This is a genomic window from Saccharopolyspora sp. NPDC003752, from assembly GCF_053605825.1.
In genome coordinates this window covers 56199-149294 of the sequence record NZ_JBSGJZ010000022.1, presented here as the reverse complement: position 1 = coordinate 149294, position 93096 = coordinate 56199, and the positions used below count along the sequence as shown (strand labels likewise).

The following is a 93096-nucleotide window of genomic DNA, read 5'->3' as shown; positions in this document are numbered from 1 at the left end:
GGATGTCAAGCCTGAAACCCCGAAGGGGCGGCCGCGAGGCCGGGCTTGACCTCCGACCCGCAGCCCCCACAATCCACCCATCGCGGGGATGGCCCATAAAGATGCCGAACCCCTAAAAGTCCCAACCCCGAACAACACCCCAGCAAAACACGAAAACCCGCCCCGCGAACCAACACCCAACACCCCAAAAGCCCCAACCCACCCCCCAACAACCCCCCCAAAAAAACCAAAACCCCGGACCCCCCAAAAAAAGCCGGGGCCCGGGGCAAGGCAAAGACGATCAGTCAGAACTGGAATCCCAGCCGTAATCCGGCAATCCGAAGAACTCCCCGCCGTCGAGCCGGTCGACCTCTCCGGAGGCCATGGCGCCGATCAGCGACTCGACCCCGGTGCGAACGGACTGGATCAGCATCCCGTGCTGCTTCTGCCCGAGGTCGTCCTGCTGCCCGCGGACCTCGAACAGCACGGTCGCGGACCCGTTCAGGGCGAAGGCGGACCGGCCCTGCCCGGCGTATTCCCGGGAGTCGGGGTGGAAGTACCGGCCCACGCCGGCCAGCGGCGACTGGGAGCCGTAGGAGCTCTGGATCCCGCGAGCCACGGCGAGCGCGTAGCGCCGGGACTTGTCCTGGTCGAGCAGCGGGTACTCGGCCTGGTAGGCGGCGCCGTCGTCGACGCCCAGGGGCGGGTAGTCCAGCGATACCGAGATGAGCTTCCCGTCCTGGGGCCCGCCGGTGGTCCGCTCGCACGGGCCCATGTGGTGCAGGTCGACCACGGCGTCGACAGCGCCGAACTCGTCGCGCAGGGCAACGTAGGTGTCCCGGATGGCCCGCGATTCCGGCGAGAGGAAGAAGCCCGCGCCGGTCTGCTGGCCGGGCAGGTCGCCGGGCTGCGGCACGTAGTCCAGGCGTGGGTTGAAGTCCCGGTTCAGGTCGAAGCCGGGCAGGTCGATCCCGTCGCCGTTGAGGCCGTGGTACCAGGCGCGCGGTGCGCCCGCGAGCTGCGGGTAGTCGGCGACGACCTGGTCCCACGGCACGACGTTCATGCGCCGGTTGAGCTCTCCGCCGTCCGGGTTGACCATCGGCAGCGCCACCAGGGTGACGGACGATAGGAGCTGCTGGGTTGCCGCGTCGTTGCTCGTGCCGAGGTCTCGCAGGATGCCGATCAGCGCCTCGGTTCCGGTGCGCTCGTTGCCGTGGATGGCGCTCTGCACCATCAGGACGCGCTTGCCCGTGCCCACGCGCGCCGACCACAGTTCGCGGCCCTGCTTGCTGGTGCCGATCTGCTGGACCGCCACGCGCCCCTTCGAGCTGCTCTCGATGCTGCGCAGCGTGCGGCCGAGTTCGGCGTGGTCGGTCCAGCCGTTCCACTGCGGGTCGTCGAACGTCTTGCAGGAGCCTTGCCCCGGGCCTTCCGGTGGGGCGGAGTTCGCCGGTGCGGCGATGCCGAGGAGGACCGTGGAGGTTGCTGCGGCGAGCGCCATCGTGGTTCGCCAGCGCGGAATTCGGAACACAGTTGCACATCTCCGTTCGCGAGTTGCAATCTGTTCCGACGGCCCGGGGACACCGGTGCCCGGGCACGTCGTTCGAGGGGGAGAGCCGGGCGCGGGAAGCGCGTCCGGTGTGGACATCGGGTGGTGCGCGTCAGGCGGTTCGCCCGATGTCCGCGATCACAGCTCGGCACTCTATGAATCCGTCACCCGCGAGTCAATTGCGACGACGATCCTTTTCGCCCCGTTACCCCGCGATCAACACTTGTTCTTGCGCTCACTGCCTTGATTCTTCGGCGAACAGCCGCAGTCCGCGCCAGACGGTGTCGACCCGCTGGGCGGCTTCCCGGCTGCCTTCGGGGTCTCCGGCGGCCAGCTCCGCGACCAGCGCGTAGGCGACGCTGGTGGCCGCGGTCATGGACTGGAGGTTCGCGATTCCTTCGGTCGGGATGACGAGCACGTGGTCGGCGGCGTTCGCGGCGGGGGACTGAACGGTGTCGGTGATGACGCACGTCGCGGCCCCGGCGGTGCGCGCCAGGTGGATCGCGTCGACGGTTTCCCGGTAGTGCTGCCAGAAGCTCCACGCCACCAGGCAGTCCTGGCCGTCGAGGGAGGCGAGGGCGTTGGCGAGGTGGGGTCCGCCGCGGTCCTCGTGGGCGATGGGCAGGCCGCGGCTGGCCGCCAGCATCGCGAACGCGGCCGCGGCGACGCCGTGGGTTCCGGAGGCGACGACCAGTGTTCGCCGTGCTTCGCGGATGGCCGCGACGACGGCGCGGGCCGCGGCGTAGTCGAAGGAGTGCTCCAGGGACCTGAGGTTCTCGGCGTCGCGGGCGAACACCGACGCCAGCATGCTCCCGTCGCCGGGCGAGGCCGGCTGCTCGTAGCGGTGCGCGAGGTAGACGCCGCGCAGATCAGCCTGGAGTTGTGGCCATCCGGGGTAGCCGAGAGCCTGCGCGAAGCGGACGACCGTGGCGCCGTTGACCTCGGCCCGGTCGGCGACTTCGGCGGCGGTGGCGTAGGAGCAGTACGTCGGCTGGGTGGTGAGCACGTCGCGGACCCGTGCCGCCTTGGGGCCCAGGCGCGTTTCCGAGATCAGCTCGTCGAGCCACTGCGCGACGTTGGCGCCTTCACCGGTCATGACCCCATTCTGCCCTGATGCACAAGATCATGCATTGAGCCTTGTTTGCACAGAAACATGCGACTAGGGTTCCAACGCATCGAGGTCCGGTGGGGGCCTCCGGAGGAGGTGCCATGTCGACCAACTCCCCGGCGGGTCCTGCGCTGCTGGCCCGTCTCGAAAGACTTCCCGTCTCCCGGCCGCACTTCCGGCTGATGCTCATGGGCGGCCTGGGCATCGCCTTCGACGGCATGGACGGCTCGCTGGTGTCGTACGTGCTCCCGGCCGTCACCCCGCTGTGGGGGCTCGCGCCGTGGCAGACCGGGCTGCTCGGCAGTTCGCTGCTGATCGGGATCATGATCGGCGCGCTGTCGGCCGGGCTGGCCGGCGACGCGATCGGCCGACGGCGGATCATGATGTACGCGCTCGCCGTGTACTGCGTCGCCACCGTCGCGGCGGCCTTCGCCCCGGACTGGGGTTTCTTCTTCGTCGCCAGGCTGATCGCGGGGATCGGGGTCGGGGCCGAGGCCGCGATCATCCCGGCGTTCATGTCGGAGTTCGTGCCCGGCCGGATCCGCGGCCTGTTCGTCGGCTCGATCGCGGGGTTCTTCTCGCTCGGCTACATCGCGGCGGCGCTGCTGGGCACCTTCTTCGTCCCGGCGTTCCCGGACGGCTGGCGGGTGGCGCAGCTGGTCACCGCCGCGCCGCTGCTGATGCTGCTGTGGTGGCGCCGCGCGCTGCCCGAATCGCCGCGCTGGCTCATCGATCAGGGCCGTCTGGACGAGGCGGAAACCGTTGTCGCGCAGCTGGAAGAGCGGGTCGAGCGGGCCACCGGGAAACCGCTGCCGCCGGTCGAGGAGCAGGCCGGGCCGGAGCCGGTGCGGGCCGCGGAGCGAAGCGGCGCGGGGTCGCGCATCGCCGGGCTGTGGCTGGGCGGGATGGCGCGGCGCACGGCCGTGCTGTGGCTGCTGTGGATCAGCCTCACCTTCGCCTACTACGGGTTCTTCACCTGGATCCCGTCGCTGCTGGTGCAGCAGGGCATGACGATGTCGAAGAGCTTCACCTACTCCCTGCTGATCACCATCGCCCAGGTGCCGGGCTACTACTCGGCCGCCTACCTGAGCGAGCGGCTGGACCGAAAGCGCACCATCGCCGGCTACCTCACCGGCGGTGCGATCGCCGCCTTCCTGCTGTCGCAGGGCAGCGCCGACGCCCAGGTGCTGATCTTCGGCGCGCTGCTCTCGTTCTTCATGAACGGCACCTACGCGGCGCTGTACGCCTACACGCCCGAGGTGTACCCGACGCGCATGCGGGCGACCGGTACCGGTGCGGCGTCGGCGTTCGGCCGCATCGGCGGCATCGTCGCGCCGATCATCATCGGCGTGCTCTACGCGTCGATCGGGTTCGGCGGCGTCTTCACGATGGTGACCGGCGCGCTCGTGGCCGGCGCACTGGGCGTGCTGGTGTTCGGCGTCAGCACCAGCGGCCGCACGTTGGAGGAATTGACCGGGACCGCCGCGCGCGGTCAACAGCAGAAGGAGATCCAGGCGTGACCTCGCGAATCGTGTTCCGCAACGGGACGGTGCTGGACCCCCGCGCCGGCGAGTTGCTGCCGGACAGGTCGGTGGTGGTCGCCGACGGCCGGATCGTCGAGGTCACCGACGAGCCGGTGCGCGCGGCGGAGGAGATCGACGTGCGCGGGCGGGTGCTCATGCCGGGCCTGATCGACTCGCACGTCCACGCCACCCAGGCGAGCGCGGACTTCGCCGAGCTGAAGTCGTGGTCGCCGTACTACGCCGCGGCGCGGGTGGGCCAGGTGCTGGACCAGATGCTGATGCGCGGCTTCACCACGGTCCGCGACATGGGCGGCGCCGATCACGGCGTCGCCCGCGCCGTGGCGGAGGGCCTGTTCCGCGGGCCGCGCGTGCTGTTCGGCGGCCCGATCATCGCGCCGACCGGCGGCCACGGCCTGACCCGGATCTGCGACGGCGAGGTCGAGCTGCGGCGGGCGATCCGCGAGCAGATGGCGCTCGGCGCGCACCACATCAAGCTGACCGTCAGCGGCGGCGTGGTGTCCTCGATGCGGATCGACGCCCTCGGCTATTCCGAGCCGGAGATCCGGGCGGCGGTCGACGAGGCGAACCTGGCGCACCGCTACGTGGCCGGGCACGCCTACACGGCCGAGGCGGTGAACCGCGCGCTGCGCTGCGGCGTGCGCACCATCGAGCACGGCAACCTGATGGACGAGTCGAGCGTCGAGCTTTTCCAGCAGCACCAAGCGTTCTACGTGCCGACGCTGGCCACCTACCACGCGCTGACGCGCGACGACGCGCCGCGCGCGTTGCCGGAGGAGAACAGGCGGAAGCTGCACGACGTGATCGACGCGGGGCTGCACGCGCTGGAGCTGGCCGACCGGGCGGGGCTGAAGATCGGGTACGGCACCGATCTGCACGGCGAGCTGCACGCCTACCAGCTCGCCGAGTTCAGCCTGCGCGCCCAGGTGCAGCGGCCGGTGGAGATCGTCCGCGCGGCCACGATCACCGGCGCCGAGATCGCCGGGATGGTCGGCCAGATCGGCGAGATCGTGCCAGGCGCCTATGCGGACCTGCTGGTCGTCGACGGCAACCCGCTGGAGGACATCGGCGTGCTCACCGACCCCGAGCGCCGCCTGTCGTTGATCATGCGCGACGGGGTGCTGGTGCGCAACGAGATGTGACATCGGTCCGTTAACCGCACCGTCATCCCAGGTCAAGCGCCTGCAATACGGCGGGGGAAGCATGGTGGCATGACTTCCCGGCAGCATCGCGGGGACTGGACCCGCGAACTCATCGAGCTGGCCGCGCTGTTCCTGGCGGCGGGGGCGGCGAACCTGTTCGCGACCGGGGCGCAGGGCCGCGGGCCGCTGGCGCTGCTGTCCATCGGCGCCGTCCTGCTGGTGGCGGCCGCCGGTCGGTGGTGGTGGCGTCGGCGGCAGGTGCCCGTCGTGCCCGAGGTGCGGGTTCCGGAGATCGTGAGCGTGCAGCAGACGCTGTGGCGGCTGCGCGCGTCGGTGACCGACACGCCGGGCCGGCTGGCGCACCTGGCCGGCGGCCTGGCCGCGCTCGGCGCGGACATCCGGACCATGCAGGTCCACCCCGTCGCCGGTGGGGTGGTCGACGAGGTGCTGCTGCACGTGCCGTCGCGGGTCAGCGGGCGGGAACTGGTCGCCGCGGTCGAGGCCGCCGGCGGCCGGGACGTGACCGCGGTGCGGGCGGACGTGCGCGAGCTCGACGACGTGCCGACGCGGACCGCGAACCTGGCGATCGACCTGGTCAACGGCCGCACCGACCTGGTCCGGGCGCTGCGCGCGCTGCTCGGGCAGGTGACGGTCCAGTGGCAGGAGGAGGCCGGTTCGCCCGCCGGCCGCGAGATGCGCTTGGCGGATCCGGGCGGCGGGGTCCTGGTGCTGGAGCGGCCCGGCGGGGCGTTCACCCCGGCGGAGTTCGCGCGGGCGCGGGCGGTGGTCGAGCTGGCCGCGAGCTGCCGGGCGCGGGTGCGGCCGGTGCCGGACGTCGCGCGCGCCGCGAGCGGGGCGGAGCTGACGATCCGGCCGGCGGACCGGTCGGACGTGGAACTGGTTTCGGAGTTCCACGAGAGGTGTTCCAGCGCGGCCCGCTACCGGCGCTACTTCAGCCCCGGGCCGGGGCAGGGGGAACGCGGCCTGCTGCGCCTGCTGACCCCGGCGCTGGGCCGCTCGCTGCTCGCGCTGGCGCCGGACGGCGAGGTGGTCGGCATGGGAAACCTGATGTACGACGGCGATTCCGGCGAGCTGGCGCTGCTGGTCCGGGACGACTGGCAGCGGCAGGGCGTCGGCACGGCGCTGGCGCGGAAGCTGGTCGAGCAGGCCGAGGAACTCGGGATCGGCGCGCTCACCGCGCAGACCCACGTCGACAACACCGCGATCGCGCGAACGCTGCGCGGTGCGGGCCTGAGGCTGATCGGCGCGCCGGAGCCGGGGGAGTGGAGCTGGTCGCGGGAGCTGCGGCCGAAGGCGGCGGCCACCTGACCGACCTACCCCGTCTCCGGTCAGGTCGGCTTCGGCTGACTTGACCGGAGAGGGGGAGTCCGCAATGCGGGGTCAGCTCACGTGGGCGGCGGGCGGCAGGCCCGCCGGCGAACCCTTGGGCCACCGGGCCGGTTCCGGGCCCAGCTCGGCCAGCTGGCGGACCTGCAGCGAGCACCACGGCGACACCTCGGACTCGCCGGCGAGCACCGCGGAGCTGAACTCCGCCCAGTCCACCCAGCGGGTTTCGGCGACCTCGTCCGGGTTCGGCTCCGGCGTGCTGCCGGTGAAGGCGACGAACACCGGGCACTTCTCGTTCTCCACCACGCCGTTGGGCATCGTGGCGCGGTACTGGAAGCCGGGCAGCACGAGCTCCAAGCCGTGCACGGTGAGCCCGAGCTCTTCGCCGAGCCGCCGGATGATCGCGGCCTTCATGTCCTCCGCGGGCGCGGGGTGGCCGCAGCAGGTGTTGGTCCACACGCTCGGGAAGGTGCGCTTGTGGTGCGCCCGCTGCGTCAGCAGGAACTCGCCGCGATCGTTGAACACGTAGCAGGAGAAGGCCAGGTGCAGCGGCGTCTGTCGATGGTGGACGATCGCCTTGTCCTCGACCCCGATCGCGTTGCCGGATTCGTCGAGCAGAACCACCTGTTCCACGGTCCTACCTCCTGGGAGCGTGTTGATCTGACCGGATGCGCCCCAGGCCCGCACTTTACGACAAACCGGTCGGTATCCGCCATACGATCTTGATCACGGGTGGGGTCGCAGCACCACCTTGCCGTAGGTCTCGCGGTTCTCCAACGCCGCGTGCGCCTTCGCCGCGTCGGCAAGCGCGAACGGCGTGCCGACCAGCGGCTGCAGGCTGCCGTCGGCGAGCGCGGCCAACGCCTCGTCCTCCAGCGCCCGCATGCCGCCGGGCACCTTCAGCAGGTTCGGGCCGAGGGCCACGTTCGCGGCCACCGAGCGGGCGATCAGGTCGTCGGAGGTGAACCGGTGCTCGCCGAATTCCCTGCCGTACATCGTGATCCGGCCGCCGGCTCCGAGCAGGTCGAAGGCCGCCCGGCCGTACTCGCCGCCGGCTCCGTCGAGCACGAGGCTCACCTCGCGCCCGTCGAGCGCGTGGCGCACAGCCTCCGACCAGCCCGGCGCGGTGTAGTCGACGGCGACGTCGGCGCCCAGCTCCCGCACCTTGGCGACCTTCGCCGGCCCGCCGGCCGCGCCCACCACCGTCGCGCCGATGTTGCGGGCGTGCTGCACCGCCAACGCGCCGATGCCCCCGGCGGCCGAGGTGATCAGCACGACGTCGTCGGCGGTCGGCCGCGCGATGCGCAGGATGGACATCGTCGTCCGGCCGGTGCCGATCATCGCGACCGCGGCGTCGAAGCCGACGTCGTCGGGCAGCGCCTGCAGCGCCTCGACGTCGCGGACCGCGAGCTCGGCGTAGCCGCCGCTGGCCATGCCGAGGTGGGTGACGACGCGCCGGCCCAGCCACTCCGCGTCGACGCCCGCGCCGAGCTCGTCGACGACCCCGGCGACCTCCCGGCCCGGCGTCATCGGCAGCTCGTACCGCGCGAACGGCCCGTGCGACATGCCCTGCCGGATCGCGGTGTCGATGACGTGCACGCCGGCGGCCGCGACCGCGATGCGCACCTGCCCGGGGCCGGGGACCGGGTCGGGCACCTCCTCGTAGCGGAGGACCTCGGCGGGGCCGAACTCGTACTGCCGAATCGCGTGCATTCCTTCTCCCTGCGCCGTTTTCCGGGTTGCGGCCGCAACGCTAGGAGTTCGAGCAAGGTCGAGGTCAAGGCCCCGGGGCGGGAATTGTGATCGCGGCCTCGGTCAGCGGAGCCGGTAGGTGATCTCCTGAACCGCCGTGCGCACCGCGGCGGCCATCTCGTCGAGCCGGTCGGCCACCCGCGTCGTCGGCCCGGCGATCGACACCGCGGCGGTGCCGGCGTCGGCGCGGTGCGACAGCACCGGTCCGGCCACCGCGGACACGTCCGGCACCGTCTCGCCCCGGTTGTAGGCGACGCCGTCGGCGGCGATGTCCGCGAGCTCGCGCTCGACCCGGTCCCGCTCGTCGGGATCGGGGAAGTGTTCGCGCAGGTACGCCTCGCGGGAGGCGCGGTCGAGGTTCGCGAGCAGGCACTTGCCGATGCTCGTCGGGTAGAGCGGGCGCCGCTTGCGCAGCGGCGCCGAATAGCGGATGAGCTGGGTGGACTCGATGGACTCCAGGTACACCACCGAGTCACCCACGAGCGTGCCGATCATGACGGTCTCGTCGAACTCCGCGCGCAGCTTCTGCATCGCCGGCCGGGCCGCGTCCACCAGGGGCGTGCCCGGGGTCGGCAGCAGCGCGCCGACGGCCGGTCCCAGCAGGTAGGCGCCGCCCTGCTCCTGCAGGTACCCGGTCGCCACCAGGCCCTTCACCAGGCCGTGCACCGAGGTCTTCGGCGCGTCCAGCGCCCCGGCGAGCACGCTCAGCCGCACCCCGTGCGGGTCGGCGGCCACGGTCTCCAGGATGGTGGTCACCCGGCTGACGGTGCGGTGCTCCTTGGCCGGGCCGCGCGCCCGGCCGCCTGACTCGCCCACGGCGCCCCCTCGGCTCGGCCTGCGCCTGAAGGATAGCCAGCCCGGCGGCCGGACCGAAGCCACGCCGCTTACGAGCCGTTGTGCAGTGGGATGGTGATCTGCTTCAGCCAGGTACCGGTGGTGAAGTCGCGCGCCATGATGACCACGTTGCGCGCGTCGACCTCGACCTGCAGGCCCTGGTTGAACGCGCCGCCCAGGGACACCTCGCCACCCTTGCCGTCGTCCTGCCAGCCGACCTGGATCGCGCCCGTGTTGACCACGGTGAAGCCCTCCAGGTTGCCGGTGCCCGGCACCACCCGGCGCACCACCCAGTCGGACAGTTCGAGGTTCCAGTGCGTGTGCCCGGAGAACAGGAACACGTCGCGGTGGCGGCCGAGGATCCCCAGCAGCCGGTCGGACTGCAGGTAGTCGTTGAGGTAGAGCTTGTTGTGCGTGCCGGAGACGGTGTTCGGCAGCGGGTGGTGGGTCAGCACCATGACCGGCTTGCGCCACCGCGCCCAGTGGTCGAGCCGCTGCTCCAGCCAGTTGAACTGCTGGTCGCTGATCCACACCTCGTCCCACAGCTTCGGGTCGTGGTAGTGGGAGTACCGCTCGGTCCCGATGCTCAGCACCGGGATCCCGCCGAAGGAGTGCTCCGCGAAGATGGTGTTGCGGCCGGCGAAGTTGAAGAAACTGCGGAACAGCGAGTCCTCTGTGGTGCCGTTGGGCCAGGTCTCCTGCGCGAGCGTGTCGGGGTCGCGCCACTTCGGCACGTAGAACTCGTGGTTGCCGATCGCCCAGGCGACCTCCTGCGGGTGCGCGTGCTTGTCCAATGTGGACTTCACGGCCGCGTACTCGAAGTCGTAACCGCGCGGCGTGATGTCGCCCGCGATGCCCAGCCCCGCGCTGCCCGGGTTGATCCGGGCCAGGTCGTCCAGCGCCTTGCCGAAATCGCCGAGGTCGCCCTGGATGTCGCTGATGATGTTGAAGCGCACCTTGCCGCCGGCCTGCGGCGGCGGCGCCGCGTGCGCGGTGGAGCTGAGGACGGTGGTGGCGGCGAGCGCGCCACCCGTCCCGACGATGAACGATCGGCGATCCATGAGCGCTGATTCCTCCTGTGCTGGCCGGTTGGCCCCGTGAAATTAGGCCGAACGGCCGCACCGGCGGTGGATTCCTCGTGTCGGCCGGATGGACTCGTGCCGAACACTTCGCCGGAAGTCGGGCAAAGCCGGGAAAAACGAGCTCCGGGCACCGGCGGCGAGTTCACGTCAAAACGCCCATCGCGTCGCGTCGCGCCGTTACGTTCCGCTGCGGCGAAGATCGACCGACGGAAGGGCGCAGCATGCCGAAACGACCACTCCTGGCGACCGCGGCGGCACTGGCCGTGGCGTCCGCTCTGGTGTTGCCGGCCACGGCGGCCAGCGCACCGCTGACCGGCGTCACCGCCGTCCAGGACCACCTGCAGGAGCTGCAGAAGATCGCCGAGGCCAACGGCGGCAACCGGGCGGCGGGCCAGCCCGGCTACAAGGCCTCGCTCGACTACGTCAAGGCCCAGCTGGACGCAGCCGGATTCGCCACCACGATCCAGGAATTCGACGCCATCGGCGGCACGACGTACAACCTGCTCGCCGAAACCCCCGGCGGCGACGCCAACAGCGTGGTGATGTTCGGCGCCCACCTGGACAGCGTCAGCAGGGGCGCGGGGATCAACGACAACGGCACCGGTTCGGCCGCGATCCTGCAGGCCGCCCTGGACTACGCGGGCAGCGGCGCGACGCCGAAGAACAAGCTGCGCTTCGCGTTCTGGGGCGCCGAGGAGCAGGGCCTGGTCGGCTCGTCGCACTACGTGCAGAGCCTGTCCGACGCGGAGCGCGGCCAGATCGTCGCGTACCTGAACTTCGACATGGTCGGCTCCCCGAACGCCGGCTACTTCACCTACGACGGCGACGACTCCGACGGCGAGGGAGCCGGCCCCGGCCCGGAGGGCTCGGCGGAGATCGAGAAGCTGCTCAACGACGCGCTCGCGACGTCCGGGGTGGAAACCGAGGGCACGGACTTCGACGGCCGCTCCGACTACGGCCCGTTCATCGAGGTCGGCATCCCGGCGGGCGGCACCTTCACCGGCGCCGAGGGCACGAAGACGCCGGAGCAGGCGCAGAAGTGGGGCGGCCAGGCCGGCGAGGCCTACGACTCCTGCTACCACCAGTCCTGCGACACGGTCGACAACGTCGACCAGCAGGCCCTGGACCGCAACTTCCAGGCGATCTCGACGGCGGTCAAGACCTACGCCGAGCAGTTCCCCCAGCCGTAACCGGCGATACCCCGAAGCGTTGGGCGCCTCCGACCCGCTCGGAGGCGCCCTTCGCTGTCAGCGGCTCAGCAGGTGTGCAGGAGGCGTTGCATCACCCGGGTGGAGAAGCGCAGCGACTCCAGCGGGATTCGTTCGTCCACCCCGTGGAACATCCGCGAGTACGGCAGTTCCGGCGGCACCCGGAGGGCCTTGAAGCCGAACCCGTTGATGCCGATCGTGGCGAACGCCTTGTTGTCGGTGCCGCCCGCGTTGCAGTACGGCGTCGGGTGGCCGTCGGGGTCCTCCGCCCGGATCGCCGCGCACATCGCGTCGACCAGGGTGCCGGAGAACTCCGTCTGCATCGCCACGTCGTGGTGGATGAACTCGCGGCGCACCGACGGCAGCAGCAGGGAGTCGATGGTGTCCAGCAGCTCCTGCTCGTGGCCGGGCAGGAACCGCCCGTCCACCGCGGCCGTCGCCCGGCCCGGGATGACGTTGGTCTGGTAGCCGCCCTCGATCATGGTGGGATTCGCCGAGTTGCGCAGGATCACGTCGATCAGGTCGGCCACCGGGCCCATCTTCGTCAAGCTGCCGTCCACATCGGACGGATCGAATTCCGTGCCGAGGAGTTCGGCGGCCCGCTCCAGCAGCACCCGCACCGGCTCGATCAGCCGCACCGGGAACCGGTGCCTGCCGATGCGGGCCAGCGACTCCGCCAGGTCGGTGACGGCGTTCTCGTCGTTCGGCGAGGAGCCGTGCCCGGCCCGGCCGGTGGCGATCAGCCGCAGCCACGCCTGGCCGCGCTGGGCGTTCTCGATCGGGTACAGGCGCTGGCCGTTGCCCAGGTCGAACGACACGCCGCCGCCCTCGGTGATCGCCTCGGTGACGCCGTCGAACAGCTCCGGCCGGTTGCGCACCAGCCAGTGCGAGCCGAACTTGCCGCCGTCCTCCTCGTCGGCGAGGAAGCCGAACACGATGTCCCGCGGCGGTTTTCGGCCGGTGCGGCCGAATTCCCTGGCCACCGCGAGGATCACCGCGTCGAAGTCCTTCATGTCGATCGCGCCGCGGCCCCACAGGCAGCCGTCGTGGATCTCGCCGCCGAACGGGTCGAAGGTCCACTCGCTCGCATCCGCCGGCACCACGTCGAGGTGGCCGTGCATCAGCAGCGCGCCCCGCGACGGGTCCTCGCCCTCGACGCGGGCGATCATGCTGGCCCGCCCCGGCGCGCTTTCGACCAATGTGGACTCGATGCCGACCTCGGCCAGCTTCGCCGCGACGTACTCGGCCGCCGCGCGCTCGTTGCTGGTCGGGTTGGAGGTGTCGATGCGGATCAGGTCCCGGCAGAGGTCGACGACCTCGTCCTCGGGCACGCTCATGACTTGCGTCCTTCCAGCGTCGAGGTCCCCACCGGGCGCACCAGCCCGGCGAAGGCGAGCACCGTGTAGAGCAGGAATCCGGTCAGCAGCGAGTTGAGCGCCGGGATGCCCGCGTCGACGAAGTGGCCGACGCAGAAGCCGGCCGCCCACACCACCAATGTCGCGGGCACCCAGGTGGCCACCTTCTCCGGCAGCGTGCCGGTCGGCCGGGTGCGGTCGAGCTCGCCGCGCATCCGGCGGGCCACCCAGTACTCGGCGACGATGATGCCGCCGATGGGCGGGATCGCCACGCCGAGGATCTTCAGGAATTCCGTGAAGTGGTCCAGGAAACCCATCGCGGACAGCACGGTGCCGAGCACGCCGATCACGAGCGTCACCGTCGCGCGGTGCAGGCGCTTGCCGAAGACCGTGTCCGCGAAGTTCACGACGCCCAGCGAGGAGGCGTAGAGGTTCCAGTCGTTGATCTTCGCGGTGGACAGGATCACGATGACCAGCCCGGCGAACCCGGACGTGGACAGCACGATCGAGGTGACGTCCTTGCTGCCGACCAGCTGCCCGAGCAGCACGCCCGTCATGCCGACGATGTACTCGCTGAGGATCATCGAGCACGAGCTCTGCAGCAGGACGTGCCAGCCCTTGCGGTTGTAGCGGGTCATGTCGGGGGCCACGACAGCGCCGGACATGAACCCGCCCGCCACGATGGTCGCCGCCGCCGGGATGGACAGCGCCGCCGCGGTCGGCTCCTTGGCGATCAGCTCGCCGATGGAGTGCTGGGAGAGCGTGCTGATCACGCTCCAGGCCACCAGCGCGAAGAACAGCGGCACGGCGATCTTGGCCAGCCACATCATGTACTTGAACCCGTAGATCACCAGCGCGGTCAGCACCGCGCCGGAGATCGCGCACCACAGCCAGACCGGGCCGCCGACCAGCGACTGCATGCTCTTGCCGAAGATGCCGTTCTGCACGCCGAACCAGCCGACCATGCTGATCGCGATGACGAGGCTGACCAGCGCCGAGCCGTTGCGCCCGAACCCGGCGAAGCGGGTGAGCATGGTCATCGCCAGGCCCTCGCGCTGACCGGCCAGGCCGACCAGGAAGATCACGATCTCCAGCAGCACCGCACCGAGGGTGAACGCCCAGAAGGCGTCCCAGAACCCCATCGCGATGCCCAGCGAGGCACCCAGCACGAACTGGGAGAGCGAACCGGACTGCCCGAGCCACTGCAGCAGCATCGACCCGAACCCGTAGCGCGCGTCCTGGGGGACGCGGCGCAGCGAGTAGTCGTCGTTGCCGATCTGCTTGCCCGGCGCGGCCTCGGCGGACTGCGCCGTGCCCATCATTCCTCCTCGGCGGGCAGGTCGCCCATGGTCTGCAGGTGGGCGAGGGAGCCGTAACGCGCGACGAGGTGGTCGAACTCCGCCTGGTCGTGGAAGGCCAGCTGGCCCGCGCCGAACTCCTTGGCGACCTCGACGGCGTAGCGCGCGGCCGCCGCGATGTCGGTCTCGTGGCTGGCGCCGGTGGCGCAGCCGGGCACGGCGGTGGCGGCCACGATCGCCAGGCCCACGACCGGCGCGGCGGTCGCGGTGGCCGGCTGCAGGATCGAGTTGATGTGGTAGACGCCGTTGCCGTAGGGCGTGATGTCCTGGGTGGTCACCGGGTAGGTCACCAGCGGTTCGCCGGTCACGGTCTCCAGCAGGGTGCCCAGCCGGTCCGACACCCGCAGCACCCAGCCCTGCTTGACCGTCGGCGACAGCGCCAGGCCCTTGTGGTTGATGATCCGGTTGCCCTTGGTGGTGTCGATGGACAGCACCGCGTCCATGTCGTCGCTGACCTCGTGGGCGTTCATGGTCGCGATCCCCACCGGGGAGTCCATGAACGGCACCGGCTCGTGCGGCCGGGTCGGGGCGTCGGGGCACACGTGGGTGCTGATCAGGACGTCGCCCGGGAGCACGTCGCCGCGAGCGCGCATCGACAGCAGCTTCGCCGCGGTCGCGATGGCCGCGGCGGCGCCGTCGCCGTCGGAGACGAACCCGGTCACCTCCGGGCGGGCGCCGATCCCGCCGAGCCGCCCGACGACGCCCAGCGTCGGGGCGTCGCCGCCGGCCGCCTTGCCCCGCGTGCCGGGGATGCGGACCTGCACGAAGTCGGTCGTGCCCTGGTGGCCTTGAACGGTGGTGCTGGTGGCCAGCCCGGATTCGCCGGCCACCTCGTCGAGGTGGGCGACCACGCGGGCGCCGGTGACCGACGGATCGTCGAGGAGATCCACCACATCCAGGACGTGTTTGAGCATCTGGGCCCCTTGGAACTCGGCACCGCGAACCGGGTGCGGGCCGCGAGCGCCCGGGCAGGACGGGGGAGCTGCCCGGGCTCGCGGCCTGGTAGTTGGAAGGGCGTTCGCCGGAGTTGTTGTCGGGGCATCTCCGGCGACCGCCGTGCCGATTACGGTGCGCTTGCGCCGAACCGTCCAGCAAGGAAATCCCGCTATTCGCAAAACCGGACGTCGCGTGGCCCGGTGGCGGACGGGTACCGGTGGTTAAGCTGCGGGCACGTTCCGGGTCTTGGGGAGGTGCTTGATGGCGCAGGTGGAGGCCGTCCGGGTGCTGGCGGCCAATCTGCGGGCGCTGCGGACCGAGCAGGCGCTGTCGCTGTCCGAGGTGGCGCGGCGGTCCGGGATCGCCAAGGGCACGCTGTCGCAGCTGGAGTCCGGCGTCGGCAACCCCACCATCCAGACGGTGTTCAGTTTGTCGAACGCTTTGCAGGTGCCGGTGTCGACCCTGCTGACCGAGCGCACCGAGCCCGACGTGGTGCTGGTGCGGTCCGCGGGGCTGGAAGTGCTCAGCAGCAACGCCGTCGACCTGCGGATGCTGCGCCGGCTCGACCTGACGTCGGCGGTGGTGGAGGTCTACGACCAGCGCGTGCGGCCCGGCGAGGTGCAGCGCTCCGACGGGCATCCCGGACGGGAACACGTCGTTGTCACGGAAGGGAAACTGCGCGTCGGACCGGCCGACGCGCCCTACGAGCTGGGGCCGGGGGATTACGTGTGCTTCCCGGCGCAGCTGCCGCACACCTACGAGACCGTCGGCGGCCCGGTGACCTCGGTGCTGCTGCTGGAGTACCCCAGCGACGCCGACAGCCCGATGCTCCGCCACCACCCACCGCTCACCTAGGCGCGTTGGACCGCAATTTCAATGGAAATCGAAGGTCCGATTTCCATTGAAATTGCGGAAGTTATCCACAGGCACCGGCGTGTCGGGGCCGGACACGCCGGGGTACAGCAGTTTCAATTGAAACCTCGACACCCAGGTCCAAGTTTCAACTGAAACCTCGGCAACTGGTTCCAAGTTTCAATTGAAACTGCGAGACTCCGTGCCGGCCGGGGTCCTGGGGGTGTGGTCGGGGTGGTGGGGCGTGTGGTGGGGGTCGGGGGTTGACCTGGGTCACATCGGGGTTTAGCGTCGGCATCGTTCATTTTAGTGAACGATGGTGGTGGCTATGGGGCAGTTTCCCGACATCGTGGTGGTCGGCGCCGGGATCGTGGGCGCGGCCTGCGCCGAGGCGCTGAGCGCGGCCGGGTACGTCGTCGACGTGCTGGACCGCGGCGCGCCCGCGGCGGGCACGACGGCGTCCGGTGAGGGCAACGTGCTGGTCTCCGACAAGCCGCCGGGCGCGGAGCTCCGGCTCGCCCAGGCCAGCCGGAGGCGTTGGCCGGAGCTGGAGCGCGGCCTGCGCGACGAGCTCGGCGCCGACTTCGAGTGGGAGCCCAAGGGCGGCGTGGTCGCCGCGACCACTGTGGACGGAGCGGAGGCGCTGACGGCGTTCGCCGCGCAGCAGCGCGACGCGGGCGTGGATGCGCGGGTCCTGCCGTCCGGCGCGGTTTTCGAACTCGAACCGCACCTAACGCGGGACACGGTGCTCGCGGTGCATTACCCCGAAGATGCCCAGGTCCAGCCCGTCCTCGCAGCATCGGCGCTCCTCGCGGCGGTGCGCCGGCGCGGCGGAACCCTCCGCTCGGGAACCGCCGCCACCGGGGTGGTGCGCGGCCGGGACGGCCGGGTGACCGGGGTGCGTGCGGGCGGCACCGTTTTGCCTTGTGGGGCAGTGGTGAACGCGTGCGGCCCGTGGTCCGGTGAGTTCGCGCGGCTGGCGGGCGCGCCGATCACGGTGCTGCCCCGCAGGGGCATGGTCCTGGTCACCGCGCCGGTGCCGCCGGGCACCGTGCGGCACAAGGTCTACGACGCCGACTACGTCGGAGCGGTGGAAAGCGGCGACGCCGAGCTGCAGACTTCGACAGTGGTGGAGAGCACCCGGGGCGGAACCGTGCTGATCGGGTCGAGCCGGGAGCGCATCGGCTTCGACGACACCGTCCGCACGCGCGTGCTGCGCGAGATCGCGGGCAAGGCCGCCGCGTTGTTCCCCGTGCTGGGGAGGGTTCCGGTGATGCGCGCCTACGGCGGCTTCCGGCCGTACGCGCCGGACCACCTGCCGGTGATCGGCGCCGATCCCCGGGTCCCGGGCCTGTGGCATGCGACCGGGCACGAGGGCGCCGGCGTCGGGCTCGCCGCCGCGACCGGGCAGCTGCTCGCGGAGTTGTTCGGCGGGCGGCCGCCGCACGTCGACCCGGAGCCGTTCCGCGTGGACCGGCCCGGGCTGATCGAGGAGGTGCGCGCGTGATGGGCCCGTTCCTGCCCCCGGACCGGCGGGATCCGGCGCAGCCGAGGTACTCCGGCGAATTCGCCGTCGAGGTGGACGGGGCACGAGTCGCCGCACGTGCCGGGCAGACGGTCGCCGCCGTGCTGATGGCGACCGGCCGCACATCCTGGCGCAGTACCAGGGAGAACGGGCGGTCGCGCGGGCTGTTCTGCGGCATCGGCGCGTGCTTCGACTGCCTGCTGGTCGTGAACGACGTGCCGGATGTGCGGGCGTGCCAACGCGTTGTCGAGCCCGGCGACGTCATCCGCACCCAGCACGGGGCCGAACTGCCGGGAGGCGAGATATGAGCGTCGTGGTCGTCGGCGGCGGGCCCGCGGGCATGAACGCCGCGGTGCAAGCCGCGCGGGCCGGTGCCGAGGTGGTGCTGGTCGACTCCGCCGAGCGGCTCGGCGGGCAGTTCCACCGCCAGCTGCCGGAGCAGTTCGCGGCGCGGCGGCCGGAACGCATCCAGCACGACTGGCGGTCGTTCCGGGCGCTCCGGGACGAGCTCCTGGCGAACCCGCTGATCCGGTACCTGCCGCGCAGCACGGTGTGGTCGCTCGAACCGGACCGGCGGATCAACATCCAAAGCGGCCCCGCCGACGCTCCGGGCCGGCGGCTGACGGCACTGCGCGCCGATGCGCTGGTGCTGGCCACTGGGGCGCACGACCGGGTCCTCCCGTTCCCGGGCTGGGACCTGCCCGGGGTGTTCAGCGCGGGGGCCGCGCAGGCGATGGCGAAGGGGCAGCGGATCGCGGTCGGACACCGCGTGCTCGTCGCCGGGACGGGGCCGTTCCTGCTGCCGGTGGCGGAGTCGCTGCTCGACGTGGGCGCCGAGGTCGTCGGCGTGCTGGAGGCCGGGAATCCGGCCGCGTGGCTGCGGCAGTCGGCGGCGGTCGCCGGGCAGCTCGGCAAGCTCCGGGAACTCGCGGCCTACGCGGCCCGCTTCGCCGGTCGCGTGCCGTACCGGACCCGCACTGCCGTCATCGCTGCGCACGGCGACGATCGCGTGCAGGAGATCGTGACGTCCAAAGTGGATTCCGACTGGCGGCCGATTCCAGGAACTCAGCGCCGGTTCGAGGTCGATGCCGTGTGCGTGGGGCACGGCTTCGTCCCGCAGCTGGAGCTGGCGTTGGCCGCGCGCTGCCGGATCGTCGACGGGTTCGTCGAGGTCGATGCGGCGCAGCGGACGTCCGCGCCGGGGGTGTTCGCGGCCGGTGAAGCGACCGGCATCGGCGGTGCCGACCTCGCCGCCGCCGAAGGCGTCGTCGCCGGTCTCGCCGCGGCGGTTCGTGTCGGCGCCGCCAGCTGGAAGCAGGTGGAAACCCAAGCGCGCCACGCACTCATGAAAGTCCGAAGTGGACGAGAGTTCGCCCGGGCGCTCGCGGAGGCCCATCCGATCGGATCGGCGTGGCCCGAGTGGCTGGAGGCCGACACGCTCGTGTGCCGGTGCGAGGAAGTCCCGTACAGCGAACTCGAAGCGGCCGTGCAGCAGCGCGCCGCGCACAGCGCCCGCTCGCTGAAGCTGCTCTGCCGGGTCGGCCTCGGCCCCTGCCAGGGCCGGATCTGCGGGCAGAACGCGACCGACCTCGCCGCGCGATTGCTCGGCGAACCGATCCCCGACCCGGAAACCCCTGCCAGGCGGCCGATCGCAGCGCCGATCCGGCTCGCCGACCTGGCCGGCATCCCAACCCCTGACGAGGAGGAGAAGTGACTTCCAGCAACGATCTCGGTGGCGTCGTCGTCGCGACCGCCCTGCCCTACGCCGAAGACGCGTCGGCCCCGGCCGGCCTGCGGGTCGACTACGACCGCTACGCCGAGCACTGCCGCTGGGTGGTCGACAACGGCTGCCACGGCGTCGGCCCCAACGGCTCCCTCGGCGAGTACTCTTCGCTGACCCACGAGGAGCGCCGCAAGGTCGCCCAGACCGCGATCGCGGCCGTCGGCGACCGGGCGACGGTCATCGTCGGTGTGCACGCGCCGAGCGCGCACGAGGCGCGGCACTGGGCGGAGCTCGCCGCCGAGGACGGCGCGGACGGGCTGCTGTGCCTGCCGCCGACGATCTACCGCGCCAACAAGGGCGAACTCCTGCACCACTTCGAGCAGGTCGCGGCCGTGGGCCTGCCCGTGATGGTCTACAACAACCCGATCGACACCAAGGTCGACCTCACCCCCGACGTGGTTCGCGAGATCGCCGGGATCGGCAACATCGCGGCGATCAAGGAGTTCTCCGGCGACGTCCGCCGGGTGCTGGAGATCCGCGAGCAGGCGCCCGGGCTGAACGTGGTCTCCGGCGCCGACGACGTGGTCCTCGAATCGCTGCTGATGGGCGCGGGCGGCTGGTTCGCCGGGTTCCCGAACGTCTTCCCGGCCGAATCGGTGCGGCTCTACGAGCTGGCCCGGGCGGGCAAGGTCGAGGAGGCGCGGGCGCTGTACGAGCCGCTGGTGGCCGCGTTCCGGTGGGACTCGCGCACCGAGTTCGTGCAGGCCATCAAGCGCGGCATGGAGGTCGTCGGCCGCTTCGGCGGGCCCTGCCGCCCGCCGCGCGGCCCGCTGCCCGACGCCATGCTCGCGCAGGTCGACGCCGACATGGAGCGCGCCGTGAAGTACTTGCAGAGCAAGGAGAAATGATGCGGTCGCGTCGTTACTTCAGCGCCGTCGACTCGCACACCGAGGGCATGCCGACGCGGGTGATCACCGGCGGCGTCGGCGTCGTGCCGGGCGAGACGATGGCCGACAAGCGCCGGTACTTCGTCGACAACCTCGACCACATCCGGCAGTTGCTGGTGCACGAGCCGCGCGGGCACTCGGCGATGAGCGGCGCGATCCTGCAGCCGCCGACCCGCGCGGACGCCGACTGGGGCGTCATCTACATCGAGGTCTCCGGCTGCCTGCCGATGTGCGGGCACGGCACCATCGGCGTCGCGACCGTGCTGGTGGAGACCGGCATGGTCGAGGTGGTGGAGCCGGTCACCACGGTCCGGCTGGACACCCCGGCCGGGCTGGTGGTGGCCGAGGTGGCGGTCCTCGACGGCCAGGCGGAGTCGGTGACCATCCGCAACGTGCCGTCGTTCGCCGCGGAGCTGGACGCGACGGTGCAGGTGCCGGGGATCGGCGAGGTGCGCTACGACCTGGCCTTCGGCGGCAACTTCTACGCGATCACGCCGCTGGCCGACCTCGGGATTCCCTTCGACAAGGCCGAGAAGGACCGGATGCTGGGCGCCGGACTGGCGATCATGGCCGCCATCAACGAGCAACGCCGCCCGCAGCACCCGCTCGACGCGAACATCGCGGGCTGCAAGCACGTCTACCTCGAAGCGCCCGGCAGCGACGCCGCGCACTCCCGGCACGCGATGGCGATCCACCCGGGCTGGTTCGACAGATCTCCTTGCGGCACGGGCACTTCCGCGCGCATGGCGCAGCTCCACGCGCGCGGGAAGCTCGCGCTGGACACCGATTTCGTCAACGAATCCCTGATCGGCACCCGGTTCGTCGGGCGGCTCGTGGACACCGCGCAGGTCGGCGACCGGCCGGCGGTGGTGCCGACGATCACCGGCCGGGCCTGGATCACCGGCATGGCCCAGTACCTGCTGGACCCGACCGACCCGTTCCCGACCGGCTTCACCCTGTAGTTCCGCGCGACCGCACAACCGGCGCACCGACGTGGTGCGCCGGGCGGAGCCGCGCGCCCAAATTCGGCGGAGGTGGCCCCATGATCGATGCGAACGGCCGCGGCGTGCTGCGGCGCAAACCGGTGGACGACATCGACGATCCGCCACAGGGCGCTGGCCTCAAGCGGGTGATGGGCACCTGGCAGCTGACCGCGCTGAGCCTCGGCGGCCTGGTCGGCGCCGGGGTGTTCTCCCTCAGCGGCGTGGTCGCCAACGAGCTCGCCGGGCCCGGGGTGCTGCTGTCGTTCCTGATCGCGGTCCTCGCCAGCGCGGCCGCGGCGCTGTGCTACGCCGAATTCACCAGCATGATCCCGAAAGCGGGCTCGGCCTACACCTACGCCTACGCGGTGCTCGGCGAGCTGGCCGGCTGGCTGATCGGCTGGGACCTGCTGCTGGAGTACACCGCGATCGTCGCGGTCGTCGCCATCGGCGTCTCCGGCTACCTGTCCTACCTGTTCGGTCAGCTCGGGCTGGACCTGCCCGCCTGGATGCTGGGCGCGCCCGGCACCGGCGACGGCCACGTGGTCGACCTGTTCGCGATGCTGCTGTGCCTGCTGCTGGCGTGGCTGCTCAACCGCGGCGCGAAGTCCTCGGCGCGGGTCGAGACCGCGCTGGTGGTGATGAAGATCGTGCTGGTCCTGGTCGTCGTGGTGGCCGGGGCGTTCCACATCAACGCGGGCAACTACACGCCGTTCCTGCCCTACGGGCTCGGCGGCGCGATCACAGGTGCGGCCACGGCCTTCTTCGCCGTCTACGGCTACGACGCGATGAGCGCGGCGGCGGAGGAATCGGCCGACGCCCGCCGGGCGATGCCGCGCGCGATCATCTACTCGCTGGGCATCGCCACCGTGATCTACGTGCTGGTGTGCGTGGTGCTGCTCGGAATGCAGCACTACAGCGAGATCGACGTCCGCAGCCCGTTCTCCGGCGCGCTGGCGGCGGTCGGCCTGCCGGGGCTCGCACTGATCGTCGCGGTCGGCGCGGTGTTCGGCATCGTGACCTCGATGTTCGCGAACATGCTCGCGGTGACGCGGGTGTGGTTCGCGATGAGCCGCGACGGGCTGCTGCCCGCCTGGTTCGCCAAGACCCACGCGGTGCGCAAGGTGCCGCACCGGGTCACCTGGGTGGTCGGCGTGGTGTCGGCGCTGATCGCGGGCCTGCTGCCGATCCGGGAGGCGGCCGAGCTGACCAACATCGGCATCCTGGTGGCGTTCATCGTCGTCGCGGTGTCGGTGGTGGTGCTGCGGCGCCAACGTCCCGAACTGGAGCGGGGTTTCCGCTGCCCGTGGGTGCCGGTGGTGCCGGGGATCGGCGTGGTGTTCTCGCTGTGGCTGATCAGCCAGCTCGACTGGGTCACCTGGGCGCGCTTCGTCGGCTGGATGGCAGTCGGCCTGCTGGTCTACGCGTTCTACGGCTACCGGCGATCGGCGCTGGCGGACAAATCGGTCGCGGGAATGCGCTGATCGCTGCCAGGATGGGCGGTATGACCGAAGTGCGGACCGCGCATACCGCCGACCTCGACGAAGCGACGATCAAGGCCGCCCGGGCGCTGCTCTGGAACGTGTTCGAAGACGACATGACCGAGCACGACTGGGAGCACTGCCTGGGCGGCATCCACGCCCTGGTCTGGGAAGACGACGAGCTGATCGGCCACGCATCGGTGATCCAGCGGCGCCTCCTGCACGGAGGCCGCGCCCTGCGCACGGGCTACGTCGAGGGCGTCGCGGTGCGAGCGGACCGGCGCCGCCGGGGCATCGCGGCAGCGATGATGGCGGAGCTGGAGGGCGTGATCCGCCGCGCCTACGACCTCGGAGCGCTGGGAGCCAGCGACGAAGGAGCGGCGCTGTACGAGGCGCGCGGTTGGCAGCGCTGGCAGGGGCCGACTTTCGCCCTGGCGCCAACGGGAATCCAGCGCACGGCGGACGAGGACGGCTTCATCTTCGTCCTCCCGGCGGAAGCCCCGCTGGACCTGACCGGAGACCTCACTTGCGACTGGCGCGACGGCGACGCCTGGTGAAGCCCGTGTGATCATCTTCCGGGTGATCTACTACTGGAAGCACGCCAGGCTCGCGCTCATCCTCGATGTGGTCCGAGAGTTGGAGGTCGGCCTTTCGAAGCGGGCCTGACCAACGGCACCTCCGGGCGAGCCGAGGTGCCTTCATCGCGTGTACCTGCACTGTTCGGACGAACGCTGCCGACACTGCTCGGCTCAACGGGGACGGGTCCACTGTGGTGTCCGGTGGGCGCGGGAATCACCCGTACAGCGGCTGTTGCGGGCGGGCGTTCTGTGCCGTTTCTGCTGTTACTGGCGGGTACTCGCCAAATTCTTCGATGTGCTGCGGACTTCTCCTTGAATGGTGGCGATTTCGAACTCCGATCGGAGGAAGAATGCGTCACTTACGGCACATCGTCGGTGCTGCTGCCGCCGTGGCGGCGGCGAGCACCGTGCTGGCCGCCCCAGCGTTCGCCGCGCCCGCCGCCGAGAACTACGCGGCGCTGGGCGACTCCTACGCCTCCGGGGTCGGCACCCGCGAGTACACCGACGACAGCGGGGACTGCTTGCGCAGCCCCAAGGCCTACGCGCAGCTGTGGGCCGACTCGCACGACGTCTCGAACTTCGCGTTCGTGGCCTGTTCGGGCGCGGTCACCGATGACGTCAACGCCAACCAGCTCGACCAGCTCAGCGCGGACACCACGCTGGTCACCATCTCCATCGGCGGCAACGACATCGGCTTCAGCAGCGTCATCCAGGACTGCCTGCTCGGCGACGACAACGGCTGCGACTCGGCGGTCAGCAAGGGCGAGGAGCGGGCCCGCAACGAACTGCCCGCCAAGCTCGACACCACCTACGCCAACATCCGCGAGGCTGCCCCGAACGCCAAGGTCGTGGTGCTCGGCTACCCGCGCCTCACCGAGCAAGGTAGCTGCGGCATCCCGTTCTTCTCCGAGGCCAAGCGGCAGCGGATCAACGACGGTGCCGACGTGCTGGCCGAGGTGATCTCCGCCCAGGCCGACGCGGCCGGGTTCACCTTCGCCGACGCCCGCGACGCATTCGCCGGACACGGCGTGTGCTCCTCCGACGAGTGGATCAACGGCCCGAGCAACCCGCTGGTGGAGTCGTTCCACCCGGACATCGACGGCCACGCCAAGGCGTACCTCCCGGTGCTCAACGCCGTCACCGGCTGATCCAGGCTCCTGCGTGGGTGGCGATTTCGCGCGAAATCGCCACCCATTTCGCATGCCGGCCTAGCTCCGGAACCGGCGCGCCGGCACGCGGATCTGCCCCTGCCACAGGTACTCCCGCAGGATTCCGGGCGCCGCGGTGTTCTCCACGAGGTGGGAATGCAGCACGCCACCGGCCCGCTCGCCCCAGACGATGCCGATCCCGTCCAGGTCGTGCACCCAGCATTCGAAGATCGTGACCTGGTAGGAGCGGACTTCGATCCCGGTGCCCGAGCCGTGCGCGATCTCGCACTGCTCGATGGACTCCGCGAAACGCAATTTCATGCTCCGGGGCCGATCCCGGGGTGGGAGAGGCGTGCTGCCCGGATGATCGCGTTGATCCGCCTTGCGTGCGCGCCTCGCCAGTAAACCTGGCCGCAGTCGCCGCAGCGCGCGTACTCGTCGTAGTGGCGGCGGGTTCCCGATTCGATCTCCGCGAGAACGTCCTTTTTGGACACTGTGATCAGTGGACCGTTGCACGACGTGCAGCGGGTCCACGGCGCGAGCGGCGGCGCGAACCGGCCGATGACGTCCGCCAGCTGCCGCGCGGGATCGGCGCCCCGCACGTAAGCGCCCGCCCACAAAGCCCGGCGGCGCAGGATTCCCCGATCTTGGGTCAGCAGCACCCGCCGTTCCCGCTCGGCCTGCGCGATCAGTTCGTCGTCGGCGGAATCGTTGCGGTAGGCGGTGTCCACGCCGAGCAGCCGCAGCCGCCGCGCCAGCTTGCCCAGGTGCACGTCCAGCACGAACCGCGTCGCGACCGGCTGCGGGCGCTCGACCGGACCGATGTCGATCGTCGCGCCGGGCCGTGGCTGGTGCCCCGGACCCGCGGGAACGCCGTCGACCAGCAGCCGCCCCACCTCGGTGAGCGGCACCCCGACGGATTCGGCGAGGTGCCCCAGCGTGGCGGTGCCGTCGTAGCGCAGCTCGAACTGCTCGACCCGGTGCCGCGGAGCGGCGAAGAACCGCAGATCCGGATCGATGCGCACCAGCACGGTCGCCTCCGGCGTCACCGCCCCATTGTCCCCTGCCTCCGAACGGCGGCATGTCAGCGCGTGGTCGAGCCGCTACGGTGATCATCCCGGCCGGTGTCGAGGGAGCCCCCGCGAAAGCTCCCGAGGGTGCTTGGCGCCCGCCGACGGTTGGGGTCGAATTGGCAGGCTTCGCTGCTCAGAACACGCAGGTATCCCGGCGCGCCGTGATGGTCGGCGCCTTGGTCGCCACCGGTGCCGCCGCATGCACCGGCGGATCCGCCACTGGTTCGGCGGGTGGGCGCTTGTTGTTGCGCGGCACCACGTTGCCCGACGGCCGCCGCGCCGATGTGCTGCTGGACCAGGGCAAGATCGCCGCGATCGGCGGGGACGCCGGGGGAGCGGACGAGCTCGACCTCGCCGGTTACCTGCTGCTGCCGTCCGGGGCGGAAACGCACGCGCACCTGGACAAGGCGTTCCTGGGGCGGCGGGTGCCGAACCCGGCCGGCGACCTGGCCGGGGCGATCGAGGTCATGTCGGCGATCGCGCCCACGATGACCGACGAAGACGTGCGGGAGCGGGCGAGCCGGGGCATCGAACTGGCCGTGCGGCACGGCTACACCGCGATCCGCACGCACGTGGACGTCAACGCGAGAAGCGGCACGCGCCCGCTGAAGGTGTTGCTCGACCTGCGGCAGCAGTACGCCGACATCGTCGACCTCCAGGTGGTGGCGTTCGTCGGCCCGGTCTCCGGCGAGGCCGGTGCCCGGGCTCGCGCGCTGCTGGACGAGGGCCTTCGGCTGGGTGCGGACGTGGTGGGCGGCCTGCCCTACGCCGATCCCGACCCGGCCCAGGCGGTGCGCGAATACCTCGCCGCCGCAAAGGAATACGGGCGGCTGGTCGACCTGCACACCGACGAGACCACCGATGCGAGCGTGCTCTCGCTGCGGGAGCTGATCGCCGAGACCGCCCGCGCGGGCATGGGCGGCAAGGTCGCCGCCTCGCACTGCGTCAGCCTCGGCCAGCAGGATCCGGAGACCGCGAACCTGGTCGCGAAGGACGCGGCGGCCGCAGGCGTCGCGGTGATCACGCTGCCGCAGACCAACTTGTACCTGCAGGGGCGTGAGGGCGGCGCCCGGGTGCCGCGCGGGCTGACGGCCATCGACGCGCTGCGCCGCGCGGGCGCCGTGCTGGCCGGTGGGGGCGACAACTGGCGGGATCCGTTCAACGCCGTGGGCCGCGCGGATCCGTTCGAGATCGCCTCGCTGCTGGTCGCCGCGGGCCACCTCGACACCGCGGCGGCCTACGCGGCGGTGTCCGACCAGGCCAGGACGGTGCTGAACCTGCCGCCGGTGGGCCTGCGCCCGGGTGACCCGGCGGAGCTCCTCGCGATCCGGGCGGCGGACCTGGACGAGGCGGTGGCAGGCGCGACCGAGGACCGCGCGGTCTTCCACCGCGGCCGTCTCGTCGCCCGGACCCAGGTGACCACGGCGCTGCACCGCGCGTGAGCGGCACCGATGAGTTCCCGGCTCGCGGGCGGTCTACCCCCGCGGAGACCGCGTTCACCCGACGAGGAAGGCACCCGCCGTGACGATCCAGCCGATCATCAACACGCCCGACCTGGACAGGCTGCTGAACTTCTACACAACGCTGTTCGGCGCGGTGGAGAAGGTCCGCATCCCGGACGGCGACCCGACGTTCTTCATCGGCCTGCGGGTCGGCGACGCCGAACTCGGCCTGGTCATCGACCGAGACGCCGAGGCGGGCACGACGGGGCGGGTCCTGCTGAGCTTCGACGTGGCGAACGTCGACGCCCTCCTCGACCAGGTGGCGGAGCTCGGCGGCCGGGTCCAGGGCCCGCCGAACGACATGCCGTGGGGCCGGCGAGTCGCCCACGTCTTCGACCCCGACGGCAACGCGGTGAACCTCACGCAGCAGATCTCGCCTGGCGGAGGGGAGGGCTGAACCACCAGGTGAGCAGCGGGCCCGCGATCGCCAGCACCAGCACGTAGCCCGTGGCCAGGGCGCCGATGCTGTCGCCCTGGACCGCCACCAGGCTGGCGATGATGATCGAGAACTCGCCGCGCACGATCAGCACGCTGCCCGCGCGCAGCCGGCCCTTCCGCCCCGCCCCGGCGCGGGCCGCCGCGAACCAGCCGGTGCCGACCTTGGTCAGCGCCGTCACCGCGGCCAGCGCGAGCGCCACCGGCAGCAGCGGAACCAGCGCAGCTGGGGACACGGAAATGCCGATCGCCAGGAAGAACGCCGCGGCGAACAGGTCCCGCAGCGGCGCGACCAGCGCCCGCACCCGTTCGGCCAGCGGGCCGGTCAACGCCAGCCCCACCAGGAACGCGCCGACCGCCGCCGACGCCCCGGCCAGCTCCGCGATCGCCGCCACCACCAGCGACAACCCGACGATCCGCAGCAGCAGCTGCTCGGTGTCGCCGTCCTCGACCAGGTGGCCGACGCGATGCCCCCAGCGCCGCGACGTGACCAGCGCCAGCAGCAGCACGCCCACCGCCACCGACACGCTCGCCAGGCCGTGCAGCACCGTGCCGCCGGTGGCCAGCACCGCCAGGATCGGCAGGTACACGGCCATCGCGAAGTCCTCCAGCAGCAGGATCGACAGCACCGCCGGCGTCTCCCGGTTGCCCAGCCGGTGCAGGTCGTCCAGCAGCCGGGACACGATCGTCGACGACGACACCCAGGTGATCCCGGCGAGCGCCACGATCCCGGTCGCGTCCAGCCCGAGCAGCCAGCCGGCCAGCGCGCCCGGCGCCGCGTTCACCACCATGTCCAGCAGCCCGGACGGGACGTGCCGGCGCAGCGTCACGGTGAACTCCTCGATGGAGAACTCCAGGCCGAGCGTGAGCAGCAGGAGCACCACGCCGATCGACGCGCCGATCTCCACGAAGTCGCGGGCGGCGGGCAGCGGCGCGATGCCGCCCTCGCCCACCGCGAGCCCCACCAGCAGGTACAGCGGGATCGGGGACACCCCGAAGCGCCGGGCGACCGTGCCGACCGCGCCGAGCACGATCAGGACGATCCCCAGTTCCAGCAGCAGCGCGATCGAGGTGTGCACGGCAGCTCACCCAGCCAGGATGCGTTCCACCCCGGTGATGCCCTGCTGCGTGCCGATCACCACGAGGATGTCCCCGGCCTCCAGGCCCTGGCCGGGCGCGGGCGAGGCGATGACGTCCTCGCCGCGCACGATCGCCACGATCGACGCGCCGGTGCGGGTGCGGGCGCGGGTCTCGCCGAGGGTGCGCCCGTCGAACGGCGAGCCGGTGGTCACCTCGACCTGACCGGCGTTGAGCCCCGGCACCTCGCGCGTCAGGTCGGCGAACCGCTCGGCGATGCGCGGGGCGCCGAGGATCTCGGTGACCGCGTCGGCCTCCTCCTCGCTGAGCCGGAAGAGCAGCCGGACCTCGTCGGGATCGTCGCCGGGGTAGGCGACGAATTCGAAGTCGCCGCGCCGCCGAGCCACCACACCGATGCGCTGGCCGTCGGTGGTGGTGAACTCGTACCGCAGCCCGACCCCGGGGAGCAGAACTTCGGTGACGTCCATGCGCCAATCATCGCGCCGCCCCGCCGCACCCGCCGGGCAGCGCGATGGCCGTGACCAGGGCGTCCGCTACTCGGTTCGCGCGTGGACCAGCCGTGACAGGGTGCTGGGGGACAGCCCGTCGCGGCGGTGCCACAGCTCGGGATCGATCGCGTTGCGCTGGTCGACGTCGTCGACGGCGGTGAGACCGCAATCTCGCAGCAGGGCGGCCATCTCGTCGGGTGTGAAGTAGCTCAGCCATGGTTCCCCGCCTTCACCGGCGACCTGCGCCACCGCTTCGGCGTACTCCCGGCCCACCGCGTCACGGAGTTCCTCGGACACGACGTAGTCGGTGACCAGCTGCGTTCCGGAGGCGAATCTTCCAATCGTCGCAAGGGTTTCGTGGATCGAGTCGCGGGTGAGGTACATGGTCACGCCGAGCCAGCTGATGAACGCGGGCCGCGCCGGATCGAATCCGGCGGCGACCAGGGCGTCGCCGAGCGAGTCCGATTCGAAGTCGACCGCGACGTGGGAAGCGGGGCCCGGAATGGTGATCCCGGCGTTTTCCAGCAGGTCGCGCTTCCAGTGCTGGGTAACCGGGTGGTCGACCTCGAAAACCCGGACGCCCAATTCGTTGCGATAGGCGAACGTGTCGAGCCCGGCGCCGAGGATCACGTATTGTGCAATCCCGTTCCGGGTGGCCGCGGCGAGGCGTTCTTCGGTGTAACGGCAGCGGATGACCGCCTGCGCTCTGGCGCCGCGCAGAATGGGGTGTTCCCCGCTGAACCGGTGGTAGCCGAGGAGTTCTTCGGCCTGCTCGCCCAGCAGCGGCACCGCGAGTGGGTCCGCGAAGATGTGGGGTTCGGCGTCCACCAGGACATGCGCGGCGCGTGCGGCAGCCGCCAGGAGTGCGGTTCGACTGGTTTCCTGATTCACGCGACCAATTTAGCCCACTAAAATTGGATCATATCACAGAACAAAAAATTCCGGAATGGTATGCGGGTGTCGATTGTGTCTCCTTCTCGCAATTACGTCCTGGCGTGAGTTGAATGCGTGGCGTTATGGTTTGCAGGTTTGCCGAGGTGGCGCGGGATGGCCGCGATCGCCGCCAGGCTGATCAGGTTGACCACCACCACGTAGCCGGAAATCGCGGCCGTGGTGCCGAAGTGGCCGAACAGGGCCGTGCAGATGATCGGCGCGAAGCCGCCGCCGAGCACCGCGCCGAGCGAGTACGACAGCGACGCACCCGAGTAGCGCCACTCCGGCCGGAACAGCTCGGTGAACAGCGCCGCCTGCGGCGCGTAGGTCGCCGCCACGCCGACCACGTACACGACCTGGGCCAGCAGGACCATCAGCGCCGCCCTCGTGTCGATCAGCCAGAACAGTGGGAACGCCCACAGCAGGTTCAGCGCGCTGCCGAACAGGTAGACGTTGCGGCGGCCGACGCGGTCGGACAGGCCGCCGAACAGCGGCGTCAGCGCGAGCCAGGCCACCGAGCCGAGCAGCAGGTTCAGCAGCGCGGTCTGCTGGCCCAGCCCGGCCTCGTCGACGCTGTAGCTGACCAGGTACACCATGAAGATGTAGCCGAGGGTGTTGTTGCCGATGAAGGTGCCGGTGGCCACCAGCAGCGCCGCCGGCTGGTGCCGGAGCACCTGCGCCACCGGCAGCCTCGCCCGCCGCTGCCGGACCTCGGCGAACACCGGGCTCTCCACCACCCGCAGCCGGATGTAGAGGCCCAGCAGCACCAGCACGATGCTGAGCAGGAACGGGATCCGCCAGCCCCAGGCCGCGAACTGCTCGCCGGAGGTGGCGCCGCGCACCGCCAGGAAGACCAATGTGGACAGCACCATGCCCAGCGGGGTGCCGATCTGGGCGTAGGAGCCGAACAGCCCGCGCCGGTTGCGCGGCGCGTGCTCGACGGCCATCAGCGCGGCTCCGCCCCACTCGCCGCCCGCGCTGATGCCTTGGAGCACCCGGCAGAGCACCAGCGCCAGCGGCGCCCACGCGCCCCACGCGTGGTAGTTCGGCAGCAGGCCGATGGCCATCGTCGAGCAGCCCATCACCAGCAGCGAGAACACCAGCATCGACTTGCGGCCGATGCGGTCGCCGAAGTGCCCCATCAGCACCCCGCCCAGCGGGCGGGCCACGAATCCGATCGCGAGGGTGGAGAACGCGGCCAGCTTCCCGGCGGTGGGGGAGAGGTCGGGGAAGAACTGCGGGGCGAAGATCAGCGCCGATGCGGTGCCGTAGAGGAAGTAGTCGTACCACTCGATGGTGGTGCCGACCATGCTGGCGAGCCTGGCGCGCCGCGCCTGTTCCGCGTTGCTCATGGATCCGCCTCTTCGTTGAGTGGAACCGTCCGCTGTGGACACTGCTCGTGAGTGCTTTGGACTGCTACAGCACTCCAAAACGCTCACGAGACGATCAGGACTGCTGCAGCTGCGCCTCGGTGACCACGCCGATCCCGTCGGCTCCGACGTGCACCGTCTCCTCCGACACCGGCGGGTGCACCAGCGGCTTCGGCTTGCCGTCCAGGCCGAAGGCGGTCGATCCCTCGCGGTACCAGGAGGGGACCACGTCGTGGCCCCAGAAGTCGCGGCGGCGCGGGTCCTGCACGCTCCACCGGAAGGTCGGGTGGTCGGGGTCGCCGGTGTAGTAGTCGCTGGTGTAGAGCTCCAGCCGGTGGCCGTCGGGGTCGCGCAGGTAGAGGTAGAAGGCGTTGGACACGCCGTGGCGGCCCGGCCCGCGCTCGATGTGGGCGTGGTCGGCGGTGGCGCCGAGGATGTCGCAGGCCCGCAGGATGTGGTGCGACTCCGGGACGAAGAAGGCGATGTGGTGCAGCCGCGGCCCGGCGCCGCCGGTGAAGGCGATGTCGTGCACCGTCGGCTTGCGGAACATCCAGGCCGCGTAGAGCTGGTCGTCGTCCTCGATGGTCTCGGAGGTGCGGAAGCCGAGCTCGGCGTAGAAGTCGTGCGCGGCCTGCACGTCCGGGGTGAGCACGTTGAAGTGGTCGATGCGCGCGGGTTCCGCGCCGCGCCGCAGGTCGTAGCGCTGCACGTGCCGCGGGCCGTGCTCGGCGTGGTGGAAGAACTCGACCGGGAAGCCCAGCGGGTCCTCGACGCGCACCGCCTCGCCGATGCCGCGGGTGGTGCCGGCGGGCACCTCCTGGGTGGGCAAGCCCTTGGCGGCGAAGAACTCCTTGGCGCGCTGGACGTCCTCGGGCGTGCGCACCCGGTACGCCAGCCGCCGCAGACCCGGCTCCGGGGCCTTGCGCAGCACGAGGCTGTGGTGCAGGAACTCCTCGTAGCCGCGCAGGTAGATGACCTCGTCGTCCTCTTCGATGGCTTCGAACCCGAGGGCGTCCACCCAGAACCGGCGAGCACGTGGCAGATCGGTGACGGCCAGCTCGGCGTCCGCGGCGCGGACCACGTCGGGAGCGGGAACAGGCATTCGCGCACCTACCAGGATCATATATGATTGGCTGGCGCTGAAGATTACGCAGCCTCTTCCGGGGGCGTCAATAGTCCTTATTGCTGAAGAAAATCTCGATCAGGTCATCCGGATCGCCGCATCGATCTTGGTTGACATCATATCTGATTTGGGTTCATCATCTCGGCGAACGGATCGTGCGCCCGACGGGAGGAATCCGGTGTCGCACCCCTTGGGGCTGTCGCCCAGCAAGATCATCGCGGTGCACCTGAACTACCGCAGCCGCGCGCGGGAGCGCGGCCGGACGCCCCGGGAGCCGTCGTACTTCCTCAAGCCGCCGTCGTCGCTGGCCGCCGACGGTCAAGCGGCCGTGCGCCCGCGCGGCGCGGAGGCGCTCGGCGTCGAGGGCGAGATCGCGGTCATCATCGGCGAGCGGGCCCGCAACGTGCCGCTGGAATCCGCCGCGGACCACATCGCCGGCATCGCGGCGGCCAACGACATCGGCTGCTACGACCTGCGCTACGCCGACCGCGGCTCCAACGTGCGCAGCAAGGGCTCCGACGGCTACACCCCGGTCGGCCCGGCCATCATCGATCCCGCCGACGTGGACCTGCGCGATCTGGCCATCCGCCTGTGGGTCAACGGCGAGCTCGTCCAGGAGGACAACTCCGGCGGCCTGCTGTTCGGCTTCGACTACCTGATCGCCGATCTTTCCCGGTCGCTCACCCTGGAACCCGGCGACATCATCCTCACCGGCACCCCGGCCGCGCCGCCGATCGTCCGGCCCGGCGACGTCGTCGAGGTCGAGGTCGGCGAGGGAGGCAGGCTCCGGACGGTGATCGCCGAGAGCGACGAACCGATGAGCGGGCCGGGCGCGCTCCCGGCACTGTCCGAAAAGGACCGGGAGGACGCCTTCGGCGAGCCGGCCGGGCTCGGGCTCTCCGAGGAGACCGAGCGGAACCTGCGCGGCGTCGCCACCGCGACGATCTCCGCCCAGCTGCGCAAGCGCGGCATCCACCACGCGTTCATCGAATCGGTGCGCCCGGCCAAGCCCGGCACCCGGCTGCTCGGCCGCGCCCACACGCTGCGCTACCTGCCGCTGCGCGAGGACCTCTTCGAGAAGCACGGCGGCGGCTACAACGCGCAGAAGTCCGCGGTCGACTCCATCGGGCCCGGCGAGGTGCTGGTCATCGACGCGCGCGGCGACTCCCACGCCGGGACCATCGGCGACATCCTCGCGCTGCGGGTGCAACGCGCCGGCGGCGCCGGGATCGTGACCGACGGCGCGGTGCGCGACAGCGGCTCGTTCGCCGACCTCGACATCCCGACCTTCGCGGCCTTCCAGCACGCCGCCGTGCTCGGCAACCGGCACGTGCCGTGGGAGGACAACGTCGCGATCGCCTGCGGGGGAGCGCTGGTCGAACCCGGCGACGTCCTCGTCGGCGACGACGACGGCGTGGTCGTCATCCCGCCCGCGCTGGCCGACGAGATCGCCGCCGGTGCCGTCGAGCAGGAACGCCAGGAGCGGTTCATCTACCAGCAGGTCGACGCGGGCCACCGCATCGAGGGCCTGTACCCGCTCGGCGGGGAATGGCGGGAGCGGTACCAGCAGTGGCGGGACGGTGCGGCGTGACGGCGGCGCAGGACGGCGCGTCGAAGTCCGAGATCGCCTACCGGCACCTCCGGCAGCAGATCGTCGAGCGCACCCTGGCGCCGGGCGCGCGGCTGGTGCTGGAGCAGATCGCCCGCGAGCTGGACATGAGCGTGGTGCCGGTGCGGGAGGCGATCCGCCGCCTGGAGGCCGAGGGCTACGTCAGCTACCAGCGCAACGTGGGCGCGCAGGTCACCTCGATCGACCCCGACCAGTACCTGAACAGCATGGAGGCGCTGGCGCTGCTGGAGGGCTTCGCCACCGCCTCGGGCGCGCGGCTGATCAGCGCGGCCGAGCTCGACCGGGCGCGGGCGATCAACCAGGAGCTCAAGCGCAAGGCCGAGCAGGGCGACGCCCGCGCCTACACCGAGCTCAACCGGGAGTTCCACCGCACGCTGTGCGGGGCGAGCGCGAACGCGCACCTGCTCGGCCTGCTGGAGCGGGAGTGGTCGCGGCTGGACCTGATCCGCCGGTCCAGCTTCGCGCTGGTCCCCGAGCGCTACGCCGAATCCTTCGCCGAGCACGAGGCGCTGCTGCAGCTCGTCGCCTGCGGCGCGACGGAGTCCACTGTGGAGCAGTTCGCGCGGGAGCACACGCTGCGGACCGCTCGCGCGGCCGTGGCCTCGCTGCAGGCGACCGCCGAAGAAGAGGAGCAATGATGAGGTTCCGCGCCGACCCGACGCAGGTCAGGGGCTCGATCGCGCCGGTGGTCACGCCGTTCACCGCGGGCGGCGAACTCGACGAGGCGGGCCTGCGAAACCTGGTCCGCTGGCAGCTGGCCAACGGCTCGCACGGCATCTCCAGCGGCGGTTCCACCGGCGAGCCCAGCGCCCAGACGCTCGCGGAGCGCAAGCGGTCGCTGGAGATCGTGGCCGAGGAGACCGCCGACCGGGTGCCGTTCCTGCCGGGCACCGGATCGGCGAAGCTGGACGAGACGCTGGAGCTGACCGGACACGCCCGCGACCTCGGCGCCGACATCGCCCTGGTGATCACGCCCTACTACGCCCGGCCCACCCAGGATGCGCTGTTCACCTGGTACTCGACGGTCGCCGCGGAGTACCCGGACCTGCCGATCGTGGTCTACAACGTGCCCAGCCGCACCGCGGTCAGCGTCGACCCGGCCACCGTGGCCCGGCTGCGCAGGGCGCACGACAACATCGTCGGGATCAAGGAGACCACCAAGGACTTCGAGCACTTCTCGCACGTGCTCAAGGCCTGCGGCCGCGACTTCCTGATGTGGTCCGGCATCGAGCTGCTGTGCCTGCCGCTGCTGTCCATCGGCGGCGTCGGGTTCGTCAGCGCGGTGGCCAACCTGGCGCCGAAGGCGGTCGCGGACATGTACCAGGCCTATGTGGACGGTCGGGTGGACGAGGCGATCGACCTGCACTACCGGCTGCACCCGCTGGTCGAGCTGGTGTTCACCGAGACGAACCCGTCCGCGGTGAAGGCGGTGCTCGCGGAGCGGGGCCTGATCGCCAGCGACCACGTCCGGCCGCCGCTGATCCCCCTCACCGAAGGGGGCCGAACCAAGATCGAGGCCCTGCTGGCCGAGGGCGGCGACCTGATCCCGAGCTGAGGCCGCCGCAATTTCCATTGAAATCGAAGGTTCGATTTCAATGGAAATTGCGGACCCCGGCGCGTCGCCCCACGACACACCGACACCTGTGGACAACTTCCGCAATTTCAATGGAAGTTGGAGGTTCGATTTCCATTGAAATTGCGGACCCCGGACCCCGGACCCCGGATCTCGGACCCCGGACCCCGGACCCCGGATCTCGGGCCCCGGGCCCCGGGCCCCGGACCCCGGACCCCGGACCCCGGATCTCGGATCTCGGGCCCCGGGCGCCGGGCCCCGGATCTCCGGACGGGTTTCCGGGGCTCGATGTTCGATGTTGACGACGTGAGGATGTAGATGCGCAACGCACCGGAGCAGGTTCCCGAGCTGATCACCCACTACATCGGTGGCGAACACGTTCCCAGCGCCGGCGGGCAGACCTTCGGGGTGCTGGATCCCGCGACCAACACCGAGTACACCCGCGCCGCCGCCGGCCAGGCCGCCGACGTCGACCGCGCGGTCCGGGCCGCGGCCGAGGCGTTCCGCGACAGCGGGTGGGCCGACATGCGCAACCGCGCCCGCGCGGGGGTCCTCAACCGGATCGCCGACGGCATCGAGGCCCGCGGCGAGCAGGTCGCGCGGTGGGAATCCTTCGACACCGGCCTGCCGATCTCCCAGGTCGAGCAGCAGGCCAAGCGCGCGGCGGAGAACTTCCGGTTCTTCGCCGACCTGATCGTGGTGCAGACCGAGGAGGCCTACCGGGTCGCCGACGTCCAGCTCAACTACGTGGTGCGCAAGCCCAAGGGCGTGGCCGGGCTGATCACGCCGTGGAACACGCCGTTCATGCTGGAGAGCTGGAAGCTGGCGCCCGCGCTGGCCTCGGGCTGCACGGTGGTGCTCAAGCCGGCCGAGTGGTCGCCGCTGTCGGTGAGCCTGCTGCCGGAGATCTTCGCCGAGGCGGGCGTGCCCGCCGGGGTCTTCAACATCGTGCACGGCATCGGCGAGCAGGCCGGCGACGCGCTGGTCCGGCACCCGGACGTGCCGGTGCTGTCGTTCACCGGCGAGACCGCCACCGGCCAGGTGATCATGCGCAACGCCGCCGACGGGCTCAAGGGCCTGTCGATGGAGCTCGGCGGCAAGTCGCCGAACATCATCTTCGCGGACGCCGATCTGGACGCGGCCCTGGACAGCGCGATCTTCGGGGTGTTCTCCCTCAACGGCGAGCGCTGCACGGCGGGTTCGCGGGTGCTGGTGCACCGCAGCATCTACGCCGACTTCGTGCGGCAGCTCGGGGAGCGCGCCGCCCGGTTCAAGGTCGGCCCGCCCGGCGACGAGTCCACCGAACTGGGCGCCCTGATCCACCCGGAGCACTTCGACAAGGTGATCGGCCACGTGGCGAAGGCCGAGGCCGAGGGCGCGCGGCTGGTCACCGGCGGCAAGCGGCCGGATCACCTGCCGGACGGCAACTTCCTGGAGCCGACGGTGTTCGCCGACGTCACCCCGGAGCACACGCTGTTCCGGGAGGAGGTGTTCGGCCCGGTGGTGGCGGTGACGCCGTTCGACGACGAGGCCGAGGCGGTGCGGCTGGCCAACGACACGAAGTACGGCCTGGCGGCCTACGTGTGGACCAACGACCTCAAGCGCGGCCTGCGGGTGGCCAACCAGGTCGAGGCGGGCATGCTCTGGCTGAACTCGCACAACATCCGGGACCTGAGGACGCCGTTCGGCGGCATCAAGGCCAGCGGAGTGGGCCACGAGGGAGGCACCCGGAGCATCGACTTCTACACGGACCAGCGCATCGTGCACGCCTGGATCGCCGACGGCGGCCTGCCCCGCTTCGGCGGCACCAGCTGATCCCGGCCCGGTTTGAAACCTCCCGATTCTGCCTGAAATCGGCGGCAGGGCCGTCAGGCGAACAGCGACTCGCCCCAGTGACCGCCGGGCTGGATGCCCGGCGGGCAGGCGAAGATCGCCGAGCCGTTGTGCTGGAGGTACTCCATCATCAGGTCCTTCTTGGACAGCAGGCGCTGCACCGGGATGAACTGGGTGCGCGGATCGCGGTTGAAGCACACGAAGAACAGCCCGGCGTCGAGCCGCCCCAGGCCGTCCGATCCGTCGGTGAAGTTGTAGCCGCGGCGCAACATCCGCGCGCCGCCGTGCGTTTCGGGCGCGGCGAGCCGGATGTGCGAGTCCTCCGCGATGCGCAGCTCGCCGTCCGTGCCGCGGGCCTGCAGGTCGACCCGGTCGAACTCGCCGGCCGCGCCGTGCGGCGCGCCGCTGCCCTTGGTGCGGCCGACGATGGTCTCCTGCTCGCCCAGCGACGTCCGGTCCCAGGTCTCGATGTGCATCCGGATCCGCCGCGCCACCAGGTAGGTGCCGCCGGTCATCCACTGCGGACCGTCGCCGGGCTGGGCCCACACGTGCCGGTCCAGCTCCGCGGTGTCCTCGGCCTTCAGGTTGTTGGTGCCGTCCTTGAAGCCGAACAGGTTGCGCGGCGTGCTCTGGGCGCGCGACGTCGTGGCGGTCCGGCCGAATCCGAGCTGCGACCAGCGCACCGCGACCTTGCCGAACCCGATGCGCGCCAGGTTGCGCACCGCGTGCACCGCCACCTGCGGGTCGTCGGCGCAGGCCTGCACGCACAGGTCGCCTCCGCTGCGCGCCGGGTCGAGGGCGTCGGCGGGGAAGTGCGGCAGGTCGACGAGGGCCGGGGGACGGCGGTCGGCGAGGCCGAAGCGCCCGTCGAACAGCGACGGCCCGAAGCCGATGGTCAGCGTCAGCGCGGACGCGGGCAGGCCGAGCGCCTCCCCGGTGTCGCCGGGCGGCTCCTCGGCGTGCCCGCCGACCGCGCCGTCCGCGACCGCCTCCTGCCCGGCGGTCATCCGCTCCGCGGCCCGGGTCCAGTCGCGCAGCAGCGCGACCAGCTCGGCGCGGTCGGTCGTGGTGACGTCGAAGGCGACGAAGTGCATGCGGTCCTGGGCCGGCGTGACGATGCCCGCCTGGTGCGGACCGTGGAACGGCACCGTCGCTGCCTCGTCGCCGGGGCTGCCCACGACATATCCCGCCCCGGCACCCGCACCCGCGACGGCGACACCCGCTCCGGCCAGCCCGAACAGCCTGCGGCGGGAGACTCCGGTCATCGCGCCACCACGCCCGCGGTCTTGCTCAGCGGCTCGCCGAGCGCGTCCACGGCCGCCGCCAGCTCCTTGACCTGCTCCGGGCTCAGCTCGGTGTAGAGCCGGAACCCGTCGCCGACCTGGTAGCGCGCCAGCAGCGCGTCCACCGCGGCGAACTTCTCGTCGAGGGTGGCAACCAGCTGCGGATCCTTCTCGGCCAGCACCGGGCGCAGCACGGCGACGACCTGCTTCGCACCGTCCACATTGGCCTGGAAGTCCCACAGGTCGGTGTGCGACAAGATCTCCTCCTCGCCGGTGACCTTGCCGGTGGCGACCTCGTCGAGCAGTTCCTTGGCGCCACCCGCGATGCCTGCCGGGGTCAGCTCGACGGTGCGGGTCTGCGCGACGAGCTGGTCGACGTCGGCGAGCAGCTGGTCGGCGATCGCCGGGGTGTCCGGCTGCGGGCCGGTGACCCAGAGGTCCTTCTCCAGCCGGTGGAAACCGGTGAACGCCTGGCCGGGCTCCAGGTCGGCCTCCCGGCCGTCCATCTTCGGGTCCAGGTCGCCGAAGCTCTCCGCGACCGGTTCGATGCGCTCCCACGGCAGCCGGGCCGGCGCGTACAGCTGCTTGGCCTGCGCCACGTCACCGGCCTTCACGGCGGCGACGAACTGGGCGGTCTTGGCCTTGAGCTCGTCGGCCTGCCCGTCCACGTACTGCTTGTACTCGGTGACGGCCTGCGCCGCGGCCCCGCCCTGCGGCGCGGCGGAGCCGGTCACGGTGAACTCGCCTCGGATGCCGTCGCCCTTCATACCGGGCTTGCACGCGGTCGTGTACTTGCCGCCCTGCGGCACCTCGGCGACGAGCTGGCGGCTCAGGCCGGGGCCGATGTTCTCGACCTCGCTGACGATCCGGCCGCCCTCGTCGTAGAGGTAGAACTCGGTGACCTGGCTGCCCTTGTTGGTGATGTCGAAGCGGATCGTGCCGGCCGCGGCGGAGGTCGCGGACAGCTTGCAGGCGTCGTCGGAGGCCTCGACGGTGATCGCGCCGGGCGCGCCGCCGCCGGGCTGGCCGGCGCATCCGGCCGCGAGCAGGACCGCGCCGAGCGCGGGCACCAGGGTGCGGGCTTTGAGGTTCACTTGGCATCTCCGGTGCGGATCTCAGCGGGGCGGTGGGGGCGGAGGAACAACGGGAGGACGATCGCGACGTAGCCGACCCAGACGACGGCCTCGACCACGGTGGTCTGCGGGGAGAAGTTGAAGATCCCCTTCAGCAGCGCGCCGTACCAGGACGTCGGCGGGATGATGTTGCTGACGTCGAACGCGAGCGCGTTCAGGCCGGGCAGGATCCCGGCCTCCTGCAGGTCGTGCACGCCGTAGGCGAAGACCCCGGCGGCGACGAAGACCAGCAGCACGCCGGTGACGGTGAAGAACTTCGACAGGTTGACCTTGATCGCCCCGGCGTAGAGCAGCCAGCCGAGCAGGATCGAGATCGCGATGCCGATCAGGAAACCGAGCAGTGGCAGCACGGTGCCGCCGCCGGCGGACTGGACGCTGGAGAAGAAGAACACCGCGGTCTCCATGCCCTCCCGCGCGACCGAGAGGAACGCGACGGTGGCCACGGCGACCGGGCCGAGCCGCAGCGCCTCGTCGAGCTGCCCGCGCAGCTGGGCGGCCATGGTGCGGCCGGCGCGGCGCATCCAGAAGATCATGCCGGTGACGAAGGCGACCGCGATGATCGAGGCGATCCCGCCGAAGGCTTCCTGCGCCTCGAAGCTGAGCGTCGCCGCGGTGTAGGTGAGCACCGCTCCGAGGGCCACCGAGAGCGCGACCGCCGCGGCGACCCCGAGCCAGACCTGCGGCAGCGCGCGGCGGCGATCGGTCCGGACGAGGAATGCGACCAGAATGCTGACCACGAGAACGGCCTCCAGCCCTTCTCGCAGTCCGATCAACGCATTACTGAATAGCATTCGCATCTTCCTTGTTCGGCGACCGGCGAGGCATGGAGAACATAGGTAAGGCTCACCTTCATGTCAAATGGTTGTGAACCCTGCGACACGCTGTTGACCTGGGTCGATGCGATCGTTTTCGGTAGGTTTGGGCTACTTTTCCGATACATGTCCGAAATGTTCGAATACCCTTTCGGTTGCGCGGAATGGCGGGGTTCGGGCCGGAAGATCATTTAGTTGCGTGCCGGAATCGGGCACTGTCCGCTGTGGACCGATCTGTGTCGCGTTGGGACGGATCGAGAATTCGCCGATCCCGTGTGCCGCACGCGTCGGGTGCGCGGGATGTGGCGCGTGAGGAGCGCTGGGTCACGTTTCGCCCCGCGGAGCCGGGGACATCGGCTAAGGTGGCAGCGGCATCGGTGGGCCCCAGCGCCCACCGGCGAACGACCTGGCGGTGCCGGGTGGGTCGCCGGGGCATCCCCGCTCCACGGCCCGTCGCCCCGGCGTACGACCGCAGAACTAGCCGTGCCGGTCCAAGGCGCCACCTCAGACCGCGCGGCTGTCCCGGGTGGTCAAAAGGGAGGGACGGCGCCAGCCGTCTCGGCCGCCCGCGTGGAAGAGCCCGCTGACCGGGAGGTCAGCGGGTTTTTTCGCTTCCAGGTCCGCGCGACTGGCGACCCGGCCGGGGAAGGCGCACGGTACCGGGTATGTCCACTGTCAAGGCACAGCAGTCAGGCGTGTTCTTCCGGCGTCCGGCCCCGGAAGCCGATCCGTACGTGCGCGAGGGCGGCCACGTCGACCCCGGCCAGACCATCGCGGTGATCGAAGCGGTGAAGACCTTCAACCCCGTCAAGTCGGCCGCCGCCGGCACCGTGACCCGGTTCCTGCTCGCCGACGGCACCGAAGTCGCCCAGGGGCAGGAAATCGCCGAACTCGCCGACGAAAACACCTGACGCGGGTGATCTTGAATTCCGCGCAAGCCCTATCATGACCGCGCAGTGCTGGGAGGCGGGAGGGCCGTGCGCGGGGTCGATTATTACGAGCTGCTGGGCGTGAACCGCGACGCGACGGCAGCCGAGATCAAGTCCGCCTACCGGTCGCTGGCGCGCAGCATGCACCCCGATGTCGGCGGCACCGCGGGAACCTTCCGGTTGCTGCAAGAGGCATACGAGACGCTCAACGATCCGGTTCGCCGCGCCGACTACGACCGCGTCGATGAGCCCGCGCGCCGGCCGCGCGCGTCGCAACGGCGCCGGCGGCGGGATTTCGGCGAAGACCCGGACTACGTGCCGAAGATCCCCCGGCTGCGTCCGGACGACATCCCCTGGTGGGACACCGTCGACCCGGGCACCCGGGTCCGCTACCTGCCGGTCACCGGCCCGGAGCGGGCGCCGACGCTGGCGCTGGTCGGCGGCTGGTCGATGCTGCTGCTGGCCGGGCTCGCCGTCGAGCTGACCGCGATGCTGCTGGCCGCCTGGCTGTCCCTGCTGGTGGCCTCCGGCGTGGTGATCGTGCTGCTGCTGCGGCGGCACATCCGGGCCCACCGGATCGACCGGTCGTTCGTCTCCGAGTTCGGCGGCCGCCGGATCTTCGGCCTGCCCGACGCGCAGCACGAGCGCGCGCAGCAGCTGACCGCCGAGTTGTGCGCGAAGTACCTGACCCGGCTGCCGGGCGTGCGCGTGTTCCACGGCCTGGCCTGGCCCGACTCGGTGTTCGAGGACGTGCACCACGCGGTGCTGTGCGGGCGCCGGCTGGTGCTCGTGGAGTCCAAGAGCTGGCTGCCCGGCCACTACACCGCCGACGAGGACGGCGAGTTGTGGCGCAACGGCCACCTCTTCCGCGGCGGCGCGACCCGGCTGCCGGAAGGCGTCGACGCCTTCGCCGAGATGCTGCCCGACGTCGAGGTGCGCGGCGTGGTCCTGATCTACCCGAGCCGTGCCGGTGACGTCACGACCGTCGAGCAGGACGGCGATCCGGTGTCGCCGATGACCCCGGCGCAGTTCGTGCGGGAGATCGGGCGATGGCTCGCGCAGGACCCGGCGAGCGTGGACCGCGAGGCGTTCACCACCGTGCTGGAGCAGGTCGTCGCCGATTGAGACGGCGCGAAACCCCTTGCCGCCTTGATCATTCGAACGGGCCTGGATCAGGTCGTGGCCTGCCCGGCACCGATGAGTTCTCGTCGCGCCCCCGGTCTGTGGGAGTAGTGAACACTTCCATCCGGTGCGGAGAGGGTGTGCCAGTCATGACGATCGGTTCGAATGCGGCGGTTTCCCAGCGGCGGGGCGCGAACGTGGCGCTCTGGGTGCTCCAGATCCTCCTGGCGGCGTTCTTCGTGTTCGCCTCGGCCCCGAAGCTCCTCGGCGACCCGACGGCGGTGCAGATGTTCGACCTGATCGGGCTCGGGCAGTGGTTCCGGTACCTGACCGGCGGTCTCGAACTGCTGGGCGCCATCGGCCTGCTCGTGCCCCGGCTGGCCGGGCCGGCGGCGCTCGGCCTCGCCGGCGTCATGGTCGGCGCGACGATCACCCAGGTGTTCGTGCTCGACGGGCCGGTCGTCGCGCTCATGCCGTTCGCCCTGGTGCTGCTGTTCCTGATGATCGCCTGGGGACGCCGCCGGACGATCCCGCTGCTCGCCGACCGCTGACCGGCCGGCCGGGCGTGACGGACCGTGATCGCCCGGTTGCGCGCCCGGCCCGGAGCGGCCGCCCGCCTCGTCGTTCGAATTCGCGGGAAGCGAGAATTCCCGCGTTCGAGTACTCCGCCGCGGATTCTCGCGGCGGCACCGGGAGGGGCGGTTCAGGTGCAGGTCTTGTGGGGAATCGGCGGCATGCTGGTGGTGCTGCTGCTCGCGTTCGCGTTGTCGACCGACCGACGCGCGATCAACCCCCGCACCGTGATCGGTGCGCTGCTGATCCAGATCGCCTTCGCGGTGATCGTGCTGCGCTGGGACCTGGGCAAGCAGGTGCTCAGCGCCGCCGCCGACGCGGTCGGAAAGGTGATCGGAGCCTCGACCGAGGGCATCGAATTCATGGTCGGGCCGATCTTGCCGTCGCAGGGCACCGTCGTCGCCTTCCAGGTGCTGCCGATCATCATCTTCATCTCGGCGCTGACCGCGGTGCTCTACCACCTGAACGTCCTGCAGTGGGTGGTGCGGATCATCGGCGGCGGCCTGCAGAAGGTGCTGGGCACCACCCGGCCGGAGTCGCTGAACTCGACGGCGAACATCTTCCTCGGCCTGACCGAGGCGCCGCTGACCATCCGGCCGTACCTGAAGAGCATGAGCCGCTCGGAGTTCTTCGCGGTGATGGTCGGCGGGCTGGCGACCGTGGCGGGGACCGTGATGGTCGGCTACGCGCTGCTCGGCGCGAAGCTGGAGAACCTGATCGCGGCGAGCTTCATGGCGGCGCCCGCCGGTCTGCTGATGGCGAAGATCGTCATGCCCGCGGCGAAGGAGCAGCCCGCCGCGGCTGAGTCCGTCCCGGCCGAGGCCGGTTCCGTCGGTTCCGCGGAGGACGAAGGCCAGTCGGAGGCGGCCGTCGCGACGAAGACCGCCGTGGAGGCCGAGGCGGAGGAGAAGCCGCGCAACGTCATCGATGCCGCCGCCGGCGGTGCCGCCGACGGCCTCAAGCTGGCGATGAACGTGGGCGCGATGCTCTTCGCGTTCGTCTCGCTGATCGCGCTGGTCAACCTGATCGTGGGCGGCGTCGGCGGGCTGTTCGGGCTGCCCGACCTCACGCTCCAGCAGATCCTCGGCTACGTGTTCTCGCCGTTGATGTGGGTGATCGGCGTGCCGTGGCACGAGGCGGTCGCCGCCGGCGGGTTCGTCGGCGAGAAGCTGGTGATCAACGAGTTCGTCGCGTTCGCCGACTTCGGCCCGCAGATCGGGCAGTTCAGCGAGAAGAGCGCCACCATCATCACGTTCGCGCTGACCGGGTTCGCCAACTTCGGTTCGCTGGCGATCCTGCTCGGCGGCCTGGGCAGCCTGGTTCCCAGCCGCCGCGGCTGGATCGCGAAGGACGGCGTCCGGGCGATCATGGCGGCGACGCTGGCGAACCTGCTCAGCGCCACCATCGCGGGCGTCCTCGTCTGACCCCGTCGCGGATCACCGGGCCTTGGCAGGTGCCGCCGGTCCTCGGTACGTTGTCGATCTTCGCCGGGCGGTTCGCCCGGCGGCGCGGTGTGACCGTGTGCGATCAGCCCGGCCGAGCGCGACGATGGGCCGGTCGGGGTCGGCCGGACGAAGGAGTACCAGCGTGACGAATCCGCACCAGAACGTCAGTTTCGCCAGCAACGGGCGCACGGCGCACGGTTACCTGGCGACGCCGTCCGGTTCGGGCCCCGGCGTGGTGGTGATCCAGGAGTGGTGGGGGCTCACCGACCACGTCGCCGACATCGCGAACCGGCTGGCGGCGGAGGGGTTCGTCGCGCTGGCGCCCGATCTCTACGGCGGGCACACCACGCACGACGCGCAGGAGGCGGCGCGGCTGATGCAGGAGCTGCCCGTCGACCAGGCGGCGCGGGATCTCTCCGGCGCGGTCGACTACCTGCTGGCGCACGACTCGGTGACGGGTTCGGCGGTCGGGGCGGTCGGGTTCTGCATGGGCGGCAAGTTCGCGATCGTGCTCGCCGCCCAGCAGGGCGACCGGGTGGGCGCGGTGGTGCCGTTCTACGGCCTGCCGTCGGTGGCGGACACGGACTTCGCGGGACTGACGGCGCCGATGCTGTGCCACTTCGGCGAATACGACCGATCCATCAGCATGGACGCGGTAGCGGAACTGCGCGACAAGATCCAGCAGCAGTCCGAAGTCCGCCCGCAGATCCACGTCTACCCGGCGGGACACGCGTTCTTCAACGACCAGAACCCGGCGACGTACCACGAAGATTCGGCCCGAACGGCCTGGCCGAGAACCCTAGACTTCCTCCGCCGCCACCTCACCTGACCTGGTGAAGTGAACGGCCTGTTCACCTCGTCTATCGAGGCGAACGGGCCGTTCACCTCGAACCGGCAGCTCCGCCGGCTCACGCGTCATCGGCGGTCGAGCCGTCGGTGCTCAGGCCGTGCAGCAGCAGGCGCCGGGCGTCGGGGAAGGCCGCTTGCTGCGCCAGCCTCACCAGCTGTTGGGAGCAATGACGATCGCCTCGCGCGGCACGGCCCCGGAGTTCGGCGAGCTTGCCGCGATCGGCGAGCAGGCGGGCGAGCTTCTGCGCGGTCATGTCCCCTGAAATGGTGGTGCTGCGGAGGAGCTTCATCGCTTCGCGATCTTTCCCGAGGTCGAGCAGCAGGCGGATCAGCTCGTAGCGGGCGGTGCCGTTGCCCGTATCGGCGAGCCGACGCAGCAGGTCGAGGTTGCCGTTGCGCGCGAAGTGCTCGGGCAGCCAGTTCCGCGCCCACGGCCCACCTTCGCGCAGCAGTTCCCGGGTTTCCTGCCACCGCCCCAGAGCCGCCAGCTGGTCCGCGAGCAGAGCTTTGGCCGTGGACGCGTTGAAAGCCGTGAGGTCGTCGGCCAGCAACCGCTGCAGGTGGGCGATCGCCGATTCGGCACCGCGGCTCTCGGCGATCGTGGCGACGAGTTTCCGGAACGCCTCCTCGTCGAGGGAGATGTGCGGCGTGGTGCTCAGCTCGATGGCCTGTTCGAGCAGACCTCGCTCGACCAGGAGGTTCACCAGGCGGCTCGCGGCGTGCGGCGGCACGCGGACGAGAACCGGATCTTCCATCAGTTCAAGGGCTTCTGCCGTCCGGCCCCGCGAAAGTTCCAGCTCCACCAGCAGCCACTGCGCTTCGGTGGAGCCTGCCGCCGCGAGTCGGCGCAACCGGTCGGCCTTCCCCGCCTTCGCGAACTGCTTGGCGAGCCAGCCCTTCGTCCAGCTGTAGTCGGCATGATCACGAACGAGCTGCAGGGCCTGCTCCCAGCGGCCGTCGGACGCGAGCAGATCCGCCAACTGCCTTGCCAGGCGATTGCCCTCTGCGGGGCGACGGCCCGGGGACAAGATCCCGCTCGACGTGACATTGCCGCTGGGTGGGGCCGTTCCTGCGTTGTTCTCGCGGTTCTCGTGCGCGATCTGCTGTTCCAGGATCTCGATCGCGTCGCCGGTCCGGCCGAGGTCGGCGAGCACTTGGGCCAACCACGGCGAAGCCCAGCTGGAGAACAACCGGGCAGCGATGAAGCCCCTCAAGAAGGACGCGGCGTCTTCCTTGCGTCCTTGTTCGAGTAGCGCTTCGACCGTTGCGTGGTGCCGGTTGGATCGGAACAGCATGTCGTCCTGCTGGAGATCTCGACCGACCTCGGGCATGAGCGAGACGGCTTCGTCGACACGGCCGTGCTCCGCCAGGAGATCGACGATCTGCTCCCGTGCCGAGGGGTGCGCGCTGCTCCAGTACCGGCGGTAGAGCGGTTGGCCGTAGCGGTACAGCAGGCGCTCGTACGCGCTCGTCGTGAGGCGTTCCAGGTCCTCCGGCTCAGCGGTGTGGGCCAGCAGCGCTTGCCAGAGCGAGTCCGGGACCAGCGCCGCTCGGCGTACGGCCTGGCCGTGCTGCTTGAGGTAGTCGTGGAGCTCGTAGCCGTCCGCTGCGCCGGTGCCCGCTTGGCGACGCCTGGGGATGAGTGCTGTGATGCCGTGCAGGCTTTCTTCGGCGGCGCACCGGATTCCGCGTTCGAACCAATCCGCGGGCGCATCGATGCGATCTTGCTCGTCGAGGTAGCCGGGAGCAGCGTCGGCGAGGAGCGGGCGGGACAGCGGACCGTGGTGGCCGAGGTGGTGGGCATCGATCACGGCAGTGACGATGGCAGCCGCGTAGCGGTCTTCTGCCGTGTCCGGGTGCTCATGGCGGTCGACCAGCGCGGGGCCGCCCGCAAGGGTTTGGATCACCTGGCGTGCCCTGCCCGCCGAACTGATCGCCAGGGAGAGCCTGGGATCGACCGAGCCGGTGCCGCGCAGGGCTGCCAGGTCTTCGTCGCTGAACCTCTCCGCCACCCGAATTCGCCGCACCGAGTGCAGCAGCAGTGACCGGGCGTGCGGGTTTTCGTTCGTGGTGTCCACCAGGTCCGACCAATACTGCGGCCACAGCGTCCCCAGGACGACGACGGGGCCGGGGATCGACCCGTCCAGCAGGGTCAGCAGCCAGGCAGTGGCTTCTGCGCCGCCGGGGCCGGTCAGGAAGTTCTGAGTTTCGTTGAGCCACAACACGGATCGGGGTTCGACCTGCCCGCTGAGCAACCGGCCGACCAGTTCGTCGGCGGTGCGCGGGTGGTGCAGCTCCCAGCTCCGGAGCACCTCGTGGCCGGTGATCGCTTCGTAGAGCGCGCGGGTCTTCCCGGTGGAGGATCCGCCGGTCAGCACCACCATCCGGCTTCGGGCGGGTTCGCGGAGCTCGGCGTCGAGTTCGTCGTCATGGGCGCGGCGCAGGTAGGACGGGAGTTCTGGCAACGCCTCCTCGGCCGGCGGCGCTTGGATGGCTCGGTGGACGTCCAGGTCGAACGGGCCCCACTCGGTGACCGGTCTCGGCGGCCGGCCGGATCGCGCGGTGTGCGGCGCGTGGAAGTGCACTTCGCCGTTGACCGTTCCCGCTTGCAGGAGATGGGTGAATTCCCCGGCGGCCTCGTTGCGCGCGATCTCGTCCGGCATGTTCCCATTGTCGCCACTCGGACGCAGGCATCCGGGATCGTCGCAGAAACCGGTACGTCGTCGCGTCGCCTCGGCGCATATGTACGGCCATTGCTCTCGCATGGTGTGATCGTGGGCATTGACAACTTTTGGGCGGGCGGGGCAATGTTGGCGGGCAATTGGCCGTACAAATACTCGCCTGGAGGGTCGATGCTTCCGCTGGAAGGCGTGACCGTGGTGTCGCTGGAGCAGGCCGTCGCCGCCCCGTTCGCGACCCGGCAACTGGCCGACCTGGGCGCCCGGGTGATCAAGGTCGAGCGCCCGACGGGCGACTTCGCCCGCGGCTACGACACCTCGGTGAAGGGCCTGGCCAGCCACTTCGTCTGGCTCAACCGGAACAAGGAGAGCATCGCGCTCGACCTGAAGGAACTGGCCGACCGGTTGATCATGGACAAGCTCCTGGCGACTGCGGACGTGTTCGTGCAGAACCTCGCTCCGGGTGCGGCGGCGCGGCTCGGGCTCGGGGCGGCCGAGCTGACGGCGAAGCACCCGCGGCTGATCGTCTGCGACCTCTCCGGCTACGGCAGCTCCGGTCCCTACCGCGACAAGAAGGCCTACGACCTGCTGATCCAGTGCGAGACGGGGCTCGTCTCCATCACCGGCAGCGAGGCCGAACCGGCCAAGACGGGGATCTCCACGGCGGACATCGCCGGCGGCATGTACGCCTACAGCGGCGTGCTCACGGCGTTGTACGAGCGCGAGCGCACCGGGAAGGGAACGGCGTTCGAGGTCTCGCTGTTCGACGCGCTGGGCGAGTGGATGGGTTTTCCGTACTACTACGCGGCATACGGCGGCACCGCGCCGAAGCGCGCCGGCGCGCGGCACGCGGCCATCGCGCCGTACGGCCCGTTCGCGGCCGGTGACGGGGCGCAGGTGTTCCTCGGCGTGCAGAACGAGCGGGAGTGGGTGAAGTTCTGCGAGCAGGTGCTCGACCGGCCGGAACTGGCCGCCGATCCCCGGTTCGACGCCAACCCCAAGCGCGTCGAGAACGTCGGCGAGCTGAAGGCGGTCATCGAGGCCGTGTTCGCGAAGCTGAGCAGCGCGGACATCGAAGCCCGCCTGGAGGAGGTCGGCATCGCCAACGCGCGGATGCGCACGATGGCGGAGTTCGCCGACCACCCGCAGCTGGCCGCCCGCGACCGGTGGCGCGAGGTCGACTCGCCCGCCGGGCCGCTGCGCACCCTGCTGCCGCCGGTGACCGTCGCGGGCCGGGAGCCGCGCATGGATCCGATCCCGGAGGTCGGCCAGCACACCAGCGCGATCCTCGCCGAACTCGCCGACGTCGACGACGCGCCCCGCGACTGACCCGCGACTACTCCGCCCCGTCCGGCAGTTCGCCCATCGTGGCGCACAGCTGGTCGAGGAAGCTCTCGAACTGTTCCAGCTGATCCGGTGGGTATTGCGCGACCAGGGCGTTGAAGCGCTCGCTGAAAGGGCCGAAGAACTCGCGCGCGGGCTCCTCGATGCGCGCACTGCTGCGCAGGGTCACCTTGCGCCGGTCGGCGTGCTCGCGGGTGCGGACGATGTGCCCGAGCTTTTCCAGGCGGTTCAGCAGGTTCGTGGTCGCGCCCGTGGTCAGCGCGAGGCGTTCGCTGAGGCGGGTCGGCGACAGCGGGGTTCCCTTGTCCTCGGCGTAGAGGATCTCCACCAGGGCGGCGGCATCGGTCGAGTGCAGCCCGAGCCACGTCGCGAAGCGGCCGGTGAGGTCGGTGTAGTTCGCGCCGAAGCTCCGGAGGCCGTCCAGGAGGCGCGCGCTGCGCGCCGCGGTGTCGTCGGGTTGCCGTGCCTCGGTCATGGGTCGTTCGCTCTCCCGCGTCGCTGCCGTGGTTGGTGCGTTGACAATCCAACCCTATCAACTCTAGCTTCACCATGAAGTAATTTGTTGATGAAGCTAGTTGGGAACCCCCAGACCTCGTGGAGAGCCCGATGACCAACGCGCCGCACCTCGATGGCGTAGACCCGTTCGCCCCGTTCGTCCGCGGCCTGGACGAGCCGGATCGCAGGCGTGCCGCGCTGCGCTCGGCCGGGCCGATCGTCCAGGTGGAAGCGCCCGCTGGCGGGCGGGCGTGGATAGTGACCGACGACGCGCTGGCCCGCGCAGTTCTGGTCGACCCGCGAATAGTCAAGGACCCCGCATTCGCGCCCCTGGACTGGGATCCGCAGCGCGCCGGGCTCGAACGGACCGCCGCCGAGCAGCCGTCCCTCACCACCCTCGACGGGCCGGAGCACGCGGAGCTGCGGCGCGCGCACGCACCGATCTTCGCGGCGAAGCGGATCCACCAGCACTCTGACCGGATCCACGCGATCGCCCGGGAACTGCTCGCCGAGCTCGCCGCCGGCGGCGCGGACGTCGACCTGGTGGCGGACTTCACCACCCGCTACCCGCTCACCGTCCTGCTGGACCTGCTCGGCGTTCCGCTCGACCACCTCGACCGCGCAACCGGCGCCTGCCGGCTGATGTTCAGCGCCGAGCCGGGCGCGCAGGGGAGGGCGATCGCCGAGCTCTCGGGGCTCGCGGAGGACGGGATCCGCGACGACAGCACGGGATTCGCCGCCGAGCTGCGCGACCGGGTCGCCCCGGAGACCACCCGGGATCAGCTGCGGTACCACCTGTTCGGGCTGATCTTCGCCGGACAGCTCACCACCGACGCGGCCCTCGGTTTCCTGATCGCGCGCCTGCTCGTGGACGGCGCGCACGGGATCCCGGCGGACGAGGACGCCGTCGACGAACTGGTCCGCGACACGCTGCGGATGCACCCGCCCGCGCCGTTCACGCTCTGGCGGTTCACCACCGAGGAGGTCGAGCTGGCAGGCGCGCGGCTGCCCGCCCGGGCGCCCGTGCTCGTGGACGTCCTGGGGATCAACACCGACCCGGCCCGCCCAGCCGGCCCCGACCTGTCCTTCGGCGCCGGGCCGCACTTCTGCATCGGCGCGCAGCTCGCCCAGCTCGAACTGCGCGCCGTAGCTTCGGTGCTGCGGACCGACTTCCCCGACGCCCGCCTCGCGGTCCCGTTCGGCGAGCTCCGGCAGACCGGCCTCGGCGGTCTCCAGAGCAGCAGGCTGACCGGGCTCCCGGTCGCGCTGCGCGGCTGAGCAGCGACAGGGCGCCGCCTCGCGCAGGAAGCGGCGCCCTCGTCGTCGTGCGGCGTCAGATGTGGCGGCCGCCGGTGATCTCCAGGACGCAGCCGGTCATGTACGACGACATGCCGGAGGCCAGGAACAGCACCACGTCGGCGACCTCTTGCGGCTCGCCCGCGCGCTGCATCGGGATCTCCTTGAGCTTGGCGTTCCACACGTCCTCGCGCAGCGCCGCCGTCATGTCGGTGCGGATCAGGCCCGGCTGGACCGCGTTGACCCGCACGCCCAGGTGCGCGACCTCCTTGGCGGCGGCCTTGGTCAGTCCGACGATGCCCGCCTTGGCGGCGCTGTAGTTGGTCTGGCCGATCATGCCGACCTTGCCGGAGATCGAGGAGATGTTCACGATCGAGCCGCTGCCCTGCTCGCGCATGACCGCGGCCGCGGCGCGGGTGCCCAGCCAGGCGCCCTTGACGTGCACGTCGAGGACCGCCTCGAAGTCGTCGAGGGTCATCTTGCGCATGGTGGCGTCGCGGGTGATGCCGGCGTTGTTCACCATGACGTCCAGCGAGCCGAACTCGCCGATGGCCGCCTCGATCGCCGCCTGCACGGCGTCGGGGTCGGTCACGTCGCAGGCCACGCCGAGCGCGGTGCCTTTGCCGCCGAGCTTGTCCGCGGATTCCTGGGCGTGGTCGGCGTTGATGTCGGCGAGCACGACCTTCGCGCCCTGGGCGACGAAGTTCTCCGCGATGGCGAACCCGATGCCCTTGGCGCCGCCGGTGATGACGGCCACCTTGCCCTGCAACATCTGCAAATCCTCCTAATGCGTGTCCCATGCCGGTGCGGCACGTCCGGGCGTCCCCCCGATACGCCCGGACGCGCCGTGCACCCGCGCAGTTTCAATTGAAACTGCGGGAAGTTCCGGACCGTCTACTGTGGTTGGTCAGAGGGTGTGCTCAGTGCCGAAGATCGCGGTGACCTGGCTGGAGAGCACGCCGCCGTTGCCGTGGGCCAGCGCGACGTCGGCGCCTTCGATCTGCCGGGCTCCGCATCCGCCCCGCAGCTGCCGCACCGCCTCGATGATGGTGAAGATCCCGTACATGCCGGGGTGGCAGTACGACAGCCCGCCGCCGTTGGTGTTCACCGGCAGCTTCCCGCCCGGCGCGATCCGGCCCTCGGCGACGAACGCGCCGCCTTCGCCCTTCTCGCAGAACCCGAGGTCTTCCAGGAACAGGACCGGGTTGATGGTGAACGCGTCGTAGAGCTCGACCACGTCGACGTCCTGCGGGGACAGCCCGGCCATCGCGAAGGCGCGGCTGCCCGATTCGGCGGCCGCGGTGACCGTCAGGTCGGGCATCGCCGAGATGCTGCGGTGCGAGGTCGCCTCGCCCGCGCCGAGCAGGAACACCGGCTTGCCGGGCAGCTGCCGGGCGCGTTCGGCGCTGGTGAGCACCACCGCGCCGCCGCCGTCGGTGACCAGGCAGCAGTCCAGCTTGGTCAGCGGATCGCTGATCATCCGCGCGGCCAGCACGTCCTCGCGGGTCAGCGGGTCGCGGGCGAACGCCACCGGGTTCAGCTGCGCCCACTGCCGCGCCGCGACCGCCACGTCCGCCAGCTGCTCGCGGGTGGTGCCGTACTGGTGCATGTGCCGCGCCGTCGCCATCGCGTACATGCTGATCGGGTGCCGCGCGCGGTAGGGCGCCTCGAACGGGTTCGCCTTCGACGGCGACACCAGCCGGCCGCCGTCGGAACGCTGGGTGCTGCCGTAGACGATCAGCGCCGTCGAGATCACCCCGGCGTTGATCGCCGCGGCCGCGTGCAGCAGGTGCGAGACGAACGAGCTGCCGCCGATCGTCGACCCGTCGACGTACTTCGGCCGGATGCCGAGGTATTCGGCGGTGTCCATGCCCGACATCGGGTAGTAGGACGACGCGGTGAACAGGCCGTCCACTTCGGACTTCTGGATGCCCGCGTCGGCCAGCGCCCGCACCGTCGCCTGCCCGACCAGGTCCAGCGGGGTCAGGCCCGGCGCGACCTGGCCGAGATCCGACTCGGCAACGCCGACTACCGCAGTGGTGCCGCGCAACGTCATGACTGCTCCTTGTCCTGCGGGACACCCGCACCCGGTCGGCCGTCACGGGCGGCGGCGGATTCGGCCCGGAACACCGCGACCGGCGTTCCGTCCTGCTCGACCGTGGTGAATCCGACGCGGGTGCCGATGACGACCTGATCGGCGTCGACGTCATCGACGCGCGACATCATCCGGAAGCCCTCGTCGAGGTCGATCAGCGAGACGTTGTGCATCCCCTCGCGCCCGCGCACCGCGGTCGTCGAGTAGACGGTCCCGAGACCGCTGCTGCGCTCCCAGTCCAACTCGTCGCTGCCGCACGCCGGGCACAGCACGCGCGGCTGGAACACCGCCGCCGCGCACTTGCCGCAGCGCTGGAACCGCAGCTCACCGGCCGTCAGGCCGTCGCGGAACACCGCCTCGGGCGCCGCCCCGGCAGGGGGCGTCACTTCACTCATCTCCGTACCTTCCTCGGTTCTCGGTGCCGTGCCGGGCCGCAATTTCCATTGAAATCAGAGGTTCGATTTCCATTGAAATTGCGGCACCGCACTCACTTCTCGGCCTTCGTCAGCACCGCCAGGCAGTCCACCGCGACGACGCCCTCGCCCACCTGGTCCAGCAGCAGCGGGTTCACGTCGAGCTCCGCGATGTCGTCCGCCAGGTCGTGGGCCAGCCAGGACAGCCGGGCCACCACGTCCGCCGCGGCGTCGAGGTCCCGCGCGGGTTTGCCGCGGACCTCGCCGAAGAGGCGGCTGCCGCGCAGGGAGGTCAGCAGGCGCTTCGCCGCGTCGGCGTCCAGGGGCGCCACGCCGACCTGGCTGTCGGCGAGGACCTCCACCAGCACGCCGCCGAACCCGACGACCACCACCGGCCCGAAGGCCGGGTCGCGCTTGATGCCCACGATGAGCTCGGTGTCGCCGCCGGCCATCCGCTGCACCAGCAGCCGCGCCGCCGGATCGCCGGCTTCCCGCGCGATGTCCAGCAGTTCCGCGGCGGCGGTGCGGATCGTCGCGTCACCGGTCAGGCCCAGCCGAACCCCGCCGATGTCGGACTTGTGCCCGATGTGGTCGGACAGCAGCTTGACCGCCACCGGCCCGCCCAGGTCCCGCGCGGCGGCCACCGCCGCATCCGGGTCGTCGGCCGGGAACGCCCCCGAGCACGGCACGCCGTAGGCGGCGATCAACCGGCTCGACTCGTACTCGTTGAGCTGGACGCGGCCCTGCTGCCGGGCGTCCCGGAGGATCCCGCGGACCACCTGGTCGTCGATGTCGTCCGGGCGCTCGGCCGCCGGCAGCGGCGGGCGCAGGCTGAAGTCGGCCAGCTTCCCCAGCGCCGCCGCCGCCCGGCCGGGGTCGGTGAAGCACGGGATGCCCAGGTCCTGCAGCCGCCGGCGCGGCCGCCCGCTGCCGCCGGTCCACACCACCACCAGCGGCCGGTCGGTGGAGCGGTAGGCCTGCTCGATCGCGTCGATCAGTGGCCCGGACGCATTGTCGGAGTTGCCCAGCAGCACCGCGATCATGTCGGTGCCGGGGTGCTCGACGGTGATCTCCAAGGCGCGGCGCAGCATGCCCGGGTCGCTGATCAGCGTGGCGGTCAGGTCGACCGGGTTGCGCGGCGAACCGAACGGCGGGATGACCTCGGCCATCCGCCGCTGCCACGCCTCGTCCCACGGCTGCACCTGGAGGCCGTTGCTGCTGGCCTGGTCTGCCATCAGCACTCCGGCGCCGCCGGAGAGCGACAGGGTGCTCAGCCGCCTCCCGCGGGCGCGCCTGCCGTCGGCGAACACCAAGCCGGCGTCCAGCAGCTGCTCCATCCCGTCCAGCCGGACGATGCCGTGCTGGCGGGTCGCGCCGTCGAACACGGCGTCCTCGCCGGCCAGCGACGCGGTGTGCGACTGCGCGGCGCGCGCACCGGCCTCCGAGCGGCCGACCTTCACCGCCAGGATCGGCTTGTCCAGCTCGTGCGCCCGGCGGGCCACCTGCAGCAGTTCGCGGCCGTGGTGCACGCCTTCGAGGTAGGCCATCAGCACCTTGGTCTCGTCGGTCTCCACCAGCCCGCCGAGCACCTCCGCCACCGACAGGTCGGCCTCGTTCCCGGTGTTCAGGAAGTGCGAGATGCCCAGCCCGGCGGCCTGCGCCGCGCTGAAGATGAAGGTGCCGAACGCGCCGCTCTGGCTGACGAAGGACACCGGGCCCTCGCGCAGCTCGCCGCCGTCGTCCATCGCCGAGGTGAACGTGGGCAGCGCGCGGTCCCGCAGGCTGAACATGCCCAGGCAGTTCGGGCCCAGCACGCGGATGCCGGTCTCGGCGATGACGTCCTGCAACTGCTGCTGCAGCGCCTCGCCGCGCCCGCCGACCTCCGCGAAGCCGGAGGCCCCGACGATCGCCGCCGGGATGCCGCGCTTGGCGCAGTCCCGCACCCCGTCGACGACCTTGTCGGCGGGCAGCATCACCATCGCCAGGTCGATGTCGCCGTCGATGTCGTCGAGGCTGCGGAAGGCGGGCAGGCCCTGCACCTCGGAGCGCCGCGCGTTGATCGGCAGCAACCGGCCGGTGTAACCGAACCGCTTCATCAGCTCGATGGGCCGGCCGGACAACTTGATCGGGTTGTCCGAGGCGCCCAGGATGGCGATCGATCGGGGATGCAGCAGTCGCTGGATGGCCGTGTTGCCGACGGCGCCCACAGAGTCCTCCTAGCAAAGGGAAGCGAATATCGTTCGCGTTCGGCCGGATCCGTGCCCGGGTGACCGGTGGTGCCGCAATTTCAATGGAAATCGGACCTTCGATTTCCATTGAAATTGCGGGGAACCGGGTCAGGAGATCTGGCGGAGCAGTTGCTTGGCGATGATCAGCTTCTGGATCTCGCTGGTGCCCTCGTAGATCCGGAACACCCGCGAGTCGCGGTAGAAGCGCTCCACCGGGACGCCGCGCATGTAGCCGGAGCCGCCGTGCACCTGCACCGCGCGGTCGGCGACGCGGGAGACCATCTCGCTGCAGAACAACTTCGCGCACGACGGCGCCAGCCGGGTGTCCGCACCCGAGTCGTACTCCCGGGCCGCCTCCAGGACCATCGACCGGCCCGCGTACAGCTCGGCCTGCGATTCGGCCAGCAGCGCCTGCACCAGCTGGAACCGGCTGATCGGCTTGCCGCCCTGCTCGGCTTCGGCGGCGTAGCGCACCGACTCCTCGACGATCCGGCCCGCCAGCCCCACGCAGATCGCCGCGATGTGCAGGCGGCCACGGGTCAGCGACGACATCGCCGCGGCGAATCCGGTGCCCTCCTGGCCGCCGACGATCGCCTCGGCCGGCACGCGCACGTCGTCGAAGAACACCTCGGCGGTGTGCGCCCCGGCCTGGCCCATCTTCGCGTTCGGCGGCCCGATCCGGACGCCGTCCAGGCCGGTCTCGACGAGGAACACCGAAATGCCCTTGTGCGCCTCGGCTTCCTGGTCGGTGCGGGCGAACACGACGAGCAGATCGGCCTGCGGCGCGTTGGTGATGAACCGCTTGGCACCCGAGATCACGTACTGGTCACCATCTCGCACGGCCTTGGTGCGCACCGAGCTAGGGTCCGACCCCGCGCCGTCCTCGGTCAGCGCGAACGACGCGATCGCCTCTCCGGCGGCCAGCCGCGGCAGCCACGCCTGCTTCTGCTTCTCCGTGCCGTACTTGACGATCACCTGCCCGGCGATGCCGTTGTTGGTGCCGAACATCGAGCGGAACGCCGGAACCGTGTAGCCCAGCTCCATCGCCAGCCGGACGTCCTCGCTCATCGACAGGCCCAGCCCGCCGTACTCCTCGGGCAGCGCGAAGCCGAAGAGCCCCATCTCGGCGGCGGTCTCGCGCACCCGCTGCGGGATCGCGTTCGTCTCGTCGATCTCGTCCTCGGCGGGCACCACCTCGTTGCGGACGAAGTCGCGCACCGTGCGCAGCACGTCGTCGAACACGTTCGGGTCCATCGTTCTCCTCACTCCTTCGCCAGGTCTTGCCTTGTAAGCGGCGGTAGCCGCTTGCGGTGTGGGACACAGCTCGCACCGCTGCGGGTTCTCAGACGTCTTTCTCGCGAGGACAGCCTCGACGTGGTGAATTGGCATTCATGATGTCGGGGATCCCACAGCGAGAAGGCGTCTGAGGTTCCGCTACCCGCCCCGCCACGCAAGCCCTTTCGTGCCATTCGTTCACCCGGCCAGGGCCGGTTCGTCGGTTTGGTCCGCGCGCTGCGCGGACCGGGTCAACAGGATTCGGACGCCGATCAGCGACATCAGCACGGTCACCAGCGCCCAGCCGATCACCGGCAGGATCGAGCCGGAGGCGGTCAGCAGCAGCTGGCCGATCATCGGGGTGGTGCCGCCCAGCAGCGTCCCGGCCAGGCCGTAGGACAGCGAGATGGCGGTGTAGCGCACGCGGGCCGGGAACGCGTCGGCCAGCACGCCGGCGAGGATCGAGTAGAACATCACGTGCGGGAGGGTCGCCAGCACCATGCCGACCACCGACCACGCGAAGCTGCCGGTGCTGATCAGCAGGAACATCAGCGGCATCACCGGCAGCTCGGCGACGAGCAGGATGGTGACGATCTTGCGGACGCCGTACTTGCTGGCCAGCACCGCGCCGAAGGGCTGCACGAAGAACTGGGTGATGCTGGCGATGAGCACCACGGTCATGAACGTCTCGCGCTGGAAGCCGAGCTCGTTGGTCGCCCACGACACCGCGAAGGTGTTCTTGAAGTACGAGGCGGAGAAGACGATCGCGCAGGCGAAGACGCCGAGGACCACCAGCCCGGTGTGGTGCCGGAAGGTGTCCAGCAGCGGGAACTTCGCGGTCTGCCCGGTCTCCTTGAGCTTGGTGAGCTGCGGCGACTCCTCGATGCTCAGCCGGATCAGCAGACCCAGCACCACCAGCACCGCCGAGGCCAGGAACGGGATTCGCCAGCCCCAGTTGTAGAACGACTCGTCGGGAAGCTGCGAGACGAGGGTGAAGGCCAGCGAGGAGAGGATCTGCCCGGACGGCGAGCCCTGCTGCGCCCACGAGCCGGAGATGATGCTGCGGCCCTTGGGTGCGTGCTCGGTCGCGATCAGCACCGCGCCGCCCCATTCGCCGCCGACCGCCAGGCCCTGCACGACGCGCAGCAGCACCAGCAGGATCGGCGCCGCGATGCCGATGGTGGCGTAGGTGGGCAGCAGGCCGATCCCGACGGTGGTGAAACCCATCAGCAGCAGCGTGATGATCAGGGCCTTCTTGCGGCCGACCCGGTCGCCGAGGTGGCCGAAGACGATGCCGCCCAGCGGCCGGGCCAGGAACCCGACCCAGAACGTCGCGAACGAGACCAGGACGCCGATCGCGGGCGTCACGACGGGGAAGAAAAGCTTGCCGAACACCAGCGCGGACGCGGTGCCGTAGATGTAGAAGTCGTACCACTCGATGCTGGTGCCGACGAACGAGGCGATCCCGGCCTTGCGCCCCATTCTTTCTTGCTCTGAAAGCCGTCTCATCGCACTTGGCTCCGTCTCGACCGCGGGCACCCGCCGCGCTGCTCGGCAGGTCGAAACCCGTTGGGACACCGCAGGATTCGCCGATGCGGCGGACGGGGCCCGGCGCCCGCCGCATCGCGAACGCGGTTCCTCGACGCTAGGTCAGCGGGTGTGTTCCGTCTAACACCAAATTCGGGTAGGTTTGATTCGGTCGCGCGACATAATCCGCGCTGACCTGGGCAAAGGCGCTCGCGGTCGGGAGGTTGGAGCGGTGGAGCTACGCCACCTGCAGGCGTTCGTCGCCGTGGCGGAGGAGCTGAACTTCCGGCGGGCCGCAGTGCGGCTGCACATGTCCCAGCCGCCGCTATCGCAACAGATCAAGCGCCTGGAGCACGAGGTCGGGGTGGCGCTGCTGCGCCGCACCACGCGGCAGGTGGCGCTGACCGCGGCGGGGGAGGCGTTCCTGCGCGAGGCGCGCAAGACGCTGCAGTCCGCCGAGGCCGCGCCCCGGCTGGCGCGGCAGGCGGCCGCGGGGGAGATCGGCGTGGTGCGGCTGGGGTTCAGCGGCCAGACGTCGTACCGGGTGATGCTGCTGATCGTGCGGAAGTTCCGCGAGCGCTACCCGAACGTGCGCTTCGACATCCTCAGCCCGCTCTACGGCGGCGAGCTGGTGGACCAGATCAACCAGCACGAGGTCGACGCCGGGCTGTTGCGGCTGCCGGTGCCGACCGAGGGGCTCTGCGTTCGGGAGCTGGAGCAGCACCCGTTGGCGGCGGCGCTGCCGGAGGACCACCGGCTGGCCCGCGTCCGGCAGCTGGGGTTGGACGACCTGCGGGGCGAGTCGTTCATCAGCTACCCGACCAACCGGGGGTCGGTGGTGAACCAGCTGGTGCAGGCGGCGTGCCTGCGGCACGGCTACAGCCCGGACTTCGTGCAGGAAGCGCCGGACACCCACACGATCTTGTCGTTGGTGGGTGCGGGTTCGGGCATCAGCCTGGTGCCGTCGACGGCCGCGCACCTGAAGGTTCCTGGGGTGGTGCTGGTTCCGGTGCACGACGCCCCGCCGATCCCGCTGGCGCTGGTGTGGCGGGCGGACGATCCGAACCCGGCGCTGGCGGGGCTGATCGGCCTCCTCGACGAGGTCGCCGCAGACCTCTGATCCGACAGTTTCAATTGAAACTGACGTTGTCCCCCGTCGGTCGCGGGGGGATCCGACAGTTTCAATTGAAACTGGTAGTGGGTGCCCCGTCGTGGACGCGCGGTTTCAATTGAAACTGTGGAACGGCCGGCGTCGGGTGTCCATAGTGGATGGTTGTGTGGATTTTCGTGCCCGGTGGGGGAAATCGGACATCCAGGTGAAGTGTGGTGCAGTGCACGTGCGTTTCGCGTAACTCCGCGTCGGGTCACGACGACAAACCGGGTGAACGTCCGATCATCGATGATCTTGATTTCGACTTTCGCTGCACAGAACTGAACAAGGAGGTCTTTCGTGGCTGCCGACCGACCGGAGAGTCGGGCATGGTGGATCTGGAGCGCGGCGGTGATCGCCTATCTCGCCGCGGTATTTCACAGGGGCAGCTTGGGGGTCGCCGGAACGCAGGCGCTCGACCGGTTCGACGTCGGTCCGGCCGCGCTGAGCGCGTTCACGGTCCTGCAGGTCGGCATCTACGCCGGCATGCAGATTCCCACCGGATTGCTGGTGGACCGCTTCGGTTCCCGGAAGGTGATCACCGTCGCGGTGTTGTTGTTGGGCACGGGGCAGATACTCTTCGCCCTCGCCGATTCCTACTCGATGGGCCTGCTCGCCCGCGCGGTGCTGGGCCTCGGTGACGCGCTGATGTGGGTCAGCATCCTGCGGCTGGTGGCGGCGCACTTCTCCGCCCGCCGCTACGCACTGGTGGCAACGGTGTCCAGCGCACTGGGGGCGCTGGGTGGCGTTGCGGCCACGTTCCCGCTCGCGCTGGCGTTGCAGAACATGGGCTGGACGGCGACGTTCCTGCTGGTGGGCGCGTTGACGCTGGCTTACGCGGCGGTGACCTCGACGATCGTGCGGGACGTTTCGCCCGGCGGTGCGCAGGCGCGCAGCGGCGGTGCGGTGTTCCAGCAGGTGCGCGAGGCCTGGTCGGTGCCGGGCACGCGGCTGGCGTTCTGGGCGCACTTCTGCACGATGTTCGTCTCGGGCGCGCTGACCCTGCTGTGGGGCTTCCCGTACCTGGTCAACGGGCTGGGCGTGCCGGCGGCGACGGCGAGCGTGATGCTCAGCCTGCTGATCATCGGGCAGGTCGTCGGCGGGCCCGTGGTGGGCGCGCTGATCGGCAGCCGCCCGGAGTGCCGGATGTGGATCGTGCTGGGCTACCTGGTGCTCAACGCCCTGTCCTGGGTGGTGCTGCTGGGCTGGCCGGAAGGACGCCCGCCGCTGGTGGTGATCGCGACGGCGTTCCTGGTCTTCGCCCTGGGCGGCCCGGTTTCGGCGGTGGCGTTCGCCTTGGTGCGGGACTACAACCCGGTGTCCCGGGTCGGCACCGCGACCGGCGTGGCGAACGCGGGCGGGCACTCCGCGACGGCGCTCGGCGTGCTGTTCGTGGGCCTGGTGCTGGACCTGGCGCAGGACATGCCGGGCGGCTCGGAGTACCGGGTGGCGATGCTGGCGCTGGTGGCGATGCTGCTGTTCGGCGCGTTCCGGACGGTGGTCTGGTGGCGCCGGGCGCGGGCGGAGGTGTTCGCGGCGGAGGCCCGCGGCGAAGGCGTGCCGGTGGTGCTGACCCGCCACCGCTGGGACCTCGCCAAGCCCCGCCAGGCCGTCACGGCCTGATCCGCCGAGGAGAGGAGCCGGGCCCGGTGGTGATCGCTCGCCACCGGGCCCGGCTCGCGTCACTTCCGCCAGAACAGGTGGTGGGTGACGCCGCTCGGGCTGGGCACGATCTCCAGGTGGAACCGGTCGCGCAGCTCGTCGGGCGACTCCCAGAGCTTCGACCCGGATCCCAGTTCCACCTGCGAGACCGCCACATGCATGGTGTCGACGAGGTCGGCGTCGAGGAACTGCCGAATGGTGGTGGCTCCGCCGCCGAGCCGGACGTCCTTGCCCCGCGCCGCTTCCCGCGCCTGTTCGAGGACCGTCGCCGGATCGCCGTCCACGAAGTGGAACGTGGTGTCGGACAGCGTGAACGACGGGCGCACGTGGTGGGTCAGCACGAAAACCGGGGTGTGGAACGGGGGTTCGTCGCCCCACCAGCCCAGCCAGTCGTGGTTCTCCCAGGGGCCGCGCTGCGGGCCGAACTTGCCGCGGCCCATGATCTCGGCGCCGATGTTGCGGGCGAAGTCCCGCGTGAAGTAGTCGTCGAGCCCGCGGCTGCCGCCGGGATCGGTCCGGGTGGGCCAGCTCGCCGTGGCGCCGCCCCAGGCGAACATGGTGCCGGGGTCGGCGTGGCCGAACGGCTTCTCGAGGCTCTGGCCCTCACCGGCACCGAATCCGTCGAGCGAAACGTTGAAGTTCTGCACTCTCAGCAGCTGGGTCACGCGGGTTCCTCCTGAACTCTTGTCGATTGGGGAGACCACGCGCGCCGGAGGAACTCATCGGTGAAACGGCCGAACGTCCGGTGACGCCGGACACACCAGGGAGGGGCGCCGCACAGTTCGCGGTGCCCCTCCCCGGTCCTAGTTGCCGCCGACGTACTTGCGGAGGTGTTGGGCCGTCAGGGAATCGCCGGTCGCGACCAGTTCGGCCGGGGTGCCGGTGAAGACGATCCGGCCGCCGTCGTGGCCCGCGCCGGGACCGAGGTCGATCAGGTGGTCCGCGTGCGCCATCACGGCCTGGTGGTGCTCGATGGCGATCACCGTGCCGCCGTCGTCCACCAGCCGGTCCAGGAGCGCGAGCAGCTGGTCCACGTCGGCCAGATGCAGGCCCGTGGTCGGTTCGTCGAGGACGTAGATCGACGCCTTCTCCGCCATGTGGATCGCGAGCTTCAGGCGCTGCCGCTCGCCGCCGGACAGCGTGGTCAGCGGCTGGCCGAGGCGGACGTAGCCTAGGCCGACGTCCACGAGGCGGCCGAGGATCGCGCGCGCCGAGCCCGCGGTGAAGAACTCGTGCGCCTGCGCCACCGACATGCCCAGGACCTCGCTGATGTCCTTGCCCCGCAGCTTGTGGGCCAGCACCTCGGCGGTGAACCGCTTGCCCTCGCACTTCTCGCAGACCGTCGCGACGCCGGCCATCATCGCCAGGTCCGTGTAGACCAGCCCGATGCCCTTGCAGTTCGGGCAGGCGCCCTCGGAGTTCGCGCTGAACAGGCTCGCCTTGACGCCGTTGGCCTTGGCGAAGGCCGTCCGGATCGGGTCGAGCAGGCCGGTGTAGGTGGCCGGGTTGCTGCGCCGCGAACCGCGGATCGGGGCCTGGTCCACCACGACCACGCCGTCGCGGCGGGGCAGCGAACCGTGGATCAGCGAGCTCTTGCCCGACCCGGCGACGCCGGTGACCACGGTCAGCACGCCCAGCGGGATGTCCACGTCGACGTTCTTCAGGTTGTGCGCGTCGGCGCCGGTGATCGACAGGTGGCCGGTCGGCTTGCGGACCTCCTCGCGCAGCCTGGCCCGGTGGTCCAGGTGCCGCCCCGTCAGGGTGTCCGAGCGCCGCAGGCCCGCCACGTCGCCGGCGAAGCACACCTGCCCGCCGGAGGTGCCCGCGCCCGGCCCGAGATCCACCACGTGGTCGGCGATCTCGATCGTCTCCGGCTTGTGCTCCACGACGAGCACCGTGTTCCCCTTGTCCCGCAACCGGATCAGCAGGTCGTTCATCCGCTGGATGTCGTGCGGGTGCAGGCCCACCGTCGGCTCGTCGAAGACGTAGGTCACATCGGTGAGGCTCGAACCGAGGTGCCGCACCATCTTCACCCGCTGCGCCTCGCCGCCGGAGAGCGTCCCGGACTCGCGGTCCAGGCTCAGGTAGCCCAGGCCGATCTCGACCAGCGAATCCAGCGTGTCGCGCAGCGATTCCAGCAGCGGAGCCACCGATTCGTCGCCGATGCCGCGGACGAACTCGGCCAGCTCGTTGATCTGCATCGCCGAGCAGTCGGCGATGTTGCGGCCGTCGATCTTCGCCCCCAGCGCGGCCTGGTTCAGCCGGGCACCGCCGCAGGCCGGGCAGTCGGCGAACACCACCGCGCGGTCCACGAACGCCCGGATGTGCGGCTGCATCGCCTCGCGGTCCTTGGCGAGGTAGACCCGCTGCACCTTGACCAGCAGGCCCTCGTAGGTGGTGTTGATGGTGGCGTGCTTGATCTTGGTGGCCGGCTTGTGGAGGAAGTCCTCCCACTGCTGGGGCGTGAAGTCCCGCAGCTTGACGTCGGGGTCGAACAGCCCGGAGCCGGCGATCACCTGCCAGTACCAGGAGTCCACCGCGAAACCGGGGACGGTGATCGCGCCTTCGTTGAGCGAGCGGTCCTTGTCGACGAGCTCGTCGACGTCGATCGTCGAGACGTGCCCGAGCCCCTCGCACTCCGGGCACATGCCTTCGGGGCTGTTGAAGCTGAACGCCGTCGCGGTGCCGACGTGCGGGGTGCCGAGGCGGCTGAACAGCAGGCGCAGCATCGTGTGCGTGTCGGTGGCGGTGCCGACCGTGGAGCGGGAATTGGCGCCCATCCGCTCCTGGTCGACGACGATCGCGGTGCTCAGGTTGCGCAGCGAGTCCACGTCCGGCCGGCCGAGGCTGGGCATGAACGACTGGATGAACGCCGTGTAGGTCTCGTTGATCAGCCGCCGGGATTCGGCCGCGATGGTGCCGAACACCAGCGAGGACTTGCCGGAACCGGAGACACCGGTGAACACCGTGAGCCGCCGCTTGGGGATGTCCAGCGAGACGTCGCGGAGGTTGTTCTCCCGCGCCCCGCGGACTTCGATCAGGTCGTGGCTGTCGGCGGCCCGCCGGGGTTCGGCGGTTTCGGAGTTGATGCGTTCGGACGGATCCGGGCTCATGCTGCGCTGCTTCTCCAACCGTGCGAAAGGCATTGGTTCCGGATGCCCCGCGGCACCGCTTCCGCAGGCACGCGCCCGTGAGCGTTTCGGGGCGTCCTGGCCCGAAACGCTCACGGCATTTGATCTGCGGAATCGGCGACTCGCGGAGCACCGGCCGTCCTTTATACCGGCCGGGACCGACAGTCGCCGCGAAATCAGCCTGCCAGCTCCGGGAGTTCGGCGCGGCGGGCGGCGATGGCCGCCGGGTTCCAGCCCGGCCGGGGCACCGAATCCTTGAGCAGCTGCACGTACGGATGCTCCGGCGAGCGCAGGACGTCGCGGGTGGTGCCGCTTTCCACGAGGCGGCCGCGCAGCAGCACCGCGATCGTGTCGGTGACCTCGTTGACGACGGCCAGGTCGTGGCTGATGAACAGCTGGGCCGTGCCGGTCTCGCGCCGCAGTTCGGCCAGCAGCCGCAGGATCTGCGCCTGCACCGAAACGTCCAGCGCGGACACCGCTTCGTCGAGGATCAGCAGCTTCGGCCGCACCGCGACGGCCCGCGCGATCGCCACGCGTTGCCGCTGCCCGCCGCTGAGTTCCCGCGGCAGCGCAGGCCTTTTCGACGGGTCCAGGCCGACCTGGTCGAGCAGCTCGCCGACGCGGGCGTGCCGCGCGGCCCGGTCCGACCAGCCGTGCAGGCGGAGCACCGCGTCGAGGCAGCGGCCGATGGGAACGGCCGGGTCGAGTGAGAGGTACGGGTCCTGGAACACCAGCTGGATGGCCTTCGCCCTGGCCAGCCGCGCCCGGCCGGTGCGCGGGCGCGTGGCGACCGGCGCGCCGTCCAAGGTGATCTCGCCGCCGTCGGGTCGTTCCAGGCCGGCCAGGATGCGGGCGATCGTGCTCTTGCCGGAACCGGATTCGCCCACCAGGCCCAGCGATCCGCCATCGGGCACGGTCAGCGACACGTCGTCGACCGCGCGGGTCGGACCGAACGACTTGCGCAGACCGGTCACTTCGAGCGTCATGCGTCGACTCCGTCCTCGTCCAGCACCGGCACGGCGGCGAGCAGTTCCGCGGCGTAGGCGGATTTGGGTGCGGCGAACAGCTCGCGCGCGCCCTGCTCCTCGACCACCTCGCCGGAGCGCAGGACAACCACGCGATCGCAGAACGCCGCCGCCAGCGGCAGGTCGTGCGTGATGAAGAGGATCCCGAGCCCCCGATCGGCGCGTGCCCGGCTCAGGATCCCGATGATCTCGGCCTGCGTGGTGACGTCCAGGGCGCTGGTCGCCTCGTCCGCGACCAGCAGCTCCGGCTCCGGGGCGAGGGCCGCGGCGATGACCAGCCGCTGCAGCATGCCGCCGGAGAACTCGTGGGGGTACCGCGCGAGAATGGCCTCGGGTTCCCGCAGCCCGCACTCGCGCATCAGGCCCACCACCCGGTCGCGGGCATCCTGCCCGGACCAGCCGAGATTCGTGCGCAGCTGCTCGGTCAGGAAGTGCCCGACCGGGCGCACCGGGTTGAACGCCGCGCGCGGTTCCTGCTGCACCACGCCGACCTTGCGGGTCCGCAGCTCCCGCAGCTCCGCCGGGGACATGCCCAGCACGTCCCGACCGTCCACTGTGATCTGTCCGGACACCGCGGCCGAGGCCGGCAGCGAGCCCGCGATGCTCATCGCGGCGGTGGACTTGCCGGAACCGGACTCGCCGACCAGCCCGACCACCTCGCCCGCCTCGACGCGCAGGTCGATGCCGCGCAGGATCGGCCTGCCGGGGAAACCGACGGTCAGCTCCCGGAGTTCTGCCAGGCTCATGACTGGTCCGCCTCTCCGCGATTCGCAGTGGTGGTTGCGTTCAGCGCACTCTCCCGTTGCGTGGTTTCCCGTGGCTGGGATGCGTCACGGTCCCCTGGGGTGCGGCTGAGGAGGGCTGAGGTTGGCACAGGGCTGCTCATGAGTGCTCCGCCCTGCCGAGCCGGTCGGCGATCCGCACGCCGACGATGTTGAACGCCACCACCGCGATCGCGATCATCGCGCCGGGCACCAGCGTCGGGGCCATCGCGCCTTCGAGCATCGCGAACTGGCCCTCGGCGACCATCAGGCCCCAGTCCGACGACGGCGGCTGCGAGCCGAATCCGAGGTAGCTCAGGCTCGCCAGCGCCATCAGCACGTCGCCGAAGAGCACCACCGCGTAGCCGAGCACGATCGGCATCACCCGGGGCAGCAACCGGGTCAGGCAGATCGCCGCGCCGCCCATGCCCTGCACCCGGTACGCCTCGATGTACGGGCGCTGCCGCTCGGCCCGCGCGGCGCTGCGGGTGATCTTGGCGACCGCGGGGAAGTACGCCAGGCCCAGGGCCAGCACCGACGCGGCGACACCCGTGCCGAGCACCGCGATGGTCAGCACCGCGAACAGCAGGCCGGGAAAGGCGATCAGCGCATCGGTCGCGCGGGAGACCACCGCGTCCAGCCAGCCGCCGCGCCACGCCGCGACGACGCCCAGCACCGGGCCGAGGAGCAGCGCGATGGCCAGGACGCCCAGCGGCGCGATCAGGCTGGTGCGGGCGCCGTGCAGGATGCGGGACAGGATGTCGCGGCCGAGCTGGTCGGTGCCCAGCAGGTGCTCGATGCCCGGCGGGGCGAGGATCGAGTCGAAATCGGTGGCCGTCGGGTCGTAGGGCGCGATCAGCGGCGCCGCCAGCGCGGCCAGCCCGAGGACCGCGAGAACGCTTGCGGCGCCCCAGAACAGCGGGCCGTTGCGCCGCCGCCCGGACGCGACCGCGGCGTCGGCGACGAGTGATCCGGACAGTGTCATGCCGCCGCTCCTGCCTGTCGTGGGACACCCGCGCGCCGGGCACGGCGCAGCCGCGGGTCGGCGAGGTGCTGCACCAGCTCGGTCAGCCCGGTCGTCACCACGTACGCCAGCACCATGCACAGCAGGACCGCCTGCGTGACCGGGAAGTCCTTCGTGTTGATGGCGTTGACCAGCAGCGATCCCACGCCGCTGAGCCCGAACACGGACTCCACCACCACGGTGCCCGCCAGCAGGCTCGCGGTGATCATGCCCGCCATCGTGGCGATCGGGCCGACCGCGTTGCGCAGCACGTGCCTGCCGATCACCAGCCGCTCCGGGATGCCGCGGGTGCGGGCGACCCGGACGTGGTCCTGCACCAGGATGTCCACCATGGACTGCCGGGTGACCCGGGTGATGGTCGCCAGCGACACCACCGCCAGGGAAACGGCGGGCAGCGTCAGGTGGTGCAGCCTGCCGAGCACGCCCTCGCCGGCGCCGGTCACCGGGAACCAGGCCAGCCCGACGCCGAACGCGGCGATCAGCCCGACGGCCGCGACGAACGGCGGGATCCCGGCCAGCATGGCCGTCGCGGCAGACACCACCGAGTCCAGCGGCCCGCGGCGCACCGCGGCCAGCGAGCCGAGCAGCACGCCGATCGCGATGGTCAGCACCGCCGCGTACAGCGCCAGCCACACCGTGGTCTCCAGCCGGGTGGCGATCAGGAAGCCGACGTCCTGCCCGTAGACGAACGACCGGCCGAGGTCGCCGCGCACCACGCCACCGAGCCACAGCACGTACTGCACCAGGAACGGCTGGTCCAGGTGGTACTCGGCGCGGATCGCGGCCAGCGTCTCGTCGCTGGCGTTCTCCGCGCCGCCGGCCAGCACCGTCGCCGGGTCACCGGGCGCCAGGTACATCGCGGCGAAGATCAGGAACGACGCGACCAGCAGCGTGATCACCACCTGGCCGAGCCAACGCAACAGCGCGATCAAGACCGCCTCCCGAGATCTGCCGCCCACGGATAGGTCAGGTAGGCGCTGGAGACCGGCGCGCCGGTGAGCCGGTCGCTCATCGCCAGCGTCGTCGGGGCCATCACCAGCGGGATGGACAGCATGTGCCCGAGGTACTCGTCCTGCAGCCGGATGACCTGCCGGGCGCGTTGCAGGTCGTCGTAGGTGGCCGCGGCCGAGGCGAAGGTGCTCTCGTACTGCTCGTCGCGGAAGTCGAGGTAGTTGTTGACGCTGTCGGGCAGCACGTTGTCGTACATGCCCAGCCCGTCGGGCTTGGACAGGTACCAGTCGTTGACGATCAGATCGACGCCGGCTCGCGCCTCTGGAGAGGCGAACAGCTCCGAGAACTGGGCGGGCGGCACGGTGCGGATCTCCACCGGCAGCCCCAGCTTCAGCCCGGCGTCGCGGACGCCGTTGGCCAGCACGTTGCCCACGGCGGTGCCGTCGTTGGCCACCACGATCGGCTCCGCCGGCGGCCCGGCCTCCCGCACCAGCTCGCGGGCGCGCGCCAGGTCCTGCTCGCCGGGGCGGATCGGGACGTCGCGGATTTGCTGGTATGCCTGCTCGAACAGCTCCTTGCCGGTGCCGAACGTGCCCGCGCCGACCGGCAGCTTCCACGGCTCGGCGGCGCCGCGGAACGCCGCCTCGGCCATGCCCCGGCGATCCAGCGAGAGCGACAGCGCGGTGCGCAGCCGGACGTCGGCCATCGGCCCGCGGCCGGTCGGGATGAGCTGCCACGCCGACGTGGTGAGTCCGAAGTGGAGGGACAGCTCCGGGCTGGTGCTCAGCGCCGGCGCCATGCTCGGGTCGTCGAGGTAGGCGCCGTCGGCGGCGCCGGTGCGCAGGCTGTTGACCGCCGCCCACTCGTCGCCCCAGACGAACCGGATGCTCTCGGTCAGCGGCCGGAGCTCGGGGTTCCAGTAGTCCGGGAACCGCTTGATCGTCAGGCTGGACCCGGCGTCCCAGCGGTCCAGGTAGTACGGGCCGCTGCACGCGTCGGGCCGGCCGGGGCTGCCGAAGTCCTGGCCGAGCCGGTTCACCACGTCGGCGTTGAGGACGATCCCGGCGTCGCCGGCCATCCGGTACTTGAACTGCGCGTCCGGTTCTTCCAGCCGCACGGTCACTTCCATCGGGCCGGTGACGTCGATGGAATCGACGTTGCCGAACTCGTCGGACTCGTCGTTGCCGTCCTCGGCGTGCCGTCGCAGGCTGAACGCGACGTCCTCGGCGGTGACCGCGCTGCCGTCGTGGAACCGGACCCCGTCGCGGACCCGGTAGACGAACGTCGCCGGGTCCGGCATCGCCGGTTCCCCGACCAGCCACGGGCGGACGGTGAGGTCCGGTTGCAGCTGGTAGAGGCGGTCGCAGAGGTTGGCCACCACGGTGTCCTCGGTGGTGGCGCCGTGGTAGTCGGTGTCGAGGGTGAGCGGCTCGGAGTCCAGGAACCAGGTGATGTCGCCGGCCGGCGCGACCGCCGGCGGCGTGTTCGGCACCAGCTGGACCGCGCCGAGCTGCGCGGAACTGCCGCAGCCGGCCAGCAGCCCGGCGGCGAGCAGGGCGAGGCATCTTCGCATCAGCTGTCACCGCCCGGTCCGTCGTAGAGGTTCCACGGCAGCAGCTGGTACTCCTCGGTGCACGGGTTGCCCGCCGCCACGTAGTACTCGCCCGCGGTGAGGTCGATGCAGTTGTGCAGCACGGTCGACCACTGGCGGATCTCGTCGGTGCGCTCGTCGGGATGGGTGCACACCGACTCCGGGTAGCCGAAGTGATCGGAGAAGGCGTCCTTGATCGCCTTGCGCACGGCATCGCCGCCGGACGCGGTGCGCGCCTGGCGCAGCCCGGTGCGGATGCGGGGCACGCGGAACAGGGAGTCCACCGGCCGGGGCCGGTAGTCGGCGGCCAGCTGCGGCGGGATGAATGCCTGGTAGTGGTTGCCGTGCACCAGTACCCCGTCCTCCGGGTACATCCAGCCGTGCGCCTTGGGCGTCGTCTCGACGTCGATGGCGAAGTCGTCGCGGTGCGTCAGCAGCGCGTTGCTGGCGATCTGCTGATCGGCCTTGCTGAGCACCTCCAGCGCCTCGTGCATGCTCGACGAGTCGAGCACCTTGCGGCGGATGAGGGTCTGCGGGACGCCGCGGGTGGCGCCGAAGTTCCCACCCAGGCCGTTGGCGTTGAGCGCGAGGCCGGTGGAGTTGGCGCCCTGGCGGCCGACCTGACCGGCCTCCAGGTGCATCACCACGGTCGGCTTCGGCGGCTGCACGATGCGGGCCACCACGATGGTGTCCTTGATGCCGTGCCGCCAGTCCCAGTTCTGTCCACAATAGACGTGGCCGTCGCCGCTGGCCTCGGGCAGCAGCGCGAACGACGAGCAGCCGTCGGCGTCCTCGTCGGTGGCGGGCAGGCTGTCCCGGATGAGCTCGCCGCGCGCGTTGAGCGCCAGGACGTCGGTGAAGCCGACCCCGGCGCCTTCGGCGATGCCGGTCATCTCCTCGACGAGGTCGGGGGCGAATCGTTCGCAGCCGGGGCGGAGCTCGTCGACGCGGGCGGTGACCTGCTGCCACGTCAGGCCGGTCGACTTGCCGAATGCGTCGGAGTAGTAGGCGAGGGCGCGGTCGATCTGGGGCCGGGCGAACTCGCCGTACTGGCGGCCCCGTTCCCGTGCGGTGCCGCGGAGTTCCACGGTGGGAAGTGTCAAGTTGTTCATCCGGTCTCTCACCAAGCGCTGTAGTATTCGCTACAGGAAAAATGTGACGGGCGTGACTGCTACAAGAAATGTAGTGAGGATGACGGATAAGTCAAGACTTGAAGCGAACACTTCAGGAGAGGCGGCGGCCGAAGACCTCCGCGCGAGGGTGCAGGAGCGCCTCGACGTGCTGTCCCGCGCGGAGCAGAAGGTGGCGCGCTACCTGCTGAACATGCCGCAGGAGCAACTGGTCTTCGCCACCGCCGAAGAACTGGGCCAGCACACCGGCACCAGCGACGCGACGGTGGTCCGCACCGCGCGCAAGCTCGGCTACAGCGGGCTGCCGGAGCTCAAGCGCGAAGCCGGGCGGGCGCTGGTGACCACGGTGGCGCCGGCGACCCGCCTGGAGCAGCGGCTGGCCAGCATCGGCCCGGACCTGGAGCGGGCGATGGCCACGGTGTTCTCCGAGGCCCGCGACGAGCTGGAGAACACCCTGGCCGCGCTGAAGCTCGAAGACGTGCGGACGGCGGTGAGCCTGCTGTCCCACGCGCGCGAGGTGATGGCGTTCGGCGTCGGCGGTTCGGAACTCGGCGCTCGGCACCTGGCGCTGCGGCTGAACCGGCTCGGGCGGCGGGCCCGGTTCGTCGGCAGCACCGGCTTCCGGCTGGCCGACGACCTGCTCCCGCTGGGCCGCGACGACGTCGTGGTGATCTACCTGCCGGGGCGCGCCCTGCCGGAGCTGGAGGTGCTGCTCGACCACGCCCAGGTGGTCGGCGCGCGCCGGATCCTGATCTCGGAACGCCGCCTGGCCAAGCAGTTCGCCCCGCAACTGGACGTGGCGCTCTACGCGGCGGGCGGAGCGGGCCGGGTCGCGGCGGAGTCGACCTCGGCGCTGACCCTGACGGACCTCCTCGTCCACGGGGTGGCGACCCTCCACGAAACCCAAGCCGTGGAAACCCGGAACACCCTGACAACCCTCCGAGAACGCCTCCTGCGCAAATGACGTCGTGAGTGGCTATGGCCGCGGGCATGGGACCGTGCGTACTTTGTGCTGCTATAGCAACACAAAGTACGCACGGCTCGACGGCCGCTCGCGACGCGCGTCAGCGGAGGCCGAGGCGACGGCGGATCGCCAGCAGGCTGAGGAGGCTCGCTGCCGCCGCGAACATCAGGTAGAAGCTCGGGGCCAGGCTGGTGCCGGTGAAGCCGATCAGCCACGTGCTGATGAACGGCGTGAACCCGCCGAACACGCTCACCCCGATGTTGTAGCCGATCGACATGCCGGTCGCCCGGGTCTCGGTGGGGAACAGCTCGGACATCAGCGCCGGCAGCGCCCCGAAGTAGCAGGCCTTCAGCAGCCCGATCAGCAGCATCATGCCGACCATCACGCCGAATCCGGGGAACGCCACCAGCGTCGCGAAGATCGGGTAGATCAGCAGCAGGATCAGCGCGGCGAACACGCCCATCAGCTTCACCCGGCCGATCTTGTCCGACAGGTGCCCGACCAGCGGCGTCACCACGGTCAGCACGACGCCGGTGACCAGGGTGGCCGTGAAGCTGGTCGACGCGGGCAGGCCGAGCTGCTTGATCGCGTAGGTCGGCATGTAGGTGATCGTGTAGTTGAGCACCGTGGAGACCAGCAGCGCCCCGACGACCAGCAGGATCCGGACCTTCTGGGTGCGCAGCACGGTGCGCACCGGCGAGTGCGGTTCGGCGGTCCGCGTCGCGGTGAATTCCGGTGCCTCGTCGACGAACCGCCGGATGTAGTAGCCCACCGGGCCGACCAGCAGGCCGACCGCGAACGGGATCCGCCAGCCCCACGACTCCAGCTGCTCCGGGCTCAGCGTGGCGGTCAGCAGCACGCCCATCCCGGCCGACACCAGCGTGCTCAGGCCCTGGCTGGCGAACTGCCAGCTGGCCACGAAGCCGCGCCGGCCCGGCATGTGTTCGACCATGAACGCGGTGGCGCTGCCGAACTCGCCGCCCGCCGAGAAGCCCTGGATCAGCCGCGCCAGCAGGATGCCGATCGGCGCGACCAGGCCGACCGTCTCGTACGAGGGCATCAGGCAGATGATCGCGGTGCCCAGCACCATCAGCCGGATCGACAGCGTCAGCGACGCCTTGCGCCCGGCGCGGTCGGCGTAGGCGCCGAGCACCACCGCGCCGATCGGCCGGATCAGGAACGAGACGCCGAAGGTGCCCAGCGTCAGCAGCAGCGACACCGTCTCGTCCTGCGCCGGGAAGAACACCTTCGACAGGACCGTCGCGAAGATCGCGTAGACCGCGATGTCGTACCACTCGAGCGCGTTGCCGATCGAGGCGGCCGCGATCACCCGGAACGGTTTGTGCGATTTCGCCGAGGCGGTGGAAGTGGCCATCACGGTCTCCAGGTCTTCAAGTAGGAGCGCGACTTCGCGCGAAATCGGCGGTATCCGTGCGGGGCGGTGGGCGAGTTCGCGCGAAATCGCCCATTCCTCGGGAGGATCAGCGCTCGCCGAGGTCCCAGAACAGGCCGGCCATGATCGCCAGCGCTTCGCGTGCGACGGTGCCCAGCAGGTGCTCGTTCGGGGCGTGCTGGGCGCAGGCGGGATAGGAGTGCGGGACCCAGATCGTGGGGAGCCCGAGCACGTCGGCGAAGGCGTCGTTGGGCAGGGTGCCGCCCAGGTTCGGCAACAGCGCCGGTTTGACGTCGGTGGTGCGCCGCAGCGACTCCAGCGCCCAGCGGACCCATTCGTCCGCCGGGTCCAGCCGGGTGGCGGCGACGCTGCTGGTGACCTCGACGTCGATCATCGGGAAGCCGTGGTCGTCGAGGTGCGCGCGCACGATCCGCTCGACGTCCTGCCAGTCGGTGCCGACGACGAAGCGGAGCTGGCAGTGCGCCTCGGCGCTGCCGGGGATGGCGTTGACCGGCGCCTGCGGGGTGCCCGCGGTGAACGCCAGCACCTCCAGGGTGTTCCAGCCGAAGACGCGTTCGCTCGGCGTCAGCCCCGGCTCGCCCCAGTCGGCGTCGATCCCGGGGGAGCCCGGGCCGCCGTCGACGGTGATGTCGGCCAGTGCGTCCCGCACCGATTCCGGGATCGGAGCGGGCCGCAGGCCTTCCACCCGCACGGCCCCCCGGGGTTCGATCATGCTGGCCAGCGCGTTGGCCAGGATGCTGGCGGGGTTGCTCAGCAGGCCGCCCCAGTTGCCGGAGTGGTAGGCGCTGTCGCGCAGGTTCACGCGCAGCGAGAAGTTGACGGCGCCGCGCGAACCGAGGAACAGCGTCGGCCGCCGCGCCGAGAGCCGGCAGCCGTCCGAGGCGATGAGCAGGTCGGCGGCGAGATCGTCGGCGAGGTCCGCGCAGACCTCGCTCAGGCCCGGCGATCCGGTCTCCTCGCCCATGTCGAGCAGGATCTTGAGGTTGAAGCCGAGCCTGCCGCCGCGGGTTTCGAGCACCTGCTCCAGCGCGGCGAGGTTGATGGTGTGCTGGCCCTTGTTGTCGGCGGTGCCGCGGCCGTACCAGCGGTCGCCCTCGACGGTGATCCGCCACGGGTCCAGCCCGTCGCGCCACTGCGCGTCGTGCCCCAGCACGACGTCGCCGTGCCCGTAGGTGAGCAGCGTGGGCAGGGAGTCGTCCTCGTGCCGGTGGGCGATCAGGAACGGACCGCCGCCGGGCACCGGGTTGTCGACGATGCGCGCGGTGCAGCCGAGCCGTTCGACGGCGGGCGTGATCTCGTCGGCGAGGTACTGCCGCAGCACGTCGGCGCGCTGCGGGTCCTGGCTCTCGGTGCGGAAGGCGACCCGGCGCGCGAGGTCCGTGCGGAACGCGCCGGAGTCGTAGTACTGCGTCGCCCGCTCGACCGCCACTTCCCGGCTCACCGCGATGTCCTCCTCGAATCCGCTTGCGCACCAAGGGTTTTCCGCGCCGCATGCGCTACCTGGATTCGCAAACTCAACCACGCGGAACGCCGCATGACCAGCAGCAAAAAGACAAGGCAGCGTTGCCGGATCGGCAACGGCCGCGCGGGTGCGTGGCGTAGCGTGAGGTGGTGCGAAGCGCGACTGTGATCGGTGCGGGGATCGGCGGGCTGGCCGCGGCGGTCGGACTGCACCGGATCGGCTGGCGGGTGGCGGTGGTCGAGCAGGCCGCCGAGATCGGCGCGATCGGGGCGGGGATCACGCTGTGGCCCAACGCTTTGCGCGCGTTGGAGGCGCTCGGGTTCGGCGAGCGGGTCCGGGAGCTGGGGAAGCCGCAGGAGTCCGCCGGGATGCGCTCCAGCGACGGCCGGTGGCTCAGCCGGCTGGACGGCGCGGAGATCGAGCGGGAGCTCGGCAGGCCGATGCTCGGAGTGCACCGGGCGCAGCTGCACCGGATGCTGCTGGACGAGCTCCCGGCGGAGTGCCTGCACACCGGCGTCCACGTGACCGCCGTCGGCCGGGACGGCGCGGTGCCGGGACTGGACCTGCCACCCGCCGATCTCGTCATCGGCGCCGACGGCATCAGCAGCCAGGTCCGGGCGCGGTACTGGCCGGACGCGCCGCGCCCCCGCTACACCGGCTTCGCCGCGTGGCGCGCCATCTGCGAGCGCCGGGACCTGACCGAGATCGGCGTGAGCTGGGGGAGGGGCCGGGAGTTCGGCATCGTGCCGTTGGTGGACGGCCGGATGTACTGGTACGTCGCGATGCCCGCACCCGAAGGCGCCCGCAACCCCGACGAGCGCGCGTACCTCCGCGAGCAGTTCGCGTCCTGGCACCCGCCGATCCCGGAGCTGATCGACGGCACCCCGGCGGAAGCGGTGCTGCGCAACGACATCCGGCACCTGGGTGGCCGGCTGAAGTCGTACGCGAGCGGGAACGTGGCGTTGCTCGGCGACGCCGCGCACGCCATGACCCCGCACCTCGGCCAAGGCGGCTGCCAGGCGCTCGAAGACGCCGTCGTCCTGGTCGCCGCCTGCGCGCGGTTCGACGACTTGGCCGAGGCCCTGACGCACTACGACGCCGAGCGCCGCCCCCGCACCCAGCAGGTCGCGCGGGCCTCCTACTGGGCCGGGCGTTTCGGCCCGTTCCTGGCCAGTCCGGTCGCGGTCGCGCTGCGCGACACCGCCGCGCGGCTCACCCCGAGCAGCGCGGCGATCAAGACGTTCATGCGGGTCAGCGGCTGGACCCCGCCGCAGATCGAGGGGCTGGACGGCTGACGGTCAGGAGCTCTCCGCGAGGCGCTGCGCCCGCTCCAGCAGGTCGCCCTTCTTGATCTTCCCGGTCGCGGTCATCGGCAGCTCCGGCACCAGCACGAAGCGCGGCACCTTGTACGAAGCCATGTTCTCCCGCGCCCACCCGGTCAGCGCCTCCGCGGTCAGCGCGGTCCCCGGGGCCGGTTGCACGTAGGCCAGCGGCAGCTGGCCCTTGGCGCGGTGCGGCATCGGCACCACCGCCACGCCCAGCACCTCCGGGTGGCGGGCCAGCAGCGCCTCGACCTCCGACGGGAAGACGCTCATGCCGCTGACCTTGATCATCTCCTTGTTGCGGCCGAGGAAGTGCAGGCAGCCGTCCTCGTCCACCATCCCGACGTCGCCGGTGCGCAGCCAGCCGTCGCGCAGCGCCTCGGCGCTGGCGTCCGGGCGGTTCCAGTAGCCGGTGAGCAGGGAGGGCGTCCGGATCGCGATCGCGCCGCGCTCGCCGATCGGCACCGGCTCGCCGGTTTCGGGGTCGACGACCATGAATTCGGTGCCGGGCACCGGAAGCCCGCAGAACACCGGCTCCGAGCGCAGGTCCCGGTCGTCGTCGGAGAAGCCGTAGGTGATGGTGTCGGCGGTGTGCGTCTCGGTCATGCCGTAGGACGCCTCGCGCAGGACGCTGTGCTCGCCGACCGCCGCCGCCCAGCGCCGCCGCAGGTCGGGCGTCAGCTTGCGCACGAACGACATCGACCGCGCGTTGTCCAAACTGGACAGATCGTGGGCGGCGAAGTCGGGGTGCTCCATCAGCTCGACGTAGTTGTCCACGGTGCCGATCATGTCGGTCACGCGGTAGCGCTCGACGGCGTCGAGCACGGCGGTGGCGTCCCACCGGGCGAGCAGCACGACCGTGCCGCCGTGCACGAGCGGGACCAGGATTCCCATGTCCTCCCCGGCGATCCAGAAGATCGGCACGTAGCAGAGGTAAACGTCGGGTTCGGTGCTCCGTCGCGGCGGGCGCGCGGCACCCGCGGTCACCGCGGTGTAGAGCATGTGCCGCTGCGTGTGCTCGCAGCCCTTCGGCAGGCCGGTCGTGCCGCCCGTGTAGTTCAGCGCGGCCAGCGCGTCCAGGTCCACCTCGCGGCGCTCGGCGCGCGGGCTGGCACCCACCCGGGACCACTGGCTGCCCGTCGTGTCGCTGCGCAGCGTGTCCGGGAGCGGCAGCACGGGCTCGGCGGGCAGCAGGTCGGCGGGCGAGGTCGCCAGCACCTCGCGCAGCGGTGTCTCCGCCCGGACCTGCTCCACCAACGGCACGAGCTCGGTGCTCACGACGAGCACCTCGACGCCGGCGTCGGTGAGCTCGTAGCGGAGTTCGTGCTGCTGGAACATCGGGTTCACGGGCACGTGCACCGCACCGAGCTTGAGGATGCCCATCATCGCGATCACGAACTGCGGGCAGTTCGGCAGCAGCACGCCCACCCGGTCGCCGGCGCGCACGCCCGCGCCGTCCAGCCAGCCCGCGAACCGGTCGGACGCCTCGTCCAGCTCGGCGTAGGTGATCTCGCGGCCGTAGAAGACGATCGCGGGGCGCTGCGGTTCGTGCCGGGCCCAGTGCCGCAGGTGGTCGGTCACCGGTACTTCGCCGAGCGGGTAGGTCACGTCGCGGGGGACGTCCCGCGGCCAGCTGCGCTGCTGTCGAGCGCGGAGATCCGCCAGGTAGCTGACCACGTCCATCTCGGCTCCCGCCACTCGCCCGAAACATACCGACTAGTCGGTCGATGCTGCTCAGCGTCGTGCCGAACCGGCCGCATGTCAACAGTCCACCGCGTCCCGGTCCCGCGCGGCGGACTGCGGTAGCGTCCCCGCCATGTCCTGCGGCCGCCCGGATTTCGCCCGATGAACCAGCTCCGGTACTTCCTGGAGGTGGCTCGGACCGGGTCGATCCGGGAGGCTTCCGAGCGGCTGCACGTGGCGACCTCGGCGATCAGCCGCCAGGTGGCGAAGCTGGAGAACGAGGCGGGCATGCCGCTGTTCGAGCGGCAGCCGCGCGGCATGGTGCTGACCGAGGCCGGTGAGATGCTGGCCGCCTACGCGCGGCGGCGGATGCGCGAGGAGGAGCAGGTCCTCGCCGAGATGCGCGAGCTGCACCAGTCGCACCGGAGCACGGTGAAGGTCGTCAGCTCGGAGGGCTTCGCCCAGGACTTCCTGCCGGAGGCGATGGCCTCCTTCCGCGCGGAGCACCCCGGCGTCCGGTTCCGGCTGCGCGTCACCACCCCGGCCGCGGCGACCCGGGAGGTCGGGGAGGGCACCGCGGACATCGCGGTCACCTTCAGCACGGCGCCGGAGAAGGGCGTGCGCGTCGAGCACTCCGAGCGCCACGACATCCGGGCCCTGGTCCGCGCCGATCACCCGCTGGCCGAGCGCGCGGAAGCCGCCCTGGCCGACCTGCTGCCGTACCCACTGGCGCTGATGGAGGAGGGCACCACGCTGCGGCAGCTGTTCGACATCTGCTGCAGCATGGAGGGCCTGGAGTTCGACCCGGTCTTCGTCAGCAACCACACGATCGCCCTGCACAGCTTCGCGCGGCTCTCCGGCAGCGTGACCCTCACCGGGCGGCTGAGCGTGCGCCGCCGCCTCGACGAGGAGGGCCTGGTGGCGATCCCGCTGACGAACCCGGAGCTGCTGGAGCGCAACCTCCAGATCCAGACGATGGCCCAGCGCCGCCTCCCGGTCCCGGTCCGGCTCTTCGTCGACCACCTGATCGCCACCATCCGCGACGGTGGTTGACGACGGGTCGTTCGAGCGCGAACGTCCTCGACGTTCGGGGGGAATGTGCCCGAAACCCTTGACACTGGGGGAAGATCGCTCCGACCCTGTTGGTCGGTCGACGAATTTTAGAGCGAAATTCTAGGGTTGCGGCTCGGGCCGAGCCGGATGTGGGGGTAGGCCGACAGCCGGTCGCGGAAGGGCGGAGCAATGGGGCTCTCGTACGTTCGTGAACTCTCGGAGTATCCGACCGGATCCCGCCGGATGCGCATCCTGTCCATGGCGGTGCTGGCCAGCCTCATCGGTTCCTACGAGGGGCAGATCGCCCCCGTGGTGCCGTTGTTGCTGGAAGACCTGCACATGAGCCTGATCACCTACGGCTCGGTGTCGGCCCTGGCGCTGATCGCCGGGGCGATCGCGGCGATGGTCGGCGGGCGGCTGACCGACCAGTTCGGCCGGGTGCGGGTGCTGGTCCCGCTGATGCTGCTGACCGCGCTGATGTGCTTCGCGATGACGCTCGTCAGCACGCCCGGCGAACTGCTCGTCGCCCGCGCGTTCCTGTCCATGCTCGACGGCGTGGTGATGGCCGCGACCGCGCCGCTGGTGCGGGACTTCTCGCCGCGGATGGGCCGGGCGCAGGCCTTCGGCTTCTGGACCTGGGGGCCGGTGGGCGCGAACTTCCTGGCCGCCGTGATCGCCGGATTCACGCTGCCGCTGTTCGACAACTCGTGGCGCTCGCAGTTCGTCATCATGGGTGTGGTCTCGCTGGTCATCTCGCTGGTGATCGCGTTCAACATCGCCGACCTGTCGCCGCGGCTGCGGGCGCAGATCCAGCAGACCGAGAAGCGCGCGCTGGCCGCGGCCGACACCGACCGGCCGGTGCGGATGCGGGACCTGTTCGGCCACACCACGATGTGGGCGCACGTCGTCGGCATCTCGGTGTGGCTGGTGCTCTACCTGACGTTGTCGCTGTTCGGGCAGACGATGCTGGCGCAGAGCTTCGGGCTCAGCGCGGCCTCGGCATCGGCCGTGATGAGCGGGTTCTGGGTGCTCAACCTCGGCACGCTGATCGCCGTCGGCCGGCTCTCCGACCGGCTGCAGCTGCGCAAGCCGATCACCGCCGCGGGCACCGTCGTCGCGGTGGTGATGACCGGCTACCTGGTGGTGCTGATGGGCGGCGAGACGATCTCGATCGTGCAGCTGCTGGTCACCGGGGCGCTGCTGGGCGCGGGCATGGGCGCCGCGTACGCGCCGTGGATGGCGAACTACTCGGAGAACACCGAGGACATCGATCCGCGGCTGCAGGGCAGCGCGTGGGGCGTGTTCTCGTTCCTGACCAGGGTGATGGCGGTGCTGGTGCTGTTCTTGATGCCGCGCGTCGTGGCCGCCACCAGCTGGTCGGCGTGGCTGTCGATCGCATTGGTCTGCATGGTGCTGTTCCTGCCGGTGATGTTGCTGTTCCGTGGGCCGTGGCGGCGTCCGCGGGTCCGCGAGGACGTCGCGCCCGGCGTCGAGAAAGCCGAGAGGTGAGCAGATGACCGACCTTTCCCAGGACGCGGTGGACCGCGTCGATCTGGCCGGCCTCGGCCGCGTCGACATCGACGACGTGCTGGCCTACCTGCACCGCGACCTGAAACGACTACCCGGCTACCTGGACCTCTACCGCCGCTACCTGCGGCAGCGCTGGGACGTCTACGAGCTCGACTTCACCCGCGACGCGGCGGACTGGGCCGAGCGGATGACCGAGGTCGAGCGGGAGGCGTTCGTCGCGATCTCGTCGGGATTCCACCACGGCGAGCGGCAGGTCGAGGTGGAGCTGCCGGTGTTCATGCTGGGCGGCAGCGAGGAATCGAAGATCTACATGTCCAGCCAGATCGAGGACGAGGCCCGCCACACGGTGTTCTTCGACCGCTTCTACCGCGAGGTGGTCGGGCTGCCCGGCGAGTCGATCCAGGACGTGCTGGACGCTTCCTTCCACCACGTGGCCGAAACGTTCGTCGGGCCGTTCGGGCTGCTCGCCTACCAGGCCGACGAGCTGCGCGCGGACCCGGAGAACCCGGCGCTGCGGGTGCGCTACGGCACCAACTACTTCCTGTGGATCGAGGGCGTGCTGGCGCTGTCGGTCATGAAGATCACCCTGACCTACTGCCGCAACAGGGGTTTCCTGCCCGGCTACTACGCGGGGTTCACCGCCACCTGCCGCGACGAGGCCCGCCACGTGCAGGCCGGGATGCGGTTCCTGCGCGACTCGGTGCGCGAGGATCCCCGCCTGCTGCTGGAGATCCACGAAACGCTGCGCACCATCCTGGCGATCAACGGCGCGACGAGCCGCCGGGTGGCGCTGGAGTCGCTGGGCTGGTCGCCGGAGGACGTGCGGCGGCTGATGATCCGCCAGCTGAACATGAAGCTCTCCGACGTCGGCATCGGCCTGGCGCCGGACATCGAGCGGATGATCGACAATATCGAGCCCGAACTGGCGGGAGGATGAGCATGCGGCTGTTCAGTCCACAGTGGGCGGAGGCGGCGCGCGAGGTGGTCGACCGCGGGCCGGACGAGGCGATCCGGGCGGCGAAGCTCGAGAGCTACTGGGAGTGGATCGACCGGGCGCGCGGGTCGTACTCGTCGTCCTGGGCGCTCGGCCTCGCGGAAACGGGCCAGTACCTGCGGTTGCGGTGGGCCGACGGCGACTGCGTCGAGGCGTCGATCCGCGACGAGCCGGACGCGGACTACGTGCTGACCGCCGACGCCGCCGCTTGGCGGGACATCACCACCGGCGAAGACGCCGGACGGCTGCTGATGTACCGCCGGATGCGGCTGGTGCACGGCGACGTCCTGCTGTTCTTCCGCGGCATCTACTTCGTGGTGGAGTCCATCGCGGCGATCGGCCGGATCCCCGCATCGATGCCGCCGGAGGCGGCGCCCGCCGGGTGAGGTGAACGGCCCGTCCGTTCCGTGTGTTGAGGTGAACGGTCCGTTCGCTCCGCATCCGCTTCCGTTCAGCCAGCGGCGTCAGGTCCGCAGAGCGACTGAACAGCTCCGATGCGGTGGAGGACGTTGGGCCGGGCGGTCCGGCGCTCGACCGAGCGGCTCAAGGAGCTCCGGATCTGATCCGGCCGCGATCATCGTGCTGCCGCAATTGTCCATTGTGGATATGTGGCCGCTAGGTGCGGGAACGCAAGCGGCGGAGCATGCGCGCGTCGGCGAAGCCGACCGCGTGCGCCGCGGCCTCCACCGTCGCACCCTGGCTGAGCAGGTGCTCGGCGCGCTCCGCGCGGAGCACCTGCTGGTAGCGCAGGGGCGTCAGCCCCGTTGCGCGCGCGAAGGAGCGGGTGAGGGTGCGCTCGCTGCAGCCCGCGGCGGCGGCGAGCGCGCCGAGCGGGAGCGGCTCGGTGAAGCGGGCGTCGATGGGGTCCTGGACGCGGTGCACCGCGTCGTTGAGGTGCGAGCGGTGCCGCAGCATCGCGCTGGCCTGCTGGTCGTCGCCGTTGCGGCGGGCGTAGACGACCATGCCGCGCGCGACCCGCGCCGCCGCGCCGGGGCCGTGCCTGGTCGCGACCAGGTGCAGCGCCAGGTCGATGCCGCTGGCGATCCCGGCGGAGGTGATGATCCGGTCGTCCTCGACGAACAACACGTCGCGCACCACGCTCGCGGCCGGATACCGGCGGGCGAGCTCGTCCTGCAGGTCGTGGTGCGTCGTGCAGCGACGCCCCCGCAGCAGCCCGGCCTGCCCCAAGGCGTCCGCGCCCGAGCACACGCTGGCCACCGTTCCACCGGCGGCGTGATGCGCGCGCAGCCGCTCGGCGGACGCGGCGTGCAGCTTCGGCCAACGCGGCGGATCGGCCACGTGCGAACCGGGTACGAGGACGAGGTCGTCCTCGGTCAGCGCGGGCCAGCTGGTGTCGGCGTGCAGCGGCAAGCCCTGCGCGCTCACCACCTCGCCGTCCTGCGCGACGTACGACAGCTGGTAGCGGTGCCCGAGGCCCGCGGCGGTGGAGAACACCTGCGCGGGACCGGCCAGGTCCAGCAGGTGCAGTCCCGGCAGCAGCAAGAACACGACCTGGCTCACGATCTGGTCACCTTACGCCCAGGTCCCCGGGGACGAGCGAACGGCCTCCTCGCGCCGCCTATCGAGGCGAACGGTCCGTTCACTTCACGGGCTCGCTCGCGGGTGGGGTGGAGTGAACGGCCTGTTCGCCTCGTCTTGCGTGGCGAACAGGCCGTTCACCTCAGCTCCCGGTGAGTTCCGCGACGGTGCGGATGGTCGCGAAGCGGCCCGACAGGGCGTACTCGGTGCGGGCGATGATGTCCTCGGAGTGCAGGGTCCGCGGGTCCGCCAGGAGCTCCTCGATCGTCTGGTCCGCCGGGGCGTCCCGGTGCGCGATCGGGTTCGTCGCCGTCGCGTCGGTGACGAACGTGACGTCGTAGCCGAGGTCCGAGGCGACCCGAGTAGTCGTCTCGCAGCACTGCTCCGTGCGGATACCGGACACCGACAGCTCCCGGATTCCGCGCTGCGTGAGGGTCTGGTGCAGGTTCGTGGTGGTGAACGCGTTGTGCGAGGTCTTGGTCAACTGCGGTTCGCCGTCCGCCGGGGCGAGCCCGTCCTGCAACCGGACGTGGCCGTTGACCGGGTCGAACACGTTGCCGGTGCCCGGCTCGCTGTGCAGGACCCAGACGACCAGGTCGCCTTCGGCGCGGGCCAGCGCCACCAGCCGGTTGACCTGCTCGACGATGCCGGGATTGGAGATGGCCCGCCACAACGGGCGCTGGCGGAAGGACTCTTGGACGTCGACGACGAGAAGTGCTTTGTTCACGCTTGTGGAGTCTGGTCGTCCGCGCGCCCGGGCGGGAGGCACGATCGCGCCGCATGCCGGAACGATCCGGTCACCCCGACCGCTGTGCGGGCTCGTCGGTGCGCGCGGGTTCCGGAGCCGGCGCCCGCCGCTCGGGGACACGGCTGCGGACCGCCGCCGCGACGACTCCGAGCGCCGCGATCGCGGTCATGGTCAGCAGTGCCATCCGGTAGCCGAGCACGAGCTGGTCGACGGCCTGCCCGGACACCCCGGAGATCGTCCCGGCGAACACGTCGGCCCGCAGCTCCACCGGCAGCGGGCCGGTGATCAGCGCCAGCGCCAGCGCGGTGCTGACCATCACCCCGATGTTCTGCGCGGTCAGCCGCATCGCGTTGCCGATGCCGACCCGGTTGCGGGGCAGGCCGTTCATCACCGCGGTGGCGTTGGCGGGCATGAACAGCCCCGACCCGGTGCCGATCAGCACGAGCCCGGCGGCGATCGGTCCATAGGGGACGGTCGGGGAGACCGAGACCGCCAGCACCACCAGGCCGACGGCGGTCAGCACGCCGCCGATGATCGCGATCGAGCGCGTCGACATCCGCCCCTGCAACAGTCCCGAGCCCGTCGAGGCGATCATGGTGGTCAACGGCAGCAGCAGGACCTTCAGCCCGGCCGCCACCGGGTCATCGCCCTGCACCGCCTGGTAGAACAGCGCGATCAGCAGCAGCACGGCCATCCGCGCGATGGTGTTGAGCAGGCCCGCGGCGAGCCCGAACGAGTAGCCGGGATCGCGGAACAGGCCGATGTCCACGGCGGGATTGCGGCGGCGCCGCTCGACGGCCAGGAACACCGGCGCGAGCACGACGGCCAGCACGAACGAGCCGATCACCAGCGGGTCGACGAGGCCGCGCTCGCCGATCTGCGAGAGCCCGAGCAGGAAGCTGCCCAGGCAGAGCAGGATCAGGATGTTGCCAGGCGCGTCGACGCCGCGTTCGCCGGTCCGGCCCTTGTCGGGTCGCAGCACCACCGCGCCCCAGAGCAGGCACACCAGGCCCATCGGGACGTTGCTCCAGAACACCCACTCCCAGCCGAACCGGTGGCTGAGGAAGCCGCCCAGCGTCGGGCCGAGCAGCTGCGCCACGGAGAACGAAGCGATGTAGATGCCCATGCCGCGGCCGAGGTGCTGGCGCGGGAAGGCGGTGGTCAGCAGCGCGGCGCTGTTGGCGAGCAGCATCGTGCCGCCGGCGGCCTGCACCACGCGCAGGCCGACCACGGTCCAGGCGGTCGGCGCGAAGCCCAGTGCGAGGCTCGCGGCGGTGTAGACGGCCAGGCCGGTCAGGTACATCGTGCGGCGGCCGAACAGGTCGGCCAGCCGGCCGAAGAAGACCATCAGCGTGGTCGTGGCGAGCATGAACGACAGCAGCATCCAGCTCGCCGCGGTCGAACTGGCCTGGAAGTGCCGGGAAACCTCGGGCAGTGCCACGTTGAGCGAGCTGGTGCCCAGGCCGGTCAGCACGCTGGCGATGCTGACCACGGACAACACGCGCCACGCGTAGCGCAGCTGATCGTCCACGGCCCGGCCTCCTCCTCGAACGGACAATACTAGAACGGTATTCTCATCCGGGTCCGCCGAGGAAGCGTCCATCTGTGCAAAAAGCATTGACAGTGGCAGGAATCACTCGTCAGTGTTTCTAGAAGGTGGCTCTAAAACCGGCTTCCGGGAGGACCGCATGGGCGGCATCGTCGACGGGCGGATCGTCATCGTGACCGGCGCGGCGCGCGGCATCGGCCGCGGCCACGCCCTGGAGTTCGCCAGGCAGGGCGCGAAGGTCGTGGTGAACGACATCGGTGCGGAGGTCGACGGCACCGGCTCCTCCACCGGGCCGGCGGGTGAGGTCGTCGACGAGATCCGCGCGGCCGGTGGCGAAGCCATCGCCAACGGTGACGACGTCGCCGACTTCGAGGGCGCCAAGCGGCTCGTCGAGTCGGCCGTCGAGCACTACGGCGACCTGCACGTGCTGGTCAACAACGCGGGCATCCTCCGCGACCGGATGCTGTTCAACATGACCGAGCAGGAGTGGGACGCGGTGATCCGCGTGCACCTGAAGGGCACGTTCGCCCCGCTGCGGCACGCCGCGGCGTACTGGCGCGCGAAGGCCAAGGCGGGCGAGGAGGTCGACGCCCGGGTGATCAACACGACCTCGTCCTCCGGCATCTACGGCAACCCGGGCCAGGGCAACTACGGCGCGGCGAAGGCGGGCATCGCCGGGCTGACCGTCATCGCGGCCCGCGAGATGGAGCGCTACGGCATCGCGGTCAACGCCGTCGCTCCGGCCGCGCTGACCCGCATGACCGACGGCCTGGGGCGCCAGGTCCGGGCGCCGGAAGGCCGGTTCGACGTCTCGAACGCGGAGAACATCGCGCCGCTGGTGGTGTGGCTGGCGGGCGAGAAGGCCAAGGGCATCACCGGCCGGGTGTTCAACGTGCGCGGCGGCTCGATCAGCGTCGCGGAGGGCTGGATCGCCGGGCCGGGCGTCGACAAGGGCGAGCGCTGGGACCCGGCGGAACTCGACGACGTGATCCCGGGCCTGGTGGCGGAGGCGCGGGAGAACGCGCTGACCAACGGCAAGGTCCCGGAAGCGGAGTGACCTGGCGGCTGACCGACCCCGGGCCCGTCCCGCCGGGCTGGGTCCGGGTCGACTGCCACGTCCACACGGTGCACTCCGGGGACGCGGTGTCCACAGTGGAGCAGATCGCGAAGCGGGTGGCGGAAGAGCGGATCGACGTGCTGTGCGTGACTGACCACCACAGCCTCGACGGCGCGTGGGAAGCCGTGGAGCGCGACATCGGCGCACGGGTCGTGGTCGGGGAGGAGATCCGGACCCGAGCGGGCGAGGTGATCGGCCTGTTCCTGACCGAGCGCATCCCGTACGTCCTACCGCTGCCCGAGGTGGTGCGCCGAATCCGGGCCCAGCGGGGCGTGATCTACGCGCCCCACCCCCTCGACCCGAACCGAACCAGCCTCGGCGCCGAGGGCCTGCGAGAACTCCACGAACACGGCGCGCTCGACGTGGTGGAGGTCTGCAACGCCAAGATCAGCGACCCGGAGCGCAACGCGGCGGCGGCGAACTTCGCGGCCCGGAACGACATCCCCGCGGCAGCGGGCTCGGACGCCCACGATCCCCCGGGAATAGGAGCGGCCTACCTCCACATGCCGGACTTCGACGGCCCGGCCGACTTCCTGGAAAAGCTCCCGGAAGCCCGGATCTGGGGCGAGTACCGAGACCACGTCGGCTGGCAGCCGGGACGAGGGTCGTGAGTGAAAGATCCGGTTCGCCGAAAGCTGGTCACGAGCCCAGTCGGCGTCCCATTCTTCGCTGCTGCGTGGCAGTGCGCGGAGATCGTTTCGGGGCGGTCTGACAGTTTTTCTTGCTGCGAAGCCTAGTTCGCCACGATCGTGTCGGGCGGAAGCGCGGGGCCGTGAGTCTTCCTGGTTGCTATTGCCGCCCAAAGGACTCACGGCCGCGTCGGCTACTTCGATGCCGGGTTGGCCACTGCCGTCACCGTGCAGTAGCCGATCGGACCGCTGGTGTCGTGGAACGTGCAGTTCGCCGCCGCGATTCCGTCCTCGCTGAGGTGGCCCGTGGCCTCGATGCCGATCGCCTCGCTCAGCGGGAGGCGGCTGAGCGTCAGCGTGTAGTCCGCGTTGATGAACTCCAGCTTGCCGTGGGTGCCGAAGTTCGCCAGCGGGCTGGCGAAGTCGCCCGCCAGCGCGACCCGCACGAACGGCGACGGGGATTCGCCCGCCACCAGCTCGTTGTTGTCCCGCAGCCAGGCGCGGCGCCGGCTGTCGGCGATCCAGGAGTCGGTGGGCTCGCCGTCGGCGTCGAGCATCCAGATGTCGAACGGCGGCGGCCACCCCGACGACTGGGTGCGCGGCGTCCCGATCTCCGCCGGGCTCGGGACGTCCCAGACCGGTGTCTGCGCCACTGTCTCGGTCGGCTGCTCGCCACGGCGCAGCAGCACCGCGCTCGCCCGCGCCACCGGGGTGTCCCCGGCGTACACCGTCGCGTCCGCGATGCGGATGCGACGGCCGTCGCGGACCCGCTGGGTCTCCACCCGCACCGGCACCAGCTTGGTGTTGCGGAACAGGTCGACGGTCAGCCGGGTGAAGTGGAAGTCCGGTTCGGCGTGCTCCTGCTCCAGCGCGCGGGCGAGCAGCCCGCCGAACAGCCGGCCGTGCATCATGTCCGGCGCCCACGGGCTGCCCGCGTGCGGGCCGGGCACCAGCCCGTCCCCGTCGATGGTGAAGAACGGTTCCGCGCCGTTGGTCTCGGCCATCAATCCTCCTCGTCTTCGTCGCGGAGCGGGTCCAGGCGGCGGATCAGCCGCAGCGTCGCCTCCAGGACCTTGTTCGCCTCCCGCTTGCTGGAGCACGTCGCGATCTCGCGGCCCGCCTCGCCGATGATCGTGGTCAGCACGGCGACGGTCACCCGGTCCACCGGGTCGGTGCCGGCGCCGAGCAGCACCGCGTTCTGCCGCACCCACTCGCGGCCGCGGGTCCGGCGGATCAGCTCGAACCCGGGCGGCCCGTCGCCATCCATGAACAGCCGCACCAGGTCGCGGCGCGCCCACGAACCTTCCAGGAACGCCCGCGCGCCGACGTTGAACAGCGTCAGCGGGTCCTCCTCGCCGTCGGCGCGGGCCTTGGCGACGGCGCTGATCGCGTTCTGCTCGTGGGTGGCCTGGTGGTCCTCCCACAGCGCCAGGAACAGCTCGGTCTTGCCGCCGAAGTGGTGGTAGAGGCTGCCGACGCTGGATCCGGCGCGTTCGACGACCTCCGCGACGCTGGCCTCGGCGAACCCCTTCTCCGTGAACACCTCGCGCGCGGCCTGCAGCAGGACGCGGCGGGTCTCCGCGGTTCGGCTCCACTGCCAGGCGTTGGAGCGGCTCGTCTTCCGTGCCATGACCACCTTCCCGTCGTGCTGATCGGCCCTGGCCGGGGCCGTGCGTACTTCCTGTCGCTATGGCAGCACAAAGTACTCACGGGCCCGGCCTGGGGAAACGTCCGCCCCACCGGTGTCCGAGTAGTGGGATCACATTCTAGAACGTGTCCGCCGTCGGCGTGGCTACCTCGGACGGACGCTAGGCGCGGGCCGTCCGAGTATCTAGAGTGCGGTTCTAGAAAGTCTTCGCACCGCCGGGCAACGGGGCCCGAGTCGAAAGGACTTCGCGATGGTCGACTTCGCACTCGGCGAAGAGGAACGGCAGATCCGCGACACCGTCCGCAGCTTCATCACCAGGGAAGTGCGGCCGCTGGAGGAAGAGGTGCTGCGCAACGAGCGCGCCGGCAAGCCGTCGGTGGACCCGGACGTGCTGCGCGAGCTCCAGCAGAAGGCGAAGAAGGCCGGTTTCTGGGGCGTCAACACGCCCGAGGAGTACGGCGGGATGAACCTCGGCGCGGTGATGTCCGCGATCCTGGCGATGGAAACCGGCCGGACGTTCGTGCCGTTCACCTTCGGCGGCAGCGCCGACAACATCCTCTACGCCGGCGACGACGAGCAGCGCAAGCGCTACCTCGTGCCGACCATCGAGGGCGAGCGGAAGTCCTGCTTCGCCATCACCGAACCCGGCGCGGGCTCCGACGCCCGCAACATCCGCACCCGCGCGGTCCGCGACGGCGGCGACTGGGTGATCAACGGCGAGAAGACCTTCATCACCGGCGGCAACGAGGCCGACTTCGTGATGGTCTTCGCCGTCACCGACCCCGACGCGAGCGCCGACAACGGCGTGACGTGCTTCCTGGCCGACCGGGACATGGGCTGGAAGTCCGAACCCATCCCGACCATGGGCCAGTGGGGCCCGGCGTCGCTGGTGTTCGAGGACGTGCGGGTGCCGGCCGGGAACGTGCTCGGCGAGGTCGGCCGGGGCTTCCCGCTGGCGCTGCGCTGGATCGGCCAGGGCCGCTACATGATCCCGGCGCGGGCGATCGGCGCGGCGGAGCGGATGCTGCAGATGGCCATCGACCACGCCAAGATCCGCGAATCGATGGGCCGCCCGATCGCCGAGTACCAGGCGATCCAGTGGCAGATCGCGGACTCCCAGGTCGAGATCGAGTCCACCAAGTGGCTCACGCTGCACGCCGCGTGGCGCGTGCAGCAGGGCATGGACGCGCGGCACTGGTCGTCGATCGCCAAGCTGCACGGCGCGGGGATGGCCAACCAGGTCGTCGACCGGGTACTGCAGATCCACGGCGGCATGGGCTACACCCGCGAGCTGCCGATCGAACGCTGGTACCGGGAGCTGCGGCTGCTGCGGATCTACGAGGGCACCGACGAGATCCAGCGCCGCACCATCGCCCGCAACCTGCTCAAGGGCCACGTCAAGCTGGGAGGGATCGCGGAGTGACACGCCGTCGCGCGGCCATCGTCGGGGTGGCCGAATCCGAGTTGGGCAAGACCCCGCACCTGACCGTGCTGTCCCAGCAGGCGCAGGCGACGAAGGCCGCGCTGACCGAGGCCGGCCTGCGGCGCGACGACGTCGACGCGCTGTTCGTCGCCGGCGGCTGGTCCTGGGCGCCGGCGCTGGCCCTGGCCGAATACCTCGGCATGCGTCCGCGGTACCTGGACGGCACCAACATCGGCGGCTCGTCGTTCGAGGCGCACCTCGGCCACGCCACCGCGGCGATCGAGGCGGGCGTCATCGACGTCGCGGTGATCGCCTACGGCAGCACGCAGCGCAGCGACCGGTCGCGCAACCAGCCGCGCCCGGCGACGCTGACCGAGCAGTTCGAGCGGCCGTACGGGCTGCCCACGCCGGTCGGCGCCTACGCGCTGGCGGCGAACCGGTACATGCACGAGCACGGGGTGACCAGCGAGCAGCTCGCCGAGGTCGCGGTGTCCACGAGGGAGTGGGCGCGGCTGAATCCCGCGGCGTACCACCGGGATCCGCTCACCGTGGACGACGTGCTGGCGTCGCCGATGATCTGCGAGCCGCTGCGCAAGCTGGACTGCTGCCTGGTCACCGACGGCGGCGGCGCGCTGGTCGTCGCGGCCGAGGACCGGTGGCCGGACCTGGCCACGCGGCCGGTGATCGTGCTCGGGCACGGCGAGGCGACCACGCACAACACCATCGCCAACATGCCGGACCTGACCGTCACCGGCGCCGCCCGGTCCGGCCCGGCAGCGCTGGAGATGGCCGGGGTCGGGCACGACGACATCGACGTGCTGGAGATCTACGACTCGTTCACCATCACCGTGCTGCTGACGCTGGAATCGCTCGGGTTCTGCAAGCCCGGCGAGGCGGGCGCGTTCGTCGCGGGCGGCCGCACCGCGCCCGGCGGCGAGGCGCCGATGAACACCAACGGCGGCGGCCTGTCCTGCACGCATCCCGGGATGTACGGGATCTTCCTGCTGATCGAGGCGACCCGGCAGCTGCGCCACGACTTCGCCGGCACGCCGCGGCAGGTGGACGGCGCCGAGCTGGCGCTGGCCCACGGCACCGGTGGGGTGCTGTCGTCGACGTCGACCATCGTGCTGGGAAGGGGCTGACCGATGGTGCAGATCATCCCGGACGCCGAGACGCGTCCGTTCTGGGACGGCATCGCCGCGGGCGAACTCCGCATCCAGCGGTGCGCGGACTGCGAAGCCGCCGTCTTCTACCCGCGCTCGGTGTGCCCGGGCTGCTTCGGCGACCGGCTCGACTGGTTCACCGCGAGCGGCCGCGGCACCGTTCACTCCTGGACGGTCGCGCACAAGGCGTTCGGCGAGTTCGCCGACCAGGCACCGTTCACCGTCGCACTCATCGACCTGGACGAGGGCCCCCGGATGCTCACCCGGATCGTGGGCCCGCAGTTTCAATTGAAACTGCGGACGGGTGCGGATGAGGGGCGGGTGCGCATCGGGGACCGGGTGGAGCTGGTGATCACCCGCCTCGGCGCGGACGGGCCCGAGCTGCCGTGCTTCCGGGTGGTGGCGCGATGAGCGCGGAAGCCGTGCGGGCGCTGTTCAACCCGCGGTCCATCGCCCTGGTCGGCGCCACCGACAAGTCCGGCTGGTCGCTGGCGACCTTCGACAACCTGCGCAACAACGGTTTCCCCGGCCCGGTGCACCTGGTCAACCCGCGCACCGAGGTCGTGCACGGCGAGCGCGCCCACCCGAGCCTGTCGGCGATCCCGGAGAAGGTCGACCTGGCGTACGTGATGGTTCCGACGCACGCGCTGCTGGACGTGCTGCGCGAGGGCGCGGAACTGGGCATCCGCAGCTACGTCGTGCTCACCGCCGGGTTCGGCGAGACCGGCGCCGAGGGCCGCCGGTTGGAACGCGAGGTGGCCGAGTTCGCCCGCGAGCACGGCCTGATCCTGTTGGGGCCCAACGGGAACGGCTACATCAACGCGGCCGCCGGCATCACCCCGTACGGCCTGCCGATCCCGGCGCCGCTGGTCAGCGGCCCGATCGGGGTGGTGCTGCAGAGCGGGGCGCTGGCCAGCGCGGTGCTGAACTTCGCGCAGGCCCGCAACGTCGGCATCAGCCTGCTCACCGCGATGGGCAACGAGACGGTGCTGTCGGTGACCGACGTGATCGACTACCTCGTCGACGACCCGGCGACCAAGGTCATCGCGCTGTTCCTGGAGCAGGTGCGCCACCCGGCCGAGTTCGCGCGGGTCGCCCGCCGGGCCGCGCAGGCGGGCAAGCCCATCGTGGCGCTGAAGATCGGGTCCAGCGAGATCGCCTCGCACACCGCGCAGGCGCACACCGGCGCGCTGGTCGGCGACGACGCGGTGGTCGACGCGGCGTTCCGGCAGCTCGGCGTGATCCGCGTGCGCTCGCTGGAGGACCTGCTCATCACGGCCGGGCTGCTGGCCGAGGTCGGGCGGTTGCCGGGGCGCCGCATCGGCGTGGTCACGCCGTCGGGCGGCGCGTCGGAGATCATCGCCGACCGCGCGGCGGAGGAAGGGCTCGAACTCCCCGAGTACGCCCCGGAGACCGTGGCGCGGCTGAAGGAGATCGTGCCGGAGTTCGCCAC

The 93096-nt window shown here is 70.9% G+C and carries 83 protein-coding genes (1 of these 83 cut by a window edge); 40 read left to right on the top strand and 43 right to left on the bottom strand.

Going from position 1 to position 93096, the window contains the following annotated elements; translation table 11 throughout:
- Positions 1-280: 280 nt before the first annotated feature.
- Both ACWEV3_RS26590 and ACWEV3_RS26585 read right to left on the bottom strand, forming a co-directional pair.
- Positions 281-1510, bottom strand: coding sequence for a M14 family zinc carboxypeptidase (locus ACWEV3_RS26590; protein ID WP_452616502.1), 1230 nt, complete (start codon positions 1508-1510; stop codon positions 281-283).
- 253 nt (positions 1511-1763) lie between these two features.
- Positions 1764-2624 carry a MurR/RpiR family transcriptional regulator gene (locus ACWEV3_RS26585; RefSeq protein WP_358579661.1) on the bottom strand — a complete coding sequence of 287 codons (861 nt, stop codon included), beginning with the start codon at positions 2622-2624 and terminating at the stop codon, positions 1764-1766.
- Positions 2625-2737: 113 nt separating this feature from the next.
- On the opposite strand from ACWEV3_RS26585, the gene ACWEV3_RS26580 reads away from it, so the two are divergent.
- The 3 genes from ACWEV3_RS26580 (at position 2738) to ACWEV3_RS26570 (ending at position 6648) form a co-directional block, all read left to right on the top strand.
- Entirely contained in the window at positions 2738-4156 is a 1419-nt protein-coding gene (locus ACWEV3_RS26580; RefSeq protein ID WP_452616501.1) for an MFS transporter, read from the top strand.
- Entirely contained in the window at positions 4153-5319 is a 1167-nt protein-coding gene (locus tag ACWEV3_RS26575; RefSeq protein ID WP_452616500.1) for an amidohydrolase family protein, read from the top strand. Before ACWEV3_RS26580 ends, ACWEV3_RS26575 begins: the two co-directional genes overlap by 4 nt.
- A 69-nt stretch (positions 5320-5388) precedes the next feature.
- The gene (locus tag ACWEV3_RS26570) at positions 5389-6648 is read left to right on the top strand and encodes a GNAT family N-acetyltransferase (RefSeq protein WP_452616499.1); all 1260 of its coding nucleotides are present in this window, start codon (positions 5389-5391) and stop codon (positions 6646-6648) included.
- Positions 6649-6720: 72 nt separating this feature from the next.
- Here ACWEV3_RS26570 and idi read toward each other — a convergent pair whose 3' ends face one another.
- The 4 genes from idi to ACWEV3_RS26550 all read right to left on the bottom strand — a co-directional run bounded on the left by idi (position 6721) and on the right by ACWEV3_RS26550 (position 10313).
- Positions 6721-7299 carry an isopentenyl-diphosphate Delta-isomerase gene (gene idi, locus ACWEV3_RS26565; RefSeq protein ID WP_452616498.1) on the bottom strand — a complete coding sequence of 193 codons (579 nt, stop codon included), beginning with the start codon at positions 7297-7299 and terminating at the stop codon, positions 6721-6723.
- Between the two features lie 93 nt (positions 7300-7392).
- Positions 7393-8379, bottom strand: a complete 987-nt coding sequence (locus ACWEV3_RS26560; protein ID WP_452616497.1) for a zinc-binding dehydrogenase — start codon at positions 8377-8379, stop codon at positions 7393-7395.
- 102 nt (positions 8380-8481) lie between these two features.
- Positions 8482-9234: an IclR family transcriptional regulator gene (locus ACWEV3_RS26555; RefSeq protein WP_452616496.1), complete on the bottom strand. Its 753-nt coding sequence runs from the start codon at positions 9232-9234 to the stop codon at positions 8482-8484.
- Between the two features lie 68 nt (positions 9235-9302).
- The gene (locus ACWEV3_RS26550; RefSeq protein WP_452616495.1) at positions 9303-10313 is read right to left on the bottom strand and encodes a metallophosphoesterase family protein; all 1011 of its coding nucleotides are present in this window, start codon (positions 10311-10313) and stop codon (positions 9303-9305) included.
- A 242-nt stretch (positions 10314-10555) separates the two neighbouring features.
- Here ACWEV3_RS26550 and ACWEV3_RS26545 point away from each other — a divergent pair, with 242 nt between their 5' ends.
- Complete coding sequence (locus ACWEV3_RS26545; RefSeq protein WP_358579641.1) at positions 10556-11524, top strand: M28 family metallopeptidase; 969 nt, start codon at positions 10556-10558, stop codon at positions 11522-11524.
- 65 nt (positions 11525-11589) lie between these two features.
- On the opposite strand, the gene ACWEV3_RS26540 is transcribed toward ACWEV3_RS26545, so the two are convergent.
- Genes ACWEV3_RS26540 through ACWEV3_RS26530 form a run of 3 tightly spaced genes read right to left on the bottom strand, consistent with a single transcriptional unit; the run spans position 11590 to position 15169 of the window.
- Entirely contained in the window at positions 11590-12879 is a 1290-nt protein-coding gene (locus ACWEV3_RS26540) for a M20/M25/M40 family metallo-hydrolase (RefSeq protein ID WP_452616494.1), read from the bottom strand.
- Positions 12876-14216, bottom strand: a complete 1341-nt coding sequence (locus tag ACWEV3_RS26535; protein ID WP_452616493.1) for a cytosine permease — start codon at positions 14214-14216, stop codon at positions 12876-12878. Before ACWEV3_RS26535 ends, ACWEV3_RS26540 begins: the two co-directional genes overlap by 4 nt.
- The gene (locus ACWEV3_RS26530; RefSeq protein WP_358579629.1) at positions 14216-15169 is read right to left on the bottom strand and encodes a DUF1177 domain-containing protein; all 954 of its coding nucleotides are present in this window, start codon (positions 15167-15169) and stop codon (positions 14216-14218) included. The genes ACWEV3_RS26535 and ACWEV3_RS26530 overlap by 1 nt, the downstream gene beginning before the upstream one ends.
- A gap of 283 nt (positions 15170-15452) precedes the next feature.
- On the opposite strand from ACWEV3_RS26530, the gene ACWEV3_RS26525 reads away from it, so the two are divergent.
- The 9 genes from ACWEV3_RS26525 to ACWEV3_RS26485 all read left to right on the top strand — a co-directional run bounded on the left by ACWEV3_RS26525 (position 15453) and on the right by ACWEV3_RS26485 (position 24425).
- A complete protein-coding gene (locus ACWEV3_RS26525; RefSeq protein ID WP_452616492.1) occupies positions 15453-16046 on the top strand; it encodes a helix-turn-helix domain-containing protein in 594 nt (197 codons plus the stop codon).
- A 325-nt stretch (positions 16047-16371) separates the two neighbouring features.
- The gene (locus ACWEV3_RS26520; protein ID WP_452616491.1) at positions 16372-17550 is read left to right on the top strand and encodes an NAD(P)/FAD-dependent oxidoreductase; all 1179 of its coding nucleotides are present in this window, start codon (positions 16372-16374) and stop codon (positions 17548-17550) included.
- Positions 17547-17876, top strand: a complete 330-nt coding sequence (locus ACWEV3_RS26515; RefSeq protein ID WP_452616490.1) for a (2Fe-2S)-binding protein — start codon at positions 17547-17549, stop codon at positions 17874-17876. Before ACWEV3_RS26520 ends, ACWEV3_RS26515 begins: the two co-directional genes overlap by 4 nt.
- Positions 17873-19282, top strand: coding sequence for an FAD/NAD(P)-dependent oxidoreductase (locus ACWEV3_RS26510; protein ID WP_452616489.1), 1410 nt, complete (start codon positions 17873-17875; stop codon positions 19280-19282). Before ACWEV3_RS26515 ends, ACWEV3_RS26510 begins: the two co-directional genes overlap by 4 nt.
- Positions 19279-20199: a dihydrodipicolinate synthase family protein gene (locus ACWEV3_RS26505; RefSeq protein ID WP_452616488.1), complete on the top strand. Its 921-nt coding sequence runs from the start codon at positions 19279-19281 to the stop codon at positions 20197-20199. The genes ACWEV3_RS26510 and ACWEV3_RS26505 overlap by 4 nt, the downstream gene beginning before the upstream one ends.
- Positions 20199-21200, top strand: a complete 1002-nt coding sequence (locus ACWEV3_RS26500; RefSeq protein WP_452616487.1) for a proline racemase family protein — start codon at positions 20199-20201, stop codon at positions 21198-21200. Before ACWEV3_RS26505 ends, ACWEV3_RS26500 begins: the two co-directional genes overlap by 1 nt.
- Before the next feature lie 80 nt (positions 21201-21280).
- On the top strand, positions 21281-22702 hold the full coding sequence (locus ACWEV3_RS26495) for an amino acid permease (protein WP_452616486.1): 1422 nt from the start codon (positions 21281-21283) through the stop codon (positions 22700-22702).
- Between the two features lie 20 nt (positions 22703-22722).
- Positions 22723-23256, top strand: a complete 534-nt coding sequence (locus ACWEV3_RS26490; protein WP_452616485.1) for a GNAT family N-acetyltransferase — start codon at positions 22723-22725, stop codon at positions 23254-23256.
- Positions 23257-23627: 371 nt separating this feature from the next.
- Entirely contained in the window at positions 23628-24425 is a 798-nt protein-coding gene (locus ACWEV3_RS26485) for an SGNH/GDSL hydrolase family protein (protein WP_452616484.1), read from the top strand.
- A 60-nt stretch (positions 24426-24485) separates the two neighbouring features.
- Here ACWEV3_RS26485 and ACWEV3_RS26480 read toward each other — a convergent pair whose 3' ends face one another.
- Together ACWEV3_RS26480 and ACWEV3_RS26475 are read right to left on the bottom strand one after the other, a co-directional pair.
- Positions 24486-24746, bottom strand: a complete 261-nt coding sequence (locus tag ACWEV3_RS26480) for a hypothetical protein (protein ID WP_452616483.1) — start codon at positions 24744-24746, stop codon at positions 24486-24488.
- The gene (locus tag ACWEV3_RS26475) at positions 24743-25474 is read right to left on the bottom strand and encodes a Mut7-C RNAse domain-containing protein (protein ID WP_452616482.1); all 732 of its coding nucleotides are present in this window, start codon (positions 25472-25474) and stop codon (positions 24743-24745) included. The genes ACWEV3_RS26480 and ACWEV3_RS26475 overlap by 4 nt, the downstream gene beginning before the upstream one ends.
- Positions 25475-25737: 263 nt before the next feature.
- On the opposite strand from ACWEV3_RS26475, the gene ACWEV3_RS26470 reads away from it, so the two are divergent.
- The gene (locus tag ACWEV3_RS26470; protein WP_452616481.1) at positions 25738-26940 is read left to right on the top strand and encodes an amidohydrolase family protein; all 1203 of its coding nucleotides are present in this window, start codon (positions 25738-25740) and stop codon (positions 26938-26940) included.
- Between the two features lie 79 nt (positions 26941-27019).
- Entirely contained in the window at positions 27020-27397 is a 378-nt protein-coding gene (locus ACWEV3_RS26465) for a VOC family protein (RefSeq protein ID WP_452616480.1), read from the top strand.
- Here ACWEV3_RS26465 and ACWEV3_RS26460 read toward each other — a convergent pair.
- From ACWEV3_RS26460 to hpaD, 5 genes are all read right to left on the bottom strand, one after another.
- Positions 27360-28514 carry a cation:proton antiporter gene (locus ACWEV3_RS26460; RefSeq protein WP_452616479.1) on the bottom strand — a complete coding sequence of 385 codons (1155 nt, stop codon included), beginning with the start codon at positions 28512-28514 and terminating at the stop codon, positions 27360-27362. The genes ACWEV3_RS26465 and ACWEV3_RS26460 overlap by 38 nt on opposite strands.
- 6 nt (positions 28515-28520) lie before the next feature.
- Entirely contained in the window at positions 28521-29000 is a 480-nt protein-coding gene (locus ACWEV3_RS26455; RefSeq protein WP_452616478.1) for a cation:proton antiporter regulatory subunit, read from the bottom strand.
- A gap of 66 nt (positions 29001-29066) precedes the next feature.
- A complete protein-coding gene (locus ACWEV3_RS26450; protein WP_452616477.1) occupies positions 29067-29912 on the bottom strand; it encodes a class I SAM-dependent methyltransferase in 846 nt (281 codons plus the stop codon).
- 92 nt (positions 29913-30004) lie between these two features.
- On the bottom strand, positions 30005-31306 hold the full coding sequence (locus tag ACWEV3_RS26445; RefSeq protein ID WP_452616476.1) for an MFS transporter: 1302 nt from the start codon (positions 31304-31306) through the stop codon (positions 30005-30007).
- Between the two features lie 94 nt (positions 31307-31400).
- Positions 31401-32426 (bottom strand): 3,4-dihydroxyphenylacetate 2,3-dioxygenase, encoded by a 1026-nt coding sequence (hpaD, locus tag ACWEV3_RS26440; protein ID WP_452616475.1) that lies wholly within the window; start codon positions 32424-32426, stop codon positions 31401-31403.
- Positions 32427-32553: 127 nt separating this feature from the next.
- Between hpaD and ACWEV3_RS26435 the strand changes: the two genes are divergently transcribed.
- The 4 genes from ACWEV3_RS26435 (at position 32554) to hpaE (ending at position 37465) form a co-directional block, all read left to right on the top strand.
- Positions 32554-34038 (top strand): fumarylacetoacetate hydrolase family protein, encoded by a 1485-nt coding sequence (locus ACWEV3_RS26435; RefSeq protein WP_452616474.1) that lies wholly within the window; start codon positions 32554-32556, stop codon positions 34036-34038.
- Positions 34035-34715 (top strand): GntR family transcriptional regulator, encoded by a 681-nt coding sequence (locus ACWEV3_RS26430; protein ID WP_452616473.1) that lies wholly within the window; start codon positions 34035-34037, stop codon positions 34713-34715. Before ACWEV3_RS26435 ends, ACWEV3_RS26430 begins: the two co-directional genes overlap by 4 nt.
- On the top strand, positions 34715-35632 hold the full coding sequence (gene dapA / locus ACWEV3_RS26425) for a 4-hydroxy-tetrahydrodipicolinate synthase (protein WP_452616472.1): 918 nt from the start codon (positions 34715-34717) through the stop codon (positions 35630-35632). Before ACWEV3_RS26430 ends, dapA begins: the two co-directional genes overlap by 1 nt.
- Before the next feature lie 336 nt (positions 35633-35968).
- A complete protein-coding gene (hpaE, locus tag ACWEV3_RS26420; RefSeq protein WP_452616471.1) occupies positions 35969-37465 on the top strand; it encodes a 5-carboxymethyl-2-hydroxymuconate semialdehyde dehydrogenase in 1497 nt (498 codons plus the stop codon).
- Positions 37466-37518: 53 nt separating this feature from the next.
- Here the strand turns inward: hpaE and efeB are convergent, their stop codons facing one another.
- The 3 genes from efeB to efeU are packed head-to-tail and all read right to left on the bottom strand — an operon-like array spanning position 37519 to position 40690.
- On the bottom strand, positions 37519-38748 hold the full coding sequence (gene efeB / locus ACWEV3_RS26415; RefSeq protein WP_452616470.1) for an iron uptake transporter deferrochelatase/peroxidase subunit: 1230 nt from the start codon (positions 38746-38748) through the stop codon (positions 37519-37521).
- The gene (gene efeO / locus ACWEV3_RS26410) at positions 38745-39860 is read right to left on the bottom strand and encodes an iron uptake system protein EfeO (protein WP_452616469.1); all 1116 of its coding nucleotides are present in this window, start codon (positions 39858-39860) and stop codon (positions 38745-38747) included. The genes efeB and efeO overlap by 4 nt, the downstream gene beginning before the upstream one ends.
- Entirely contained in the window at positions 39857-40690 is an 834-nt protein-coding gene (efeU, locus tag ACWEV3_RS26405) for an iron uptake transporter permease EfeU (RefSeq protein ID WP_452616468.1), read from the bottom strand. Before efeU ends, efeO begins: the two co-directional genes overlap by 4 nt.
- A gap of 686 nt (positions 40691-41376) precedes the next feature.
- On the opposite strand from efeU, the gene ACWEV3_RS26400 reads away from it, so the two are divergent.
- The 5 genes from ACWEV3_RS26400 (at position 41377) to ACWEV3_RS26380 (ending at position 45609) form a co-directional block, all read left to right on the top strand.
- Complete coding sequence (locus ACWEV3_RS26400; RefSeq protein WP_132492511.1) at positions 41377-41622, top strand: biotin/lipoyl-containing protein; 246 nt, start codon at positions 41377-41379, stop codon at positions 41620-41622.
- A 66-nt stretch (positions 41623-41688) separates the two neighbouring features.
- On the top strand, positions 41689-42765 hold the full coding sequence (locus ACWEV3_RS26395; protein ID WP_452616467.1) for a DnaJ domain-containing protein: 1077 nt from the start codon (positions 41689-41691) through the stop codon (positions 42763-42765).
- Positions 42766-42911: 146 nt separating this feature from the next.
- Entirely contained in the window at positions 42912-43313 is a 402-nt protein-coding gene (locus ACWEV3_RS26390) for a DoxX family protein (protein WP_452616466.1), read from the top strand.
- 156 nt (positions 43314-43469) lie between these two features.
- Positions 43470-44759, top strand: a complete 1290-nt coding sequence (locus ACWEV3_RS26385) for a NupC/NupG family nucleoside CNT transporter (protein ID WP_452616465.1) — start codon at positions 43470-43472, stop codon at positions 44757-44759.
- 163 nt (positions 44760-44922) lie between these two features.
- Positions 44923-45609, top strand: a complete 687-nt coding sequence (locus ACWEV3_RS26380; RefSeq protein ID WP_132492519.1) for a dienelactone hydrolase family protein — start codon at positions 44923-44925, stop codon at positions 45607-45609.
- A 79-nt stretch (positions 45610-45688) separates the two neighbouring features.
- Here the strand turns inward: ACWEV3_RS26380 and ACWEV3_RS26375 are convergent, their stop codons facing one another.
- Positions 45689-48292 (bottom strand): hypothetical protein, encoded by a 2604-nt coding sequence (locus tag ACWEV3_RS26375; protein ID WP_452616464.1) that lies wholly within the window; start codon positions 48290-48292, stop codon positions 45689-45691.
- Positions 48293-48481: 189 nt separating this feature from the next.
- On the opposite strand from ACWEV3_RS26375, the gene ACWEV3_RS26370 reads away from it, so the two are divergent.
- On the top strand, positions 48482-49636 hold the full coding sequence (locus ACWEV3_RS26370; RefSeq protein ID WP_452616463.1) for a CaiB/BaiF CoA transferase family protein: 1155 nt from the start codon (positions 48482-48484) through the stop codon (positions 49634-49636).
- A gap of 7 nt (positions 49637-49643) precedes the next feature.
- On the opposite strand, the gene ACWEV3_RS26365 is transcribed toward ACWEV3_RS26370, so the two are convergent.
- Positions 49644-50126 (bottom strand): MarR family winged helix-turn-helix transcriptional regulator, encoded by a 483-nt coding sequence (locus ACWEV3_RS26365; protein ID WP_452616462.1) that lies wholly within the window; start codon positions 50124-50126, stop codon positions 49644-49646.
- Between the two features lie 131 nt (positions 50127-50257).
- Between ACWEV3_RS26365 and ACWEV3_RS26360 the strand changes: the two genes are divergently transcribed.
- A complete protein-coding gene (locus ACWEV3_RS26360) occupies positions 50258-51424 on the top strand; it encodes a cytochrome P450 (RefSeq protein WP_452616461.1) in 1167 nt (388 codons plus the stop codon).
- Between the two features lie 55 nt (positions 51425-51479).
- On the opposite strand, the gene fabG is transcribed toward ACWEV3_RS26360, so the two are convergent.
- The 6 genes from fabG to ACWEV3_RS26330 form a co-directional block, all read right to left on the bottom strand.
- Complete coding sequence (gene fabG / locus ACWEV3_RS26355) at positions 51480-52214, bottom strand: 3-oxoacyl-ACP reductase FabG (RefSeq protein ID WP_452616460.1); 735 nt, start codon at positions 52212-52214, stop codon at positions 51480-51482.
- A gap of 135 nt (positions 52215-52349) precedes the next feature.
- Positions 52350-53498 carry a thiolase gene (locus tag ACWEV3_RS26350; RefSeq protein WP_452616459.1) on the bottom strand — a complete coding sequence of 383 codons (1149 nt, stop codon included), beginning with the start codon at positions 53496-53498 and terminating at the stop codon, positions 52350-52352.
- Positions 53495-53932: a Zn-ribbon domain-containing OB-fold protein gene (locus ACWEV3_RS26345; RefSeq protein WP_452616458.1), complete on the bottom strand. Its 438-nt coding sequence runs from the start codon at positions 53930-53932 to the stop codon at positions 53495-53497. The genes ACWEV3_RS26350 and ACWEV3_RS26345 overlap by 4 nt, the downstream gene beginning before the upstream one ends.
- A gap of 92 nt (positions 53933-54024) precedes the next feature.
- Positions 54025-56157 (bottom strand): acetate--CoA ligase family protein, encoded by a 2133-nt coding sequence (locus tag ACWEV3_RS26340; protein WP_452616457.1) that lies wholly within the window; start codon positions 56155-56157, stop codon positions 54025-54027.
- 129 nt (positions 56158-56286) lie between these two features.
- A complete protein-coding gene (locus ACWEV3_RS26335) occupies positions 56287-57432 on the bottom strand; it encodes an acyl-CoA dehydrogenase family protein (RefSeq protein WP_452616456.1) in 1146 nt (381 codons plus the stop codon).
- Positions 57433-57651: 219 nt separating this feature from the next.
- Entirely contained in the window at positions 57652-58935 is a 1284-nt protein-coding gene (locus ACWEV3_RS26330) for an MFS transporter (protein ID WP_452616455.1), read from the bottom strand.
- Positions 58936-59212: 277 nt separating this feature from the next.
- On the opposite strand from ACWEV3_RS26330, the gene ACWEV3_RS26325 reads away from it, so the two are divergent.
- Both ACWEV3_RS26325 and ACWEV3_RS26320 read left to right on the top strand, forming a co-directional pair.
- A complete protein-coding gene (locus ACWEV3_RS26325) occupies positions 59213-60100 on the top strand; it encodes a LysR substrate-binding domain-containing protein (protein ID WP_452616454.1) in 888 nt (295 codons plus the stop codon).
- Positions 60101-60430: 330 nt separating this feature from the next.
- Positions 60431-61753 carry an MFS transporter gene (locus ACWEV3_RS26320; protein WP_452616453.1) on the top strand — a complete coding sequence of 441 codons (1323 nt, stop codon included), beginning with the start codon at positions 60431-60433 and terminating at the stop codon, positions 61751-61753.
- Between the two features lie 59 nt (positions 61754-61812).
- On the opposite strand, the gene ACWEV3_RS26315 is transcribed toward ACWEV3_RS26320, so the two are convergent.
- The 8 genes from ACWEV3_RS26315 to ACWEV3_RS26280 form a co-directional block, all read right to left on the bottom strand.
- Positions 61813-62457 (bottom strand): dihydrofolate reductase family protein, encoded by a 645-nt coding sequence (locus ACWEV3_RS26315; protein WP_452616452.1) that lies wholly within the window; start codon positions 62455-62457, stop codon positions 61813-61815.
- Between the two features lie 138 nt (positions 62458-62595).
- Positions 62596-64905: an ATP-binding cassette domain-containing protein gene (locus ACWEV3_RS26310; RefSeq protein WP_452616451.1), complete on the bottom strand. Its 2310-nt coding sequence runs from the start codon at positions 64903-64905 to the stop codon at positions 62596-62598.
- A gap of 194 nt (positions 64906-65099) precedes the next feature.
- The gene (locus ACWEV3_RS26305; RefSeq protein WP_452616450.1) at positions 65100-65909 is read right to left on the bottom strand and encodes an ABC transporter ATP-binding protein; all 810 of its coding nucleotides are present in this window, start codon (positions 65907-65909) and stop codon (positions 65100-65102) included.
- Positions 65906-66694 carry an ABC transporter ATP-binding protein gene (locus ACWEV3_RS26300; protein ID WP_452616449.1) on the bottom strand — a complete coding sequence of 263 codons (789 nt, stop codon included), beginning with the start codon at positions 66692-66694 and terminating at the stop codon, positions 65906-65908. The genes ACWEV3_RS26305 and ACWEV3_RS26300 overlap by 4 nt, the downstream gene beginning before the upstream one ends.
- 136 nt (positions 66695-66830) lie before the next feature.
- Positions 66831-67694 (bottom strand): ABC transporter permease, encoded by an 864-nt coding sequence (locus ACWEV3_RS26295; RefSeq protein ID WP_452616448.1) that lies wholly within the window; start codon positions 67692-67694, stop codon positions 66831-66833.
- On the bottom strand, positions 67691-68665 hold the full coding sequence (locus ACWEV3_RS26290) for an ABC transporter permease (protein ID WP_452616447.1): 975 nt from the start codon (positions 68663-68665) through the stop codon (positions 67691-67693). Before ACWEV3_RS26290 ends, ACWEV3_RS26295 begins: the two co-directional genes overlap by 4 nt.
- A complete protein-coding gene (locus tag ACWEV3_RS26285) occupies positions 68662-70257 on the bottom strand; it encodes an ABC transporter substrate-binding protein (protein ID WP_452616446.1) in 1596 nt (531 codons plus the stop codon). Before ACWEV3_RS26285 ends, ACWEV3_RS26290 begins: the two co-directional genes overlap by 4 nt.
- On the bottom strand, positions 70257-71387 hold the full coding sequence (locus tag ACWEV3_RS26280; protein ID WP_452616445.1) for a C45 family autoproteolytic acyltransferase/hydolase: 1131 nt from the start codon (positions 71385-71387) through the stop codon (positions 70257-70259). The genes ACWEV3_RS26285 and ACWEV3_RS26280 overlap by 1 nt, the downstream gene beginning before the upstream one ends.
- A 79-nt stretch (positions 71388-71466) precedes the next feature.
- On the opposite strand from ACWEV3_RS26280, the gene ACWEV3_RS26275 reads away from it, so the two are divergent.
- Positions 71467-72369, top strand: coding sequence for a MurR/RpiR family transcriptional regulator (locus tag ACWEV3_RS26275; protein WP_452616444.1), 903 nt, complete (start codon positions 71467-71469; stop codon positions 72367-72369).
- 100 nt (positions 72370-72469) lie between these two features.
- Here ACWEV3_RS26275 and ACWEV3_RS26270 read toward each other — a convergent pair whose 3' ends face one another.
- Positions 72470-73744, bottom strand: coding sequence for an MFS transporter (locus ACWEV3_RS26270; RefSeq protein ID WP_452616443.1), 1275 nt, complete (start codon positions 73742-73744; stop codon positions 72470-72472).
- A gap of 106 nt (positions 73745-73850) precedes the next feature.
- Entirely contained in the window at positions 73851-75224 is a 1374-nt protein-coding gene (locus tag ACWEV3_RS26265) for a M20 family metallopeptidase (RefSeq protein WP_452616442.1), read from the bottom strand.
- Between the two features lie 170 nt (positions 75225-75394).
- Between ACWEV3_RS26265 and ACWEV3_RS26260 the strand changes: the two genes are divergently transcribed.
- Positions 75395-76540, top strand: a complete 1146-nt coding sequence (locus tag ACWEV3_RS26260) for an FAD-dependent monooxygenase (protein WP_452616441.1) — start codon at positions 75395-75397, stop codon at positions 76538-76540.
- A 3-nt stretch (positions 76541-76543) separates the two neighbouring features.
- Here the strand turns inward: ACWEV3_RS26260 and ACWEV3_RS26255 are convergent, their stop codons facing one another.
- Positions 76544-78265, bottom strand: a complete 1722-nt coding sequence (locus ACWEV3_RS26255) for an AMP-binding protein (protein ID WP_452616440.1) — start codon at positions 78263-78265, stop codon at positions 76544-76546.
- 147 nt (positions 78266-78412) lie between these two features.
- Here ACWEV3_RS26255 and ACWEV3_RS26250 point away from each other — a divergent pair, with 147 nt between their 5' ends.
- The 4 genes from ACWEV3_RS26250 (at position 78413) to ACWEV3_RS26235 (ending at position 82213) form a co-directional block, all read left to right on the top strand.
- On the top strand, positions 78413-79303 hold the full coding sequence (locus ACWEV3_RS26250; protein WP_452616439.1) for a LysR family transcriptional regulator: 891 nt from the start codon (positions 78413-78415) through the stop codon (positions 79301-79303).
- Between the two features lie 243 nt (positions 79304-79546).
- Positions 79547-80812, top strand: a complete 1266-nt coding sequence (locus ACWEV3_RS26245; RefSeq protein ID WP_452616438.1) for an MFS transporter — start codon at positions 79547-79549, stop codon at positions 80810-80812.
- Between the two features lie 4 nt (positions 80813-80816).
- Positions 80817-81770, top strand: a complete 954-nt coding sequence (locus tag ACWEV3_RS26240) for a ribonucleotide-diphosphate reductase subunit beta (protein WP_452616437.1) — start codon at positions 80817-80819, stop codon at positions 81768-81770.
- A 2-nt stretch (positions 81771-81772) separates the two neighbouring features.
- Positions 81773-82213, top strand: a complete 441-nt coding sequence (locus ACWEV3_RS26235) for a hypothetical protein (protein WP_452616436.1) — start codon at positions 81773-81775, stop codon at positions 82211-82213.
- Between the two features lie 229 nt (positions 82214-82442).
- Here ACWEV3_RS26235 and ACWEV3_RS26230 read toward each other — a convergent pair whose 3' ends face one another.
- From ACWEV3_RS26230 to ACWEV3_RS26220, 3 genes are all read right to left on the bottom strand, one after another.
- Positions 82443-83348, bottom strand: a complete 906-nt coding sequence (locus ACWEV3_RS26230) for a GlxA family transcriptional regulator (RefSeq protein ID WP_452616435.1) — start codon at positions 83346-83348, stop codon at positions 82443-82445.
- Between the two features lie 160 nt (positions 83349-83508).
- Positions 83509-84093 (bottom strand): cysteine hydrolase family protein, encoded by a 585-nt coding sequence (locus ACWEV3_RS26225; RefSeq protein WP_358573311.1) that lies wholly within the window; start codon positions 84091-84093, stop codon positions 83509-83511.
- A gap of 70 nt (positions 84094-84163) precedes the next feature.
- Entirely contained in the window at positions 84164-85645 is a 1482-nt protein-coding gene (locus tag ACWEV3_RS26220) for a DHA2 family efflux MFS transporter permease subunit (RefSeq protein WP_452616434.1), read from the bottom strand.
- Positions 85646-85802: 157 nt separating this feature from the next.
- Here ACWEV3_RS26220 and ACWEV3_RS26215 point away from each other — a divergent pair, with 157 nt between their 5' ends.
- Both ACWEV3_RS26215 and ACWEV3_RS26210 read left to right on the top strand, forming a co-directional pair.
- On the top strand, positions 85803-86720 hold the full coding sequence (locus ACWEV3_RS26215) for an SDR family oxidoreductase (RefSeq protein WP_452616433.1): 918 nt from the start codon (positions 85803-85805) through the stop codon (positions 86718-86720).
- On the top strand, positions 86717-87391 hold the full coding sequence (locus tag ACWEV3_RS26210) for a PHP-associated domain-containing protein (RefSeq protein WP_452616432.1): 675 nt from the start codon (positions 86717-86719) through the stop codon (positions 87389-87391). The genes ACWEV3_RS26215 and ACWEV3_RS26210 overlap by 4 nt, the downstream gene beginning before the upstream one ends.
- A gap of 212 nt (positions 87392-87603) precedes the next feature.
- On the opposite strand, the gene ACWEV3_RS26205 is transcribed toward ACWEV3_RS26210, so the two are convergent.
- Both ACWEV3_RS26205 and ACWEV3_RS26200 read right to left on the bottom strand, forming a co-directional pair.
- On the bottom strand, positions 87604-88413 hold the full coding sequence (locus tag ACWEV3_RS26205) for an acyl-CoA thioesterase domain-containing protein (protein ID WP_452616431.1): 810 nt from the start codon (positions 88411-88413) through the stop codon (positions 87604-87606).
- Positions 88413-89039, bottom strand: coding sequence for a TetR/AcrR family transcriptional regulator (locus tag ACWEV3_RS26200; RefSeq protein ID WP_358573299.1), 627 nt, complete (start codon positions 89037-89039; stop codon positions 88413-88415). Before ACWEV3_RS26200 ends, ACWEV3_RS26205 begins: the two co-directional genes overlap by 1 nt.
- 268 nt (positions 89040-89307) lie before the next feature.
- On the opposite strand from ACWEV3_RS26200, the gene ACWEV3_RS26195 reads away from it, so the two are divergent.
- The 4 genes in view from ACWEV3_RS26195 to ACWEV3_RS26180 are tightly spaced (at most 3 nt apart) and all read left to right on the top strand, a layout consistent with a single transcriptional unit that may run on beyond the window.
- Positions 89308-90480: an acyl-CoA dehydrogenase family protein gene (locus ACWEV3_RS26195; RefSeq protein WP_358573297.1), complete on the top strand. Its 1173-nt coding sequence runs from the start codon at positions 89308-89310 to the stop codon at positions 90478-90480.
- Entirely contained in the window at positions 90477-91622 is a 1146-nt protein-coding gene (locus ACWEV3_RS26190; RefSeq protein WP_452616430.1) for an acetyl-CoA acetyltransferase, read from the top strand. The genes ACWEV3_RS26195 and ACWEV3_RS26190 overlap by 4 nt, the downstream gene beginning before the upstream one ends.
- A 3-nt stretch (positions 91623-91625) precedes the next feature.
- A complete protein-coding gene (locus tag ACWEV3_RS26185) occupies positions 91626-92054 on the top strand; it encodes a Zn-ribbon domain-containing OB-fold protein (RefSeq protein WP_452616429.1) in 429 nt (142 codons plus the stop codon).
- On the top strand, positions 92051-93096 hold the 5' portion of the coding sequence (locus ACWEV3_RS26180) for an acetate--CoA ligase family protein (RefSeq protein WP_452616428.1). 1042 nt of this gene lie beyond the right edge of the window; 1046 of the gene's 2088 nt are visible here — the first part of the coding sequence; the start codon lies at positions 92051-92053; its stop codon lies beyond the right edge, outside the window. Before ACWEV3_RS26185 ends, ACWEV3_RS26180 begins: the two co-directional genes overlap by 4 nt.

What these genes read in the sequence shown, in the direction of transcription:
- ACWEV3_RS26585 (WP_358579661.1), bottom strand. Translation starts at nt 2,624, where the DNA reads ATGACCGGTGAAGGCGCCAACGTCGCGCAGTGGCTCGACGAGCTGATC.
- ACWEV3_RS26580 (WP_452616501.1), top strand. Translation starts at nt 2,738, where the DNA reads ATGTCGACCAACTCCCCGGCGGGTCCTGCGCTGCTGGCCCGTCTCGAA.
- ACWEV3_RS26570 (WP_452616499.1), top strand. Translation starts at nt 5,389, where the DNA reads ATGACTTCCCGGCAGCATCGCGGGGACTGGACCCGCGAACTCATCGAG.
- ACWEV3_RS26560 (WP_452616497.1), bottom strand. Translation starts at nt 8,379, where the DNA reads ATGCACGCGATTCGGCAGTACGAGTTCGGCCCCGCCGAGGTCCTCCGC.
- ACWEV3_RS26550 (WP_452616495.1), bottom strand. Translation starts at nt 10,313, where the DNA reads ATGGATCGCCGATCGTTCATCGTCGGGACGGGTGGCGCGCTCGCCGCC.
- ACWEV3_RS26545 (WP_358579641.1), top strand. Translation starts at nt 10,556, where the DNA reads ATGCCGAAACGACCACTCCTGGCGACCGCGGCGGCACTGGCCGTGGCG.
- ACWEV3_RS26540 (WP_452616494.1), bottom strand. Translation starts at nt 12,879, where the DNA reads ATGAGCGTGCCCGAGGACGAGGTCGTCGACCTCTGCCGGGACCTGATC.
- ACWEV3_RS26535 (WP_452616493.1), bottom strand. Translation starts at nt 14,216, where the DNA reads ATGGGCACGGCGCAGTCCGCCGAGGCCGCGCCGGGCAAGCAGATCGGC.
- ACWEV3_RS26530 (WP_358579629.1), bottom strand. Translation starts at nt 15,169, where the DNA reads ATGCTCAAACACGTCCTGGATGTGGTGGATCTCCTCGACGATCCGTCG.
- ACWEV3_RS26525 (WP_452616492.1), top strand. Translation starts at nt 15,453, where the DNA reads ATGGCGCAGGTGGAGGCCGTCCGGGTGCTGGCGGCCAATCTGCGGGCG.
- ACWEV3_RS26520 (WP_452616491.1), top strand. Translation starts at nt 16,372, where the DNA reads ATGGGGCAGTTTCCCGACATCGTGGTGGTCGGCGCCGGGATCGTGGGC.
- ACWEV3_RS26510 (WP_452616489.1), top strand. Translation starts at nt 17,873, where the DNA reads ATGAGCGTCGTGGTCGTCGGCGGCGGGCCCGCGGGCATGAACGCCGCG.
- ACWEV3_RS26500 (WP_452616487.1), top strand. Translation starts at nt 20,199, where the DNA reads ATGCGGTCGCGTCGTTACTTCAGCGCCGTCGACTCGCACACCGAGGGC.
- ACWEV3_RS26495 (WP_452616486.1), top strand. Translation starts at nt 21,281, where the DNA reads ATGATCGATGCGAACGGCCGCGGCGTGCTGCGGCGCAAACCGGTGGAC.
- ACWEV3_RS26490 (WP_452616485.1), top strand. Translation starts at nt 22,723, where the DNA reads ATGACCGAAGTGCGGACCGCGCATACCGCCGACCTCGACGAAGCGACG.
- ACWEV3_RS26485 (WP_452616484.1), top strand. Translation starts at nt 23,628, where the DNA reads ATGCGTCACTTACGGCACATCGTCGGTGCTGCTGCCGCCGTGGCGGCG.
- ACWEV3_RS26480 (WP_452616483.1), bottom strand. Translation starts at nt 24,746, where the DNA reads ATGAAATTGCGTTTCGCGGAGTCCATCGAGCAGTGCGAGATCGCGCAC.
- ACWEV3_RS26455 (WP_452616478.1), bottom strand. Translation starts at nt 29,000, where the DNA reads ATGGACGTCACCGAAGTTCTGCTCCCCGGGGTCGGGCTGCGGTACGAG.
- ACWEV3_RS26445 (WP_452616476.1), bottom strand. Translation starts at nt 31,306, where the DNA reads ATGAGCAACGCGGAACAGGCGCGGCGCGCCAGGCTCGCCAGCATGGTC.
- hpaD (WP_452616475.1), bottom strand. Translation starts at nt 32,426, where the DNA reads ATGCCTGTTCCCGCTCCCGACGTGGTCCGCGCCGCGGACGCCGAGCTG.
- dapA (WP_452616472.1), top strand. Translation starts at nt 34,715, where the DNA reads ATGAGGTTCCGCGCCGACCCGACGCAGGTCAGGGGCTCGATCGCGCCG.
- hpaE (WP_452616471.1), top strand. Translation starts at nt 35,969, where the DNA reads ATGCGCAACGCACCGGAGCAGGTTCCCGAGCTGATCACCCACTACATC.
- efeB (WP_452616470.1), bottom strand. Translation starts at nt 38,748, where the DNA reads ATGACCGGAGTCTCCCGCCGCAGGCTGTTCGGGCTGGCCGGAGCGGGT.
- efeU (WP_452616468.1), bottom strand. Translation starts at nt 40,690, where the DNA reads ATGCTATTCAGTAATGCGTTGATCGGACTGCGAGAAGGGCTGGAGGCC.
- ACWEV3_RS26400 (WP_132492511.1), top strand. Translation starts at nt 41,377, where the DNA reads ATGTCCACTGTCAAGGCACAGCAGTCAGGCGTGTTCTTCCGGCGTCCG.
- ACWEV3_RS26390 (WP_452616466.1), top strand. Translation starts at nt 42,912, where the DNA reads ATGACGATCGGTTCGAATGCGGCGGTTTCCCAGCGGCGGGGCGCGAAC.
- ACWEV3_RS26375 (WP_452616464.1), bottom strand. Translation starts at nt 48,292, where the DNA reads ATGCCGGACGAGATCGCGCGCAACGAGGCCGCCGGGGAATTCACCCAT.
- ACWEV3_RS26370 (WP_452616463.1), top strand. Translation starts at nt 48,482, where the DNA reads ATGCTTCCGCTGGAAGGCGTGACCGTGGTGTCGCTGGAGCAGGCCGTC.
- ACWEV3_RS26365 (WP_452616462.1), bottom strand. Translation starts at nt 50,126, where the DNA reads ATGACCGAGGCACGGCAACCCGACGACACCGCGGCGCGCAGCGCGCGC.
- ACWEV3_RS26360 (WP_452616461.1), top strand. Translation starts at nt 50,258, where the DNA reads ATGACCAACGCGCCGCACCTCGATGGCGTAGACCCGTTCGCCCCGTTC.
- fabG (WP_452616460.1), bottom strand. Translation starts at nt 52,214, where the DNA reads ATGTTGCAGGGCAAGGTGGCCGTCATCACCGGCGGCGCCAAGGGCATC.
- ACWEV3_RS26350 (WP_452616459.1), bottom strand. Translation starts at nt 53,498, where the DNA reads ATGACGTTGCGCGGCACCACTGCGGTAGTCGGCGTTGCCGAGTCGGAT.
- ACWEV3_RS26345 (WP_452616458.1), bottom strand. Translation starts at nt 53,932, where the DNA reads ATGAGTGAAGTGACGCCCCCTGCCGGGGCGGCGCCCGAGGCGGTGTTC.
- ACWEV3_RS26335 (WP_452616456.1), bottom strand. Translation starts at nt 57,432, where the DNA reads ATGGACCCGAACGTGTTCGACGACGTGCTGCGCACGGTGCGCGACTTC.
- ACWEV3_RS26330 (WP_452616455.1), bottom strand. Translation starts at nt 58,935, where the DNA reads ATGGGGCGCAAGGCCGGGATCGCCTCGTTCGTCGGCACCAGCATCGAG.
- ACWEV3_RS26310 (WP_452616451.1), bottom strand. Translation starts at nt 64,905, where the DNA reads ATGAGCCCGGATCCGTCCGAACGCATCAACTCCGAAACCGCCGAACCC.
- ACWEV3_RS26305 (WP_452616450.1), bottom strand. Translation starts at nt 65,909, where the DNA reads ATGACGCTCGAAGTGACCGGTCTGCGCAAGTCGTTCGGTCCGACCCGC.
- ACWEV3_RS26300 (WP_452616449.1), bottom strand. Translation starts at nt 66,694, where the DNA reads ATGAGCCTGGCAGAACTCCGGGAGCTGACCGTCGGTTTCCCCGGCAGG.
- ACWEV3_RS26295 (WP_452616448.1), bottom strand. Translation starts at nt 67,694, where the DNA reads ATGACACTGTCCGGATCACTCGTCGCCGACGCCGCGGTCGCGTCCGGG.
- ACWEV3_RS26285 (WP_452616446.1), bottom strand. Translation starts at nt 70,257, where the DNA reads ATGCGAAGATGCCTCGCCCTGCTCGCCGCCGGGCTGCTGGCCGGCTGC.
- ACWEV3_RS26280 (WP_452616445.1), bottom strand. Translation starts at nt 71,387, where the DNA reads ATGAACAACTTGACACTTCCCACCGTGGAACTCCGCGGCACCGCACGG.
- ACWEV3_RS26275 (WP_452616444.1), top strand. Translation starts at nt 71,467, where the DNA reads ATGACGGATAAGTCAAGACTTGAAGCGAACACTTCAGGAGAGGCGGCG.
- ACWEV3_RS26270 (WP_452616443.1), bottom strand. Translation starts at nt 73,744, where the DNA reads ATGGCCACTTCCACCGCCTCGGCGAAATCGCACAAACCGTTCCGGGTG.
- ACWEV3_RS26250 (WP_452616439.1), top strand. Translation starts at nt 78,413, where the DNA reads ATGAACCAGCTCCGGTACTTCCTGGAGGTGGCTCGGACCGGGTCGATC.
- ACWEV3_RS26245 (WP_452616438.1), top strand. Translation starts at nt 79,547, where the DNA reads ATGCGCATCCTGTCCATGGCGGTGCTGGCCAGCCTCATCGGTTCCTAC.
- ACWEV3_RS26240 (WP_452616437.1), top strand. Translation starts at nt 80,817, where the DNA reads ATGACCGACCTTTCCCAGGACGCGGTGGACCGCGTCGATCTGGCCGGC.
- ACWEV3_RS26235 (WP_452616436.1), top strand. Translation starts at nt 81,773, where the DNA reads ATGCGGCTGTTCAGTCCACAGTGGGCGGAGGCGGCGCGCGAGGTGGTC.
- ACWEV3_RS26215 (WP_452616433.1), top strand. Translation starts at nt 85,803, where the DNA reads ATGGGCGGCATCGTCGACGGGCGGATCGTCATCGTGACCGGCGCGGCG.
- ACWEV3_RS26205 (WP_452616431.1), bottom strand. Translation starts at nt 88,413, where the DNA reads ATGGCCGAGACCAACGGCGCGGAACCGTTCTTCACCATCGACGGGGAC.
- ACWEV3_RS26200 (WP_358573299.1), bottom strand. Translation starts at nt 89,039, where the DNA reads ATGGCACGGAAGACGAGCCGCTCCAACGCCTGGCAGTGGAGCCGAACC.
- ACWEV3_RS26195 (WP_358573297.1), top strand. Translation starts at nt 89,308, where the DNA reads ATGGTCGACTTCGCACTCGGCGAAGAGGAACGGCAGATCCGCGACACC.
- ACWEV3_RS26185 (WP_452616429.1), top strand. Translation starts at nt 91,626, where the DNA reads ATGGTGCAGATCATCCCGGACGCCGAGACGCGTCCGTTCTGGGACGGC.